This is a genomic window from Duganella paludis, from assembly GCF_054461335.1.
In genome coordinates this window covers 1981652-2094989 of record NZ_CM136922.1, presented here as the reverse complement: position 1 = coordinate 2094989, position 113338 = coordinate 1981652, and the positions used below count along the sequence as shown (strand labels likewise).

Here is a 113338-nt window from a genome sequence, read left to right as displayed (position 1 = left end):
TGGACTCCGGTGCGCGCCCTGGGCGCCCACATCAAGGGCACCAACGGCAAGTCGCAAGGCGTGGTGCCGTTCCTGAAAGTGGTCAACGACACCGCCGTCGCGGTCAACCAGGGCGGCAAGCGCAAGGGCGCGGTCTGCGCCTACCTGGAAACCTGGCACATGGACATCGAAGAGTTCCTGGACCTGCGCAAGAACACCGGCGACGACCGCCGCCGCACCCACGACATGAACACCGCCAACTGGATTCCGGACATGTTCATGAAGCGCGTGATGGAAAAGGGCGAGTGGACCCTGTTCTCGCCATCGGACACGCCTGACCTGCACGACCTGGTCGGCAAAGCCTTCGAAAAAGCCTATCTGGGCTACGAAGCCAAAGCCGCCGCCGGCGAAATCCGCGTGTTCAAGAAAATCCAGGCGCTGGACCTGTGGCGCAAGATGCTGTCGATGCTGTTCGAAACCGGCCACCCATGGATCACGTTCAAAGACCCATGCAACATCCGTTCGCCGCAGCAGCACGTGGGCATGGTCCACAGCTCGAACCTGTGCACCGAGATCACGCTGAACACCGGTCCGGACGAAATCGCCGTCTGCAACCTGGGCTCGGTCAACCTGCCGGCCCACATGAAAGAGGGCAAGCTCGATCACGTCAAGCTGCAGAAGACCATCCGCACCGCGATGCGCATGCTCGACAACGTCATCGATATCAACTACTACGCCGTCGATAAAGCACGCAACGCCAACATGCGTCATCGTCCGGTCGGCCTGGGCGTGATGGGCTTCCAGGACTGCCTGCACATGATGCGCGTGCCATTCTCGTCGATGGAATCGGTGCAGTTCGCCGACACCTCGATGGAAGCGGTCTGCTACTACGCCTACCTGGCGTCGACCGAGCTGGCCGAAGAACGCGGCCACTACGCTTCGTACAAAGGTTCGCTGTGGGATCGCGGCATCCTGCCACAGGACTCGATCAAGCTGCTGGCCGAAGAGCGCGGCGGTTACCTGGAGCAGGACCTGTCGGCGGCCATGGACTGGACCCCGGTGCGCGAGCGCATCGCCAAGTTCGGCATGCGTAACTCGAACTGCGTGGCGATCGCTCCGACCGCGACCATTTCGAACATCATCGGCGTGTCGGCTTGCATCGAACCGACCTTCCAGAACCTGTACGTGAAGTCCAACCTGTCGGGCGAGTTCACCGAGATCAACGCCTACCTGGTGCGCGACCTGAAGGCGCGCGACCTGTGGGACGAGGTCATGATCTCCGACCTGAAATACTTCGACGGTTCGCTGGCCAAGATCGACCGCATTCCAAACGACCTGCGTGACATTTATGCAACCGCGTTTGAAGTGTCGCCAAGCTGGCTGGTGGAAGCCGCCTCGCGTCGCCAGAAGTGGATCGACCAGGCGCAGTCGCTGAACATCTACATGGCCGGCGCCTCGGGCAAGAAACTGGACGAAACCTACAAGCTGGCATGGCTGCGTGGCCTGAAAACCACCTACTACCTGCGCACCACCTCGGCCACCCACACCGAGAAGTCGACCTCCAAGACCGGCGCGCTGAACGCGGTGGCGGTGGACGGCGGCATGTCGGCCAGCGCCATGGCTGCGGCGCCAGCCCCAGTACCGGTGGCCGCAGCGGCCGCCGACGAGGAAGGCGCCGCCTGCTACCTGCGTCCGGGTGACGACGGTTTCGAGGAATGCGAAGCCTGCCAGTAATAAAATAGAGTCTGCGCCGCCCCTGCCTGAGCAGCGGCGGCGCGGAACCACATATATATAGAAGGAACTAACTATGTCGCTGTCCTGGGACGAAGAGGCCGCACCGGCCAATCAAGCAGTCAATCAAGCCGCGCTGGCCACCTCCGAGGGCAGCGCCGAACAAGTCGCCCTGCGCGTGAACGCCGACGACAAACGCATCATCAACGGTAAAACCGACGTCAACCAGCTGGTGCCGTTCAAGTACAAATGGGCCTGGGACAAATACCTGGCCGGCTGCGCCAACCACTGGATGCCGCAGGAAGTGAACATGCAGCGCGACATCGAGCTGTGGAAGAACCCGAACGGCCTGACCGACGACGAGCGTCGCCTGGTCAAGCGCAACCTCGGCTTCTTCGTCACCGCCGACTCGCTGGCCGCCAACAACATCGTGCTGGGCACCTACCGCCACATCACGGCGCCGGAATGCCGCCAGTACCTGCTGCGCCAGGCGTTCGAGGAAGCGATCCACACCCACGCCTACCAGTACATCGTTGAATCGCTGGGCCTGGACGAGCAGGAGATCTTCAACGCCTACAACGAAGTGAAGTCGATCCGCGACAAGGACGAGTTCCTGATCCCGTTCATCGACACCCTGACCGACCCGGCCTTCACCACCGGCACCATCGAAAACGACCAGAAACTGCTCAAGTCGCTGATCGTGTTCGCCTGCCTGATGGAAGGCCTGTTCTTCTACGTCGGCTTCACCCAGATTCTGGCGCTGGGCCGCCAGAACAAGATGATGGGCGCCGCCGAGCAGTACCAGTACATCCTGCGCGACGAATCGATGCACTGCAACTTCGGCATCGACCTGATCAACACCATCAAGATGGAAAATCCGCTGCTGTGGACCCCGGCCTTCAAGGAAGAGATCAAGCAGCTGTTCCTGAAAGCGGTGGAACTGGAGTACGCCTACGCCGAAGACACCATGCCGCGCGGCGTGCTGGGCCTGAACGCAGCCATGTTCAAAGGCTACCTGCGCTTCATCGCCAACCGCCGTGCCACCCAGATCGGCCTGGAAGCGATGTTCGACCAGGAAGAGAATCCATTCCCATGGATGAGCGAAATGATCGACTTGAAGAAGGAACGCAACTTCTTCGAGACCCGCGTCATCGAATACCAGACCGGCGGCGCGCTGAACTGGGACTAATCCTCCCCAGCCCCTCCCCAGAAAGCCATGTGCGCCCGACCGGCCACATGGCTTTTTTCATGCCAGCCGGTTCCGGTTGACGCCGACCGTGCGGACGATGGCCTGGATGGTCGCCGTCCGCACAGGCACCCCCTGCGCCAATTGCTTCACGCTCCCCGCCTGTGTCGCCATCATAAAGTCAAACATATTGCCTCCTAGTGCGGGCATAGATGCTTGATGGCTACGAGCTTACTCGTTAAATTTGCAGCCGCTCGTCTCTTTAATCTACCTCAATACATAGCGTGAAAAGAAGAGTGAACTCTGTTTCTCAACAGGGAGAACGGTCATGAACAATACGGATCTAATGATTGCGCAGGACGTCGATGTCCTGCATGGGGAATTGCGCACGCTGATTTCATCCAGCCGCCAGCGCGCGGTCAAGGCGGTCAATGCCGAGCTTAGCCAGTTGTATTGGTCGATCGGACGGCGCTTGTCGGTCGAAGTGCTGGGCGGCGAGCGCGCGCAGTATGGCGCGCAATTGATGCAGTATTTAGGTGTGAAGTTGTCGGCGGAGTTTGGTAGAGGATTCGAGTTCCGTAATTTGCGGCGCATGGTGCAATTTTCGCAGACCTTTTCCTACCAAGAAATTGGCGCGACACTGTCGCGCCAATTGAGTTGGAGCCACTTTGTCCTCCTCATTACGGTAAAGAATCCGGCGGCCCGCGCTTATTACGCTCAGCAGAGTGTGACCGATGGCTGGAGCGTGCGGGAGCTGCGTCGGCAGATTGATCGCAAAAGCTACGAGCGCAGTCGGATCGCCAGTCCGGAAGAGCCGGCATCGCCGGAGGCGGAACCCGAGGCGATCTTCAAGGATCCCTACTTCCTGGACTTCCTCGGCTTGCGCCAAGGGTACGACGAGTCGGATCTGGAAAGCGCGATCCTGCTTCAGCTGAAGGCGTTTATTCTGGAGCTGGGCAGGGGCTTCGCTTTCGTCGAGCGGAAGAAGCGGATGATTATCGATGGCGAGGACTTCTACCTCGACCTGCTGTTCTTCCATCGGCGCCTGCGCCGGCTGGTGGCGATAGAGCTCAAGCTCGGACGCTTCAAGGCCGCGCACAAAGGGCAGATGGAGCTCTACCTCAAATGGCTGGACCGTCATGAACGCGAACCCGGCGAGGAGGCACCCATCGGTTTGATCTTGTGCGCGGAGTCGAGCCGCGAGCAGGTCGAGCTGCTGCAGATGCATCGCGACGGTATCACCGTCGCCGAATACTGGACCGAACTTCCGCCCAAGGCGGAGCTGGAACGTCAGCTGCGCACCGCGCTAGCGGAAGCGCGTGAACGGTTGGCGCGTCGTCGGCTGACGCGCTGACTGCTCGGCTAATGACTGCCGCTGATAGCGCAGCATGATGCAATCTCCCGAATCCCATAGCGAAAACAATCGCAGCGCTGACGTCTGTAGCCATCAAGCGCGCATGCATCGACGGCGATGCGCCGCGCGATCTCGCCGCCATGCTCGGCGTTCGCCATGACTCCGCAGTCATCCTCAACGCGAACGCGACGAGCATGTCGGCGCGCTCGCCGCATTTCAAACGCCGCCTGTAACCGCAGGCCTTAACGCCGATTTACATCGCGCCGCCGGCGCCGCTTCATCGCCGTCGCGCGCGCGATCACGCGCGATCATGTTCGACCAAGCGCGAACGCGATGGAGCGCACCGCTGTATTCCGCTTGCTATTCGTCTTACTCTGTCTCATAATCGCGACGAATTAAAAACAGCGAGTGGCTGCGACGCGCGAACGATGCGCAAGCGCTCTCGGATTCGGAAGCGGGCGATGCGATTTCCAGACCGGTTTGGTCGGCGTCGAAGAAACCCAGGCGGCATAAGGCTTACTTTGAAGTGCGATTTTTCCGGCGCGATGCGCGCGGCACTTCCCGAACCCGATTGAGCGCGCGTGATGAGCGCGCGGCGACGTAGGCGGACACGCCGAATCGCGATGCGTACGTTAGATAGCGAGCGTAAGACGAAAAAAAGCGCGCGAATATCTAACGTGCCGGTTGCGCACCGACAAGGTTTTCGTGTACTTTACGAACTTGAAAATGCGTGTTTTAAAAAGTGCGAAATTGAATTACGAATTGCAGTTCGCACCGCGCAGTGATGATCGATACGGGAACTGATTCACACCATATGCACAAGACCACGTCGTCGTTTTTATTCAACCGTCTTGCTTGATTCGATTCAGGCCGGGCGGTTTTTTGTTTGAAAACGAAACGCGCGACGTGGCTGCGACGCAGGTTACAGGAGCTGAGGACACGCCCGGACCACCGCAAAACGTCGCGACAAGATTTGTATCCGCACGCCGCTCCAGCTTTGGAGGGCGGGTGGATCGATGGCTGAAGCGCTGCACTCGTGAGGAGATGCAGCAGTTCAGCTAGTGCCGAATTCATTAGCGCAAACCGCTTCAGTTTGCGCCGATGAATAATTCGCCTGGCCCAATCCCGGGTTGGACGGGTTTAAATCTTGTAAACGAATTTTTCCCATCCCCGATGAAGGAGAACTAAACATGGCAACCGCCGCAAAAAAACCAGCAGCCAAAAAAGCTGCCGCACCAGCAAAAAAACCAGTAGCCGCTAAAGCAGCCGCCAAACCAGCAGTGAAAAAAGCTGCCGCTAAACCAGCAGCCAAGCCTGCAGTGAAAAAAGCAGCTGCCAAGCCAGCCGCTAAACCAGCTGTGAAAAAAGCAGCCGCCAAGCCAGCAGCCAAACCAGCTGTGAAAAAAGCAGTGGCCAAGCCAGCAGCTAAACCAGCCGTGAAAAAAGCAGCTGCCAAGCCAGCAGTGAAAAAAGCAGCCGCTAAACCAGCAGCGAAAAAAGTCGTCGCCAAGGCAGCAGCCAAGCCAGCAGCGAAAAAAGTCGCCGCCAAACCAGCAGCCAAAAAAGCCGCTCCTAAAGCAGCCGCCAAGCCAGTAGCGAAAAAAGCAGCCGCCAAGCCAGCAGCTAAAAAAGCCGCTCCTAAAGCAGCCGCCAAGCCAGTAGCGAAAAAAGCAGCCGCCAAACCAGCAGCCAAGCCAGCCGCTAAAAAAGCAGCCGCCAAGCCAGCAGCCAAGAAAGCCGCGCCGAAAGCAGCCGCCAAGCCAGCAGCTAAAAAAGCAGCCCCTAAAGCCGCTCCTAAAGCAGCCGCCAAGCCAGCCGCCAAAGTCGCTGCCAAAAAACCAGCAGTAAAAGCAGCAGCCAAACCGGCTGCAAAGGTTGCGGCTAAGCCAGCAGCAAAAAAGCCGGCTAAGGCAGCTAAACCAGCTGCCAAAAAAGTCGCCGCCAAGCCAGCAGCCGCTCCGGCCGCCGCAGCTCCGGCAGCAGCTCCAGTAGCCGCCGCGCCAGCCGCCAAGCCAGCAGCAAAAAAAGCAGCTCCTAAAAAAGCCGCTCCAAAGAAGGAAGCCGCTAAACCAGCAGCCGCAGCTCCAGCAGCTCCAGCCGCCGCGCCAGCAGCTAAAACCGTACTGGCTCCGGCTGCCGCATGGCCGTTCCCAACCAGCACCCGCCCTTCCTAAGTCTTAAACGCTTAGAAGCCTGCTGAGGCAATGGCCGCTGTGTGAGACAATCACACAGCGGCTTTTTTATTGGAGGGGGATTCGTGCTGAGTATTCTTAAGTTGATTGTCGACGCTATCGCCGTCTTGTTGGGCAGCGCCTTGCTGCTGCGTTTCTGGATGCAGGCGATCCGCGTGCGGCCGCCATCGTCGGTGGCGCAGTTCACGTTCCAACTGTCGGACTGGCTGGTGCGCCCCTTGCGCCGCATTGTGCCGGGCGTGGGCGGGTATGATTGGGCGAGCCTGATCGGCGCCTTCCTGATTGTGCTGGCGGCCACCTCGATCCTGTTCTTCGCCGGCTGGCCGTGGCCGGCCGTGCTGCTGATGGCGTTCCAGCGCTTCCTGGAATGGATCTTATATGGCTTCATGGCCTTGCTGGTGATCGAAGCTATCTTCAGCTGGGTGAATCCGCACGCGCCGCTGGCGCCGTTCGTGCGCGCGCTGAACGAGCCTATCCTGCGGCCGATCCGCCGCGTGGTGCCGCTGGTGGGGAATCTGGATCTGTCGCTGCTGGTGGCGTTGATCCTGCTGCAGATTGCCCAGCTCCTGCTGGGCATGGCCTTTACCGGTCGCTAATGAACAAAGCCCTGTGGTCGTGAGGCGATCTTGAGCACCTCAGCGCACAGGGCTTTTTTTTTGCTTAGAAGCGGTAGCCGAAGGCGGCTTCGAACTGGTCGGCGATTTCGGCGGCCGTGAAGCGGTGGTTCTGCGCGCCTTTGTGGGCGATCTTGATCGCGCCCAGCAGGCTGGCCAGGCGACCCGTGGTCTCCCAGCTCCAGCCATTGGTGATGCCGAACAGCAGGCCGGCGCGGTAGGCGTCGCCGCAACCGGTCGGGTCCAGCGCCGCTTCCACTTTCACCGCCGGGATGTCGATGCGCTGTCCCTTGGTGTGAATCTCCGAACCCTGCTCGCCACGCGTGACCACCAGCGCTTCCACGCGGCCGGCGATTTCCGCCAGCGTCAGGCCGGTGCGCTCGATCAGCAATTCGATTTCGTAGTCGTTGGTGGTGACGTAGGTGGCTTTGTCGATGAATTCGATCAGCTCTTCACCATTGAACATCGGCAGCTGCTGGCCCGGATCGAAGATGAACGGGATCTGCAGGTCGGCCAGGTCGGCGGCGTGCTTCTTCATGCCCAGGTGGCCGTCCGGCGAGATGATCGCCAGGCGCGCAGGACCAGCCTTGGCCACTTCGTTCTCGTGCGCGTACGACATGGCGCCAGGGTGGAAGGCGTTGATCTGGTTGTTGTCCTGGTCGGCCGTGACGAAGCACTGGGCATTGTAGGCTTCCGACTTGATCAGGATGTTGTCGGTGGCCAGACCCAGTTTGCGGAAGCGCTCCATGTAGGCCTGGTTGTCCTGGCCCATGACGCCGACGATGCGCGGTGCGCCGCCCAGCATCTGCAGGTTGTAGGCGATGTTCGGCGCGCAGCCGCCGAATTCCGTGCGCATGGTCGGCGCCAGGAACGAGACGTTCACCTTGTGCAGCTGGTCCGGCAGCAGGATGCTGTCGAAACGGTTCGGGAATTGCAGGATGGTGTCGATGGCGATCGAGCCGCAAATCAGAGTGGTCTGGGTCATGATAGTTCTTTATGGGTAGAAGACTGCGATGTGATAGCCGGATGCTTTCAGGTCGTGAAGCTCGAAGTAGAGTTTAACGGCTTGTTCGCTGTGCGGGGTAAAACCTTTGTCGAGCGCGACGTCGGCGTTCAGGTAGTCGCGCGGCGTGAAGACGCGGCGCAGGATGCGTTTGTCGTTGGCGTCGTCGAGCATCAGTTCGATCGACGGCCAGGCCTGCGCGCTGCCGCTCTGGTTGCGCAGCAGGGTGGTGAACGAGAAGGTGGTGTCGCTCAGGGTTTGCAGTTCGCCCTGTTCGATAGTGAGGTCGTCGATCTGCGTCGGCAGTTCGATTTTGCAGCCCAGCGTTTTACACGCGGCGGTGAGCGTCGGCTTCAGCGCCGGAACGGCGGCGGCCAGCGAGTTGCGGAAGGTGGTCACTGCTTGGGCCAGCAGCGCGCCCACCAGCAGCACCGAGCCGAGGCTCATGGCGATGGTGGTGGCTTTGCCGTACTTACGGCGCAGGCGGTCGCGTTTGACGAAGCCCGGTTCTTCGGGCGCGGCGTGTTCTTCGTAGGCTTCTTCGGTGGCGGCGATGGCGTCGTCGGCCGATTCGGCGTGCAGGTAGGCGTGGGCGCGCTCGGCCTGGACTTGCGACAGGCCGCCGGTCGATAGCTGCACCAGGGCTTCTTCGTCGACTTCATCGAGTTCGTCGTCGCGCAGCGGGCGGGCGGGCGCCGGTGCGGGCTCGGGCTCCGCTTCGGGCTCCAACTGTGCGTCGTCTTGTTCGGCGGAGAAGACCGCGTCGGCGGCGGCCGCGAAGGCGGTGCCGAGACGGGGACCGGCGCCGGCTTGCGGTTCGTCGTCCAACGGCGGCTCGCCCCAGGTCGGCTCGATGCGGCCGCCCGACATGTCGGCGTAGGCGTCTTCCGAGGCCGGCAGGCCGTCGGTGTCGTGCGGGACGTCGGCCAGGGTCAGTTCCATGGCGGAGAGTTCGGCTTCGAGCGCGGCTTCCAGATCGTCGTCGCTCATGGCGTCGGCGTTCAGGATGTCTTCCAGCGGCGCGGCGCGCACGTCCGGCTCGCTGCTGGCTTCCAGGTCGGGCTCGGATTCGATGTCGAGATCGAGGTCGAACAGGGTGCTGTTGTCGGCCGGCGCGGGAGCGGGAGGCAGAGGTAACTCTGGCGGCGGCGCGGCCCCGGCCGGAGGTTCGTCCGGCAGTGCGGCAAGCGGTTCCTCCAGCTGTGCGGCCGACGATTCGGCGAACGGCTCGGCCGGCGCGGCGTCCAGCGCTTCTGGCGACGCTTCGATCACCGGTTCAGGCACCGATTCGCTCACTGCCTCGTCCAGCGGTTCGTCCAGCACATCGTCGAGCTCCAGCACCGGCTCGGCATCGTCCATGCTCAGCACTTCAGCCGCGCGGGTATCGAGCGCGGCCATTTTCTGGTCGAAGGGAATGGTCGGGGCGAGGGCGGCGGCCGGCTCCAGGAGCGCGGCGTTGCCGTCAAAGACTTCATTGCAGGAGCCACAGCGCACTATGCCCCCACGTAATTTCAACTGGTCATGAGCGACCCGAAATACCGTGTTGCAGTGGGGGCATTTAGTGGCGAGCGCCATTTACTAGGATTAACGCGCAGCCGGAACGGTGTCGCTGCCCAGGCGGCCGTGCAACGCCACCCAGCCTTCTTGCTCCGCCCACACGCCGAGCTTGATGAACGGCGCGTAAGCGGCCGCCACTTCTTCCGCCTGGCGCGCCAGCACGCCGGACAGGATCAGCGCGCCGCCGTCGGCCACGCGGCCGGACAGCATCGGCGCCATCAGCTTCAATGGGCTGGACAGGATGTTCGCCACCACGATGTCGAAACGCTGCGTGGCATGCTTCGACTCGGCGAAGGTATCCGGCAGGAAGAAGTCGATCTCGCAGTGGTTGCGCTGGGCGTTGTCGGCAGCCGATTCGATCGCTTGCGGATCGATGTCCACGCCGACCACTTCACCGGCGCCAACCTTCTTGGCCACCATGGCCAGGATGCCGGAACCGCAGCCATAGTCGAGCACAGTCTTGCCCGGTGCCGGATTAGCTTCCAGCCACTCCATGCACAAACGGGTGGTCGGATGGCTGCCGGTGCCGAAAGCCAGGCCAGGGTCCAGCTCCAGGATCAGCGCGTCCGGATTCGGCGCTTCGTGCCACGACGGCACCACCCAGATGTTCTTGCCGATCGGAATAGGCGCGAACTGCGATTGGGTCAGGCGCACCCAGTCCTGTTCCTCCACCTTGCGGGTGGTGAACTTCGGCAGGGTGGTCAGGCCGATCTGGCCGGCTGCGGCCGCAACGATCACGGCCTGGTCGTCATCCTCGTCGGTCAGGGCCACCACGCGGCTATGATCCCAGGCCGCTTCGGTGGGCTCCATGCCCGGCTCGCCGAACAGCGGTTTTTCCGCGTCCGTGCCTTCATCCGCGTCTTCCACGGACACCGACAGGGCGCCCACATCCATCAGCGCCTCGGAGAGGGCTTCGGCGTGGTCACGCGCGATTTCGATGACGATTTCAGTCCAGCTCATTTTTTTAACCTTTGTTGCTCAGGCTCAGTTTGTGCAAGTCAGGCATGTCTGCCAGCTTCTGTTCCAGATAGTGAATGTTGGTGCCGCCTTCGATGAAACGGGCGTCGACCATCAGCTCGCGGTGCAGCGGGATGTTGGTCGAAATGCCTTCGACGACCATTTCCGACAGCGCGATCTGCATGCGGCGGATCGCCTGCTCGCGGGTGGCGCCGTAGGTAATGACCTTGCCGATCATCGAATCGTAGTGTGGTGGCACATAATAACCCGCATACGCGTGCGAGTCGACGCGCACGCCGGGACCGCCTGGCACGTGCCAGGAAGTGATGCGGCCTGGCGACGGCGTGAACTTGAACGCGTCTTCGGCGTTGATGCGGCACTCGATGGCGTGGCCGGACAGCATCACGTCGCGCTGGCGGAAGCGCAGCTTCTCGCCGGCGGCGATGCGGATCTGTTCCTGCACGATGTCGATGCCGGTGATCATTTCGGTGACCGGGTGTTCGACCTGCACGCGGGTGTTCATTTCGATGAAGTAGAACTCGCCGTTCTCGTACAGGAATTCGAACGTGCCGGCGCCGCGATAGCCGATCTTGCGGCAGGCTTCGGCGCAGCGTTCGCCGACTTTTTCAATCAGCTTGCGTGGAATGCCGGGCGCCGGCGCTTCCTCGATCACCTTCTGGTGGCGGCGCTGCATCGAGCAATCGCGTTCGCCCAGCCAGACGGCGTTTTTGTGTTCGTCGGCGAGGATCTGGATTTCCACGTGGCGTGGATTTTCCAGGTACTTCTCCATATAGACTTCCGGATTGCCGAAGGCCGTGCCGGCTTCGGTCTTGGTCATCTGCACCGCGTTGATCAGCGCCGCTTCGGTATGCACCACGCGCATGCCGCGACCGCCGCCGCCGCCGGCTGCTTTAATAATCACCGGGTAGCCGACCTTGCGGGCGATCTGCACGATGGCTTTCGGATCATCCGGCAACGCGCCTTCCGAGCCCGGCACGCAAGGCACGCCGGCCTTGATCATGGTCTGCTTGGCGGTCACCTTGTCGCCCATCAGGCGGATCGATTCCGAACGCGGGCCGATGAACACGAAGCCCGATTTTTCCACGCGCTCGGCGAAGTCGGCGTTTTCCGACAGGAAGCCGTAGCCAGGGTGGATCGCTTCGGCGTCCGTCACTTCGGCCGCGCTGATGATGGCCGGCATGTTCAGATAGCTGAGCGACGACGGCGCCGGGCCGATACATACCGACTCGTCGGCCAGTTTCACGTACTTGGCGTCTTTGTCTGCTTCCGAGTGGACCACAACCGTCTTGATGCCCAGTTCGCGGCAAGCGCGCTGGATACGGAGGGCGATTTCGCCACGGTTGGCGATAAGGATTTTTTCAAACATGATAGGTTCGCTATGTCTGTGGGCGCCGAGAAGGACTACTCTTCTATGGCTGCGTCAGGTGAGGAGGAAAGCGGACCAAGATGGCGCGCCCGTCGCCGAAGGGGAGGGCGCTGGCCGATCTTAGCCGATCACAAACAGCGGTTGGCCGAATTCGACCGGTTGGCCGTTCTCGACCAGGATCTGGGTGATGGTGCCGGATTTGTCGGCATCGATTTCGTTCAGCAGCTTCATCGCTTCGATGATGCACAGGGTATCGCCTTCCTTGACCACAGCGCCCACTTCGACAAACGCGGCAGCGCCTGGCGCCGACGAACGGTAGAAGGTGCCGACCATCGGCGACTTGACGATATGGCCGGTCGGCTCGGCGGCGGCCACCGGCGCGGCGGCTGGTGCGGCAGCGACTGGCGCGCCTGCGGGTGCGGCATGGTACTGAGGAATTTGCGGCTGCATCATGACCATTTGGTTTTGCGGCAGTGCGGACGATTTGACGATGCGAACTTTGCTTTCGCCCTCGGTCACTTCGAGTTCGGCGATGTCCGATTCTGCGACCAAATCAATCAAGGTCTTCAGCTTGCGTAGATCCATGTAACCCCCAGGAATGTCTTGTTTGTGTAATTAAAATGCGCGCAGATCGCGTAGGTTATCGCTTTTTAAGGGCGAAGTCGATGGCAAACCGATATCCTTCGATACCCAGTCCGCAGATGGTGCCTATTGCGATCGCGCTCAGGAATGAGTGGTGGCGAAACGACTCGCGTTGGTAAATATTCGAAATGTGCACTTCCACAAACGGAATGGCCACCCCTGCCAGCGCGTCGCGCAGGGCGACGCTGGTATGGGTCAGGCCACCCGGATTGATGACGATGGCGTCCACGCCTTCCGACCTGGCGGCATGGATGCGATCAATCAGCGCACCTTCGTGATTACTCTGAAAGCAGGACAAGTTCGCACCCGCTGCCTGGGCTTGGGCCTGGGCAGCGTGTTCGATGTCGGCCAAAGTGCTAGCGCCGTAGACCTCGGGCTCCCGCGTCCCCAATAAATTCAGGTTGGGGCCGTTGAGCAGTAGGAGGTTTTTTGCCATGATTCTTGAGCCTTCTCCGCGAAAGATCCGCATTTTGACGCCAACTACGGACATTTGGCAAGAGAAAAAAACTTGTGCGACGGCTTACAGAGTTGCCAAATCTTTGCGCAGCTCGTCAAATTTCAGTCGGCCGAGGTAGGTCTTCTTGACCTGGCCATCGGCGCCGATCAGCACCGTGTAGGGCAGGCCGCCACCGCTGTTGCCGAACTGGCGCGACAGTTCGGTGCCGCTCATGCCGGCCACCAGCACCGGGTAGCTAATCTTGTATTTGTTGCTAAATTCCGCGATATTTGTTGGCGAATCGATACCAATACCGATAACTTGCAGCTTCTTGCCCTCTTCTCCGGACGCCAGCGCCGACAGTTCCGGCATTTCCTGCACGCATGGGCCGCACCACGGCGCCCAGAAATTCACCAGCATGGCCTTGCCTTTATATTGGGCCAGCGGGGTGGCGACGCCCTTGGCGTCCGGCATGCTTTGCTTGAACAGTTCGTCCACCGGGCCGGTCACGCCGGGCGGCTGGGTGGCCGTCAGCGGCGGCGCCTGTTCCTTGGTTTGCATGCCGACATAGGCGCCGGAAGCGGCAAATAGCAAGGCGACAACAGCGTAAGCGGCGAGATGTTTTTTGTTCATGGCGAAGGTGGGTGAGTGCTGGGGTGAGTACTGTTAACTAAGAGGGCGCGCACGGCGGCGATATCGGCGCGGGCCAGTTTGCCGTCGCCGCGCGATTTTACCGCACCGCGCAGGTCGTCCAGTTCATACAAGGCGGCATGCACGCCTTCCTTGTGCCACATGAAACTGACCGTTTCGACCATGCCGTGACGCGGCCCCTTGAAGTGCGGCGTTTCCGAGATGTCGATTTGCAAATTCCGGTTGAGCAGGAAGATCTCCACCTCCTTGGCGCTGTCGGCAAACAGCTGCAGGTGGATGTCGTCGTGCGGGCCGGCCGTGCCATTTAATACAGCGCCGGTCAGGTAGGGATGGAAAGCCTGCAAGCCTTCCATGATGTCGACCGCCAGGGTGCGCAGGCGGAACAGGCGGGCCGGCTGGGTGTCGGCGTGGAACAGCGATTGGTAGATGCGGACTTCCGCCTCGATCTGCGCGTTGTCCGGCAGCAGGTTGAGCGGCGGCTGGGTGTCGCCGAGGATTTGCCGGGCCGCCTTGCGCTTGGCCGTGTTGTAGTCGGCGCCGTCTTCGGTGATCAGGCGAGCGGCCGCCGCCGCGATCTCGGCACGCAGTAGCTGGAGTTCCTCGTTAACATTCGGCGTCATGGACGAGATAATACTCTGAACCGGGAAAAGCGCGTCGGGTCGGGTAAAATCCCGTATTCAGTCAGCGCGTCACTCCCGCGCAGGCGGGAGTCCATGCTGAGTATCTTGGTCAGCGTTCCATGGATTCCCGCGTTCGCGGGAATGACGGAGTATCCCAACGTCGTCTTTTTAACTTATGCACATTCATATCCTCGGTATTTGCGGCACCTTCATGGGCGGCCTGGCAGTGCTGGCGAAAGAAGCGGGCCACCGCGTCACCGGTTGCGACGCCAATGTTTATCCACCGATGAGCACCCAGCTCGAAGCGCAAGGCATCGAACTGATCCAGGGCTTCGGTCCGGAACAGACCGCGCTGAATCCGGATCTGTATGTGATTGGCAACGTTGTCACGCGCGGCAATCCGCTGATCGAGGAAATCATGAATCGCGGCCTGCCCTTCGTCTCGGGCCCGCAGTGGATCGGCGACCATATATTAAAAGACAAATGGGTGCTGGCCGTGGCCGGCACGCACGGCAAGACCACCACCTCGGCCATGCTGACCTGGATCCTGGAAGACGCCGGCTACGCGCCCGGCTTCCTGATCGGCGGCGTGCCGATGAACTTCGGCGTCTCTGCGCGCATGCAGGGTGACAAGGATTCGATCTTCTTCGTCATCGAAGCGGACGAATACGACACCGCCTTCTTCGACAAGCGCAGCAAGTTCGTGCACTACCACGCCAAGACCGCCATCCTCAACAACCTGGAATACGATCACGCCGACATCTTCCCCGATCTGGGCGCTATTGAAACCCAATTCCATCACCTGGTGCGCACCGTGCCGGGCATCGGCCGCGTCATCTTCAATGGCGACGAGGAGCCGCTGCAGCGCGTATTGAAGCGCGGCTGCTGGAGCGAGAAGGAAAGCTTCGGCCGCAGCGCGGGCACCGACTGGACGCTGAACGAACACGACGACGGCAGCTTCGACGTCATCTTCAAGGGTGAAACGGCCGGCCGCGTCGAATGGTCGCTGACCGGCAAGCACAACCGCGCCAACGCGCTGGCCGCGATCGCCGCCGCCCGCCACGTCGGCGTGCCGGTGGCGCAGGCCGCCAAGTCGCTGGCCACGTTCGAAAACGTCAAACGCCGCATGGAAGTGCGCGGCGTGGTCAACAACATCACCGTGTTCGACGACTTCGCCCACCATCCAACCGCCATCGCCACCACGGTCGGCGGCCTGCGCCAGAAAATCGGCAAGAGCGGCCGCATCCTGGCCGTGCTGGAGCCGCGCTCCAACACCATGAAGCTGGGCGCGATGAAGGATGCGCTGCCCGGCAGCCTGGCCGAGGCCGACCTGGTGTTCGGCTACGGCGTCGAGAAAACCCTGGGCTGGAGCGTGGGCGCTGCGCTGTCGCCGCTGGGCGAACGCGCCAGCGCCTATGAAGATATCGACACGCTGGTGGCCGCCATCGCCAAGGCCGCGCAGCCGGGCGACCAGATCATCGTGATGAGCAACGGCGGCTTCGGCGGCATCCACGACAAGATCCTGAAAGCGCTGGCCTGATGATTTTGTACCTGCACGGCTTCCGCTCCTCGCCGAAATCCATGAAGGCGCGCCTGGTCGGCGAGCGCATGGCGGCGCAGGGCCTGGCCGATCAATTGATCTGTCCGCAATTGCCGGCCTCGCCGAAGGCGGCCATGGAACTGGCGCTCTCTTTAATAGAGGGCATGCCGGCGCAAGAACTTAGCATCGTCGGCTCCTCGCTGGGCGGCTATTACGCCACCTGGCTGGCCGAGCGCATCGGCTGCCGCGCCGTGCTGCTGAATCCGGCCATCGTGCCGCTGCAAGACCTGGACAAGCACGTCGGCGTCACCACGCAATTCCATTCCGACGAGCCGTTCGAATTCAAGCGTGAATATATAGACGAGCTGCGCGCGCTGGCGGTGGACCGCATCACCCGTCCCGAGCGCTACTTCCTGATCGCCGCCACCGGCGACGAAGTGCTCGACTACCGCGACATGGTGGCCCACTACCAGGGCGCGCGCCAGCACGTGATTGAAGGCAGCGACCACGCGATTTCCGAATTCCCCGACTACCTGGATGCGGTGCTGGCGTTCTGCGGCGTCGAGGCGCGGGCTTGAGCGCGCGGCCGCGCGGCGCCTCGCTGCGGCAGGCGCAGTGGCAGCCGCACGTGCTGGCATTGAACGCGCCGCCGGGCTATGCGCCGTGGCTGACCGAGGACGGTTCGCTGACCGCGCGCCTTAAAGCGCACAGCGACAGCTTCCGCGTGCAGTGCCTGCACCAGCGCACGGCGATCTGCCTGAGCGACGAGGCGGTGGCGATCGGCATGCACCGTCCCGGCCGCGTCTGGGAAAGGGAAGTGCTGCTGAGATGTGATAATACGCCTGCGGTGTTTGCGCACACGGTGGTGCCGATGGCGGCCACCGCCGCCGATTGGCCGCTGTTCAGCGCCCTGGGCGAGCGTTCGCTGGGCTCCACGCTGTTCGGCGATCCGCTGGTGCGGCGCGGTGTTTTGGAATTTGCAAGATTAAGGGATGGACATCCCCTGGCCCGGCGCGCACGCGCGGCGCTGGGGGCGTCCGCTCCGGATGAGCACATATTGTATGCGCGGCGCTGTCTATATCAGCGCAGGCAAGGTACCCTGCTGGTGACGGAAGTGTTTCTACCCGCCGTCCTGGAACTGATTAAAACGAGTATAAAACCACGATGAATGTATTTTTTGAAGAATCCGGCGATTTCAAGGTCGGCAGTGTGATGACGCAGGCAGGCGAGGCCTATCAAGTCGAGATGGCCAGCGGCAAGCGCACCAAGGTCAAGACTAAGGACGTGCTGCTGCAGTTCGAGAAGCCGTCGCCGGGCGAGCTCATGGAGCAGGCCAAGGCCATCTCCGCCGAGATCGACCTCGAATTCCTGTGGGAAGTCGCGGGCGAGGAAGAGTTCGGCTTTGCCGAGCTGGGCGCGGAGTATTTCGGCCATGCGCCGCAACCGGCCGAAGCGGCCGGGCTGATCCTGAGCCTGCATTCGTCGCCGGTCTACTTCTATAAAAAAGGCCGGGGCCGCTACAAGGCGGCGCCCGAGCAATCGTTGCGCGCCGCGCTGGCCGGCATCGAGAAAAAGAAACAGCAGGCGCTGGTGCAGGCCGGCTATGTGGAAGAACTGAAAGCCAACCAGCTGCCGGAATCGATGCGCAACATCGTCATGCAGCTGCTGTTCAAGCCGGACAAGAACTCCATTGAATACAAGGCGCTGGAAGCGGCCTGCAACGAGCTGCACACCAATCCGCAGCGCCTGATGCTGGCGGTGGGCGGCGTGCAATCGCCGAAGTCCCTGCACATGGCCAAGTTCCTGTTCGAGAATTTCCCGAAAGGTTCCGGCTTCCCGGACGTGCCGGTGCCGGTGCCGCCGACCAACCTGCCGTTGGCGGACGTCAAGGCCTTCTCCATCGACGACGTGACCACCACCGAGATCGACGATGCCTTCTCGGTCGCCCATCTGGCCGACGGCAACGTCAAGATCGGCATCCACATCGCCGCGCCGGGCCTGGGCATCAAGCCGGACGACGCGGTCGATAAGATGGCGCGCGCGCGCATGTCCACCGTCTACATGCCGGGCGATAAGATCACCATGCTGCCGGATTCCATCGTGGAAGCGTTCACCCTGGCCGAGGGCAAGACCTGCCCGGCGCTGTCGCTGTACGCCACGCTGAACCCGGCCGACTGGTCGGTGATTTCCAGCGAAACGCGCGCCGAGATGGTGCCGATCGCCCACAACCTGCGCCACAACGACCTGGACGACCTGGTCAACGAGGAAACCCTGGCCAGCGGCGAGGGCGATTATCCGCACAAGGACGACCTGTGCCTGATCTGGAAATGGGCGCAAGTGCTGGAAGCGGCGCGCATGGTCAAGCGCGAAGCGTTCGGCCTCAAGCCGGAACAGAACAACCGCGTGGACTTCAACTTCTACGTGGAAGACGACGTGGTCACGGTGTCGCGCCGCAAGCGTGGTGCGCCGCTGGACAAGATCGTCGCCGAGCTGATGATCTTCGCCAACAGCACCTGGGGCAAGATGATGCACGACAACGGCGTGCCGGGCATCTACCGCAGCCAGGGCCGTGGCGTCGGCGGCTGGAACGCCAAGATGCAAGTGCGCATGCTGACCCATGCGGCGCCGCACGAAGGCCTGGGCGTCGATCAGTACGCGTGGAGCACCTCGCCGCTGCGCCGCTACACCGACCTGGTCAATCAATGGCAGATCCTGGCCTGCGCCGAAAAAGGCGTGATGGCGCCGCTGGTGGCCCACTTCAAGCACAAGGACGCCGGCCTGTTCGCCATCGTCTCGCAATTCGACGCCGCCTATGGCGCTTACGCCGACCACCAGGCCAATATGGAACGCTACTGGTGCCTGCGCTGGCTGGGCCAGGAAAATGCGCGCCAGGTGGAAGCCGTGGTGCTCAAGGACGAGGTGCTGCGCCTGGTCGATATTCCGCTCATCATCCGCCTGCCGGGCATGCCGTCGGTGGCGCGCGGCGCCCAGGTCAAGATCGACATCCTGCGTTGGGATGAGATCGACCTGAGCATCGAAGCGCGCTTGCTGGAAATCCCGACCACGGTCACGGTCGACGGCGACGCCGAGCTGGACTACGAGGAAGAGGAGGCCATTCCCGCTGCCGACGCCAACGATCCCGAGGCCGCCGAGGAAAACACGGCCGAAGCTTCGGCAGACGCTCCCGCAGACGCGCCGCCGGCCGCCTGATGTTCAATCCTCGCGCCAAGATCAGCGTCGTACCCTTGTACGGCGAAGAGAAACTGGTCATCGTCGACGACTTGCTGCTGGAACCGCACAAGATGGTCGAACTGGCCGGCCGTTCGCGCGCGGATTTCACCGATGCCGACCACAACTACTTCCCCGGTCCGGAACTGAACCTGACGCCGGAGATGACGCAAGCCTTCGACCAGTTCGTGGTCGAGCACGTGCGCAAACCGCTGGGTGCGCGCCGCACCAATATGCTGGCCACGCGGCTGGCGTTGGCTACGCTGCAACCGCCGCATCTGCAGAATCTGCAGCGCGTCTGCCACCGCGACACCGTGCCCCAGCCCAACCGCGAAGGCACCGGCGCCATGGTGCTGTACCTGTTCGAGGACCAGCGGCTGGGCGGCACCGGATTCTTCCGGCAAACCTGTTCCGAGGACGAATTCACCCACATGGTGTTGCAATCGGGCGTCATGGATCGCCAGGCGTTTAGCGAGTTGACCGGTGCCGGCGAGGGCTACGCCGTGGCTTCCGACCGCTACTTCGAAAAGATCTACACGGCGCAGCCGGCCTTTAACCGCGCCATCTTCTACCATGGCACGGTGCTGCACAGCGCCGACATCCACAGCCCCGAACTGCTGCGCGATGACGTGCGGACCGGACGGCTGACCGTCAACGCCTTCTTCAACCTGCGCCGCAACGCCGCCTGATGAGCGTGGTAAATCGGTTAAAATCAGCGCACCGCCTTGAACCGACGAAACTGAAGCCTGCCGCGTGAAGTCTTTCAAAGAAAACCGCCTGCTGTACATCGCCATCGGCATCTCCCTGCTGGCGCACGCCGCCATGCTGGCGCTGCGCTTCGTCGCGCCGACGCCGGCGCCGGTGCAGGCTACCGATCCCGGGCTCGAAGTCATCCTCGTCAACGCCAAGCACAACAAGGCGCCGCTGAAGGCGGACGCCGTGGCCCAGGCCAACCTCGACGGCGGCGGCACGGTGGACAAGGGCCGCTCCAAGTCGCCGATGCCGGACATGCGCAAAACCGAAATGGGCGACAGCGTCAAGGCCAACAAGCGCCGCATCCAAGAGCTGGAAGAGCGCCAGAAGAACCTGCTCACCCAGGTCAATTCCTCGTCGCAGGTGGCGGCGGCGCCGATCACGGAAAAAGCCAAGCCGGACCCGCTGCCCACCGGCGCCGACCTGCTGGAATCGAGCAAGGCCATCGCCCGCCGCGTGGCCGAAATCAGCGAGACCATCGAAGACCAGAACAAGCGTCCGAAGAAAACCATGATCACGCCGAGCACGCGCGAAGCGGGCTATGCGAGCTACTACAAAACCATGCAGAAGCGCATCGAGGACTTCGGTACGCTGAACTTCCCGAACACCAACGGCCGCAAGCTGTATGGCCAGTTGATGTTGTCGATCCCGGTGTTCCAGGACGGCACCATCTATGAAAAAGAAGGCGGCATCAAGGTCGAACGCAGCTCGGGCAACGCGGCGCTGGATGAAGCTGCGGTGCGCATCGTGCGCCGCTCGGCGCCGTTCGGCAAGTTCCCGCCCAACATGCTGTCGAGCGACCGCGATGATTTGTGGGTGATCATCACCACCTTCAAATTCACCCGTGAAGACAAATTACAAGCCGATATGAGCGGCGGAGGAAGATAAGTAAATGGACCGCTACTGCGTGTTTGGCAACCCGATTGCCCACAGCAAGTCACCCGAGATTCACGCCGCCTTTGCGGCGCAGACTGGACAAGACCTTGAATACGAACGCCGCCTGGCGCCGCTGGACGGCTTCGCCGACGCCGTGCGCAGCTTTATCGCCGAGGGCGGCAAGGGCGCCAATGTGACGGTGCCGTTCAAGCTGGAGGCGGTCAAGCTGGCGCAGGCGCTGACCATTCGCGCGCGCGCGGCCGGCGCGGTCAACACGCTGGTGTTCAGCGACGAAGGCATTATCGGCGACAACACCGATGGCGCCGGGCTGGTGGCCGACATCGTGGTCAATGCCGGCGTGCCGATCACCGGCAAGCGCGTGCTGCTGCTGGGCGCGGGTGGCGCGGCGCGCGGCGTGGTGCTGCCGATCCTGGAACATCGTCCGGCCAAGCTGGTGATCGCCAACCGCACCGTGGCCACGGCCGAAGCGCTGGTGGAACAGTTTGCCGCGCTGGGCGGCGAGGGCGTGGTATCGGCTTGCGGTTTCGCCGACATCGAGGGTGCCTACGACATCGTCATCAACGCCACGGCGGCCAGCCTGAGCGCCGAAGTGCCGCCGGTGTCGCCGTCCGTATTCGCGCCGGGTTCTTTAGCTTTGGATATGATGTACGGAGCCTCCCCCACAGTATTCTTGCAGTTCGCGGCCCAGCACGGCGCACAGTTGCGCGACGGCCTGGGCATGCTGGTGGAGCAGGCCGCCGAGGCGTTCCAGCTGTGGCGCGGCGTGCAGCCGGCCACCTCCGACGTGTTGCACAACCTGCGCGCAAAACTATGAGCAAATCCGCCGGCAAATGGTCATGGGTGAAGTGGATCTTCATCATTCCCGTGCTGCTGTTCCTGGCGGTGCAGCTGTACTTCTTCCTGCAGATCTGGTGGTGGGTGGACCACAATCCGTCGATGACCAGCTTCATGCGCCAGCAGCAGGCGGCGATCCAGGAGAAGAACCCCAAGGCCAACATCCAACAGGCGTGGGTGCCCTACAATCGCATCTCGAATAATCTGAAGCGCGCCATCATCGCCTCCGAGGACGCCAATTTCTCCGAGCACGAAGGCGTGGACTGGGAAGCGCTGCAAAAAGCCTACGAGAAGAACAACAAGAAGAAAAAGGTGGTATCGGGCGGTTCGACCATCACCCAGCAGCTGGCCAAGAACCTGTTCCTGTCCGGCTCGCGCAGCTATCTGCGCAAGGGGCAGGAGCTGATCATCACCTACATGCTGGAAACCTTGATGGACAAGGAACGCATTTTCGAGATCTACCTGAACGTGGTGGAATTCGGCACCGGCACCTTCGGCGCCGAGGCGGCGGCGCGGCATTATTACGGCGTCAGCGCAGCCAACCTGAGTGCGACGCAGGCGGCCAAGCTGGCGGTCATGCTGCCCAATCCTCGCTATTTCGACAAACACCGCGATTCGAACTACCTGGCCCGCCGCACCGGCGTGATTTTGCGCCGCATGGGCTCCGCCGATCTACCTTAAACCGGGCTTTGCAGGTACACTTGCGCTGTTTCCAAAGGCGCGTGTACCCATGATTAATGTTTTCGTTCTCCAGAATGGCCGGCTCAACCAGGTTCCCATCGACACGCGCGAAGACCTGGAAAAAGCGGAGCCTGTCTGGGTCGACCTGACCGACCCGACGGATGACGAACGCGCCTGGGTGAAAACCATCTACGGCGTGACCCTGCCGGGTGAAGACGAAGTCAAGGACATCGAAGCCTCGGCCCGTTACTACGAAGCCGAAAACGGCGACCTCCACCTGCGCACCGACTTCCTGCTGGAAGAAGAGGACGGCCCGTCGCGCATCGTGACGGTGGCTTTCATTTTGGCGCGCAAGATGCTGTTCTCGGTGCACACCGACGACCTGCCGGTGTTTCGCCTGGTGCGCATGCGCGCCCGTTCGCGTCCCGGCTCGATCGCCGACTACATGGACGTGCTGCTGGACCTGTACGCCACCGACGCCGAGTATTCGGCGGACGCGCTCGAAGGCATCTACCAGAACCTGGAAGAAGTCAGCGGCCGCGTGCTGCAGAAAGAATTCACCGACCAGGACGCGGCCGCCGCGTTGAACGCCATCGCCCACGAGGAAGACTTGAACGGCCGCATCCGCCGCAACATGATGGACACGCGCCGCGCGGTCAGTTTCCTGATGCGCGGCCGGCTGTTGAATTCCGAGCAGTTCGAGGAAGCGCGCCAGATTCTGCGCGACATTGAATCGCTGGACGGCCACACCTCCTTCCTGTTCGACAAGATCAACTTCCTGATGGACGCCACGGTCGGTTTCATCAACATTAACCAGAATAAGATCATCAAGATCTTCTCGGTGGCCAGCGTGGCCTTCCTGCCGCCGACCCTGATCGCCTCGATCTACGGCATGAACTTCAAGGGCTGGTTCCCGGAGCTGGACTGGAACATGGGCTATCCCTTCGCGCTGGGCCTGATGATCACCAGCGCCATCGCACCATTCCTCTACTTCCGCCACCGTGGTTGGCTGAAATAAGGTCGTAGTTAGCAAAAAAATACTTTCAACACCGTAATAATTCTGACGCAGTTAATCTACTAGAATGGCGGCCAGCGGCAACGCTCCCTCCCTCCCTTCGCTCCTCCCGGCCGCCCTGGCCGCCAGAGAAAGTAGCAGCTATGAATAAGAAACGGCAATTTTTCCCCCGCCAGGTGGTGGAAGCCGGCGGTAACCGCTGGGACTGGGCGCTGCTGCCCGTCGTACTCGCGCTTTTCGTGTTGATGGCTTATGGCAGCCAGCAGATGGCGCGTCCCTATGAACTCGGCCAAACGCTGCCGATGACGCTCGACCCGTGGTATCTGCCGTACTACCTGCTGCGCACCACGCTGCGCATGTTCATCGCCATGGGCGCGTCGGTGATCTTCAGCTGCGTGTTCGCGGCGCTGGCCACCAAGTACCGCACGGCCGAAAAAGTCATGGTGCCGATGCTCGACATCCTGCAGTCGATCCCCATCCTCGGCTTTCTGTCGATCACGGTGACGGCCTTCATCGCGCTGTTCCCCGGCAACCTGCTGGGCGTGGAATGCGCCGCCATCTTCGCCATCTTCACCTCGCAGGCGTGGAATATGGCGTTCTCCGCCTACCAGGGCTTCCGCTCGGTGCCGGCCGAATTGTCGGAGGCGGCGCAGGTGTTCCAGCTGTCGGGCTGGCAGCGCTTCTGGCGCCTTGAACTGCCGTTCGCCATGCCCGGACTGCTGTGGAATATGATGATGTCCATGTCCGGCGGCTGGTTCTTCGTGGTGGCCTCGGAAGCGATCATGGTCTCGAACCAGACCATCAAGCTGCCCGGCATGGGTTCGTATATCGCGCTGGCCATCGAGCAGAGCAACCTGGGGGCGATCGGCTGGGCCATCTTCGCCATGCTGATCGCGGTGCTGCTGTACGACCAGCTGTTCTTCCGCCCGCTGCTGGCCTGGGCCGACAAATTCCGCTTCGAGGAAACCGGCGGCGACACCGCGCAGTCTTCGTGGCTGCTCACCTGGCTGCGCCGCACCGAGCGCACGCAGCAACTGGTGGCGTGGTTCGCGCACCAGCTGTCGCGCTCCATCGCCGTGTTCCGCCTGCCGCACGACGGCACCTCGATCCGCGCGCGGCGCGACCGGCCATCGCTGGTGCCGCAGCGCGTGTGGGATGCGGCGATTGCCGCCGTGGTGTTCTACGCCTTATGGAGCCTGGTCCACTTCATCCAAACGGAAGTCGGCTGGCGCGAGGCCGGGCACGTGGCCGTGCTGGGCGTCTACACCATGATCCGCGTGGTGGTGTTGCTGGCGCTGGCCGCCGTGGTGTGGGTGCCGGTGGGGATCTGGATCGGCATGAACCCGCGCTGGGCCTCACGCACGCAGGCTGTGGCGCAATTCCTGGCCGCCTTCCCGGCCAACCTGGTGTTCCCGGTGGCGGTGATCCTGATCGTGCGCTACCAGCTCGATCCCGACATCTGGCTGTCGCCGCTGATGATCCTGGGGACGCAATGGTATCTGCTGTTTAACGTGATCGCAGGCGCTTCAAACATCCCGACCGAGCTGCGTCACGCGGCCAAGAACTTCGGCCTGAAAGGCTGGCTGAAATGGCGCCGCTACCTGCTGCCGGCGATTTTCCCCAGCTTCGTCACCGGCGCCATCACCGCTTCGGGCGGCTCGTGGAACGCCGCCATCGTGGCGGAATTCGTCAGTTGGGGGCCGACCACCCTGAAGGCCCACGGCATCGGCAGCTACATCGCCGAGATGACCGCCGCCGGCGACTTCCCGCGCATCGCGCTGGGCATCGGCATCATGTGCATCTTCGTGATGGGCTTTAATCATTTCGTCTGGCGCCGCCTGTACACCCTGGCCGAAAGCCGGCTGCATTTCTAGGAACAGAATCATGAACACTCCTATCGTTGAATTGAAAGCCGTCGGCAAGCATTTTCGTGGCGCGGACGGCACCGCGCGCGCGGTGCTGGAAGGCGTGGACTTCACGCTGCGCGAAGGCGAGATCGTGGCGCTGCTGGGGCAATCGGGCTCCGGCAAATCGACCATGTTGCGCATCATGGCGGGGCTGGTGCAGGCCGATGAAGGGCAGGTGCTGTATCGCGGCATGCCCTTGTACGGCACGGCGCGCGGCATCCGCATGGTGTTCCAGTCGTTCGCGCTTTTCCCGTGGCTGACGGTGCAGAAGAACGTGGAACTGGGGCTGGAAGCGCAGGGCATGGCCGCCGATGAGCGCGCGCGCCGCGCCAGCCAGATGATCGAGTTGATCGGCCTGTCCGGCTTTGAAGGCGCGCTGCCGCGCGAGCTGTCGGGCGGCATGCGCCAACGCGTCGGCATCGCCCGCGCGCTGGTGATGGAGCCGGAAGTGCTGCTGATGGACGAGGCGTTTTCGGCGCTGGATGTGCTGACCGGCGAGCGCCTGCGCGAAGAGATCCTGGCGCTGTGGCAGTCGGGCCGGATACCGACCAAGGCCATCCTGGTGGTGTCGCACAACATCGAGGAAGCGGTGATGATGGCCGACCGCGTGCTGATCTTCGCCAGCGATCCTGGCCGGGTGCGCGCCGAGCTGCCGATTTCGCTGGCGCAGCCGCGCAAGGCGGAAAGCGCCGAAGTGCGGCAGCTGATCGACAAGGTCTACGAGCTGATGACGGCCAGTTCCGGCCGTCGCGGTGGCGGCGGTGGCTTGATCAGCGAGCGCGAAGTCAAGCTGCAGCTGGGCGACCGCCTGCCGCAAGCCGGCATCGCGCACATGGAAGGGATTCTGGAATTGCTGGCCGACGAACCGTTCCACGGCCGCGCCGACCTGCCGAAGATCGCCGAAGCGACGGAGCTGACCGACGCCGAACTGCTGGAAGTGCTGAACGCCCTGATCCTGCTGGGCTTCGCCTACCTGACCAACGGCGACATCCTGCTGACGGAACTGGGCGGGCGTTATGTGAAGGCGTCCAATACCGAGCGACAGGACATGTTCGGCAAGCAGCTGCTGGAGCATGTGCCGCTGATCGCCTACATCTGCCACGGCCTGCTGCAGGACAAATCGGGCGACCTGCCGGAAGACCTGTTCCTCAAGCTGCTGCGCTTCACGCTCAGTGAAGAAGAGGCCGAGCGCGCGCTGCGGGTCGCCATCGAGTGGGGCCGCTACGGCGACCTGTTCGAGTACAACTTCAACACCGGGGTGATACAGCGTCCGGAAGACGACGAAGACGCGCCGGACTAAAACCGGGGTCAGTTCCGACATTCGGACACGAGCACAACCGTAGCGAACGCTAAGGTTGTGCTCGTGTCCGAATGTCGGAACTGACCCCGAATTTTACAGCTTGGCGAACACGCGGCGGGCGGCGGCGATGGTTTCGTCGATCACTTCGTCGCTGTGCTGCGCCGAGACGAAGCCTGCTTCGAACGCCGCCGGTGCGAAGTACACGCCTTCGTCCAGCATGGCGTGGAAGAAGACGTTGAAGCGCTCGCGGTTCCCGGCCATCATTTCGGCGTAGTTGTTCGGCGGCGTTTCGCTGAAGTACAGGCCGAACATGCCGCCCACCGCATCGGCGCAGAACGGAATGCCGGCTTCCTTGGCCGCCGCCGTCAGGCCGTCGGCCAGGCGCTTGGCGCTGGCGCTCAGTTGCTCGTAGAAGCCCGGCTGCTGGATCAGTTTCAGCGTGGTCATGCCCGCCGCCACCGCCACCGGATTGCCCGACAAGGTGCCGGCCTGGTACACCGCGCCCACCGGCGACATATTGCTCATCAGTGTCGTGCTGCCGCCGAAGGCCGCCACCGGCAGGCCGCCGCCGATCACCTTGCCCAGCGCCGTCAGGTCCGGCTTAATGCCGTACAGTTCCTGCGCGCCGCCCAGCGCCACGCGGAAACCGCACATCACTTCGTCGAAGATCAGCAGCGCGCCGTGCTTGGTGCACAGGTCGCGCAGGGCCTGCAGGAAGGCCGGCGTGGCCTTGATCAGGTTCATATTGCCGGCCACCGGCTCCACGATCACGCAGGCGATCTCGTCGCCGAAGTTGGCGAAGGCCTCTTCGATCTGCGCCACGTTGTTATAGTCGAGCACCAGGGTGTGCTTGACGAAGTCCTCCGGCACGCCGGCCGACGTCGGGTTGCCGAAGGTGAGCAGGCCGCTGCCCGCTTTCACCAGCAGCGAATCGGCGTGGCCGTGGTAGCAGCCTTCGAACTTGACGATCTTGTCGCGGCGGGTGGCGCCGCGCGCCAGGCGCAGGGCGCTCATGGTCGCTTCCGTGCCCGACGAGACCAGGCGCACCTGCTCGATCGACGGCACCAGGCGCACGATTTCTTCCGCCATCTCGATTTCCGCTTCGGTCGGCGCGCCGAACGACAGGCCGCGCGTGGCCGCTTCCTGCACCGCCTTCACCACTTCCGGATGGGCGTGGCCGACGATGGCCGGACCCCACGAGCCGATGTAGTCGATGTAGCGCTTGCCGTCCGCGTCCCAGAAGTACGGGCCTTCGGCGCGGGTGATGAAGCGCGGCGTGCCGCCCACCGAACGGAAGGCGCGCACCGGCGAGTTGACGCCGCCCGGCGTGGTTTTCTGTGCACGTTCAAACAGCTGGTCGTTTTTGGAAGTCGTGGTCATGATGGCATCTTCAATGTTTTTACTGCAGGTCTTCGATCGCCTGCAAATGGAAAAATCGGTTCGGCACGAACTTGCCCATGCCGTAGCGCTGCGCGTGCGCCAGCGCGCCGACAGTGTACTCCTGGGCCGCCGCCACCGCTTCGGGCACTTCGGCGCCGCGCGCCATGAAGGCCGTCAGCGCCGCCGACAGGGTGTTGCCGGCGCCGATGAAGGGCCCGGCCAGGTGCTGCCAGGCGTCGTGGCTGATGACGCCATCGGCGCCGTACAGGGTGTTGGCCAGGGTGTTGGGCGCGGCCGCGTCGCCCTGCGCGCCGCCGGACGGGGTGCCGGTGACCAGCACGAATTCGCAGCCCAGGGCCAGCAAATGCTCGACATCCGATTCCAGTGTATCCTCGCCTTCACCGCTCTCGCGCCAGGTTTCGGCCAGGCGCCCCAGCTCCACCTGCGACAGCATCACCAGCGTGGCCTGCGGCACCAGCAGCTGGCGGATCGCGGTCAGCAGCTCTTCGGCGTCGTCGTCGGCCGGCTGCGGCAGGCGGGAACTGAAGGGATCGAGGATCAGCGGCGCGTCCGGATAGTCGGACAGGATCTCGGCCACCGCCGCCACCTGTTCCAGGTTGGTGATGGCGCCGACCTTGAAGGCGGCCATGGTCATGTCTTCCAGGATCACGCGGGCCTGGTCGGCCACCCAGTCCGGGTCGATGTCCTGCATGTCTTCGACATGGGCGCTGTCGCCGATCAGCAACGCGGTCGTCACCGACAGACCGGTGCAGGACAGGGCCGAGAAAGTGGCCAGGTCGGCTTGGACGCCGGTGGCGCCGGCTGGATCGGCAGCGCCGAAGCTCAATATAAGAGGAGAAGTTTGGTTTTGCACGGCGGGTAGATTAAGATACCTAATTCAGCATTTTACTTGATTGAGGGTGGCAAAACGTGAGTAGCAATGAAACAACGCAGGAGTTCCAGACCTGGATGTGCCTGATCTGCGGCTGGATCTACGACGAAGAGGCCGGCCTGCCGGACGAAGGCATCGCGCCGGGCACCCGCTGGGCCGACGTCCCGATGAACTGGAGTTGTCCGGAATGCGGCGCCCGCAAGGACGATTTCGAGATGGTAGCCATCTGATTCAGGAGCCCACCGGCCTGCGACTATGACGACAACCGCGCTGAAAATCATGGTGATCGACGACAGCAGCACCATTCGTCGTTCGGCCGAGATCTTTTTGACCCAGGCCGGCTATCAGGTGGTGCTGGCCGACGACGGCTTCGACGCCCTGGCCAAGATCAACGACCACCATCCGGCGCTGATCTTCTGCGACATCCTGATGCCGCGCCTCGATGGCTATCAAACCTGCGCCCTGATCAAAAAAAGCGCAAAATTCCATGCCACGCCGGTGTTGATGCTGTCCTCCAAGGACGGCTTGTTCGACCGCGCGCGCGGCGCCATGGTCGGCGCGGTCGCTTATCTGACCAAGCCGTTTACCAAAGACAGCCTGCTGGCCGCCGTTCGCGAGCACACCGGCGGCGCTGTCGCCACACCAGAATAGAAAGCCGCAGGGGGAAATATGGCCATACAAAGAATTCTGATCGTCGATGATTCGGCCACTGAGCGCTACTACCTGAGCGACATCCTGACCCGCAGCGGCTATACCGTGTCGGTGGCGGTCAGCGGCGAGGAAGCGCTGCTCAAGCTCAAGGCCGAGAAGCCGGAACTGATCCTGATGGACGTGGTGATGCCGGGCGCGAACGGCTTCCAGGTCACGCGCTCGATCGCCCGCGATCCGGAACTGAAGGACGTGCCGATCATCATCTGCTCCAGCAAGAGCCAGGAGACCGATCGTATCTGGGCGCTGCGCCAGGGTGCCAAGGACTACCTGGTCAAACCGGTCGATCCGGCCGAATTGCTGGCCAAGATCGCGGCCCTCGGCTAACCATGAGCGAGCTCCCGGAACGCCGCAGCCGCTTGCGCCAGTACCAGGTGCAGCTGCTGGAGCGCATGCAGGCCGCGAAAACCGGCGCCACCGAAAGCGGGCGCGAACTGGGCGTGCTGATAGGCGGGCGTTTGTGCCTGCTCGACCTGACCCAGATCAGCGAGATCGTGCCCCTGCAAACGCCGACGCCGGTGCCGCTGACGCAGGACTGGTATCTGGGGCTGGTGAATCTGCGCGGCCACCTGACCGGGGTGATCGACCTGGCGCGCTATCGCCAGCAGGACGCGGGCGATGCCGCGCCGTCCGAACGCCGCCTGATTTCCTTCGCGCCGGGACTCGGTTTCAATTGCGCGCTGCTGGTCGGGCGGGTGCTGGGCCTGCGCAAGCTGGCCGACATGGAAGCGGTGGAGACGGACCAGTTCCGCGACGCCGAAGGACAACAATGGCTGCGCATCGATCTGGCGCAGCTGGTGCGCGAACCGCGCTTTGTGCAGGTAGGACTGGTATAGCAAACACTTAATCCGGAGAGGGTGTATGGCTTTTAAGATTTTCTCACGCGGCAGCCGGAATGCCGCACAAGATGCAGCCGCCAATTCGGAGTTTGGCGATTCGCAGTTTCTGCACGCCGGCGCCGGCGCCAATGCGGAGGCGCCATCGCCTGCACCTGCGGCCGACGACGGCGACGAAGCCCCGCTGCGCCTGCGCGATGCGCTGGGCCGCCGCCGCAGTGCCGCCGCACCGGCCGACACCGGCCCCGGTTTCAAGCTGCCGCTGATCGGCCATCTGCCGGCGCAACGCCAACTGAGCGTGCTGTCCACGGCGCTGGCGATCAGCCTTGGCCTGAGCGCGGTGTTTGTCGCTTTCAACAACATCCACAGCGCCAACCGCTCGGCGCAAACCCAGGTCGCCAGCGATGCGCTGATGCACTCGCAGCGCATCGGCAAGGCCGCGCCCAACGCGGTGCAGGGCAGTGCCGAGGGCTTCCGCCAGTTGGAGGAAAGCCGCAAGGAACTCAATACCGATATCAACCTGATGACGCGCGGCGGCCAGTACCAGGGCCGCGCCATCGGCGAGCCGCGCTCCGATATCGCCACCGTGGTGGCGGCGGCGCGCAAGCAGTGGACCGCCACCGATCTGGCGGCCGGCACCATCCTGATGCTGAAGGCGGACTTGAGCGGCATGGACAAGGCGCTGCAAAAGCTCAATGAGATGACGCCCGACCTGCTGGTGCGCAGCGAGGATATCCTCAACCTCAAGGTGCAGCGCGGCGCGTCGGCGCGCGAGATCGCGGCGCTCGGCAAGCTGACCATGATGACCCAGCGCATGAGCCGCAGCGCCGGCGACTTCTTCACCGCCGGCGGCATCAGCTCGGAGACGGCGTTCCAGCTAGGGCGCGACACCACCGTCTTCCGCAACACCCTCGACGGCTTCCTCAACGGCAGCCCGCAACAGGGACTGGCCGCCGTGCGCGATGCCGACCTGCGCACCAAGTTCACCGAGCTGCAAGGCGCGTTCGAGGAGTATCAAAAGCTGGTCGCCATGGTGCTTGAGAAGCTCGACAAGTTCAGCGCCGCCAAGGCGGCCGAACAGCTGATCTTCAACGACAACGAGGCGCTGCGCCAGCGCCTGACCGTGCTGCAGCAGGCCTACCGCGAGAACCAGGACTCGCTTGACATCACCTTCTGGCTTATGGTGGCCGGCGGCATGATGACGCTGATCACGGCGGCCGCCATCGGCCGCGTGCTGCTGATGGATTCGCACAACCGCACGCGCGGCGCCGAACGCCGCCGCCAGGAAGCGGACGCCATGCGCCGGCAGGCGCAGAGCAAGGAAGAAGAAGCCAAGTCCATGAACGACCAGAATCAGGCGGCTATTCTGCGCCTGATGAACGAGCTGCAGGAAGTGGCGGACGGCGACTTGACGGTGCAGGCCACGGTGTCCGAGGACATCACCGGCGCCATCGCCGATTCGGTCAACTACACGGTGGAAGAGTTGCGCGGTCTGGTGGGCCGGGTGACGGCGACCGCCGAGCAGGTGACCAAGGCGTCCACCCACGCGCAGAGCATTTCCAACGACCTGTTGATGGCGTCGCAGCAGCAGTCGCGCGAGATCCAGGATGCGTCGTCCACGGTGGTGAAGATGGCCAACGAGATCACCGACGTGTCGCGTTCGGCCAGCGAGTCGGCCGATGTGGCCCTGCAGTCGGTGGCGGCGGCCCAGCAAGGTTCGACGGCGGTGGAAAACGCCATCAAGGGCATGCACGAGATCCGCGAGCAGATCCAGGATACGTCCAAGCGCATCAAGCGGCTGGGCGAGTCGTCGCAGGAGATCGGCGAGATCACCGAGCTGATTTCGGACATCACCGAGCAGACCAACGTGCTGGCGCTGAACGCGGCGATCCAGGCCGCGTCGGCCGGCGAGGCGGGGCGCGGCTTCTCGGTGGTGGCGGAGGAGGTGCAGCGGCTGGCGGAACGTTCGGCCGAAGCGGCCAAGCAGATCGGCGCGCTGGTGCGCACGATTCAGACCGATACGCACGATGCGGTGGCGGCGATGGAGAAGTCGACGCAGGGCGTGGTCGAGGGCGCGCGCCTGTCCGATGCGGCCGGCGCGGCGCTGCACGATATTTCGCAGGTGTCCAACCGCCTGGCGGAACTGATTTCAGGGATTGCGCAGGCAACCGGGCAGCAGGCCACGTCGGCCTCCGGTGTGGCGCAGAACATCCAGCATATTTTGACGGTGACCGAGCAGGCGCAGGACGGCACCCAGCAAACCGCTCAATCGATTCACAAGCTGTCGGTGCTGGCGCAGGAGTTGAAGAACTCCGTGGCGCGCTTCCGCATAGCTTAATGAAAGGCCGGGACCAGCATGACCAAGACTGATTTTTCGACTTCACAGCAACCGCAGTTGGACACCGGGCCCTTGTCGTGGGTGATGGTGGAGATCCGCGAGTCGCTGGCACGTTCGCGCACCGCGCTGTTCGAGGCGGGCGGACGGGAGCCGGAGGATCAGGCCACGCAGCTGCAGCATGCCAAGTCGCATTTGCATCAGGCGCATGGGGCCTTGCAGATGGTGGATATCGAGGGCGTCGGCTTGCTGACCGCCGTGGCAGAGGCGGCGCTCGACAGCTTCAAGGCCGGCACGCTGAAGTGCAGCACCGATAATGCGCAGGCGGTGGCGCAGCTGTATCAGGCGCTGGTGGAGTATCTGGAGGAGCTGCTGGAAGGTGCGCCGTCGCAGCCGGCAAGGCTGTTCCCGTATTACCGCGCGGTGCAGGAGATGCTGGGCGTGGAGCGCATCCATCCAGCGGATTTGTTCTATCCCGATTTGTCGCAGCCGGTAGCCATGCCGTCCGCCGCCGCTGATGCCGATGCCGCGCCGGACTACGCGGGTTTCCGCCAGCGCTTCGAGCGCGCGCTGCTGCCTTACATGAAGGGCACCGGTGACGCCGGCGCGCTGCTGGAAGCCATCAAGCTGGTGGCCGACGCGCAGCATGACGGCCAGGCGCGCGCCTTCTGGCTCGCCATGCAAGGCTTCGCCGAACTGGTGGCCGACGGCCAACTGCCCGGCAGCCTGTACGTCAAGCAGCTGTTTGGCCTGATCAATCTGCAAATCCGCCGTTTGAGCCAGGGCACGGCGGCGCAACCGGAAACCATGCTGCACGACGCGCTGTTCTTCATCGCCACCGCCGGTGCGGAATCGTCGTCGCCAACGGTGCAACAGCTGCGCGACGCCTTCGCGCTGGACGGCCTGGCGCCTGCGGACTACGAAACCCGCCGCTACGGCCAGATCGACGCCGAAGCGCTGGACCGCGCCAAGGCCGGCATCGCGCAAGCGAAAGCCAAATGGGACCGGCTGGCCGGCGCCGAGATCGATCCCGATCTGGACGCCGCATTCGAAGCATCGCTGCACGAGGTTGCGGCGGACTGCGAGAAACTCAACCTGCCCGCGCTGAGCGCCTTGCTGCGCCAACTGGCCGACGTCGCCCGCAAAGCTATATCCGCAGGCCGCAGCGAAGAGCTGGCGCTGGAGATGGCCACCGCCTTGCTGTTCGCCGAACATGGTTTGCAGCATATCCGTCACCTGCCAGACGATTTCGCCGCCCATGCGGACACGATAGGCGCGCGCCTGCTGGCGCTGGTCTCCGGCGAAACGCCGCCGGAACCGGCGCAGTGGCAGGACGGTCTTGCGCACCAGATGCAGCAGGACGACACGGTAGTCGCGCTGGCGATGGAAATGAAGACCGGCCTGCGGCAGGTGGAGAAGGTGCTGGACGATTACTACGCCGATCCGTCGAAACGTCCGGCGCTGCTGGAACTCGGCCCGGTGCTGCATCAGCTGCAGGGCGCCTTGTCGGTGCTGGATCAGGATGACGCGATGCAGGCCGCGCAGCAGGTGAAGCTGGCCGTGCAGGCTTTGGCGCGCGGCGAGGGTGAGCCGTCGGCGGAGCCGAAGGCGCTGGACGATATCGCGCAGAACGTCGGTGCGCTGGGATTCTTTGTCGATATGCTGGCGCAGAACGCGGCCGGTGCGCGCGAGCGGTTTGCTTTCGATGCGGTGCAGGGCAGTTTCCGTTCAGTGCCGTTCAAGAAGATGGCGGCGTCGGAGTCGATACCGGTGCTGGAGGAGCAGGTACCTGCGCCTGCGCCGGTATCCATGCCGGCCGAAGCGCCGCCGCCTGCCGCCAGCGATGCGGCGGTGGAGGCGGAGCTGCTGGATATTTTTGTCACCGAGGCGCAGGAAGTGCTGGTGTTTGTGGACGCCACGCTGGCCAAGCCGCGCGTGGAGTCTGGCAGTGAAGAGTCGTTGACCATGTTGCGGCGGTCCTTCCATACGCTGAAGGGGAGCGGGCGCATGGTGGGCTTGAACCAGTTCGCCGACGCGGCTTATGCGATCGAGAAGGTGATGAATGTGTGGCTGGCGGAGGAACGTCCGGTCACCGATGCGCTGTTTGATTTGCTGAACAGCGCCGCGCAGGAAATGGGCGCGTGGGTGGCGGAGCTGGTCGCCGGCGGCGTCTCGCAGCGCAATGCCGATGCACTGGTGGCCGCCGCCGCGCGCGTGCAGGAGGGCGGCGAGCCTGCGTTTGAAGCCGCCGCCAGCGATGCCGACGCCGACGCAGCACCAGATGCGCCGGCGCTGCCGCCGCTGGTCTCGCACGGCAACGTCATCGAATTCCCGACCATCACGCCGCTGGTGCCGCGTGACGACAATGTGAAGCACATCGGCGAGATCGAAATCCCTCTGCCGCTGTACAACATCTACCTGCACGAATCCGACGATCTGGTGCGCAAGCTGGAGCAGGACTTCGGCGAATGGCGCCATGAGCCGCGCCGTCCGGTCAATCCGGAAGCATTGGCGGCATCGCACACGTTGGCCGGCACCTCGGGCACGGTCGGCTTCAAGGCCTTGCGCGAACTGGCGCTGGCGCTGGAAAGCACGCTGGAGGTGTTGCTGCCGCCCGCGCCGCATCTGGACCAGGTACAGCATGACCTGCTGGACTTCACCATGCAGCGCATCCGCCAGATGCTGCAAAGTTTCGCAGCGGGCGAAATGTCGCCATCGCAGCCGGAGTTGATCGCCGCACTGCAAAGCCTGCGCGAAGAGTTGGCGGCCACGCCGGCAGCGGCCAGCGACGAAATCGAAGAACGGCTCGACGATCTGGTGGCCGAGACCATGGATGGTATCAACACGCCGCCGGTGGAGGAGGAATCGCCGCTGGATCGCCTGTTCCGCGAAACCTACGACGCCATCAGCGGCACCGTGCCGGAATCCGACGCGCCGACCGCGCCGCCACCGAAGAAAAAGCCGGAAGCGCACACCGACGACGGCATCGACGACCTGTTCAACGCCGCCTTCGACGACGCCTTCGCCGACCCGCCGCTCAAAATCGCCGAGCCACAAGCCCCCGCCGCGCCACCGCCTGCCGCCGCCGAGCCCCAGCCAGCCGACGACGAGCTTCCGCCCGCCGCCGCCGAGCCCCAGCCAGCCGACGACGAGCTTCCGCCCGCCGCTGCGGAGCTGCCGCCAGTCGCTGACGAACCGCTGCAGCCCGCCGACGACGAGCTGGCGCCAGTCGCCGCCGAACCGGTGCCCGCTGCCGAAGAGCTGCCGCCTGCCGCCACCGAGCGCCAGCCCGCCGCCGAGGAAACGCTCGCTGCCGAACCGCCTTTGGCCATCGAGCCGGAGGCCGAGATCATTGCGCTGGCTCCGGCCGAACCGCACATCCTGTCCGCCGTTCCCGCCATCTTCAACGATGAACTGGACGCCGACCTGCTCCCCGTCTTCCTGGAAGAAGGCGCGGATCTGCTGCCGCAAATCGGCGAATCGCTGCGCGCCTGGCAGCACACGCCGGCCGACACATCGCACGCCCAAAGCCTGCTGCGCCTCCTGCACACCGTCAAGGGCAGCGCGCGCATGGCCGGCGCGATGCGTCTCGGCCAGCACTGCCATGAAATCGAAACCCACATCGAAAACATGGTGCACGCCGGCTCCGCCACGCCACAAGCCTTCGACGAACTGCTGGCCCACTACGACCACGCGCTGCTCCTGTTCGAACAACTGCAACACCCGAACGCCCTGCAGATCGGCACCTTCGCCGGCCTGGCCGACGACATCACCACCCTGACCGAAGGCGTTACGCCATTCTCCGACCACGCCGAAATCGACGCCGGGCAGAACGCCGCCGCCAGCCCTGCCGCGTCGCCCGCGCCATCAGCAGCACCGGCAAGCGCCGACGACTCGCACACCAGCGTCAAATCGCCACTGGTCCGCGTGCGCGCCGACATTCTCGACCGTCTGGTCACCCAGGCAGGCGAAGTCTCCATTTCGCGCTCCCGCCTGGAAAACGAAGTCGACACCCTGCGCACCTCGCTGGCCGACTTCTCCGACAACCTGGCGCGCCTGCGCCGTCAATTGCGCGAAGTCGAAATGCAAGCCGAATCGCAAATCGCCTCGCGCATGGCCATCTCCAGCGACCGCGAATTCGACCCGCTGGAATTTGACCGCTTCACGCGTCTGCAGGAACTCACCCGCATGATGGCCGAAAGCGTCAACGACGTCGCCAGCTTCCATGAAAGCCTCACCCGCAGCGTCGACAACGCCCACGGCGACCTCACGCAACAAGCCCGCCTTACGCGAGACCTGCAGCGCGACCTGATGCGCGTGCGCATGGTGCCCTTCGCCAGCATCTCGGAACGCCTGTTCCGCGTCGCCCGCCAAAGCGCCAAGGACGTCGACAAGCGCGTCAACCTGGACATCCGTGGCGGCGGCGTGGAACTCGACCGCAGCGTCCTGGAACGCATGTCCGCACCATTCGAACACCTGCTGCGCAACGCCATCGCCCATGGCGTGGAAGCGCGCGCCGCGCGCGCGACGGCGGGCAAGAACGAAATCGGCGAACTGCTGGTGGAAGTCGCCCAGCAGGGCAACGAAGTGGTGATCGAATTCAGCGACGACGGCGGCGGCCTTGACCTGGACCGCATCAAGTCCAAGGCCATCAGCGTCGGCTTGCTCGACGCCGATGAAGAAACCAGCGAAGCCCAGATCGCCGACTTGATTTTCGAACCCGGCTTCTCCACCGCCGAATCGCTGACCGAATTGTCAGGACGCGGCGTCGGCATGGACGTGGTGCAGTCCGAAGCGCAATCGCTGGGCGGCCGCGTGGACCTGTTCTCCGTCCCGGGCAAAGGCACGCGCTTCACCATCCGCCTGCCGCTCACGCTGGCCGTGACGCAGGTGGTGGTGCTCGCCGCAGGCGGCAAGACCTACGCGCTGCCGGCCATCCTGGTGGAGCAGGTGCTGCAAATGAAGGACGCCGCGCTGAGCGAAGCGCGCGGCAACGGCAGCGTCGCCATCCACGGCCAGCAGGCCGCCTTGCACTACCTGCCAACGCTGCTGGGCGATGCGGCGCAGCCGCCGGTGCAGCGCTCATCGCCGGTGATGATGCTCAAGAACGGCAACGAGCGCCTGGCAGTGCAGGTCGATGAAGTGCTGGGCAACCGCGAGGTGGTTATCAAGAACATCGGCCCGCAGCTTTCGCGCATGGTGGGCATCGCCGGCGCCACGGTGCTGGGCACGGGCGACATCGTGCTGATATTGAATCCGGTGGCGCTGGCGCAGCATCTGGCGCATCACCCCGAAATGATGTCGCAGTACGCGCAGGCGGCGGCCGACAGCCCGGCGGCGGCGTTGACGCCGGCGTCGCAGGGACGGACCATCATGGTGGTGGACGATTCGCTGACCGTGCGCCGAGTCACCCAGCGCCTGCTGGAGCGCGAAGGCTATCGCGTGCTGCTGGCCAAGGACGGCGTGGACGCGCTGGAGCAGCTGCAGGAAACGCTGCCGGACCTGATGCTGGTCGATATCGAGATGCCGCGCATGGACGGCTTCGACCTCACGCGCAACGTGCGTGGCGATGCGCGCACGCGCGACATCCCCATCATCATGATTACCTCGCGCAGCGCGGACAAGCATCGCAACGTGGCGTTGGAGCTGGGCGTGAACGCCTACTTCGGCAAACCGTTCCAGGAGCCTGTGCTGCTGGAGGCGATTGCCGGTTTAATCAAACAGTCTTCTTGACTACCTCGTAGCGCTCAAGCGTGAGCTTGCGCGCTTCGTCGTGCATGACAATCGGCGCCGGATAGTCCGGCGCCAGCATGCGCGGCGCCAGCCATGGCGCATGGATTTCCTTGTCGCTCAATGACTTCAGTTGCGGCAGGTAGCGGCGAATGAATTTACCCTGCGCGTCGAACTTCTGCGACTGCGTCACCGGATTGAAGATGCGGAAGTAGGGCTGCGCATCGCAGCCCGACGACGACGCCCACTGCCAGCCGCCATTGTTGGACGCCAGGTCGAAGTCGTTCAGATGCTCTGCGAAATACGCCTCGCCGCGCCGCCAGTCGATGCCCAGGTCCTTGATCAGGAAGCAGGCGGTCACCATGCGCAGGCGGTTGTGCATCCAGCCGGTGCGGTTCAGCTGCAGCATGGCCGCATCCACCAGAGGATAACCGGTGCGGCCTTCGCACCAGGCGGCGAACATCTCGTCCGCCTCCGGCCCGGTTTCCCATTCGATGGCGTCGTAGGCCGGCTTGTAGGCGCCGCCCACCACGTGCGGATTGTGGAACAGGATCATGGCATAGAACTCGCGCCAGATCAGTTCCGACAGCCACACGGCCGCGCCTTCGCCGCCGGCGCCGCGCTCCTGCAGATCCAGTATCGTGCGCACCAGGTGCCGGACCGACAGCGTGCCGAAGCGGAAGTGGACCGACAAGTAGGACGGCCCTTTCACGGCCGGGAAATCGCGCGCCACGTTGTAGTCCGCCATGCGTGGCAGGAAGTCCTCGAACAGCTGCGCCGCGCCCGACATGCCGGTCGGGATCTTCAGCTCGGCCAGGTTGCTCGGCTCGAAGCCCAGCTCGGCCAACGTTGGCAGCTTGGGCGCAGGCGAGGGCGGCGGCGCCAGCTTGGCGGCGTGCGGCTCGTTGTTGTACGGCGCCAGCACCGACGGATCGGCCGCCAGCTTTTTCAGCCAGGCGTTCTTGTACGGCGTGAACACCGAGAACACGCCGCCGGTCTGCGACAGCACTTCGCTCTTTTCAAAGATCACTTGATCCTTGTAGCTGTGGAAAGCGCGACCGTCGGCACGCAACGCGCGTTCCACCGTGGTGTCACGCTCCAGCGCTTGCGGTTCATAATCGTGATTGCAGAACACCGCATCGACGCCGAGTTCGGCGGCCAGCGCCGGGATCTCGGTCACCGGATCGCCATGACGCGTGATCAGGTGGCCGCCCATTTGCGCCAACTCGGCCGCCACTTCGGCAATGCTAGCGTGAATGAAGTCGACGCGGCGATCGCGGCGTGGCAGGACATCCAGAATGGTGGTGTCGTAGACGAAAACACAATACACCTTTTCGCTTGCCAGCAAGGCCTGATGCAGGGCCACGTGGTCGAAAACGCGCAGGTCGCGGCGCAGCCAGACGAGGGAAGAAGTTAGTTTCATTCGGTCTATGTCAATCTTGTGGGGGATGCAATCGTGGCTGTCCCCTCAATTCAGTGTAAACTACGGGTAAAACAGAGTTGCTAGCCGCGCGATACTACAGTAATTGTCAGCAGCACAGAGAGAACACGCACCCAGCAGAGAGAGCAACTTGTATGAAGAAGAGCAAAATAGGCAAAACTCTACCTGTTCCCGGCTTGATGCAGGAGGCCGGCGATCCCCTGGAGCCGGTCGGCGCTGCAGAAAGCACGCTGAACCTGGCTAACCATTTCCTTATTGCAATGCCGTCCATGCAAGATCCGGTGTTTGGCGGCACGGTGGTGTACGTCTGCGAGCACAATGAGAACGGTGTGCTGGGCGTAGTCATCAACAAGCCCACCGACATGACCATGCACACCCTGTTCGAACGCATCGACCTCAAGGTCGAGTCCGGACTGGAAGGCCATGACGACGAACCGATCATGTTTGGCGGCCCGGTCCAGGACGACCGCGGCTTCGTGCTGCACACGCCGGGCCACCGCTATTCGTCCTCGCTGACGGTGACCGAGGAAGTGGCCTTCACCACTTCGATCGACGTGCTGGAAGCCGTGGCCGCCGGCGAAGGTCCGCCGCGCATGCTGGTCTCGATCGGCTATTCGGGCTGGAGCCCGGGCCAGCTGGAAGAAGAAATCAGCCGCAACGGCTGGCTGACGGTGGGCGCCGATCCGGAAATCCTGTTCAACATGCCCATCGAAGACCGCTACACCGCCGCCATGCGCCTGCTCGGCATCGATCCGCTGATGCTCACCTCCGAGGCGGGCCACGCTTAAATGGGCAGTATTGAAACCATCTTTGCTTTCGACTTCGGTGTAAAAAGGATAGGTGTGGCAATGGGCAATACCATGTTGCGCCAGGCTGAACCCTTTAAAGTCATCAACGCGATCGACAACGCCACGCGCTTTGCCGAGATTCAGAAAATGCTGGACGAGTGGAAACCGGCGCAGCTGGTGGTTGGCCTGCCGGTGCATCCGGACGGCGCCGAACACGAGATGACCGCGCGCGCACGCAAGTTCGCCAACCAGCTGCACGGCCGCTTCGGCCTGCCGGTGGAGCTGGTCGACGAACGCTATTCCTCGGCCGTGATTTCCGCCAAGCGCGGCGAGGTGATCGACGACCGCGCCGCCGCCATCATTCTGCAACAATACTTCGACACCAACTGACCATGCCTACCCTCAATCCCAACCAACTCGATGCCGAAGCGCTGTACGCGACGCTGCTGGCCGAGGTGAAAGCCGGCCTGGCCGGCGTGCCCGATGTCGCCATTGTCGGCATCCACTCCGGCGGCGCCTGGATCGCCGAACGCCTGGCGGCCGACCTCGGCCTGTCGGCGCGCTGCGGCGTGCTTGACGTGTCCTTCTACCGCGACGATTACGCCAAGAAGGGTCTGCCGGCCGACGTCAAGCCGACCAACATCACCTTCGACGTGGCGGCCGCCAACATCCTGCTGGTGGACGACGTGCTGTACACCGGCCGCACCACGCGCGCCGCCATCAACGAGCTGTTCGACTACGGCCGCCCGGCGCGCATCATGCTGGCCGCGCTGGTGGACCGTGGCGAGCGCCAGCTGCCGGTGGCGGCCGACTTCGTCGCCGGCCATGTGGCGGTGCCGAAAGGGCAGGCGCTGGTGCTGAAACGCGCCGACGATGGAAAATTTACGCTAACCATAGAATAAGACCATGCTTAATCCGCAACTGAATAAACACGGCGAACTCCAGCACCTGCTGTCGATCGAGGGACTGCCCAAGTCCATCCTCAATCACATCCTGGACACGGCCTCATCCTTCGTCGGCATCTCCGACCGCGATGTGAAGAAAGTGCCGCTGATGCGCGGCAAATCGGTGTTCAACCTGTTCTTCGAGAACTCGACTCGCACCCGCACCACCTTCGAAATCGCCGCCAAGCGTTTGTCGGCGGACGTGATCAACCTGAACATCCAGGCCTCGTCCACCAGCAAGGGCGAATCGCTGCTCGACACCATCGACAACCTGGCGGCCATGCACGCCGACATGTTCGTGGTGCGCCACGCGCAATCGGGCGCGCCCTACCTGATCGCCAAGCACCTGATGGAAACCAAGCAGAACCACGTGCACGTGGTGAACGCGGGCGACGGCCGCCACGCGCACCCGACCCAGGGCCTGCTGGACATGTACACCATCCGCCACTACAAGAAGGACTTCACCAACCTGCGCGTGGCCATCGTCGGCGACATCCTGCACAGCCGCGTGGCGCGTTCGGATATCCACGCGTTGACCACGCTGGGCGTGCCAGAAGTGCGCGCCATCGGCCCGCACACGCTGCTGCCGGGCGGCTTGGAGCAGATGGGCGTGCGCACCTTCACCAACATGGATGAAGGCCTGAAGGACGTCGACGTGATCATCATGCTGCGCCTGCAGAACGAGCGCATGAGCGGCGCGCTGCTGCCGTCGGCGGGCGAATACTTCAAGAGCTACGGCCTGACGCCGGAACGCCTGGCGCTGGCCAAGCCGGACGCCATCGTCATGCACCCGGGGCCGATGAACCGCGGCGTGGAGATCGACTCCGCCGTGGCGGACGGCGCGCAGGCAGTGATCCTGCCGCAGGTAACCTTTGGTATCGCAGTACGCATGGCGGTGATGAGCATCGTGGCAGGGACGCAAGCATGAACGCATTGAACAAGAAACACATCCACATCAAGAACGGCCACGTGGTCGATCCGGCCAACGGCATCGACGGCTTGAAGGACCTGTACATCGCCGACGGCAAGGTGCTGGCGGTGGGCGCCGCGCCGGCCGGCTTTACCGCCGACGAGACCATCGACGCCATCGGCCTGATCGTGGCGCCGGGCTTTGTCGATCTGGCCGCGCGCCTGCGCGAGCCGGGCTTCGAATACAAGGCGACGCTGGATTCGGAAATGCAGGCCGCCATGCAAGGCGGTGTCACCAGCCTGGTGTGCCCGCCGGACACCGATCCGGTGCTGGACGAACCGGGCCTGGTGGAGATGCTCAAATACCGCGCGCAAAAGCTGAACCAGGCGCACGTGCACCCGCTGGGCGCGCTGACCGTGGGCCTGAAGGGCGAAGCGCTGACCGAGATGTCGGCGCTGACCGAATCGGGCTGCATCGGCTTCTCGCACGCCGAAGAGCCGATCACCGACACCAACGTGCTGCTGCGCGCCATGCAGTACGCCAAGACCTTCGGCTACACCGTGTGGCTGCGTCCGCAGGACGCCTACATCGGCCGTGGCGGCGTGGCCGCGTCGGGCCCGCTGGCCTCGCGCCTGGGCTTGTCCGGCGTGCCGGTGATGTCGGAAACCATCGCCCTGAACACCATCTTCGAACTGATGCGTTCGAGCGGCGCGCGGGTGCACCTGTGCCGTATTTCGGCCGCCGCTAGCCTGGAGCTGATCCGCAAGGCCAAGGCCGAAGGCCTGCCGGTCACCTGCGACGTTGGCGTGCACCACGTGCACCTGACCGACGCCGACATCGGCTTCTTCGATTCGAACGCGCGCTTCTCGCCGCCGTTCCGCAGCCAGCGCGACCGCGACGCGATCCGCCTCGGCCTGCTGGACGGCACTATCGACGCGCTGTGCTCGGACCACACGCCGGTCGACGACGATGAAAAACTGCTGCCGTTCGCCGAAGCTTCGCCTGGCGCCACCGGCCTGGAACTGCTGTTGTCGCTGGCGCTGAAATGGGCCGACGATTACGCGGCCTTGCAGGACACCGGCGCACAACGTCCGCTGTCGCGCGCGTTGGCACGCATCACCTCGGAAGCGGCGCGCGTGGCCGGCCTGCCGGCGGGCACGCTGACGCCGGGCGCGGTGGCGGACGTGGTGCTGTTCGATGCGGGTGCGCACTGGACGGTGGAAGCGTCGGCGCTGGCCAGCCAGGGCAAGCACACGCCGTTCCTCGGTTACAACCTGGGCGGACAAGTGAAAACCACTATCGTGGCTGGCCACGTCGCCTACCAACGCTGAACCGCCCGCATGAAACTGTCGACGATATTCCGCCTCGCGCGGGTGATGCTGCACGTGTTCAAGGGCATGGCGATTTGCGCCACGGTGTTTCCGTGGATCGACCAGGAGAAGCGCAACGCGCATATCCGCCGCTGGTCCACCAAGTTGCTGGCCATGTGCAACGTCACGGTGGAGCATGCGCCGGGCAGCGTGCCAGCGCTGGAGCACTGCGTGGTGGTGGCCAATCACGTTTCGTGGCTGGACATCTTTGTGGTGCACAGCCTGTACCCGAGCCACTTCGTGGCCAAGGCCGAGATCCGCTCGTGGCCGCTGGCCGGCTGGCTGGCGGAGAAGGCCGGCACCGTGTTCATTTCGCGCGGCAACCGGCGCGACTTGCGGCACATCTTCAAGGGGCTGGTGCACAGCCTGGAGCGAGGCGAGCGCGTGGCGTTCTTCCCGGAGGGCACCACGGCGCCGCAGGGCAGCCTGCTGCCGTTCCATGCGAATTTGTTTGAAGCGGCGATCGACGCCAAGGTGCCGGTGCAGCCGTTCGCGTTGACCTATGCCGATGCGGATGGCCGTTCGCATCCGTCGGTGGACTTCATCGGCGAGACCAGTTTTGCGGAAAGCATCATGCTGATTTTGAACGGGCCGCCGGTCAAGGCCAGGGTGGCGATCCTGGCGCCGCTCGACACCATCGGCGCGCACCGTCGCGAACTGGCCGAGGCTTCGCACCAGGCAGTCGCCGCCGCGCTGGGCGTCGTCGTTCCCGCGTAAGCGGGAACCCATGCTGAGCACGCGTTCTATGGGTCCCCGCTTGCGCGAGGACGACTCCGATTATTTGCCCGGGGTCTGAAACTGCGGACACTGCACCTGCAGCAGGCTGCGGTCCTCCAGGCACACGGCCGATAGCTGTCCGCCCCACACGCAGCCGCTGTCGAGCCCGATCAGCTTGGACTCCAACTTCAAGCCCAGCGCCGACCAGTGGCCGAACACCACCGTGTCGCGCGCGCTGCGGCGGCCGGGCACGTCGAACCACGGCATCAGCCCGCTGGCCGGATCGGCCGTGCCGCTTTCCTTCATCTTGAAATCCATCACGCCATCGGCGGTGCAGAAGCGCAGGCGCGTCATGGCGTTGATGATGCAGCGCAGCCGGTCTGCGCCGGCCAGATCGTCCGACCATTGGGCCGGTTCGTTGCCGTACATCTCGGCCAGGAAATCCTCGATGCCGTCGCCGCGCAGCATCTCCTGCACCTCGCCGGCCAGGGCCATCGCTTGCGCGGCGCTCCACTGCGGCAGCAGGCCCGCGTGCACCAGCACGTGATCCTTGACCTGGATCGCCAGCGGCCGCCGTCGCACCCAATCGATCAGCTCGTCCCGATCCGGCGCATGCAGGATCTCGGCCAGCGTGTCGGACTTGTGCTCAGGCCGGATGCCATACGCCACCGCCAGCAAATGCAGGTCGTGATTGCCCAGCACACTATCGATCAGCCCGCCGCTGCCCATGGCCAGCTTGCGCACATGGCGCAGCGTGGCCAGTGAATCCGGACCACGGTTGATCAGGTCGCCCGCCAGCAGAATGGCGGGCTCGGCGACACCGTCGGCATCCGCGTGCGCGCGTATCCGGTCGAGGAGGGCCAGCGTCTGCTCATGGCAGCCCTGCAAATCCCCGATTACATAGGTTTTCATATGGATACTCACTTGTTCGTTGCTTTGGGATCTGAAATACCCTGAATTTTTGCCCTGATCTGGGGCACATCACATAAAATCATGCTTACGACTAATTCGACCTTGCTGCGGGATACTAAATGATTTTTGTAACGGGTGGTGCTGGTTTTATCGGCTCAAATTTCGTCCTGGATTGGCTGGCGCAGTCGGATGAGTCTGTTCTCAATTTCGACAAGCTGACCTATGCCGGCAATCTCAACAATCTGGCCTCGCTGAAGCAGGATGCCCGCCACACTTTCGTGCGCGGCGACATCTGCGACCAGGCCCAGGTTCTGGCCTTGTTCCAACAGCACAAGCCGCGCGCCGTGGTGCACTTCGCGGCGGAAAGCCACGTCGACCGCTCCATCCTCGGACCGGGCGAGTTCATCAACACTAACATCAACGGCACCTTTAGTCTGCTGGAAGCTGCGCGCGCCTACTGGTCGGCGCTGCCGGACGATGAAAAGGCCGCCTTCCGCTTCCTGCACGTGTCCACCGACGAGGTCTACGGCACGCTGGGGCCGGACGATGCGCCGTTCACCGAAACCACGGCGTTCGCGCCGAACAGCCCGTACTCGGCGTCGAAGGCGGCATCGGACCATCTGGTGCGTTCCTACTTCCACACCTACGGCCTGCCGGTGGTCACCACCAATTGCTCCAACAACTACGGCCCGTTCCACTTCCCGGAAAAACTGATCCCGCTGATCATCGCCAACGCCCAAGCCGGCAAGCCGCTGCCGATCTACGGCGACGGCCAGCAGGTGCGCGACTGGCTCTACGTGACCGACCATGCCGCCGCCATCCGCCGCGTGCTGGAAGCGGGCCGCCTGGGCGAGACCTACAACGTCGGCGGCTGGAACGAGATGGCCAACCTGGACGTGGTCCACACCCTGTGCGACATGCTCGATAAACTGAAGCCGAAAGCCGCAGGCAGCTATCGCGACCAGATCACGTTTGTCAAAGACCGCCCGGGCCACGACCGCCGCTACGCCATCGACGCGCGCAAGCTGGAACGCGAGCTGGGCTGGAAGCCGGCCGAGACCTTCGAGTCCGGCATCGCCAAGACCGTGCAGTGGTACCTGGACAACCAGGCCTGGGTGGCCGACGTGCAGTCGGGCAGCTACGCCAAGTGGGTCGAAACCAACTACTTCAATCGCGAGGGGCAATAATGAGCAAGCGCAAAGGCATCATTCTGGCGGGCGGCTCCGGCACCCGCCTGTACCCGGTCACGATGAGCGTTTCGAAGCAGCTGCTGCCGATCTACGACAAGCCGATGATCTACCATCCGCTGACGGTGCTGATGTTGGCCGGCATGACCGAAATCCTGCTGATCTCGACGCCGCAGGACACTCCGCGCTTCAAGGACCTGCTGGGCGACGGCAGCCAGTGGGGCATCAGCATCAGCTACGCGGTGCAGCCTTCGCCGGACGGCCTGGCGCAAGCCTTCATCATCGGCAAGGACTTCGTCGGCGACTCGCCGTCGGCGCTGATCCTGGGCGATAACATCTACTACGGCAACGACCTCGACGCGCTGCTGCGCCACGCCACCGAGCAAACCGAAGGCGCCACCGTGTTCGCCTACCACGTGCAGGACCCGGAGCGTTACGGCGTGGTCGAGTTCGACGACAACCGCACCGCCGTCTCGATCGAAGAAAAACCGAAGCAGCCGAAATCGAACTACGCCGTCACCGGCCTGTATTTCTACGACAAGCAGGTGTGCGACATCGCCGCCAACATCAAGCCGTCCGCGCGCGGCGAGCTGGAAATCACCGACGTCAACAAGGTCTATCTGGACCAGGGCGAACTGAACGTGGAAGTGATGGGGCGCGGCATGGCCTGGCTCGATACCGGCACCCACGAATCGCTGCTGGAGGCGGGCCAGTTCATCGCCACGATTGAAAAGCGCCAGGGCCTGAAAGTGGCGTGCCCGGAAGAGATCGCCTATCGCAAGGGCTACATCAACGCCGAGCAACTGCGCAAGCTGGCCGAGCCGCTCAAGAAAAACCAGTACGGCCAGTACTTGCTGCAGATCCTCGAAGATAAGGTTGTACCACGATGAATGTCATTACTACGCCGCTGGAAGGCTTGCTGGTACTGGAGCCGCGCGTTTTCGGCGATGATCGCGGGTTTTTCTTTGAGAGTTTCAACGCCCGCCGCTTTGCCGAACTGACCGGCGTCAGCGCCGAGTTCGTGCAGGACAACCATTCGCGGTCGTCCAAGGGCGTGCTGCGCGGCCTGCACTACCAGATCCAGCAAGCCCAGGGCAAGCTGGTGCGTGCGACCGCCGGTTCGGTGTTCGACGTCGCGGTCGATATCCGCAAGAGCTCGCCGACTTTCGGCCAGTGGTACGGCTGCGAGCTGTCGGCCGAGAACAAGCGCCAGATGTGGATCCCGGCCGGCTTTGCGCACGGCTTCGTGGTCACTTCCGATTCCGCCGAATTCCTCTACAAGACCACCGACTACTGGGCGCCCGAGCACGAGCGCGCCATCCTGTGGAACGATCCCGCCGTCGGCATCGCCTGGCCGGCGCTGGACGCGGCCCCGCTGCTGTCGGGCAAAGACCAGGCCGCTTCACTGCTGGCCGACGCCGAGGTGTTCGCATGAAAGTGCTGCTGACCGGCAGCACCGGCCAGGTGGGCTACGAGCTGGCGCGCAGCCTGCAGGGCGTGGGCGAAGTGGTGGCGGTCGACCGCAACGTCATGGACCTGTCCAACCTGGCGCAGGTGCGCGAGGTGATCCGCAGCGTCAAGCCGCAGCTGATCGTCAATCCGGCCGCCTACACGGCGGTGGACAAGGCGGAAAGCGAGCCCGAACTGGCCCACCGCATCAACGCCGAAGCGCCGGCCGTCATGGCCGAGGAAGCCAAGGCGCTGGGCGCGGCCCTGGTGCATTACTCCACCGACTACGTTTTCGACGGCACCCAGCCGTCGCCGCGCCGCGAGGACGACCCGGTCGGCCCGCGCAACGTCTACGGCGCCAGCAAGCTGGCCGGCGAGCAGGCGATTGCGGCGGCCGGCATCCCGCACCTGATCTTCCGCACCAGCTGGGTGTACGGCATGCGCGGCAAGAACTTCCTGCTGACCATGCTGCGCCTGGCCAAGGAGCGCGACGAACTGCGGGTGGTGGCCGACCAGCACGGCGCGCCGACCTGGAGCCGCACCATCGCCGACACCACGGCGCAAGTGCTGTCGCAGGCGCATGCCGGCGGCCGCGAGTGGTGGGTGCAGAACAGCGGCATCTACCACCTGAGCGCACAGGGCCAGACCACCTGGCACGAGTTCACCGAGGCGATCATTGCCGAGGCGGGCCTGTCGTGCAAGGTGCTGCCGATCACCACCGCCGACTATCCAACGCCGGCCCAGCGTCCGCAGTACTCCGTCATGTCCTCGGAACGCCTGATGACACGCTTCTGCCATTTGCCACATTGGCAAGAAGCGCTGGGCCTCTGCATGCGCTAGAAGTTCCAAACCCGAAGTGTATCGATTGGTAAGCGGGCTCACTGGAGCAGGGCGGGGCTGGTATGATGCCGGCGCCCGCTTTCCGGGTCGCCGCGTTTAATCAGGTACAATCAGCAGCCGGGCAGTTGGCACGCTGATAATGCTTCGTGTTGCGATACAACGCAGATCCTAAATAATATGTTTTCCTTTTTACTGAGCTTTATCGCCTCCGCGCTGCTTACCCTGCTGGTGATTAAAGAAGCGAGATTGCACGGCCCGGCCCTCGACGCCAATTTCGACGGCGTGCAAAAAGTGCACGCCCATAATGTGGCCCGCATCGGCGGGCTGTCGATTTTCCTCGCCGTGGCGTTGAGCTCGGCCATTTCCATCTGGCGCGTGCCGGCCATGAGCCAGTGGCTGCTGTCGCTGCTGGCCTGCTCGGCCGTGGCGTTTATCGGTGGCATCGTCGAGGATTACACCGGCCGCGTCAGCGCGCTGCGCCGCCTGCTGCTGACCATGGCCGCCGCCACGCTCGGCTATTTCCTGCTCGACGCCCGCATCGACCGCCTCGATTGGGCCTTTTCCGCCTGGGCGCTGCCGTATATGTGGCTGACCTTGCCGCTGACGGTGCTGATGGTGGCCGGCATCGCCAACGCCATCAATATCATCGACGGTTTCAACGGCCTGGCCAGCGTGGTGTGCATCTGCATGCTGCTGTCGCTCGGCTATGTGGCCTTGCAGGTCAACGATATGTTCGTGCTGATCGCCGCGCTGATGGTGGCCGGCGCCACCGCCGGTTTCCTGATCTGGAATTATCCGGTGGGATTGATCTTCCTCGGCGACGGCGGCGCCTATTTCATCGGCTTCATGCTGGGCGAGCTGGCTTTGCTGCTGGTGATGCGCAATCCGCAGGTATCGACCTGGTATGCGGCGCTGTTGCTGATCTACCCGGCGTTCGAGACCTTATTTTCCGTTTATCGCCGCATGTTTGTGCGCGGCAAGTCGCCCGCCATGCCGGACGGTATCCACTTGCACAGCCTGATTTTCCGCCGCGTCGTGCAGTGGGCGGTCGGCCGCCGCGAGGCGCGCGCGCTGATCCGCCGTAATTCGCTGACGTCGCCGTATCTGTGGATGTTTTCGCTGATGGCGGTGATTCCGGCCACCGTATTCTGGCGCCATACCTGGGTGCTGATGCTGTCCTGCCTGCTCTTTATCAGCGCTTATATCTGGATTTATGTCCGCATTGTGCGCTTCAAGGCGCCGCGCTGGATGATCCGGCACAAGAAGCATTGATGTCATGATGTACACTATCCCATCCATTCCTTCTCATACCGACACTATGGTTACCTTATCCAAAACGATTTTCAAAGCTTACGACATTCGCGGCATTATCGATAAAACCCTGGATGCCGGCGTGGCATTCCAGATCGGCGCCGCTTTCGGCCGCGCCGCGCTGGCCAAGGGCGAGAAAAAAGTCGTGATCGGCCGCGACGGCCGCCTGTCCGGCCCATCGCTGATCAAGGCGCTGGCCGAAGGCCTGCAGTCGGCCGGCGTCGACGTGATCGACCTGGGCGTGGTGGCGACCCCGATGGTGTACTTCGGCACCAATGTGCTGGGCGCCGCGTCGGGCATCATGGTCACCGGCAGCCACAATCCGCCGGACTACAACGGCTTCAAGATGGTGCTGGCCGGCGAGGCGATCCACGGCGAATCCATCACCGGCCTGTACGACAGCATCCTGGCGCATGACGGCTCGGCCGCCGCCACCCCCGGCGCCTACAGCACCCACGATATCCGCGCCCAGTACCTGGAACGCATCATCGGCGACGTCAAGGTATCGCGCCCGATCAAGATCGCGGTGGACTGCGGCAACGGCGTGGCCGGCGCGTTCGCGGGCGACCTGTATCGCGGCATGGGCTGCGAGGTGATCGAGTTGTTCTGCGAAGTGGACGGCACCTTCCCGAACCACCACCCTGATCCGGCGCATCCGGAAAACCTGCAAGACCTGATCCGCTGTCTGCAGGAGACCGACGCCGAAATCGGCCTGGCCTTCGACGGCGACGGCGACCGCCTCGGCCTGGTCACGAAAGATGGCCAGATCATTTATCCGGACCGCCAGATGATGCTGTTCGCGGAAGACGTGTTGTCGCGCAATCCGGGCGAGCAAATTCTGTACGACGTGAAGTGCACCCGCCACCTGGCGCCATACATCGAGAAATCGGGCGGCGTGCCGCTGATGTACAAGACCGGCCACTCGCTGGTGAAGGCCAAACTGAAGGAAACCGGCGCCCCGCTGGGCGGCGAAATGAGCGGCCATATCTTCTTCAAGGACCGCTGGTACGGCTTCGACGACGGCCTGTACGCCGGCGCGCGCATGCTGGAAATCCTGACCAAACAGGAAGACCCGTCGGCGCTGCTGAACGCGCTGCCGCAGTCGGACAGCACGCCCGAACTGCACCTGCACCTGAGCGAAGGCGAGAACTTCATCGTCATGGACAAGCTGCGCGCCGACGCCAAGTTCCCTGGGCATGAGCGCATCATCACCATCGACGGCCTGCGCGTGGAATACGCCGACGGCTTCGGCCTGGCGCGTTCGTCCAACACCACGCCGGTGATCGTGATGCGCTTTGAAGCGGAAACCCCAGCCGCGCTGGAGCGCATCCAGGGCCAGTTCAAGCAAGTGATCCTGGCGGCCAAGCCGGACGCGGAACTGCCGTTCTAAGTCCATGGCGACGCAAGCGCGCGGCGGCAAGCCGTTGAATATTTTGCTGGTGCGCGTTTCGTCGCTGGGCGACGTGCTGCATAACATGCCCATGGTGGCCGACATCGCCCGTCACTTCCCGGACGCGAATATCGACTGGGTGGTGGAGGAGGGCTTCGTCAGCCTGGTGCGTCTGAATGGGCGCGTGCGCAACATCATTCCGTTCGCGCTGCGGCGCTGGCGCAAGAGTCTCGGCAAGCCCGAGACGCGCGCCGAAATCAAAGCGTTTTTCCGTACTCTGCGCCAGCAGGAGTACGACTATGTGTTCGACACCCAGGGCCTGCTCAAGACCGGCATCATCATGGGCGCCGCGCGCGTGGTGAAGGGCGGCCGCAAGGTCGGCCTGGCCAATGGCAGCGAGGGCTCCGGCTATGAGGGCATCTCGCGCATTTTCCATAACCTGAGTATTCCGACCGATCCGCGCACGCACGCGGTGGCGCGCGGCCGCATCGTGGCCGGCGCAGCGCTGGGCTATGCGGTCGATACGCCGGCCGATTTCGGCCTGCCGGCGCTGGCGGACGACACGCCGCGTCCCGAGTGGATGCCGGCATCCTATGTGGTCTACTTCCACGGCACCGCGCGCGATGGCAAGAAATGGGCGACCGACAACTGGATCGCGCTGGGCCGAGAACTGGCGCCGATGACCATCCTGCTGCCTTGGGGCTCGCCGAAGGAGCTGGCGGAGGCCGAGCGCATCGCCGCCGGTTTGCCGAACGCGCGCGTGCTGCCCAAGCTGTCGATGGCCGATGCCATCATGGTGGCGCGTCGCGCGTCGCTGGTGATCGGCGTCGATACGGGGCTGGTGCATATCGCGGCGGCCTTCGTGCGGCCGACGGTGGAGATCTATGCGGATTCGCCGCGCTGGAAGACCGAAGGTAATTGGTCGCCGCGCATTATCAACCTGGGCGATCAGGGCGCGCCGCCATCGGTGGCGGACGTGCTGACGGCGGCCCGGAGCCTGCTGGGCTAAGCATGCGTATTCTTTATTCCTTGTTGTGGTGGCTGGCCTTGCCGCTGGTGCTGACGCGCCTGTGGCTGCGCGGCCGGCAGGAACCTGGCTATCGCCAGCATTGGGGCGAGCGTCTCGGCTTCTATCCGCGCGCCAGCGCCGCTGACGGCAGCCGTGCCGCGCCGGTGCTGTGGGTGCACGCCGTTTCCGTCGGCGAAACGCGCGCCGCCGAGCCGCTGGTGGACGCGCTGCTGGCCGAGTATCCCGGCAGCCGCGTCATCCTCACCCACATGACGCCGACCGGCCGCGCCACCGGCAAAGCCATCTTCGCCAAGCACGGCGAGCGGCTGCTGCAATCCTATCTGCCGTACGACATGGGCAGCATGGTCTCGCGCTTCATCCGTCACTTCCAGCCTAGCGTCTGCATCTTGATGGAGACCGAGGTTTGGCCAAATCTCATCGCTGTGTGCAATGCGCGCGGCGTGCCGGTGGTGCTGGCCAATGCGCGCTTGTCCGAGCGTTCGCTGCGCAAGGCATCGCGTTTCGGCTCGCTGCTGTTGCGCGCCGCGCGTGGCATCTCGCTGGTCGCCGCCCAGACCGAGGCCGACGCGCAGCGCGTGCGTTCGCTCGGCGTGCAGCGCGTTGAAATCACCGGCAGCATCAAGTTCGACGTGGTGGTGCCGGATGCCGCATTGGCCATCGGCGCCTCGCTGCGCGCGGCCATCGGCGCCCGTCCGGTGCTGCTGTGCGCCTCCACCCGCGAAGGCGAGGAAGAACTGATCGTGGCGGCGTTCGAGGCGGCCCGCGCGGCGCTGCCGGCCGGTGCGCTGCTGCTGATCGTGCCGCGCCATCCACAGCGTTTCGATGAAGTAGAAAAGATGATCGCCGCGCGCGGCCTGACGGTTGAACGCCGCAGCAGGCTGGCCCTGGACGGCGGCGCCATGCCGGGCAGCGTCGAGGTACTGCTGGGCGACTCCATGGGCGAAATGTTTGGCTACTACGCCGCATGCGACGCCGCCTTCGTCGGCGGCAGCCTGGCGCCGCTGGGCGGCCACAGCCCGATCGAGCCGGCGGCATTGGGCAAGCCGATCCTGATCGGTCAGCACACCTTCAACTTCGAACTGGTGACGGAAGACCTGCTGGCGGCTGGCGCCGCCCAGCGCATCGCCGATGCGGCGGAGCTGATGTCCAGCTCCGCGCACTTGCTGAGTGACGCCGACGCCCGCGCCACCATGGGCAAGAACGCCCTGCGCTACGCCAACCAACACCGCGGCGCCACCCGCCGCACGCTGGCGCTGCTGAAAGACCTGATCTAAGCGGGGCATCGGCCCCGCCGTCCTGCTTACTTCACGTTGATCGCGACGATGCTGCTCTGGCTGTTGATGTACAACACGCCGTTGGACGATAGCGACAGCTTGCCGCCCGCCGGATACGTCCATACGGAAGTGTGGCTGGTGCGGTCGATGGCGTAAGTCGTATCGGTGCTGCTGACAAACACCAGGTTATTGGTCAACACGACATTGCCCTGCCATTGCGCGACCGTGGCCGGAGGCGTCCAGCTCCAGGCCAGGCTGCCATCTGCCTCGTTGCGGACTTCGAGCGCCAATGCCTTGTCGCGCAATACATAGACCAGCTTGTCGCCGTAGGCCGGACCGGTCTGGAATTTGCCGTCCACCTTCCAGCGCACGCGCAGCGCCGAGGCATCGAAAGCGGTCAGCGCATTGCTGTCGGCGACGATCACGCTGTTGGCCGCGCCGAGCAGTGGCGTCAATCCGTTCGGCCAGCCGGAGTTGGTGGCGGTGATCTGGCCGACGGTGTTGCCGGTCAGGCGATCGCTGATGACGAGTTGCGTGTCCAGGTAGGTGTAGGTGTTGTTGGCATCGACTGCCGGCGTCCAGCCATCGATCTGAGCAAGCGAGGTGAACCATTTCTCGACGCCGCTAGTGGCGTCAAACGCATACATGCCGCCATAGTGGCCGCCATGCGAATACAAGCTGCCGTCGTACACGACCGGCGCCAGATAGCGTGGCCATTGCGCCCCAACCGGTGTGCTGAACAGCTGGGTGCCGGTGGCGGCATCGAAGCCGAACATCGCGGTCGATTCTTGCGATCCGGCCGCCACGTACACCTTGCCCTTGGCGTAAGTGGGCGGGTTGGTGGCCGCGAAGCGCAGGCCGCCGAAGTCATGTTTCCAGGCTTGGGCGCCGTCCTGCTCTTTCAGGGCGAACAGCTGGTGTCCTTCGGCGTTGCCGTCCCAATAAGGACCGGTCGCAAAATAGAGTTGGCCATTGCCGGTGGTAATGTCCGTAATCGTCGCCTGCCTGCCGTCGAGGGCGGGTGCTTCATAGGTCCAGCGTAATTTGAATGCCGAAGGCGTGAGCGTGACCGGCACCAGGCCGGTATGTGCGGCGTTGGCTTGATAGCCGCTCCAGTCGCCGGCTCCCGCCAGCGGCGCCAGGCTGCTGAGGTTCGCGGTGGTCACACCGCCCGTCGGCGCAACAACGTCGATCACATAAGGCACCTTGAACGGCGCACCTTCAAGCTGGGAGGTGCAGTTCACATCTTTGCAGACGTTGATCGTCACGTTGCCGGCATAGTGCCCCGCCGCGACCGTTGCCGACGTCTTGATGCTGGCGGCGAGGCTGCCATCCGCGTTGGTTTTGATCTGCACCGACTCGATCACATTTTGGTCGGCAACGAACTTAATGTAGACAACGCCGACGAAAGGCGTGGTCTGGGTGGCCGTGGCATAGAAGGTGACGGGGTAGCCGGCCACATATTTCAACGTCAGCGTGCTGGGGCTGATGGTGTACGGCGGCGCGAAAACAGGCGGCGGTGGGGGCGGCGTGATGGGCGCTGGCGTCTGGACGGTGGGAGTGCTGGAACCTCCACCGCCGCAGGCGGCCAGGAAAAGACTGCTGGTGGCGATGGCGATGTAACGCAAGCTAAGCGAAGTGGTCAAATGCATTATGGTCAATGAGAAATTGTTATTCTTAAAGGAACCATATTAACATTTGCTGTTGGCTGGAAAACTCTCCAATAATTGCCGCCGATTCAGCTTGTCAGGGGAACAGCACCGGCAGTTCCTGCGAGCGTTTGCGGAGCAGGTTTTTGGCTTCGTCGTATTCGGGGTAGATCAGGCCGACGGTGTCCCAGAATTGCTGGCTGTGGTTCATTTCCAGGATGTGCGACAGTTCGTGCGCCACCACGTAGTCGATCAGCGGCAGCGAGAAGTGGATCAGCTTCCAGTTCAGGCGGATCTTGCGGTCCACCGTGCACGAGCCCCAGCGCGTGCCGGCCGAGGACAGGCCGAACGAGTGGTATTGCACGCCCAGGCGGGCCGCATACAGGTCCAGGCGCTCTTCGAACAAGGTCTTGGCCTGCTGCTGGTACCACGTCAGCACGCGGTTCTTCAGCAGGTCTTCGCTGGCGCCCGGCACCAGGGTGACCCACAGTTCGCGCGTGTTGGGGTTGTAGATGCTGCGATTGCGCCCGCCCACCAGCAGGCGCAGGGTGATGTCGGCGCCCATGTACGGCAGCTGTGCGCCGTCGATCCACTCCACCGGCGGCTTTTCCAGCCGCGCCGCGCGGCGCTCGCGCCGCTCTTTCAGTTTGCTCAGGATCCAGTGCTGCTTGGTGCGGATCGCTTCGTCGATTTCGGCGATGCTGATGCGCTTGGGCGCCGTCACGCGCAGGCCGTCGTCGTCGATCATGAAGCCGATCGAGCGCCGCGTCGAGCGACGCAGTTCGTATTCCAGGATGAATTCGCCGACCATCAGTTGACGGCGCGGCGGCAGCTCCGATGGCGGCGCGACCAGCGGCCGGGTCTTGACCGGCACCGCCGTTGCGGGCGGCGCGACATAGGGTGAAACAGGAGGTGGTTTATTGGATGAAGAAGGCGTCGGCGGAACCGACCATACCGGCGAGGTGTACACCGGCTTTGGAGGCGGCGGGGCCTCCCGTCCAAACAGGTCCGGCTGATTCGGATCGGGCGACGCCGGTTTGACCAGCGTCGCCAGGTCGTCTAACCAGCGTTGTAAGCGTGGGGCGAAATGACGCGCATTTCTGATTCTATCCAATTTTCCACCTGTTGCATCATGCCGTCCGGCGTTTGGCCTTCGGGCGAAATTGGCTTGCCTATCGATACTGTAACAAGGCCGGGCCGCTTGATGAAAGAATTTTTTGGCCAGCACTCACCGGAGTTGTGGGCAATCGGCACCACCAGCGCGCCGGTTTCGATCGCCAGGCGCGTGCCGCCGCTTTTGTACTTGCCGGCCTGACCCACCGGAATCCGTGTCCCTTCCGGGAACATGATAATCCATAGGCCCTGCGCCAGGCGGCGCTTGCCGTGACGGACCACTTCCTTGAAGGCGTTCTTGCCCTGCTTGCGGTCGATCGGAATCATGCGCAACAGCGCCATGGCCCAGCCGAAGAAGGGAATGTACAGGATCTCTTTCTTGAACACGAACACCAATGGACGCGGCATGTTCGGCAGCAGGAAGATGGTTTCCCACGCCGACTGGTGCTTGGACAGCAGGATGGCGTCGGCGTCCGGCAGGTTTTCGCGGCCACGGATTTCGTAGCGGATGCCGCAGATGACTTTCAGGCACCAGACGATGAACACATTCCAGCGCGAGGTGACGAAGAAGCGCTGCGCATACGGCAGCGGCGCCACCAGGAAGCAGACCAGGGACCACAGAACGGTCGATACCACCATCACGATGGTGAAGATGAGGGAACGCAGGAATAAAACGGGATGACCCAATGCAGACTCCAAAAACTGTTAGCTGACGATGTGCAGCGCCGGCGGATTGGCGGTTTTAAGCAGATGGGTAACCATCGCCGCCAGGTCCGGGAACACCATGGTGCCCGGCGGCAGACCGCCGGTGACCTGGGTCTTTTCACCCTTGCCGGTTAAAACCAGATACGGCACGCAGCCGCTGACATAGCCGGCCTGCAGGTCGCGCAGCGAATCGCCGACCACCGGCACGCCTTTCAGGCTGATTTTATAGCGCTGCGAGATTTCCGTGAACATGCCCGGCTTGGGCTTGCGGCAGTCGCAGTTGTCGGCCGCCGCGTGCGGGCAGAAGAACACCGCGTCGATGTCCGCGCCCACTTGCTGCGCCAGGTTGTGCATCTTCTGGTGGATGGCGTTGAGGATGGTCATGTCGAAGAACTCGCGGGCGATGCCCGACTGGTTCGACGCCACCACCACCCGGTAGCCCGCCTGGTTCAGGCGCGCGATCGCTTCCATCGAGCCGGGGATGGGGATCCATTCCGCCGGCGATTTGATGAAGTCCGGCGAATCGTGATTGATAACGCCGTCACGATCCAGAATCACCAGCTTCATCGACTGCGCACCCATTTAAGCCGCCAGCTTGGAGATGTCGGCCACGCGGTTCATCATCCCGTGCAGGGACGACAGCAGGGCCAGACGGTTGTTGCGCAGGGCGACGTCTTCCGCCATCACCATCACGTCGTTGAAGAAGGCGTCGACTTCTTCCTTCAGCTGGGCCAGCGTTTTCAGCGTGCCGGCGAAGTCGCCCTGGCTGAAGGCGGCGTCGATTTCCGGCAGCACGCGGATCACGGCGGCGTTCAGGTTGATTTCGGCGGCGTCCTGCAGCAGCGATGCGTTGACGCCGGTGTTGCCGGCGGCGGCCAGCGCTTCTTCGTTCTTCTTCAGGATGTTGGTGATGCGCTTGTTGGCGGCGGCCAGCGAGGCCGATTCCGGCAGCGCGGCGAAGGCTTGCACGGCCTCCAGGCGCTGCACGATGTCGTCCAGGCGGTCCGGGTTTTGCGCCACGACGGCTTCGATCTCGTTGACCGAGAAGCCGCGCTCGCGCAGGATGCCGCGCAGGCGGTCGAACATGAAGGTTGCCACGTCGGCGGTCGGATCCTTGAAGCCGGCCACGGTGGTGAACTGCTTCGCCGCATCGGCCAGCAGGCCGGTGATCGACAGCGACAAACGCTTTTCGATCAGCATGCGCAGCACGCCCAGCGCGTGACGGCGTAGCGCGAACGGATCCTTGTCGCCGGTAGGCGCCAGGCCGATGGCCCAGATGCCGACCAGGGTTTCCAGCTTGTCGGCCAGCGCCACGGCGGTGCCGGTGACGGTGGACGGCAGGGCGTCGCCGGCAAAGCGCGGCTGATAGTGTTCCGAAGCGGCCAGCGCCACGTCTTCCTGTTCGCCGTCGTTGCGGGCGTAGTAGGTGCCCATGATGCCTTGCAGCTCGGGGAACTCGCCCACCATGTCGGTCAGCAGGTCGGCTTTCGACAGGCGCGCTGCGCGTTCGGCCAGTGCCACATCGGCGCCCAGCTTGGCGGCGATGGCGCCGGCCAGCGCGGTGACGCGGTCGCTGCGTTCGGCCTGGGTGCCCAGCTTGTTGTGGTACACGACGTTCTTCAGCAGCGGCAGGCGCGATTCCAGGGTCTTCTTCTTGTCTTGCTCGAAGAAGAACTTGGCGTCCGACAGGCGCGGACGCACCACGCGCTCGTTGCCGCCGATGATGGCGGCCGGGGTGTCGGTGGCGATGTTGGAGACGATCAGGAAGCGCGAGCGCAGCTTGCCGTTGGTGTCGGTCAGCGCGAAGTATTTCTGGTTGGTCTGCATGGTGAGGATCAGGCATTCCTGCGGCACGGCCAGGAACTCTTCCTCGAAGTTGCATTCATAGACCACCGGCCATTCGACCAGCGCCGAGACTTCGTCCAGCAGGGCTTCCGGCATCAGCACCAAGTCGGCGCCGGCTTTGGCCAGCAGTTCGGCGCGGATCTGTTCCTTGCGCTCTTCGACCGAGGCCAGGACTTTGCCGTCGGCCTTCAGGGTGGCGGCGTAGGCGTCGGCGTTGGCGATGGTGACGGCGCGTTGACCCGGCGCGGTCAGGAAGCGGTGGCCTTCGGTGACGTTGGATGCGGTCAGGCCGAGCAGCGTCAGTGGCAGCACGGCGTCGCCATGCAGGGCGATCAGCGCGTGGGCCGGACGCACGAATTGCACGGTGGCGCCGTCCGGACGCTGGTAGCTCATCACTTTAGGAATCGGCAGCTTGGCGACCGAGTCTTCCAGCGCGGCTTGCAGGCCTGCTTGCAGCGCGCTGCCGGCTGCCGTGTAGGTGTAGAAGAAGCTTTCGGCCTTGCCGTCCTGCGCGCGTTCCAGATCGGCCACGGTCAGGTTGGGGAAGCCCAGCGCGGCCAGTTTTTTGGCCAGCGGCGGCGTGCCGTTGCCGGCGGCGTCCAGCGCCACGGTCACCGGCAGCACTTTTTCGCGGATCGATTTGTCCGGCGAGACGGCGCGCACTTTGGTGATGGAGACGGCCAGGCGGCGTGGCGTGGCGTAGGCGGTGGCGACGCTGTCGGCTTCCAGGAAGTCGCGCGATTTCAGGCCGTTGACGATGCCGTCTGCGAAAGCCTTGCCCAGTTTGGCGAGCGCCTTCGGCGGCAGTTCTTCGGTCAGCAGTTCGATGAGCAGAGTTTGAGTCATATCGTTTATATCGTTTTATTCAGCGGCGACGGCGGCAGCAGGGGCCATAGGGAAGCCCAGGCGCTCACGCGAATCGTAGTAGGCCTGTGCGACGAGGCGCGACAGCGCGCGCACACGGCCGATGTAGGCGGCGCGCTCGGTCACGGAGATGGCGCCGCGCGCGTCCAGCAGGTTGAAGCTGTGCGACGCCTTCATGATCTGCTCGTAGGCCGGCAGCGTCAGCTGCGCTTCGATCAGGCGCTTGGCTTCCGATTCGTGGTTGTTGAACTGCGAGAACAGCAGCTCGGTGTTCGAGTGCTCGAAGTTGTAGGCCGACTGCTCCACTTCATTCTGGTGGAAGACGTCGCCGTACTTCAGCGTTTTCGTTTCGCCGTTTTCTTCCCATGTCGTCCATACCAGGTCGTACATGTTTTCCACGCCCTGAAGGTACATGGCCAGGCGTTCGACGCCGTAGGTGATTTCACCCAGCACCGGCTTGCAATCGAGGCCGCCCACTTGCTGGAAGTAGGTGAACTGCGTCACTTCCATGCCGTTCAGCCAAACTTCCCAACCCAGGCCCCAGGCGCCCAGCGTCGGCGATTCCCAGTCGTCTTCCACGAAGCGGACGTCGTTCTGCTTCAGGTCCAGGCCCAGCGCTTCCAGCGAACCTAGATACAGGTCGAGGATGTTTTCCGGCGCCGGCTTCATCACCACCTGGTATTGGTAGTAGTGCTGGCCGCGATTCGGATTCTCGCCATAACGGCCGTCTTTCGGACGGCGCGACGGCTGCACGTAGGCCGCGCGCCAAGGCTCAGGGCCGATCGCGCGCAGGAAAGTACCCGTGTGGAAGGTGCCGGCGCCGACTTCCATGTCGTATGGCTGGAGCAGGGCGCAGCCTTGCTTGTCCCAGTAGGTTTGCAAGGTCAGGATAATTTGTTGAAATGTCAGCATCTTTTGATCGTCGGTGGCACGCCCGGGCCTGAAGCCGGCGGGCATGCGGTTGCAGTTTCGCTAAAGGGGCAATTTTAGCGGGTTAAGCGGCTTTTGGCTGATTTTTTGAGCGCCGGGCTGACCAAAACCAAGCACCGGCCAGAGACAGGGCGGTCAAAGCGAGGAACAGCTTGTTGCCCCAGATGATAAACGGGGTGCTGCCGGCCATGCCTTGCACACTGGCGGCCAGCGTGCCGAAGGTGTTCACCGGCAGTTGCTGCACCACTTTGCCTTGGCCATTGATGATGGCGGTGGCGCCGGTATTGGTCGCCCGCAGCATGGGGCGGCCGGTTTCCAGCGTGCGCATCTGCGAGATCTGCAAATGCTGCGGAATGGCGATGGTGTCACCAAACCAGGCCAGGTTGGAGGTGTTCAGCAGCATCGTCGCCGGCTTCTGGTCCTGCGCCGGATTATTCAACTGGGCGGCGATTTCCTCGCCGAACAAGTCTTCGTAGCAGATGTTCGGCAGCACGCGCTGGTCCTTGATGGGGAACGCCGGCTGGATATCGCGGCCGCTGGTCATGTCGCCCAGCGGGATCGACATCAGGTTGACGAACCAGCGGAAGCCGTAGGGAATGAATTCGCCGTAGGGCACCAGGTGGTGCTTGTCGTAGCGGTAGTAGCTGCCGCCCTTGGCCGGGATGCCGATCACGCTGTTGAAATAGGCGGTCTGGCTGTCGGCGGTGAAGATGCCGAGAATCAGGTTGCTGTTGGTCTTGTTCAGGAACTGGGCGATGCCGGGCAGGTAGTCCGGCGGCAGCTGCTGCGGCAGGGTGATGATGGCGGTTTCCGGCGTGGCGATCAGGTCGGCCGGGGCGGCGGTGATCGCGTCCTGGTACAGCTTCATGGTGGTCAGCACCTTGGCGCCGTTGAACTTTTCATCCTGCGGGATGTTCCCCTGCAGCAGGCGCACCGTGATCGGCTTGCCTTCCGGGTAGGTCCATTGCAGGAAGCTCAGGCCGATGCCGGCCACGCAGATGCCCACCGCCAGTGCGGCCGCGCGCAGGCGCGTGCGGTGCAGCAGCAGGAGCAGGGCGCCGGCGATGACGGCCGCCAGCCAGCCCAGACCATATACGCCGATGACCGGCGCGAAGCCGGCCAGCGGGCTATTGTTGTGGGCGTAGCCGGACGACAGCCAAGGGAAACCCGTGAACAGCCAGCCGCGCACCCATTCGAACAGCGCCCACACCGCCGGGAACACCAGCAGGTTGGCGGCCGGCAGCGGCAGCGTCCAGCGCTTGCGCAGCCACCAGGCGCCGCCCATGGCCAGCGCGCCGTAGACGCCCATGGCGGCGCCCAGCAGCAGCACGGCGGCGGCGGCCAGCGGCGCCGGCATGCCGCCGTAGGTATGCATCGAAACGTAGAGCCAGTGGATGCCGGCGGCGGTCCAGCCGGCCACGAAGGCCCAGCCGATCAGCGCGGCGGATTTGACGCTGGTGCTGCGCAGGACCTGGTAGAACAGCGTGGCGAGGCCGAGGATTTCCAGCGGCCACCAGCCGAACGGCGCAAAGGCGAACACGCACAGCGCACCGGCCAGGCCGGTGATGAGCATGCGTCCTCGGGTCGAGCGTTGCGGCTTGGGGGGATCGTTGGGATTGGCGCGGCGAAAGCGCATTATGCGTCGTCGCCGAGGTCGGGTTTGGGCGGCAGTTTTTCCACCGTCAGCACATGGATCTGACGGGCGTCGGCGCGCAGCACTTCGAAGCGCAGGCCTTGGAAGTCGAACACGTCGCCCTTGTGGGCCATGCGGCCCAGGTGCTTGGAGACCAGGCCGCCGATGGTGTCAGCTTCGTCTTCCGGCAGGCCGGTGTCGAGTTCCTCGTTGAACTGATCGATTTCGGTCAGCGCCTTGATGCGCCAGCGCGGGCCGTGCTGGCCTTCGCGGATGGAGAGGATGTTGTCTTCCTCTTCATCGAAATCGTACTCGTCCTCGATATCGCCGACGATCTGTTCCAGCACGTCTTCGATGGTGATCAGGCCGGCGACGCCGCTGTACTCATCGACCACGATGGCCATGTGATTGTGGTTGGCGCGGAAATCGCGCAGCAGCACGTTCAGGCGCTTGGATTCGGGAATGAAGATGGCGGGACGCAGCATGTCGCGCACGTCGAAGGATTCTTCGGCGTAGTAGCGCAGCAGGTCCTTGGCCAGCAGGATGCCGATCACCTTGTCGCGTTCGCCCTCGATGGCAGGGAAGCGCGAGTGGGCCGTTTCCAGCACCAGCGGCAACCATTCCTCGATCGGCTTGGAGATGTCGATGACGTCCATCTGCGAGCGCGGGATCATGATGTCGCGGGCAGACAGGTCGGACACCTGGAACACGCCTTCGATCATCGACAAGGCGTCGGCGTCGATCAGGTTGCGTTCGTGGGCGTCGTGCAGAACTTCGAGCAGCTCCGAGCGGTTCTCGGGCTCTGGGGAAATCAGGGCGGTCAGGCGTTCAAACAGTGACCGGTGGGGTTTAGCGTCAGTCTTGACGCTACTAGAGTGCTCTTGCATAGGAGGCGTGAGCCGTTGTTTTGAAGGGGTATAGGATACACCAAATGACAGGGTGGGGCCGCTTTTGTCAAAAAGACAGCCCTATTCTATCTCATTCCGCGTAGGGATCGGCGTACCCGAGGCCGGCCAGGATCTCGGTTTCGATGCCTTCCATTTCAGCGGCTTCCTCGTCGTCCATGTGGTCGTAGCCCTGGGCGTGCAGCACGCCGTGGACGATCAGGTGGGCGGTGTGCTCTTCCACCGTTTTCTTTTGTTCGGCCGCTTCCTGCTCCAGCACGTCGGTACAGAGGATGATGTCGGCCTGGGTCGGAGCGTCGTCCGGCAGCTCTTCTTCACCTTCGTTGTAGGCGAAGGTCAGCACGTTGGTGGCGTAGTCCTTGCCGCGGTACTCGCGGTTCAGGGCCTGGCCTTCTTCGGCGGCGACGAAGCGGATGGTCAGTTCGGCCGGGGCGAACAGGGCGGCCTGGATCCACTTGCGGATTTTCGGACGGGTGATGCTTTCCTGCAAGCGCGGGTCGGCGTATTGCACCGACAGCGTTAATTTATTTTTTGCGGACATTTTTCAGGGCGGTGGCTTTGAGTAAGGGGGCGATTTCCGCTTCGTGGTTTTGAGCGGTTTCGTAGGCGTCGACGATGCGCGCCACCAGCGGGTGGCGCACCACGTCTTCGCTGTTGAAGTGGCTGAAGGCGATGCCGCGCACTTCCTTCAGCACCTGGATGGCATCCACCAGGCCGCTCTTCTGGCTCTTGTGCAGGTCGACCTGGGTGACGTCGCCGGTGATCACAGCCTTGCTGCCGAAGCCGATGCGGGTCAGGAACATCTTCATTTGCTCGACGGTGGTGTTCTGCGCCTCGTCCAGGATCACGAAGGCGTGGTTCAGCGTGCGGCCGCGCATATAGGCCAGCGGGGCGATCTCGATCACCTGTTTCTCGAACATTTTCTGCGTGCGGTCGAAGCCGAGCAGGTCGTACAGCGCGTCGTACAGCGGACGCAGGTAGGGATCGACCTTCTGCGACAGGTCGCCCGGCAGGAAGCCCAGGCGCTCGCCGGCTTCCACCGCAGGGCGGGTCAAGATGATGCGCTTGACGGCGTCGCGTTCGAGGGCGTCGACCGCGCAGGCCACGGCCAGGTAGGTCTTGCCGGTGCCGGCCGGGCCGACGCCGAAGCTGATGTCGTGTTCCAGGATGTTGCGCAGGTAGCGGATCTGGTGCGGCGTGCGGCCGCGCAGGTCGGCGCGGCGGGTTTTCAGCACCGGGCTGGCGATGTCGATCTCGGTGCTCGGCACCACCTCCACCTTACGCGGCTTGGCCGTGGTCAGGCGTGCGGGTGCGCCGTCGTCCGCATCCGCCTCGGGCAGGGCCAGGCCGGCGTGCATGATGGCGCGTTGCTCCACCAGCGCCAGTTGCACCTCCTCGATCGGCACGATCTTGTTGGCGATGGCGTAGAAATGGTCGAGGATCTCGACTGCGCGTTCGGCGTTGTGGCCGCTGACGATGAATTTCTCGCCGCGACGGAAAATCGTGACGTCCAGCGCGGCGGAAATCTGGCGCAGATTTTCGTCGAGCGGGCCGCACAAATGGGCCAGGCGCGCGTTATCGAGCGGCTCGGGGACGAAGTAGTGCGGCTGGACTGGGGTCTTGGTTTTCAATGGGATGCTTTTTGAGAGAGGAGGCCGTGCTACGGCACAGGCGATAGTTTATCGTAATTTGCTTGATTTTGGCCGTCGTTGCTCTACAGTAGAGCTATGGCAATCAACGTTACCAACGCACCGCGCCCGGACCCGGTGCAACTGAATCTGCGCGAAACGCGCGCCAACCGTGTCGAGCAGCGCAGCGAGCAGACCACGGAGACGCGTCGCGCCCAGCAGGGCAACCGCGCCGAAAAAGACCAGGCTGCCACGCAGCGCCGCGTCGAGCAGAACAACGAAACCACCCGCAACCAGGCCCGCGCCAACGACGAGGCGGCCGCCGCCGACCGTCGTGCCGCCCAGCAAGCCGACAAGAAAACCGACACCCAGCGCCGCGACAACGAAAAGACGCTCGGCCGCAACATCGACACCACCGCCTGAAAATCCGGGGTCAGGTCCTCCATTGCTACACGAGCTCTGCCGTGGGCTCGCCCACGGCAGAGCTCGTGTAGCAATGGAGGACCTGACCCCGGATTTCTTTGTGTAACAGTTTCCTACAAGTTCTTGCGTGCGACACCCTCTGGTCCCATGTGATGAAATAGCATTGTTGCTAAGGTTTCTAGCCACTGATTGATGTCGAACAATCTTAGCGCGGTGCGCGCTGGTATCTTGCACGAATGGCAATCCGGTATTCTAAGTTTTGCTTAAGTTCAAACCAGCACTATCTGTTCACCCCTAAACCAATGAGGAAAATCATGGCACACCATGCACTCGCATCCCAGGAAAGTTATAACCCCAACCATCTGCTCGATATTCTGCTGGGCAAGATGCAACTGAAGAACGACGCCGCGCTGTCGCGCCTGCTGGAAGTCGCGCCGCCCGTCATCAGCAAGATCCGCCACCACCGCCTGCCGGTCGGCGCCTCGCTGCTGATTCGCATGCACGAAGTGACCGGCATGAGCATCCGCGATCTGCGCGACCTGATGGGCGACCGCCGCACCAAGTACCGCCTGTCCGACGCCCAAGGCCGCCCGAAGCCAGAAGACCGCTCCGCCACCGACAAGGCCCAGGCCGGAAACGCGGCACACCATTGATGCGCGCCCAGCGTGCAGGCCTGCCGCATCGCGCGTGAGCCCGGTCCGGCAGGCAGCCTTTGCAGCGCGTAGTCTCAGCTTTTAGCGTTTAGCTTTTAGCTTTTAGCTCAGCAGCACCATAGAAATTTCTTCGTACTGCAACTCCGTTTCGCGGAACAATTGCAGATAGACTTCCTCATCGAGGCCCAGCGCAGTCCAGGCCACGGTAGAGACGGGCGGGACCAGATCGTCCTGCACCTGCGCCAGATCGAGCGCGTGCACGATAGCGTCGGCCACATGGATGATGGCCGCCAGGAAGCCTGCGCCCGGCGCCTCCGGGTCGTGGTGGCCGCCGATGGCCAGACGCATCGTGTCAGAAAAATTCCAGTGTTCCGCCAGCGCCAGTCCGGCCGCCACGTGGTCGACCCCCAGCACCGCCCGCTCGGCCTCCAGCAGGTAGCAGTCGTGCTGCGCGCGGTAGGCGACCGTTGCGGCATATTGTTCCGGGAAGCAGGACACCAGCACCAGCCGGCCGATGTCGTGCAGCAGCCCGGCCGTGAACGCGTAGTCCTGGTTGAACCGCATCTGCCGCGCCAGCACCTTGGCGCACGCCGCCGTGGCGATCGAGTGGCGCCAGAACGCCTTGTGGTCGAAGCCGGGGCAGTGGCCTTCGACGAAGCAGCCGGTCACCGCCGCCGCCGTGATCAGGTTGCGCGTGGTCTGGAAGCCCAGATAGGTGATGGCTTGCTGGATGGTCGTCACTTTGACCTGCAGGCCGTACAGCGACGAGTTGGCCAGGCGCAGCGTTTTGGCCGTCAGCGCCTGGTCGTAGGACACTTTTTTGGCCAGCACCGAGATGTCGATGTCGTCCTGGTCGATGCTGTTGAGCAGCTCCATCACCACCGCCGGTAGCGAGGGCAGGTCGTCCAGCGTGCGCACCACGTCGTCGTAGCTCAGGGTCGCGTCATTACTCATGTTCCGGCGTCTCCTCTACACCCAGGCGAAAGTCGGTGACGAAGCGGCGCAGGGTGGCCGTGGCCCAGTCGCTGCCGCTGTCGGGATCGTTCTTACGGAACAATTGCGCGATGCGCGCTTCGTGGTGCTGCAGGTTGGCCGCCACCAGTTCCGGCGTCACTTCCTCCTTGACGATGGGCAGCATGGCGATGCCGTGGCGCGGCATCAGGGCCAGCATGGCGTCGGTCAGCACCGTGCCCTGCGGCAGCAGCACATTGCCCTGGACGTCGAGCAGCACGTCCGATAGCACCATGCCCGGCCGCACCTCGGCCAGTGTCAGTTGATGATAATTGCCCGTCATGCCGCCTCCCGGTTGCCTCTTGATCTATATTTTGCGATCTTACCATTGTCTTGCCAAGATGCAGCCCATACCGTACATTGGGACGTTGCCGTCAAATCCATGTTGTCGGGGGAGCGATAGATGTTTGGTATTCAAGGCCGCTTGACGCTGCTTTTTGTGGTCATTGTGACGCTGGTGCTGGGCATTTCCGGCACCTATGCCCAATATAGCCTGGGCCATGAACTGGAGGTCAGCAGCCAGCGCCTGCGCCAGGGCGTGCTGACGCGCTTGCAAACCAGCCTGCCTTCCGCCCTGTGGGACCTGGACAAGGCCAAGGTCGACAACATCGTCGCGGCCGAAATGATGCCGCCGGAGCTGGTCTCGATCCGCGTCTACGACACCTCGGTCGGCCTGTTCTCCGGCAAGCTGCGCAACGAGAACGGCACCATTACTTCGATTGAAAACGACGCCGCCGTCGGCGGCACGCCGGTGGTGGCCGACCTGGCCTACCGCGATTCCGGCGCCGCCGGCGCCTCGCTCAAGCCGGTGATCGTTGGCCGCGTGGTGGTCAACTTCAGCCGCGCCCAGATCGACGCCACGCTGGCGGCCGAAGTGCGGCGCAAGGTGATCGAGGTGCTGCTGCTCGATTCCATCCTGGTGGCGGCGCTGGCGTTGTCGCTGCGCATCGTGTTCGATCCGCTCAAGCGCCTGCGCGACGGTTTGTTCGACCTGGCCACGCGCGGCAGCGACGAGGTGGAGGAGCTGCCTGACAGCCGGCACGACGAACTGGGCGAGGTGATCCGCGGCTTCAACGCCATCCAGCGCAAGGTCAAGTCCAACATCCAGCGCATCCGCGAGGCCGAGGACGAGGCGCGCAAGTCGGCCCAGGCCACCGCCAAGGCCATGGATGATCTGCGCCGCACCCAGGAATCGCTGTTGCAGGCCGAGCGCCTGGCCTCGCTGGGCGGCCTGGTGGCCGGCGTCGCCCACGAGATCAACACCCCGGTCGGCATCGCCCTCACCAGCGCTTCGGTGCTGATGGAGGCCACCGAGAAGGTGCAGGCCTCGGTCGAAGGCGGCAACATCAAGAAATCCGATATCACGCGCTACCTGGAGACGGCCGCCGAAAGCACGCGCCTGATCATGAACAACGCCTACCGCGCCGCACACCTGATCCACAGTTTCAAACAGATCGCGGTCGACCAGGTGAGCGAGGCGCGCCGCCGCTTCGAGCTGCGCGACTACATCAACGAAGTGGTGTCCAGCCTGCAGCCCAAGCTGAAGAAGACCCGCATCACGGTCAGCATCGCCTGTCCGCCGGACGTCATGCTGGACAGCTATCCCGGCGCGCTGGCCCAGGTCATCACCAACCTGACGCTCAACTGCGTCGAGCACGCCTTCGGGCCGGACGACGAGGGCCGCATCGTGATCGGCGTGGCGCAGCAGGGCGACTGGATCGAAATGCAGGTGACCGACAACGGCAAGGGCATCCCGCCCGACATGCTCGACAAGGTGTTCGATCCCTTCGTCACCACCCGGCGCGGCCAGGGCGGCACCGGCCTGGGCCTGAACATTGTGTTCAACCTGATCGCCAAGCAGTTCGGCGGCAGCATCACGGTCTCCAGCGTGCTGGGGCAGGGCGCCAGCTTCGTGCTGCGCATGCCGTGCGTGACGCCGGTCGATGAGCACGCCTTACAGCCCGACAGCCGCCTGCACGCATAAATAGACCAGGAGAGCTTATGCCCATCATTACCGGAGAATTTACCGTCGTCATGCAGCCGGAAGCCATGTCCGCCGTGGCGGCCGACAGCGGCATCGGCCGCATGTCGCTGAACAAGCATTACCACGGCGCGCTGGCCGCCGAGGGCAAGGGCGAAATGCTGGCGTATATGGATCGCGCGCTCGGTTCAGGTGTGTATGTAGCGGTCGAGCGGGTAGCCGGCCAGGTGGAGGGCCGCAGCGGCAGCTTCCTGCTGCACCACACCGGCGTCATGACGCGCAACGCGCCGAGCCTGGCGGTGGCGGTGGTGCCCGATTCCGGCACCGATGAACTGGCCGGCTTGCGTGGCGGTCTGAATATCCGTATCGAAGGCGGCAAGCACTACTACGACTTCGACTACACCCTATAAACCGGCGCCAACAACAAAAAACCCCGTAAAGCTGGTAGCCAGCTTTACGGGGTCAGTTCATTGCAGCGGAATTTTTGCTGGGCTGGCTTGCGCTCAGTCTGAGAATTTTTCCGAAGCCTGGCGACGGCGCGAGGCGAATCCTAGTACAACCAAACCCAGCATCAGCATGATGAAGGTTTGCGGTTCCGGTACCGGCGTGGCCGGTTCGTTTTGGGCTTGCTGTTTCGGGTCCGTCGGCGCCAAAGCATTTTGCTCGGCGTCGCCGGTTTTGGCGGGAGCACTGCTGATGCCGCACGGCGTCGGGTCGTTTGCCTCGCATTGTGCGAGTACAATTGTTGCAGGTGCAACATTGTTGTGGGTAGCGGGCGCGGCAGGTGCTGCCTGTACGGCGCCCGAAAGGCTTAAAGCCAGAAATGCTGTCGAAATCAAGGACAAAACTTTCACGATGAACACTCCTGATGGTGCTTGGAACAGGATGCTAAGGCCGGCTTAATACATAAACTGGAAAATCACGGCGCACTGTTGTGGTACTGGCTACCGTTCTGCTATTAGACCATACCCAGTGACAATTTGCCATCTGTTTTTCTTTGGTGACAACGAAATTTTGCGCCGCAACAACACCCGCCGGCAGTTTGCCAGTGGCGCAGATGATTTATCACTCTTCAACAATTTAAATCTATGCACACTCTCGTCGATCAGATGATTTCTACATATACAGGCAAAATTCGATTGACTTTGTCGCTCGCGGGGGCGGTTCTCGCCGCCGGTTGCGCCACGGGCGGCGGCGCCCCGGCCGCGCCGTCGGCCGGCTTGCTGGAGGCGGGCAATCCGCAGGTGCTGCTGCTGGGCGAGGTGCATGACAACGCCGAGGGCCACAAGCTGCGCTACGCCCTGCTGCGCGAGCGGGTGGAGGCCGGCTGGCGGCCAGCCATCGTGATGGAGCAGTTCGACCGCGAGCAGCAGGATGTGTTGAGCAAGGCGCAAAAAGGCTGCCTGGACGCGCAGTGCGTGATCCGCGTGGCCGGCGGTGCGCGCTGGGATTGGCAGTTGTATTATCCTGTGATCCAGCTGGCGCTGACGCACCAGCTGCCGCTGGTGGCGGGCAACCTGTCGCGCGCCGACGCCTCGCGCGTGGTGCGCGATGGCGTGACCGCCACCTTCGACCCGCAAAGCATCAAGGATTACCGGCTCGACCAGCCATTGCCGGACGCCTTGACCAGCGCGCAGCGGCAGGAAATCGTCAGCGGCCATTGCAATATGTTGCCGGAGATGATGGTCGGCGGCATGGTCGACGCCCAGGTGGCGCGCGATATCTGGATGGCCAAGATCATCCGCGACCAGCAACCGAAGGACGTGGTGCTGATCGCCGGCAACGGCCACGTGCGCAACGATATCGGCGTCGGCTATTGGCTCAAGCAGGGGACGCCGGCGCTGACGGTGCGCAGCATCGCTTTCGTCGAGCGCGGCCAGGGCGGTGCCCGATTTGATAGCCAATACGACAGCGTCCGGACGGTGGCGCCGCAAACCCGCGACGACCCGTGCAAACAGGTGAAGAAATGAAGACACGCTACACGCCCGAGGCGCCCCAGCGCGCCGAGATCGACGCCCTGCCGGGCAGCGTGCTGCTGGAGTTCGGCGCCAACTGGTGCGGCCACTGCATGGCCGCGCAGCAGCCGCTGGCGCAAGCCTATGCCGGCCACGAGGAAGTCGCCCATTACAAGGTGGAGGACGGCCCCGGCCGGCCGCTGGGGCGTTCGTTCCGCGTCAAGCTGTGGCCGACCCTGATCTTCCTGCGCGACGGCCAGGAAGTGGCGCGGCTGGTGCGGCCGTTGAACGCAGACGACATATCGGCCGCATTTGCCCTGATCGACCGCTAGCCATGCTTGGCAATCCTGCAATGTCGTGTGTATGATGGCCCGCACACCACCTTGCAGGAGCGTCAAGCATGAGTCAGCTTCACCCTGGATCGCCCAAGACCAACTCGCCGGCCACCGTGCTGTTTGCCAGCCTGATCGGCACCACCATCGAGTTCTTCGACTTCTACATCTACGCCACCGCCGCCGTGCTGGTGTTCCCCAAGCTATTCTTCCCGGCCAGCGATCCCGCCGCCGCCACCCTGCAATCGCTGGCCACTTTCGCCATCGCCTTCTTCGCGCGCCCGGTGGGTTCGGCCGTGTTCGGCCACTTCGGCGACCGCATCGGCCGCAAGGCCACGCTGGTGGCGGCGCTGCTGACCATGGGTATTTCCACCGTGGTGATCGGCATGTTGCCGACCTACGCCTCGATCGGCACGCTGGCGCCGGCCCTGCTGGCGCTGTGCCGCTTCGGCCAGGGCCTGGGCCTGGGCGGCGAGTGGGGCGGCGCGGTGCTGTTGGCCACCGAGAACGCGCCGCCGGGCAAGCGCGCCTGGTATGGCATGTTCCCGCAGCTGGGTGCGCCGATCGGCTTCTTCCTGTCGGGCGGCATCTTCCTGCTGCTGAGCCAGACGCTGAGCGACGCCGAATTCTTCAGCTACGGCTGGCGCATTCCTTTCCTGGCCAGCTCGCTGCTGGTGATTGTCGGCCTGTACATCCGTTTGAAAATCCATGAAACGCCGGACTTCCAGAAGGTGCTGGACAAGAACGAGCGCGTCAAAGTGCCGGTGGTCACCGTGTGGCGCGAGCATCGCCGCGTGCTGGTGCTGGGCACGCTGATCGCGCTGGCCACCTTCGTGCTGTTCTACCTGATGACGGTGTTCGCGCTGAGCTGGGGCACCACCGCGCTGAAGTTCACGCGCAAGGACTTCCTGATCCTGCAGCTGTTCGCCGTGCTGTTCTTCGCGCTGACGATTCCGTTCTCGGCCATCTGGGCCGACCGCAAGGGCCGCCGCTCGACCCTGATCTGGGTCTCGGCCGCCATCGCCGTGTTCGGCCTGACCATGAAGCCGATGTTCGGTTCCGGCGACGCGGTGCAGGTGACCATCTTCCTGTCGTTGGGCCTGGGCCTGATGGGCCTGACCTACGGTCCGCTGGGCACCATCCTGTCCGAGCTGTTCCCGGCCGAGGTGCGCTACACCGGCGCCTCGCTGACCTTCAACCTGGCCGGCATCCTGGGCGCCTCGCTGGCGCCGTACGCTGCCACCTGGCTGGCGACCAACCTGGGCCTGGAATACGTGGGCTACTATTTGTCGGGCGCCGCCCTGATCAGCCTGGTGGCATTGCTTTTGGTAAAGACTAAATAAAGTCATCGTACAACAGCAAGCGGTTTGCGCATCATTCTGCTTGCTTAGCCCGTTTTATAGTTGTACGATGACATACGACTAGTTGATCTCGTGGAGACCGAGAGATCATCACCATAAACAAAACATAAGTGATGCCATGAACCTGAGCGAGCCTGTAAATGCGCAAGCGGTGGCGCAATCCGTCGGTAAATACCGTTGGACCATCTGCGCCCTGTTGTTTTTTGCCACCACCGTCAACTACCTGGACCGTCAGGTACTGAGCCTGCTGGCCCCTTCCTTGTCCACCGAATTCGGCTGGAGCAATACCGACTACGCCAACATCGCCGCCGCCTTCCAGTTCGTGTACGCGATCTCGATGCTGTTCGCCGGCCGCGTGGTCGACAAGATCGGCACCAAGGCCGCCTACGTGGTGGCCATCACCATCTGGTCGCTGGGTGCGCTGCTGCACGCCGGTTCGGTGCCGATGGGCCATGCGGCGGCGGCCGTGCTGGGCGTGTTCGGCGTGGCGGCGGTGCCGTCCATCGTCGGCTTCATGATTTCGCGCGCGGTGCTCGCGGTGGGCGAGGCCGGCAACTTCCCGGCCGCCATCAAGGCCACGGCCGAATACTTCCCGAAGAAGGAACGCTCCTTCGCCACCGGCATCTTCAATTCCGGCGCCAACGTCGGCGCCATCCTGGCGCCGATCACGGTGCCGGTGCTGGCCGCCATCTGGGGCTGGCAGGCCGCCTTCATCATGATCGGCATGCTGGGCTTCATCTGGATGGCCGTCTGGCTGTGGCTGTACGACAAGCCCGAACAGCAAAAGCGCCTGTCGGCCGGCGAGCTGGCCTATATCCGCAGCGACACCGTCGCCCCGGTTGAAAAAACCGAGGAAGCCTCGATCGCCGCCGCCAAAAAAGTATCGTGGTTCCAGCTGCTGAAATACCGCCAGACCTGGGCCTTCGCCTTCGGCAAGTTCATGACCGACGGCGTCTGGTGGTTCTTCCTGTTCTGGCTGCCTACCTATCTGTCGGCGCAGTACAACATGAAGGGCGAGGCCATCGTGCTGCCGCTGGCCGTGCTGTACAGCATGACCATGATCGGTTCGATCGGCGGCGGCTGGTTCCCGAGCTACTTCATGGCGCGCGGCTATGCGCCGTATGACGGCCGCATGAAAGCCATGCTGATGATCGCCTTCTTCCCGCTGGTGGTGCTGCTGGCGCAACCGCTGGGCGCGATCAGCTACTGGATCCCGGTGCTGCTGATCGGCGTGGGCGCCTCGGCGCACCAGGCGTGGTCGGCGAATATCTTCACCACGGTGTCCGACATGTTCCCGCAGAAATCGGTGGCGTCGGTGATCGGCATCGGCGGCATGGCCGGCGGCCTCGGCGGCGTGCTGCTGACCAAGCTGGGCGGCTGGGTGTTCGACTACTACAAAACGGTCAACGACATCCACACCGGCTACATGATCATGTTCGGCATCTGCGCGCTGGCCTATCTGGTAGCATGGGGCGTGATGAAAACTCTGGTGCCGCGCCACAAGGAAATTACCGACCTGTGATCAAGACCGTCATCTTCGCCGCGCTGTGCGCGGCCTGCACCTGCGCCACGGCCGCCAGCGGCATCCGTGTGGCCGACTACGGCATTACCCAGGCCGGCCAGGCGGTGCAGAAGGTGACGCTGGAAAATGAACGCGGCATGCGGCTGGCCTACATCGACTACGGCGCCACGCTGGTGCAGGCCGAGGTGGCCGGCCGCAACGTCATCCTGGCGTTGCCGGACCTGGCGGCGTTCGAACGCACGCGCGGGCGCTACGGCGCCATCATCGGCCGCTACGCCGGCCGCATCGCGCAGGCGCGCTACACGCTCGACGGCAAGACCGTGCAGCTGACGCCCAACAATCGCGGCATGGCCATGCACGGCGATCCCGAACCGTACGACAAGCGCGTCTGGAAGCGCGAGGATTTCAACGAGGCCGACTCGCTCGGCTCCGTCTATCGCCTGCACAGCCCGGACGGCGACCAGAAATTCCCCGGCGCGATGGACATCGCGGTGACCTACCGCCTGATGCGCAACAGCGACGAATTCCGCATCGAGTACCAGGCCACCACCACCGCGCCGACCGTGCACAACTTCACCAACCACGCCTATTTCAACCTGGCCGGCGCCGCCGCCAACACGCTGGAAGGGCACAGCTTCCAGATCGCCGCCGACCGCTACCTGGAAACCGACGCCGTGCGCATTCCCACCGGCGTCATGCTCGACGTGCAAGGCACGCCGTTCGATTTCCGCCAGGCCGCCAGCGTGCATGCGCGGCTGTCCTCGGTGCCGGGCGGCTACGACCACAGTTTCGTGTTCTCCAAGCCGGCGAACGCCTACGCGCCGGTGGCGGTGGTCAAGGCGGCCGGGCTGCGCATGGAAGTCGGCACCACCGAGCCGTCGGCGCAGCTGTACACGGTCAACGGCTTCGACGGCAAGGAGACCGGCGTCGAGGGCAAGCCCTACCAGCGCTACGGCGCGTTCGCCTTCGAAACCCAGCACCTGCCGGACAGTCCCAACCACGCCAATTTCCCCACCACGGCCCTGTATCCGGGCCAAGTGTTCCGCTCCCGCACTAGCTTCCGCTTCACGGCTGACTAGTTAGTCATGCCGACATGCTAAGATTGTCGCTTCGGCGCAGCAGCCGCCACGCATTCCGACAGTCTGAAAAATGAAAAAAAACGTAGCAACCATCCGTGACGTGGCCGCCGCCGCCGGGGTATCGACTGCCACTGTCTCCAAGTTCGTCAACGGCGCGCAGCGGTTTTCGCCGGCCGTCGAGGCGACCATCACGGAAGTGATTGCCAAGCTGGGCTACCGCTCCAATCCGCTGGCCGCGTCCATGATCACCGGCCGCACCAAGAGCATCGGCCTGTCGGTGCTGGACGTCAGCAATCCCCACTTCACCAGCATCGTCAAGGGCGCCAACCGCGTGGCGCTGGCGCACGGCTACACGCTGCTGCTGGTCGACACGGAAGAAAATCCGGGCCGCGAACGGCCGCTGCTGGAAGCGCTGAGCCGCCGGGTGGACGGCATGATCGTCTTCTCGCGCATGCTGGAAGCGGAAATGGACTGGATGACGGAACTGGGCAAGCCGCTGGTGTTCTTCGGCCGTCTGAACCGGCTGGAGATCCCGTGGGTCATCAGCGACGACCATCGCGGCGCCTACATGCTCACGCGCCACCTGGTGTCGCTGGGGCACAAGCGCATCGCCTACCTGGGCTTCCCGCGCTCGCGCCGGGACGAGGAGCGCCTGGGCGGCATCCGCGAATGCCTGGCCGCGCAGGGCCAGGAACTGACCATCTACGAAGCCAACGCGCCGACCTCGGCCGAGGGCGAGCGCGTCAGCTCGGCCATCATGCTGGGCGCCGAGCACCCGGACGCGCTGATCTGCTACAACGACCTGATGGCGCTGGGCTTCATGAAGGCGGCGCAGACGCTGGGCTTCAAGTTGCCGGAAGACATCTCGGTGGCCGGCTTCGACAACATCCAATACGGCCTGTACACCTCGCCGCCGCTGACCACGGTCGACCTGCAAAGCGAGCGCATGGGCGCGGTGGCGATGGAAAAGCTGATCGCCACCATCGACGGCAAATCACCGCCGACCACCACCATGATCGAGCCGCAACTGATCCTGCGCAACTCGACCGTTAAGCGCTAAATTCGGGGTCAGTTCCGACATTCGGACACGAGCCCAGCCGTAGTGGCCGCTACGGCTGGGCTCGTGTCCGAATGTCGGAACTGACCCCGAATCTTTAGTCGATGATGCTGGAGATGCGGGTCGGCGATATCGGCATGCGGACCGCGTCGGGCCGCCAGCCGTAGAGGATTTCCGTGGCGCCGCCGCAGATGCGGCCCTGGCACGGTCCCATGCCGCAGCGCGTTTGCAGCTTGGCGCTGCGCCAGCTGGTGTGCGTGCGCAGCTCGCCGTGGCAGACGTCCTCGCAGCGGCAGACGATGGTGTCGTCGCCCGCCAGCGCGCTCAGTCCCGCGCGCAGCGCGAACGCGCGCGCCAGACGCTCGGCGAATTTTTGCCAGCGTGCCCGCGCCGCGAACAAGGCCTTCGCCTGCGTAGTCTGGCCGCTCGCCGCCAGCCCGGCGATCCGTCCTTCCACCAGCGCCAGATCCACGCCGCCCACGCCCGTGCCTTCGCCGGCGCAGTAGCTGCCGTCCACCGAGGTGTGCTGCCATTCGTCGACCTCCACCACCGTCTGCCCATCGCGCGTGGCGGTGGCGCAGCCGAGCGCCTGCGCCAGTTCCACGTTGGGCAGCAGGCCGTAGCCGCAGGCGAGGAAATCGCATTGCAGCGTTTCCTGGCCGCGCGCCGCGCCGCGCTGTACTTGCACCGATTGCAGCGTGCCGTCGCCGCGCGCGGAATGCACGTAGCTGTCGCGCAGATAGGGCACGCCGCGCAGCTGTGCCATCAGCCGCAGCGCCTGCGCGATCTTGGACGGCGTCGCCAGCAGGCCGAGGCCGAAGCGCAGCAGCGAGGGCGTGTCGGCCTGCTCGATGATGGCGACGATCTGCGCGCCCTTGGCCTTCAACGTGGCGGCGGCTGCCAGCAGCAGCGGGCCGCTGCCGGCCACCACCACGCGCTTGCCTTGCAGCGGGTAGCCGCCTTTCGACAGGGCTTGCAGGCCGCCGGCGCCGGTGACGCCGGGCAGCGTCCAGCCGGGGAAGGGCAGCAGCCGTTCGCGCGCGCCGGTCGCCAGGATCAGTTTTTCGTATTGCAGCGTGGCCGATGACGATGGCGTTTGCACCAGCAATTGCTTGGGCTGCGGCGCGTACATCACGCGCGTCTGCAGCAGGAACTCGACGTTGTCGGCCCGTTGCAAGGTGTGCCACAACTGCGGTGCGCGCGCGTCGCTTTGCTGCTCCGGGCCACCGCGCCAGATCTGGCCGCCGGCCAGCGGATTGTCGTCGATGATGCCGATACTGGCGCCTTGCGCGGCAGCGGCATGCGCCGCCGCCAGTCCGGCAGGACCTGCGCCGACGATCAGAATGTCGTAGTGCTTCATGCCGCGCCCTCGCTGGCGGTGACCACGTGCATGCCGTCCGCGCACAAGGTCTGGCACGAGAGCTGGTGTGCGCGGCCGTCGATGGTGACGCGGCATTCCTGGCATATGCCCATGCCGCACAAGGGCGCGCGCGGATGGCCGTAGACCGACAGACGGGTGACGCCGCCGCCAGCCAATGCGATGGCCGCCGCCACCGTGACGCCTGGCTCGACGCTGATGCTGCGGGTGTTGATGTGCAGCGTGATCGACAAGTCAGTCATGGAAGCGTCCCGGCAAATATGGCGCAAACGGGATGCGCGTGGTTTCGTTCTGGATTTGGCCGGCCAACAGCTGCGCCGTCGCCAGCGAGGTGGTGATGCCCAGTCCTTCGTGGCCGGTGGCCAGCCACAAGCCGCGCCTGGCGTCGCAAGGGCCGATCAGCGGCAGGCCGTCCGGCGTGGCGGCGCGGAAGCCGGTCCAGGTACGCACGATATTCAATTCCTTCAGGCGTGGCGTGAAGCTGGCCGCGTGACGCAGCATCCGTTGCAGCATGGCCGGCTCCACCGCCGGGTCGATCGTGTCGAACTGGCGGGAGGAGCCGATCAGGATTTGTCCGGTAGGACGGGGCTGCAAATTGAAGGCCACCGAATCGCCGCTGGGGGCGTGCGCGCTCTTGATGTAGCCCAGCTCCACCAACTGGTGCTTCACAAAGCCCGGATAGCGGTCGGTGATGGCCAGGTGTCCTTTTTTTGGTGCGATGGGCAGCTCGGGCAGCAGGGCGCTGGAACGCGCGCCGGCCGCCAGCACGATGTGTTGCGCCAGGTGGCGGCTGCCGTCGTTCAGCACCACGCAGTTGTCCTCGATGGCGGTGACGGTGGCGCGCCGGGTGACGGCGCCGCGCCGCATGGCGCGGTCGAGCAGGATGCGCGTGGTCTTGGGCGGGTACACCAGGCCGTCGCCGCGCACCAGCAGGCCGCCGGCCAGGCCAGCGCGCAACTGCGGCTCGCGCGCGTACAGCGCGGCCGGCGTCAGCATCTCGCACAGCAGGCCGTAGCCGACCAGGTTCTGCGCCTTCTCCATGGCCGCCTGCATTTCCTCTTCGTCGGCGGCGATCCAGATGGTGCCGCAGCCGCTGTATTCATGGCGCTGCGGGCGGTCGCCCACCAGGTCCTTCCACAGCGACAGCGAGTAGGCCGACAGTGCCAGTTCGGCCGCGTTGTCGTCCATGACCACCAAGTGGCCCATGCCGGCCGCCGTGGCGCCGCCGCCGGGGATGTCCTGCTCGATGACCGCCACGCGCAGCCCGCGCTCGCTGAGCGCGTCCGCACACGCGGCGCCGACGATGCCGGCGCCGATGACGATCACGTCGGCATTGATCAACGTATGCCCCATACGAATGGATCGCTCGGGTCGAGGATCAGTTGCGCCTGGGCGTTGACCCAGGCCTTGCCGCGGATGCTCGGCAGCAGCTGGCCGTCGCGCATGCGGTAGGAACCCTCGAACACGCTGCCGATCACGCTTTCCTGCTTCCACAGGGAGCCTTCTGCCAGCTTGCCGTCGGCCGCCAGGCAGGCCAGCTTGGCGCTGGTGCCGGTGCCGCACGGCGAGCGGTCGTAGGCCTTGCCGGGGCAAAGCACGAAGCTCTGGCTGTCGGCGCCGGTGCGCGAATCGGCGAACAGTTCGATGTGGTCGATCACCGCGCCGTTGTCGCCGGTGATGCCGGCGGCAGCCAGCGCATCGCCCACCGCCACGCTGTAGGCGGTCAGTTGCTCGACGTTGTGCACACCCAGCTCCAGCCCGTGGCCGGACACCAGGAAGAACCAGTTGCCGCCGTAGGCCACGTCGCCGCTGATCGGCCCATAGCCCGGTACCTCGACGCTGACCTGCTTTTGGCTGCGGTACGACGCCACGTTTTCCACCGTGACGCTGCCGTCGGCATGCAGTTCGGCTTCCACCACGCCGACCGGCGTGTCGATGCGGTGGCGGCCCGGCCCGATGCGGCCCATGAAGGCCAGCGAAGCCACCAGGCCGATGGTGCCGTGGCCGCACATGCCGAGATAGCCGACGTTGTTGAAGAAGATCACGCCGGCCACGCAATCGGGCGCGTGCGGCTCGCACAGCAGGGCGCCCACCAGCACGTCCGAACCGCGTGGCTCGCACACCACGGCGGAACGGAAGTTGTCATGCGCGCCGCGCAGCAGGGCGACACGTTCGTTGAGCGGGCCGGCGCCCAGTTCGGGGCCGCCGTTGATGACCAGCCGGGTGGGTTCGCCGCCGGTGTGGGAGTCGATGATGGAGATGGTTTTCATGCCGTAAATCTTAGGTCAGCGCACGCCGGCTGTCTTGCACCGCCTGCGCACGATGGGTGACGAAATCTGCATAATGGTGCACAATGGGGTGATGCACAAGGATACCCTCAACCATGACAGCGTGCGCCGGGCGGTGGGCGCAAGTATTGCCGATCCCTTCTTTGCGGAAGGGCTGTTCGACGCCTTGCCGGACGTGGTGTTCTTCGTCAAGGATATGGAAGGGCGCTATGTGGTGGTCAACCAGACGCTGGCCCAGCGTTGCGGCCAGCGGCACAAGTCCGCGCTGATCGGCAAGACGCCGGCCGAGGTGTTCGCCCATCCCTTCGGCCAGACCTATATGGCGCAGGACATGGCGGTGCTGGCCGGCGACAGCGATATCGAAGACCAGCTGGAACTGCACCTGTATCCCAACCGCGATCCCGGCTGGTGCCTGACGCGCAAGACAGCGCTGCGCGATGCGCAAGGCCGCATCATCGGCCTGACCGGCATTTCGCGCGACCTGGCGATGGCGGACAAGAAGAATCCCGCCTACCGCAAGGTGGCGGCGGCGGTGAACGTGATCCATGAGCAGTACGGCCAGCCCTTGCAGCTGCCGGAGTTGGCGCGCATCGCGAACATGTCGGTGGCGCAGATCGAACGCTACTTCCTGCGCATCTTCCACCTGACGCCGCGCCAGATGATTATCCAGACGCGCGTGGACGCCGCCTCGCGCATGCTCAACGGCGCCGCCAGCGTGGCGGAAATCGCGCAAGCCTGCGGCTACGGCGACCACTCCGCCTTCACACGCCAGTTCAAGGCCACCACCGGCCTCACGCCCAGCCAGTACCGCCAGTTGTCGTCGAGCCGCAGCTAGACGCAGAAAATCAGGCGACCGATTCCACGTCGGCCAGTTCCACGCGGTTGCGGCCCAGCTGCTTGGCGCGGTACAGCGCCACGTCGGCGGTCTTGACCAGCGCCGCGATTTCATCGTGCTCGCCCGGCGTCAGCACGGCCACGCCGATGCTGATGGTGAGCACCTCAAATGGTGACTCCTGGTGGCGTATATTCAATCGGGCGATGCTGCGGCAGATCTCTTCCGCCATCACCACCGCCTGCTCTTCGTTGGTGAGGGCAGCGATCAGGCCAAACTCTTCACCGCCATAGCGGGCCACGAAGTCGCCGCTGCGGCGCGCGTGACGCGACAATTCTTCCGCCACGGCGCGTAGCGCGTCGTCGCCTGCCTGGTGGCCGTAGTGGTCGTTATACTGTTTGAAGAGGTCCACATCCAGCAAGGCCAGCATGATCGGTTGCCGGGTGCGGCGCGCGCGGTTCCATTCCGCCGTCAGCGCTTCGTCGAAGCGGCGGCGGTTGGCGATGCCTGTCAGGCCGTCGGTGACGCCGATCGCCGCCAGGCGGGCATTGGATTGCTCCAGTTCCCGCGTGCGTTCGCGCACGCGGCTTTCCAGTTCGCGCTCGCGCGTTTGCAGCTCGCTGAGCAGCACGGCGAAGCCGATGCCGATGATGCACAGGGTCAGGATGAATTCCTGCGCGCGCACCACCTCCAGATGAATCGGCACGTCGCCGAACGGTTTCAGGCCGGTGGTCATCAGCAGCGCCGTGGCCAGCGAAATCAGCGCCACCAGCAGGGAGGTCAGGCGCACGCCGAAGCGGAAGGCGATCAACGCCACGGCCGGCAGCAGCAGCGTCGGCGTCACCGAGACGCCGTCGATTTCGCCGCCGTGGGCCGATAGCACCAGCACCGACAGCAGCAGCGTGGAGACCAGCGCGGCGTCGTCCCAACGCGTCAGCGGCAGGCGCTGTCGTTGCGGCTGGGTGTAGGCCAGCAGCAGCGGCGTGTAGATCAGCAGTCCCAGGCCGTCGCCAAACCACCACAGCCGCACCAGCGTGAGGTAGGGCGTGCTGGAGCCTCCCACCTGCTGCAGCACCAGCGCCGCGAGCAGTCCGGCCATCAACGCGCCGCACACCGGGCCGGCCACGATGAACTTCATCAGATCCCGAACTTTGTGCAGGCGCGCCGATAGGTGACTGCGCCGCAACAAAGAATAGGCGATCAGCACTTCCATCAGGTTGACGACGCTGAGCAGCACCGCCTCGTACCAGGGGAAGGCATCCAGATTGGCGAGGACGTCGGAGGTGAAGGTGAGGGCGGCCAGCAGTGGCGCGCGCTGGCCGCGAAAGCGTAGCAGCGACGCCAGTAGCACGGCGTTGGGCAGCCACACCACCACCACGTTTTCGGGCGTGACGGCGGCGAAGAAGGTCAGTTTGACACTGGCAAAATGGAACAGCGGGAGTAGCAGGCAAAACAGCCAACCGGGCTGTTGCCAGAATTTTTCACGTTTAATCATCGCCAGCTTTTCTAGGACGGCACGCCGGATGATTGCCCGGCGACCGTGCTACTGTCAACGATTGACTTTCGGCAACTAGCTTTGCGTTACCAGATTGCCGACATAGGCGCGATAGTGCTTGATGCGGCCGGTGACGCCTTCCGCACCCTGGCGCGGCGTGTAGCGCAGGCCGGCCACCACGTCGTCCTTGCCCAGATCGATGATGATGCGGTGCGGGTGCTTGCCGCCCGGCGCGGTGGCGGCCTTGCCGCTGTAGGCGGTGTGCCAGTGGTCCGTGGCCTGGCCGTTGATGGCGTTGAGGGCGCCGCCGTCCTCCTTGCTCGCTTCCTCGCTGCTGACGTAGGCGATGGTCCAGTTGGACTGGTTGAGCGGCTTGCCGTCCTTGCCCAGCAGCGCCAGTTCCGCCACGGCGGCGTATTGCTTGCCGTCCCAGGCGTCCAGCGATTCGAGGCAGAACTGGCGGCCCGCCACCGGTTGCGCAAACAGCACGTCCTGCACGGCGGCGCCGCGCGCGAATTCGCCTTCATGCGCCGGCTTGACGCCGTCCAGCGCCGGCTTCACCTTGCTCGGCGGGCGGGCCAGGTCCAGCTCCGGTCGCAGCCGGTCGAGGATGGGCCCCTTCAAACCGCTGATGCGCGCGCGGCCGGGCTGCGGGCCGGTCAGGTCCAGCACCACCACTTCGTTGCGGCCTTGCCGGATCCACGGGCCGGGCAGGTACATGGTTTGCGTCGGCCCGATGCTCCAGTAACGCCCCAGGCAGCGGCCGTTGACCCAGACGATGCCCTGGCCCCAGGCCGACATGTCGAGGAATGTGTCGCCGGTTTGCGCGGCGTCGAAGGAACCGCGCCAGAACGCGGCGCCTGCCGTGCGGCCGGTCTTCCACGCCAGCGGCGGCAGCAATGCGTCGGCGTCGAAGTCGATGGCGCGGATTTCCCAGTTCTCCAGCGGCTGGCCGTTGAGCCGTACCGGCCCGTGCAAGCCTTTGCGGTCGTGGATCTCGACGCCGAAGTTCACGCGCGCGATGGTGTACAGCAGGATCTCCAGCGTGGCCGGCTTGCTGCGCGCCGGCAGGTCGATGCTGAAGCGGCGGTGGCGCGTGTCCATGGTGCCGACCTGCTTGCCGTCGATGCTGATCCAGGCCAGGTCGCGCACCTTGGCCGCTTCCAGCGTGCCGGCCGGACCGGCGGGCAGCGTCACGCGGTAGGACACCAGGCCCCGGCTGATGTCGTACTGTTCGATCGGCAGCGGCGAGACGGCCTTGATGGCGCTGGCCGGCAGCGCCGCCTGCACCGAGCAGGATTCCTTCAGCGCGAACGGCGCGATGGCGATCAGCGGGTTGGCCGGCGGTGGCGGTGGCAGCGTTTCGCCGGCGGCCAGGAAGGGCTTGATACCTTCGCGGTAGGCCTGGAATTTTTCGCCGGTCCAGCCGGCTTCGCTGATCGGCGCGTCGTAGTCGTAGCTGCTGGTGTCCGGGCGGAAGGGGCGGTCGCAGCCGCCCCATAAACCGAAGCTGGTGCCGCCGTGCGCCATGTACAGGCTGAAGGAACCGTTCATCTTCAGCATGGTCTGGATGTCGGCCACAGCGCCGGCGGCGGAGCCACGGCGGTGCGGCGCACCCCAGGTGTCGAACCAGCCGGAGTAGTATTCGCCGCACATGCGGGGGCCTTTCTGCACCTGGTCCAGCACCTTGAAGCCGGCCACCGGATCGCTGCCGAAGTTCACCACGTTGAACAAGCCGTCGATATGCGACTTGACCACCGCATTGGTCGGGTTGCACTGGAATAGCGGCACGTCGAAGCCGGCGTCCAGCAGCATGCGTTTCATCTCGCGCATGTATTCAAGGTCTTCGCCGAAGAAGCCGTATTCGTTCTCGATCTGCACCATCAAAATCGGTCCGCCGTGCGTGATCTGCTGCGGCCCGAGCACGCGGCCCACTTCCTTCATGTAGCGCCGTGCCGGCTGCACGAAGCTGGCGTCGCGCGTGCGCAGGAAGGCGTCGCCCGGCTGCTTCAGCAGCCACCATGGCAGGCCGCCCATTTCCCATTCCGCGCAGGCGTAGGGGCCGGGACGCAGGATCACCCACAGGCCTTCCTGCTGCGCGAGCTTGCAGAATTCGGCGGCGTCGCGCTGGCCTTGCCAGTCGTAGCGGCCTTCGCGCCATTCGTGGTAGTTCCAGAAAAGGTAGGCGCACACGGTGTTCAAGCCCATGGCCTTGATGGCTTTGAGGCGGTGCTGCCAGTACTCGCGCGGCACGCGGGCGAAGTGCATTTCGCCGCAGCGGATCTGCAGGCGTTGGCCGTCGAGCATGAAGTCGGTGTCGCTGATGGTGAAGCGCGCGGCGGCTTGGGCGGACAGGGGCAGCAGCAGGCTGCCCATGGCGCCGGCGGCCGCCGCTGCGCCTGCGCCGCGCAGAACGCGGCGGCGGGATGCGGAGGTCATCGTCATTTAGTAGTTCACCGGGTAGTCTTTGGGGAAGCGCGCGCCTGCGAAGGCTTTCTTCTGGGTCCAGTCCTGCGCCGGCGCGGTCCAGTAGCTGTCGCCGGCCGGCAGGCCCAGTGGCAGCAGGCTGGCGGAGGCGATGTACATGCTGCCGTTGTTGGAGTACCAGTCGCCCAGCTCCGGCTGGTGGCCGACGAAGCCGATGGTCAGGTAGCCATCCTTGGTGAAGTTGGACGGCGCCGCCCATACGCGGCTATGCACCGCCTGCAGCGCCGCGCGGATCTGGCCTTCGGGCAGGCTTTGCGGCAGCTGCTTGCGCAGCGCCAGCAGCGCCAATGGCTGGAAGGCGGCCGTGCGGTAGGTGAGCGAACGGCCGATTGGCGGGAAGCTGCCGTCGGTGGAGATGAAGCGTTCCAGGTGTTCGCTGTAGCGCTGCATGCGCTTGACGGCCTGCGCGCGCAGTTCTTCCGGCTTGCCGTTCCAGAACGCGCCTTTTTTCGCTTCCAGCACGTCGAGGATTTCGACCAGCATCGGGTGCATGACGAAGGCGTTGTAGTAGTCGAAGTGGAAGGCGTCGCCGTCCTTGATCCAGCCGTCGCCGACGTACCATTCGTTGATCTTGCGGATGGCGACGTTCATGCGCATCGGGTCGAACTCTTCGCCGATGGACATCAGCCACGCTTCGTTCATGGCGGCGAACAGCATCCAGTTGATGTAGGGCGGTTCGATGCGGCGCAGGGATTTGATTTCGGCGATGATGCGCTGCTTGGTTTTGGCGTCCAGCGGTTCCCACAGCGCTTTCGGTGCGCGCATCAGGGCGTTCGTGAAGTAGGCCGAGTCGACCAGCGTTTGGCCCGGGCCTTTCCACAGCAGGTAGTCGGGATTGGCCGGGTCGACCGAGTTGGTGTAGCTTTGCAGCGCTTGTTGCAGCAGGCGTTTGCGGGTGCGGCCTTCGGGCGTGCCGTCGTCGGGCAGGGCGATCCAGGGCGCGATGCCGGCGATCAGGCGGCCGAAGCATTCGAGGTAGGCCACGCCTTTGTCGCGGCCGTCCCAGGTCGGGCTGACTTCGAGAGCGAAGTTTTTCTTCAGCGTGCCGGAGGCCATGTTGGACAAGACCGGCTCGGACATTTTTTGCGCCAGCGCGGCCAGTTGCGCGCGGGCGTCGGCGCCGCTGGCAGCGGACGCGCCGCTTGCCGTTGCCGCCGTTGCGCTCTGCGCGGCCAGCACGCCGCCGGCGGCGGAGCCGGCCGCCAGCGCGCGGATAAAGTGTCGTCGTTCCATTCAGTCTCCGATGTTATTTGCGCAGCAGGCGCACCAGCTCCGATGACGCCAGCAGGTAGGCGCCGACGCCGAACGGTGTGGTCGAATTCTGGTCCACCACCTGTCCCGGTATGGCGCGCTCGCCGATGGGCTGGACGTAGCCGATTTTGCCGTCCGGCTGCAGCGCGGTCTTGCTCAGGTAGTGCCAGCCCTTGCGCACCACCGGCAGGTATTCGTCGCGCTCCAGCAGGCCGTGATTGATGCCCCACAGGTAGCCGTAGACGAAGAAGGCGGTGCCGCTGGTTTCCGGTCCCGGCGCGTGCTCGGCGTCGAGCAGGCTGCGGGTCCAGTAGCCTTCCGGCGTTTGCGCTTTTTTCAGCGCCTGCGCCATGCCCTGGAACTTGACGATGAATTCCGTGCGGTGCGGGTCGTCCAGCGGCAGGTCTTGCAGCACCTTGGCCAGGCCGGCGAACACCCAGCCGTCGCCGCGCGACCAGAAGTCCTTCTTGCCGTTCGCGCTCTTGTGCTTGGGGTAGACGTAGCGCGCATCGCGGTAGTACAGCTGCTCGTCCTTGTCGTACATGATGCTGTTGGCGTACTCGAAGTATTCATGCAGCTTGTCGAGGTACTGGCGGTTGCCGGTGACGCCATACAGCTTGGTCATCACCGGCATCACCATGTACAGGCCGTCCGACCACCACCAGTAGTCCTGGTTCGGGGTGCTCATCTGGTATTCCATCACCTCGCGTGCACGGGCGATCTTTTTCGGATCGCGATCGAGCTGGTACAGGTCCGCATAGGTCTGGAAGCAGATCTGCCAGTCGCCGAACAGCACATGTTCGTCGGTCTCGCCGTACTGGTATTTCCACTTGCTCTTGTCGGTGGACTTGGCGCCTTGCCAGTTGTTGTGCGCGGCCCAGTCCTCGGAATACTTGCGCCACGCCGCGTTGTCGGTGATGCGGTAGGCTTCGATATTGCCGGTGTGGTAGGCGGCGATGTCCCAGAACGCCCACTGCTTGGGCGATTCGCGCTGCTGCCAGTAGTTGTTGACCTTGTTGATGATGCCGACCACCTCCTGTTCGGAGGTGTCGACCGCCGGCGGCGCCGAAGCGCAGCCGGCCAGGCTAGCCGCCACGCTGGTAGTCAGCAGCGCAGCGGCATAGAGTCGTTTCATCATGATTTACAGTTTCCCCCGGATGCCGAACTTGATGGTGCGGCCGTCGTACTTCGCATAGTCCATGCGGGTCTTTTTGCCGCTGCCGTATTGGCCGCTGGCGTCTTCGAAGTAGTCATACGCCAGCGTGTTGCTCAGGTTGAGGGCGTCGAGACGCAGCTCCAGGTTTTCGCTGATCTTGTAGCTGATGTTGGCGTCCAGGTAGCCGCGGCCGGCACGCCAGCGGATCAGGTCATCCCCGAGGTTGCGCGGGCTGTCGCCGTGCAGCGATTTGTCCTTGTAGTTGTAGGACATGCGCGCCGCCCACGGTCCCTGTTCGAAGTACAGCGTGGTGCTGTAGGCGTACTTCGGCACCGAGTTGACGTCGATCACCTTGCCGGCGTTGGTCACCCACGGCACGCTGTTGAACGGGTTGATGTGGGTGTAGCTGGCCAGCGCGCCGAAGCCGTTCCATGGCGCTGGCAGGAAGCTGAACGCTTGCTGGTAGGCCAGCTCGTAACCCTTCAGCGTTTGCTCGCCGGCGTTGGTGTAGGTGCGCAAGGTCATCGCCAGGTTGGGGTCGACGTGGCCGTTGGCGTCCTGGAACAGCGGGCCGAGCGCCGTGTCCGGCAGGCCCAGCGAACCGAAGGTCACCACCCGGGTGTTGGCGACGGTGGCGTCGGTCAGCTTCTTCTGGAACACGGCGGCCGACAGCATGCTGCCCGGCTGGAAGTACCATTCCAGGCTGGTGTCGAGGTTTTTCGACTGCTGCGGGCGCAGGCTCGGATTGCCCGAGGTGGCGCTGGTGTCGAACTGGTTCGGGATCACCGTTTGCGCGGCGATGATGGACAGCGAGGCGCGGGTGATGGTCTTGCCCCACGAGGCGCGCCAGATCAGGTTGTCGGTGACGTCGAAGGCGCTGCTGACGGCCGGCAGGACGTTGCTGTACTCGCCCTGTTCGTGGTTCGGCGAGTAGACCAGGCTGCTGCCCTTTTGCTTGAAGTTGTCGATCTTGGTCTCGGTGCGCGAGTAGCGCACGCCGGCGTTGATGCGCAGTTCGCGCCCGCCGATCTCGCCCTTGAAGTCGGACTGCACGAAGGCCGTCTTGACATCCTCTTCCGCCCCGAAGCTTTGCGACGGCGTGAAGGCCGAATCCGGGTTGTAGACGTTGGGGTCGAACTGCGAGTAGAAGTAGCTGCTGTTCCAGGTGGCCCAGCTGTGCGGCCAGCCGGCGCCGAAGTCGAGATTGTCGATCGGCAGCTGCGAGGTCATGGCGCTGCGCAGGCCGGCCGCGCCGATGCTGTTCAGCTTGGCCGTGGCCAGGCCGGTGCCGTTGCGCTTGTCCACGCCCTTGATGGTGGCGACGTAGGTCAGGCCGGTTTTCATGTGGCCGGTCCAGCCGGCGGGCAGGTCGTAGTCCCAGTCGGCCGCCACGCGCGCCTGCTTGCCCTTGTCGGTTTCCTTGGTCTTGCCGCTGCTGATGGTGAAGCCGCTCCAGCTGTTCGGATCGGTGTAGCTGGTGGGCGAGGAGATCGACGGGTAGACGTGGTCGCTGCCGTAGTCGATGGTCGATTGCGCGCCGTAGATGTAGCCCGACAGCTGGCCGGTGGCGCTGGTGGCGGTGCTCTGGTTCAGGCTGGCCTGGCCGCTCAGGGTCAGTTTCGGGCTGGCCTTCCAGCTGGCGTTCAGGGCGCCGTAGCCGAACTTGGTTTCGTCCTCGGTGTAGCCGGCGCCGGCGTTGTAGGTGGTGTTGCCGAAGGTGCCCGTCATCAGGTTGGTGGCCGGGTCGATCTTGACGTTCAGCGGGATCAGGCCGTTGTTGCCCGAGGCGCCCACCGGCGCGTTGCGGTTGGTGGTGGCGGTGCTGCGCACCAGAATGCCGAACAGCTGCTCCGCGCGGGTGTTCTCCAGCTTGGAGTACATGGTGTCCAGGCTGACGTTGAGGGTCGGCGTCTTCCATTGCAGCGAGGAGACCAGGCCGTCGCGGGTGCGCTCGTTCTGCGAGCCGTAGAAGCGGTAGATGCGCGGCAGGAAGGCTTTCGCCACCTGGTCCTTGGTGTAGCCGCTCAGGTTGGCCAGCGGGCTGTCGAAGTCCAGCGCCAGCGCGAAGTTGCCCTTGACCGGGCTCTGGCTGCCGTTGAAGGAGCTGTTGTAGCCGCCGGTGGCCTCGAAGCCGGAGCGGGTGTTGACGCTGCCCGAGTGCGAGGCGCCGATCAGGAAGCCCAGGTTGTCCCAGGTGTTCGAGTACAGCACGAAGCCGTTCGGGTCGTTGTGCTTGGACGCCGTGTTGTAGGTGTCGGTCAGGCCGTAGCGGATGGTGCGCTTGGGGTTGTCGAACGGACGTGGGGTTTGCAGGTCGACGATGCCGCCCAGGCCGCCCTCGGTCAGTTCGGCCAGGGGCGATTTGTAGAAGTCGACGCGGCCGAACAGTTCGGAGGCGAAGACGTCGTAGTTGAAGCCGCGCGCGGCCGAGCCGATGGTGGCGGTGGAGGTGGTGTTGACCGGCGCGCCGTTCAGGGTGGTGACCGAGTATTCGGTCGGCAAGCCGCGGATCGAGATGCGCTGGCCTTCGCCCGATGACTCGTCGCGGTTCAGGATCACGCCCGGCACGCGCTGCAGCGATTCGGCCACGTTGGCCTCGGGGAACTTGCCGATGTCCTCGGCGATGATGGAGTCGCGCACGCCGATCGCCTGCTGCTTGAGGTTCAGCGCCTTCTGCAGGCTGGAGCGGAAGCCGGTGACCACCACGGTGGTGCCGGGATCGTCCGCCGGGTTGGGCGGCGGCGCCGCTTCCTTGGTGGTGTCCTGGCCGAGGGCGGCCGGGGCGTACATGGCCGCCAGTGCGAGCGGAACCAAAGTCTCCAGTATTTTCTTTTTCATGTTTGTCCTCAGTGATTTAGTTCTGGGAGGGTGCAGGTTGTCTGACGACCTGTCATGAGCAAGACTAAACACTTCGCGTAGCGCGGGCAATACGTTTGTAAAACGTTTTATCACGTTGTCTGAACGCCACATCGGGCCAGGAAATGGGGCCTTCGCTCTGGGCGAGCATTTTTGACCATGTGTATAAAGTGCAAACAATCAATTTGCTGATTATTTGGCCGCGCAGGTATGCCGACTTCGTATAGGCCGATGCAAATTTTCTATACGACTTGTGGAAAAAAACCTACGAGGGCCGGCGCTCAGCTTTCCCAGAAGCCGCGCTGGAGGGCGATGGTGACCGCGTGGGTGCGGTCGAGCGCGCCGAGCTTGGAGAGGATGGTCTTCATGTGCGACTTGATGGTGTCTTCCTTCAGCCCCAGTTGCTCGGCGGCGCGCTGGTTGGAGTGGCCCCGGGCCACCAGTTTCAGCACCTCGATTTCGCGCGCCGACAGCGCGTCCATGCTCAGGGTGCCGGCCAGGTTGCGCGTGACTTCGGCGGGGAAGCGCTTTTCGCCGTGGTGCACCGCCGCGATGTAGTCGACCAGCTCGGTGCGCGCCATGTTCTTCAGCAGGTAGCCGCTGGCGCCGGCCTTCAGGCCGCGCAGCACCTGGGCGTCGCCGCTGAAGGTGGTGAGGATGATGATGCGCGCCTGCGCATCGATGGCGCGGATGTCGTTGATCGCTTCGATGCCGCTGCGGCCCGGCATCTGCAGGTCCATCAGCGTGATGTCGGGCCGGTGCAGGCGGAATTGTGCGACGGCGGCGTCGCCGTCCTCGGCCTCCGCCACCACCCGCACGCGCCGGCTGTGCGCCAGCACCGCCGCGATGCCGCTGCGCAGCACCGGATGGTCGTCGGCGATGATGACCCGGATCTCTTCTTCACTGTGCTGGTTGGACATCGCCGCGCTCCTCACTCTAGGCGAGAAGTGTAGCAGCATCCGCGCACGGCCCTACTACCCAAACGAGTGTAGGTCGGCCGCATGGCGGCGCTTAGCATGGGTGCTCTTAACTAAGGAGGTTGAACCATGAAATTCTCACTCATCAGGCCGCTACTGGGCGCCTTTCTGTTGACGCTGTCCATGCTGGCCGTGGGGCCGGCGCAGGCCCAGGCGCCGAAGAGCAACTTCGCCGAGGTCAACGGCGTGCGCCTGCACTACCTGTCGGCCGGCAAGGGCGATCCCATCATTCTGCTGCATGGTTACACGCAGTCCAGCCACATGTGGTTGCCGCTGATCGCCGAGCTGTCCAAGGACCACTTGGTGATCGCGCCCGACCTGCGCGGCTTCGGCCAGTCGGCCACGCCGGCCGGTCCCTACACCAAGTCGGTGATGGCGCAGGACGTGCATGCGCTGGCCGTCAGCCTGGGCATCAAGTCGGCCAAGGTGGTCGGCCACGACATCGGCCTGATGGTGGCCTATGCCTATGCCGCCCAGTATCCGTCCGAGGTCAACAAGATCGTCCTGCTGGACGCCTTCCTGCCGGGCGTCGGCAACTGGAAGGATGTCTGGCTGCTGCGCGACCTGTGGCACTTCCACTTCTACGGCGAGACCCCGCTGGCGCTGGTGAAGGGCCGCGAGCGCACCTACTTCGAACACTTCTGGAACGATTTTTCGGCCGACAAGACCAAGTCGCTGAGCGAAGCCGACCGCAAGTTCTACACGCGTGAATATGCGCAGCCCGACCATATGCGCGCCGGCTTCGAAGTGTTCCGCGCGTTTGAAAAAGATGCCGCCGAGTTCGCCGCCTACGCCAAGACGCCGCTGGCCATTCCGATGCTGGTGCTGACCGGCGAGAAGGCTTCCGGCAATGTGCTGATCGATCAGGCCAAGCTGGTGGATTCGCAGGTGGAAGGTGTCATCATCAAGGGCAAGGGCCACTGGCTGATGGAAGAGGCGACCAGCGAAGTGGTGCCGAAGCTGGTGCAGTTCCTCAAATAAAGCGTGGCTGAAAAGTGCCGGAAAAACAGGGCCGCTGATGCGGCCCTGTTGCGTTAGTCGCGTCCGCGCACGAACTGCAAGGCGGTCTTGGCGACGCGCGCGCCCAGGTGTTCGGCGGTTTTCAGGTCCGATGCCGAGGGCGCCAGCTCGGCGCTCTGGTCCGCATTCGATTGCGCCGCCGCGCCGATGAAGAAGCCCAGCCGGTTCAAGTCTTCCTCGCTGCCGGTGCTGGAGTTGTTGCCCGGCGGCAGACCCAGATTCACCCAGTGCATGCCGTGCTGCGCCGCGAAGATGAACAGTTGCTGCAGCGTCGCCAGCTTGTCGCCCGAGCGCGAGGCGGAATTGGTGAAGCCGGCCGCCAGCTTGTCCTTCCACTTGCCGCCCGCCGCGTACACGGTGCGTGAGGTGGCGTCCTGGAACGCCTTGAACTGCGCCGACTGGCCGCCCATGTAGGTGGGCGCGCCGAAGATGATGGCGTCGGCTTTTTCGATGTCCGCCCACGGCGCTTCGCCGCTGTCGACCGCGTAGATTTCGGCAGTGACGCCGTCGACCTGGCTGGCGCCGTAGTGCACCGCTTCCGCCTGGCGCTTGGTGTGTCCATAGCCCGAGTGATACACCACTGCCACGATTGCCTTGCTCATTATTTGCTCCTTGAAAGTTTTGGGGGAGCACCAAGCATAGGCAGGGCGGCGGCCTGGCCCTACCCACTATCGGGTAGTCCCCTCCTTTGGCATAAGGGATAGCCGCGCCTTTCGGCTTGCAATCCTAATATACAATGTGGCAACTTCTTAACCACGGCCCTGGCAATGCTTGCTCGCCGCTTCCTCGCAATCTGGTTGGTACTGCTGAGCTGCGTGCTGCCGGCCCGGGCCGCGCCGCCCATCGCCATGCACCACGTCAGCTGGACCGCGCGCGAAGGCGCGCCGCAGATGGTGCTGACCATGACGCAGACGCGCGACGGCTGGCTGTGGCTGGGCAGCAGCACCGGCCTGTACCGCTTCGACGGCGTGCGCTTCGAGCGCTATGCGCCGTCCGGCCAGGCGCTGCCCTCGCTGGGCATCGGCATCCTCAACACCTTCGACGATGGCTCGCTGTGGATCGGCTACCGCTACGGCGGCGCCAGCGTGCTGGCCGAGGGCCGCCTGCGCCACTACAACGAGCGCGACGGCTTGCCGGTCGGCGCCACCGTGTGGGGCCTGGAGCGCGACGGTGGCGGCCGCATGTGGGCCGCCACCGCGCGCGGCATGTACCGTCTCGACGGCCAGCGCTGGCGCGCGGCCGGCGCCGATTTCGCCCTGCCCGTGGCGCCGTACAAGACCTTGATGCGCGACCGCGATGGCGCCTTGTGGGCGCAGGGGGCGGAGGGCGTCTACCGCTTGCCGGCGGGCGCGCAGCGCTTCGTGAAAGCGACGCCGGACAGCGGCACCGGCGTGCTGTTCCAGGTGCCCGACGGCAGCGTGTGGAGCTGGAACGCGCCGGCCGCCAGCCTGCGCGCCTTGACGCCACCCGATGGCGGCGCCGCGCCCCGGCGCTGGTCGGTGGAAGGGGAGGAGGTCAACAGCCTGCTGTTCGACCGCCAGGGCGACTTGTGGGTCGGCCGCATCAACGGCGTGGAATACCATGCCGCCCACGGCATCCAGCGCAGCGGCATGCCGCAGGGACTGAGCGGGCGCTGGGTGGCCGCCATCTTCGAAGACCGCGAGGGCAGCATCTGGACCTCGACCTCCACCGGCATCGACCGTTTTCGCCGCCAGCGTATCGAGGCCGTCGCCATGCCCGTCTCCACCGTCACCAACCCGCTGGCGGCCGACGCCGACGGCGGCGTCTGGGTCGGGCGCTATCATTTCCCGCGGCCGCACAACGGCCGGCTTGCGCCGCGCCAGCTGGACCTGGGGCCTGCCGTTGCCCCCGATCGCGACTTGGCCACCGCCTATCGCGACGCCGCCGGCGTGCTGTGGCTGGGCGACGAGGACCGCGTGTGGCGCAGCAGCGCCAATGAGGTGCGCGCCGTGCCCTTGCCGGTCAAGGGCAGCATGGTCGGCAGCATGGCCGGCGACGTCGACGGCTCCCTGTGGGCCATGCTGGCGCCGCAAGGCCTGTACCGGCTGGACGCGCAGTACCGCTGGCACCCGATGCAGGCGGCGACCGGCCTGCCGGGGCAAACCCCGCGCGTGGTGGCCAGCTCGCCGCAGCTGGGCTTGTGGCTGGCCTACCCGCGCAATAAGGTGTTGCAGCTGCACCAAGGCGTGTGGCGTAGCTATGGTCCCGAGGACGGCGTGGCGCTGGGCACCCTGGAGGCCATGCATGTGACTGCGGCCCATGTCTGGATCGGCGGCGAGAAGGGCCTGGCCCTGTGGCAGGGCACGCGTTTCGTCCCGGTCGGCGGTGTCGGCGCGGTGGCGCTGGAGGGCGTCTCCGGCATCGCGGAGCTGGACGACGGCGATGTGTGGGTCGACGCGGCGGCCGGGCTGTTCCGCATTCCGGCTGCCGAGATCGCCCGGCTGAAAGCCACGCCCGGCTACCGGGTGCACTATGAAAAGCTCGACAACCTCGACGGCCTGACCGGCAACGCGCCGATGCGCTACCCGGTGCCGACCATGGTCAAGACCACCGACAACAAGCTGTGGCTGTCGACCACCTCGGGCGTGTTCCGCATCGATCCGGCGCTGCGGCCCACGCTGGGACCGGCGGCGCCGGTGCTGATCCGCGCGCTCGGCCCGCCCGGCCATCCGCGTCCGGCGCTGGACGGCCTGCGCCTGGCGGCCAACACCTCGGCCCTGCAGATCGACTACACCGCGCTGGCGCTGGCCATGCCGGAACGGGTGGCGTTCCGCTACCGGCTCGACGGCGTCGATGGGCAATGGCAGGAGGTCGGCCAGCGCCGCGAGGCCTATTACAACAACCTGGAGCCGGGCGATTACCGCTTCAGCGTGGAGGTGACCGACTACGCCGGCGTGTGGAGCGGACGGCCGGCCACGCTGGCGTTCAGCATCGCGCCCACCATCCCGCAAAGCTGGTGGTTCAAGACCTTGTGCGCCTTGCTGCTGCTGGTGGCGTGCTGGATGCTGTACCGCCGCCGCATGCACGTGTTGGCGCTGCAGGTGGCGGCGCGGCTGGAGGAGCGCACGCGCGAGCGCGAGCGCATCGCGCGCGAGCTGCACGACACCTTGCTGCAGTCGGTGCAGGGCATGATCCTGCACGTGCATGCGGCCACGCTGTCGCTGCCGGAGCCGGCGCCGGAGCGCGTGGCGATCGAGGCGGCCCTGCAGCAGGCCGACGATGTGCTGCTCGAAGGCCGCGAACGCGTGCGCGATCTGCGCGCCGGCGAGGCGGGCAAGCAGGACCTGGCCGAGGCGATCGGCGCCATGCCCGGCCGGCTGGGCCTGGCCGATGTGCTGCACGTCAAAGTCGAGGGCAAGCTGCGCAAGCTGCATCCGCTCGTCTACGACGAGGTGCTGGCGATCGCCGGCGAAGCCGTGGCCAACGCCTGCCGCCATGCCGGCGCCAGCCGGATCGAGGTGCAGCTCAGTTATGGCGCGGGCGAACTGCGGTTGTGCGTCCGCGACGACGGCGCCGGTATTCCGGCCCACGTGATGGCGGCCGGCGGGCGCAGCAACCATTGGGGCATCTGCGGCATGTATGAACGGGCCGAAGGCATCAAGGCCAAGCTCACGCTGCGCAGCGCGCCCGGCGCCGGCACCGAGTGGCTGCTGCTATTACCCGGCGCGCTGGCGTATCAGGCGAAGGCTTATCGTTCCTGGTTCGGCAGGGCGGGCTGAAGGCTGTTATTCCTGGGCCGGTGAATTGCGGCGGGCGAATTCCTGCGTGGCCCAGGCCAGGAAGGCGCGCACGCGCGGCGACAGTTGGCGGTTACGCGGATAGACCAGCGATACCGGCATCGAGGGCGGCGGCAGATGGTCGAGCAGCGTGACCAGCGTGCCTCGTCTTAAATCGTCCGCCACGTGGAAGCGCGGCATCTGCGCGATCCCCAGTCCCAGGCGCGTGCCGGCGATATAGCTTTCCGGGCCGGTGACGGCGAAGGTGGCCGGCAACTGCACGCTTTCCAGCACAGCGCCGCCGGTGAATTCGAGCGGCGTGACATGGCCGGTGGTGATGGTGCGGATGCCGACCACGCGGTGCCCGCGCAGCGACGCCAGATCGCGCGGCGTGCCGTAGCGTTCCAGGTAGCCGGGCGTGGCGCAGGTGACGCGGTCGAGCATCGCCACCTGCCGCGCGATCAGTTCGCTGTCCGGCAATTTGCCATAGCGCAGCGCGCAGTCCATGCCTTCCTGGACCAGATCGACCCAGCGGTCGCTTTCGCTCATCGACAGCTCGACCTCCGGGTAGCGCTCGAAGAAGGCGGGCAGGGCGGGCAGCAGGAAATGCCGCGCCAGCGTTCCTTGCACCTCCACCCTGAGCATGCCCTTCGGCTCGGCGCCGGCGAATGCGCCTTCGGCGTCCTCCACGTCGTCGAGGATGCTGAGGCAGCGGCGGTAATAGGCCTCGCCGTCGAGCGTGGGCTTGACGCTGCGGGTGGTCCGTTGCAGCAGCCGCACGTTCAGGCGCTGTTCCAGCTGATTGATCACCTGCGTCACGGTCGAGCGCGGCACGCCGGTGTCCTTCGCCGCTTGGGTAAAGCTGCTGCGCTCGACAATCCGCGTGAACAGGCGCATGGCGTCCAGTCTGTCCATAATTGTTTATGATTTTGGAATAGTGAGGTCAATATTACCCTGATTATCTTTGTCTCGGAAACTGGCATAGTGTGTTCATTCCACCTACCAGGAGAGACAGCATGAACGCAGCAAACAAAGTAGCCATCGTCACCGGATCGTCTCGCGGCATCGGCGCCGCCATTGCGCGGCGTCTGGCCGGCGACGGCTTCACCGTTGTGGTCAATTACGCCGGCAGTGCGGCGGCGGCCGAGGAACTGGTGCAGCAGATCGAACAAAGTGGCGGCCGGGCGATTGCGGCGCAAGCCGACGTCAGCGACGCGGCGGCGGTGGCGCGCATGTTCGACGCGGCGGAGGCGGCCTATGGCGGCATCGACGTCCTCGTCAACAACGCCGGCATCATGAAATTGGCGACGCTGGCCGACAGCGACGACGCCCTGTTCGACAGCCAGATCGCGATCAATCTCAAAGGCACGTTCAACACCTTGCGCGAAGCTTCGCGCCGCCTGCGCAGTGGCGGCCGCATCATCAATCTGTCGTCGAGCGTGGTGGGCATGTGCCAGCCGGGATATGGGGTCTACGCGGCCACCAAGGCCGGCGTGGAAGCGATGACGCATGTGCTGGCGAAAGAACTACGCGGCCGCAACATCACCGTCAACGACATCGCGCCCGGACCGACCGCCACCGCCTTGTTCCTCGATGGGAAACCGCAGGACCTGGTCGATCGCCTGGCCAAGTTGGCGCCGCTGGAGCGCCTGGGCCAGCCGGACGACATCGCCGCCGCCGTCGCCATGCTGGCCGGCCTGGACGGCGCCTGGATCAACGGCCAGACCATCCGCGTCAACGGCGGCATCGTTTAAGGTTCTGAACGATTTTTCCGGAGTGGGGCTCGGGGAGGGCTTTTTTTGGGGTTTTACTAAAACCTGCTAACTCTTACTACTTCACTATAAACGTTAATATTTCATCGTATTCGCTACTAATTCCGCAACTAAAACATACTAATCAACTCTAAGGTTTATAGGCCGTAGATGCGTAGTAGCTTTTAGTATCGTCGTCCACGGCGGTTTTAGTAAGGAATAGCGCGCTGTAGTAATGGTTAGTAGTGGTTAGTAGCGCTTAGTAAAAACCGATTTTCAGGAGGCCCCACCATGCCTACTCATCTCAATCTCACCTTTCCCATCCGCGTTTCTGAGGATCTGTTGATGGCCCTTGGTGAGTTCACCGGCCTTGAATGGACTGATTCGCTAGAATTGGAGCCCTTCATCTGCGAAGCGATCCAAAACTATATTCAATCTGCCCCGGCAGCCCAAGAGCAAGCGCGGGCGCCTTCCGAGTCCGGCTACCAATGGAAGGAAGTATTTCTTCCGGAGGGAACCCGGCTGCGCGCGAGTTTCGACCATAAGCACTATTTCGCCTCCGTGGCGGGAGCTGCAATCAAATATGATGAGCACTCCATCTCGCCCTCGTGCTTTGCGAACCTCTATGGCAGCGGCAACCGCAATGCATGGAAGGCAGTATGGCTGCGCTTTCCGGGAAGTGACGCGTGGCTCCTGGCCGATGTTTGCAGGTCAGCGCGCCATGCGGCGATCACGCGTCTGATGGCAACAACGGTATAGTTAAGGGCTGAGGCAACCGATTGCGGTCGATCAGTTCGACTTGGCGCAGCCGTGGTAAAACTGGCTTTTGCCGACGAGGGGGCGACATGCGCCTTTTGCTGATTTTCCTTGCCATCGTGCCGTCGATAAGCGTGGCGAGCACTTGTCACGGGACCGTGGCGCGTGGGCGTTTGGAGCAGGGCGTGCAGTTGCCGCAGCAAGGCGCCAATTTTGCAGCCTACAGCACCGTCGGCGTACAACTCGGAAGAACCTACGTCCATAGTGCGGTGCATGCAGTGATCCTTGATGCGTATCGGGCGTTGCTGCAATCGGCGCCGGGTAAAACCTTTGTCTACGGCGAGACGGGCCTGGCGGCTGGCGGCCCCCATGCCTCCGCATAAAACCCATCAGGCCGGATTATCGGTCGATTTCATGGTGCCGGTGATGGATGCGACCGGTGCACCGGCACAGTTGCCCGCAACGGCAGCGAACATGTTTGGTTACGGCATCGAGTTCGACACATCAGGAGGATTCGCCGGCCTGCGAATTGATTACGATGCCATGGCCGAACACCTGTACCAACTGACGATAGCAGCAGTACATCGCGGCGTGGGCATCGAGCGCGTTATCTCCGATCCGAAATTAACGACACAACTGCTAAACAGCCCAGGAGGCGTGCGTCTTCGTGGACGTCTGCCTTTCATGAAGCAGCGCCCTTGGATACGTCACGACGAGCACTATCACGTCGACTTCAGCATACTGTGTGGTGCCGGCGTGGCGGGACGATAAAACAAAAAAGCCGTAACCCACTTTCGTGAATTACGGCTTTCGGAATCTTGGTGGTGATAGGTGGACTTGAACCACCGACCCCAGCATTATGAATGCTGTGCTCTAACCAACTGAGCTATATCACCTGCAACGCGAAGCATTATCGGGGTTGGCGCCCGTACTGTCAAGGCCGACCCAAAACTTTTTTGAAAAAAGTGGCCTGTATCGCGTGGCGGTCGTCAAAACGTTGGCATATTGGTATTCTGGTTCCTCGCTTGTGATAATTTCTTTAACGGGGATGCCATGGCCACCAATATCTTCATCAACCTGCCCGTGCGCGACTTGCAGCAGTCGGTCAAGTTCTTCACGCACCTGGGCTACAGTTTCAATCAACACTACACCGACGACAGCGCCACCTGCATGATCGTCGACGAGAATATTTATGTGATGCTGCTGACCGAAGCCCGCTTCAAGGAGTTCACGCCGAAACCGATCGCCGATGCGCGCACGTCGACCGAAGTGCTGGTGTGCTTGGCGTTGGAGTCGCGTGAAGCGGTGCAGACGATGGTCGCCAAGGCCGTCGAGGCCGGCGGCAGTACCTACAAGGAGCCGCAGGACCACGGCTTCATGTACGGCCACGGCTACCAGGACCTGGACGGCCATCTGTGGGAACTGGTGTACATGAGCGGCGAGCCGCCCAAGCACTAAGCTTTAAGCATTTAGCCGGATCAGCCGAGCCGTTCGGCGATGTGCGCCAGCATGGCGCCGGCCGGGTTGGGCCCCAGGCAGTCGAGCACCACGCGCTCGGGCATGGAGCGCAGCCATGTCAGCTGGCGCTTGGCCAACTGGCGTGTGGCGATGATGCCGGTCTCGCGCATGGTCGCGTAGTCGATGGTGCCGTCGAGATATTCCCATGCCTGGCGATAGCCCACGCAGCGGATCGACGGCAGGCCCAGATGCAAATCACCGCGCCGGCGCAGCGCCTCCACTTCGGTGATCAGGTTACCTTGCGGGGTCTCCTCCAGCATGATGTCGAAGCGGCGCGCGATGCGCTTGTGCAGCACGGCGCGGTCCGACGGCTCCAGCGCGAACGACAGCAGATCAAATGGCAGCTCGGTCTTCTCGCGCAGCGACAGCAGCTCGGACATGGGCTTGCCGCTCAACGTGTAAATCTCCAGCGCGCGCTGGATGCGCTGCGAGTCGGCCGGCGCCAGTCGCGCCGCCGTTTCAGGATCGATGGCCGCCAGGCGCGCGTGCATGGCCGGCCAGCCGAGACGGGCCGCTTCCTCATCGAGCGCGACACGCACTTCGGGATCGGCGCCGGGCAGGTCGTCCAGGCCATCGGCCAGGCCTTTGAAGTACAGCATGGTGCCGCCCACCAGCAGCGGCAGTTTGCCGCGTGCGCTGATCTCTTCCACCAGCCGCAGCGTGTCTTTACGAAACTGCGCCACCGAATAGGAATCAAGCGGGTCGAGGATGTCGATCAGGTGGTGCGGCGCTGCCGCCAGTTCCTCGCGCGTCGGCTTGGCGGTGCCGATGTCCATGCCGCGATACACCAGCGCCGAATCGACGGAGATGATCTCGGCCGGAATGCGTTCCGCAATCGCCAGCGCGGAGGCGGTCTTGCCCGACGCCGTCGGACCCATGATGGCGACGGCCAGTGGTCTGGTGCTCATCTTATTGACCGCGCAGGAACAGTTTGTCGAGCGCGTTGATCTCCACCTGCACCCAGGTCGGCCGGCCGTGGTTGCACTGGTCGGCGCGTTCGGTGATTTCCATCTGCCGCAGCAGCGCGTTCATCTCCTGCAGCGACAGGATGCGGTTGGCGCGCACCGCCGTGTGGCAGGCCAGGGTGCCGAGCAGTTCGTTCTGGCGTTCGATCAGCACGCGCGAGCCGCCGAATTCACGTACGTCGCGCAGCACGTCGCGCGCCAGCGTCTGGGCGTCGGCGTTCTTCAGCAGTACCGGCACCGAGCGTATCGCCAGCGTGGTCGGCGACAGTACTGCGATGTCGAAGCCCAGCGCCTGCAAGGTCTCCTGGTGCTCTTCGGCGGTGCCCACTTCCACCGCGTCGGCATAGAAGGTGACCGGAATCAGCAGCGGCTGCACCTGCATGTCTTCGCCGGCGACGCGGCTGTCCAAGGCGCTCTTCAATTGTTCGTACAGGATGCGCTCGTGCGCGGCGTGCATGTCGACCAGCACCAGGCCCTTGACGTTCTGCGCCAGGATGTAGATGCCGTGCAGCTGCGCCAGCGCGAAGCCGAGCGGGAATTCTTCCTGCGCCATCGCGGCGGCCGAGACGCTGAAGCTGCTGGTCTGCGGCAGCGCCATGTCGGCGGCCGCGCGCTCACCGCCGCTACGCTCGCCGTCGCGGAACATGGCGCCGTATTTTTCGGTGCTCTGCGCCACGCCGCCGTCGGCGCCGAAGCGCGGACCGCCGTAGCCGGAGCCGAAACTTGCGCCCGCGCCGCCAAAGCCGCCGCCAGCACCAGCGTCGCCACCAAAGCCGGCACCAGCAGCGCCGCCGAAGCCGGCGTTGTTGCCCGCGCCATCCGCGCTGCGGGATCCGAACGGCGACGGCGAGAAGGTCGGCGTGTAGTCCGGCGCCAGCAGGGAGCCGAACGAAGCTTGCTCGCCGCGCCAGGCCGGCGTGGCGTTCAGGCTATCGGCCGCCGGCAGCGGCGACGGCACGCTGCCGTGCGCGGTGGCCGAAGTCTGCGACAAGGCCCGCTGCACCGCATGGAATACAAACTGGTGCACCGCGCGGCTATCGCGGAAGCGCACCTCAATCTTGGACGGGTGGACGTTGACGTCCACCAGCGCCGGGTCCAGCTCCAGCGCCAGCACATAGGACGGGAAGCGGTCGCCGTGCAGCACGTCCTGGTAGGCCGCCTTCACGGCGTGCACCAGCACCTTGTCGCGCACGAAGCGCCCGTTCACATAAAAGAACTGGCCGTCGGCGCGCGCCTTGGAAGCGGTCGGCAAGCCGGTGTAGCCGTGCAGGCGTAAAGGGCCGGCCGTTTCATCGATCGGCAAGCGCGCCTCGGCGAAGCCTTCGCCCAGGATGTGCGCGCTGCGCTTGGCCATTTCGCTCACGTTCCAGTGGTCGATGGTACGGCCGTTGTGCGTCAGCGAGAACGACACGTCCGGCCGCGCCAGCGCGATGCGGCGCACGACTTCGGCGCAGTGGCCGAATTCGGTCTGTTCGGACTTCAGGAACTTGCGGCGTGCCGGCGTGTTGAAGTACAGGTCCTGCACGTCGATGGTGGTGCCCAGCGCACCCGAAGACGGCGCCGGCGCGGCATTGTGCGAGCCGACGATTTCCCAGGCGTGCGCCGCATCGGCGGTGCGCGAGGTCAGCGTCAGCACCGCCACCGAGGCGATCGAGGCCAGCGCCTCGCCCCGGAAGCCCAGCGTGCCGACGTTTTCCAGATCGTGCAGGGAAGTGATTTTCGACGTGGCGTGACGCGCCAACGCCAAGGGCATCTGCTCGGGCGGAATGCCACGGCCGTTGTCGGTGATGGCGATGCGTTTCACGCCGCCTTCCTCCAGCCGCACGGTGATCTGCGTGGCGCCGGCGTCGAGGGCGTTCTCCAGCAGTTCCTTGACCACCGCCGACGGCCGCTCCACCACCTCGCCGGCGGCGATCTGGGAAATCAGCTGGTCGGGCAGGGCCTGGATAGGGCGGGGCGTGCGGGCGGAGGTGTCTGGGGCGTTCATCACGAGATTATAACTTGGGCGCTTCCCGCACCGGTATGGTGGCGTTGCACAGCTCCACGTAGTTGGCCGCGTACTTGTTCCACGGGCCGCCGCGATTGCGCTGCGCCTCGATCACTTTTTGATAGATCGGCGCCTCGCTGCGCATCACCTCCAGGTGGCTGCGCTCCGCTTCCGGCACCTCGGCCGCCAGCCGCACCGAGATGATCGGCGTGCGCGCCTCCTTCGCGCCGTAGAAGCCCATGGTATCGCCGCCGCGCGGCAAGGTCGCCAGCAGCGGCATGCCGGCCACCACCCGGCCCACCACCGTGATATTGCGGTCCAGGTGGCGCGGCGCGTGGCCGTTCACCGCGTACAGCTCGGCGCCGCTGCCGCTGTCGGTATCGTTGTCGCGGCCCACGCCGACCATGCCGTAGCAATGCGCCAGCCAGGTGGTGCCGGCCTTGGGATCGCGCCCGACCGGGAAGCCGTTCGAATGGCCGACCTGCGGCGCGTAGCCATCGAAGTCCTTCTGGCGCACGAAGCGCTTGTCGTTCGAGATCGGCACCGAGAACTCGCCCGGCACCTTGGCCTTGGCGCTGCCCAGCGATTTAGGATTGGTTTCGGCGTTCGGATCGCCCCACTGCGCCACGTAGTTGTCCTGCGAGCGGTTCACGGCCAGGCCGTCGAAATAGTGCTCCTGCACCAGCGTCTTGATGTTGGCGATGGCCTGCGGCGCAAAATCCGGCGCCAGCTCGATCACCACGCGGCCGGCCGGCAGCTCCATATAGAGCGTGTTCTGCGGGTCCAGCGGACGCCAGTCCGACGGCTTGGAAGTCTTGACGATCTCGCCGGCGCTGGCGCGCACCGGCAGGTCGGCCGCCATCGCCGGACCCAGAACCAATGCCAGTGCCGGCAGGGATAAAATACCTAAGCTGCGGGATAAAGCCATCCAAACTCTCCTCGGTTGATCGATGCCGCTGGGTGCGGGCGATGCGAGGATTGTAAACTGGATAGCGGCCGGCCGGAAACTGCCGCCGCACGGCGTCAGGTGGTGTATGATTCTGGCGCACACTTTATGGAAAGAATATGGATTTAATGCAATTTTTTGACATGATCCTGCATGTCGACAGAACACTCGAAGCACTGATCCTGCAATACGGAACGCTGATTTACGTTGTACTGTTCGCCATCATTTTCTGTGAAACCGGTCTGGTGGTCCTGTTCTTCCTCCCGGGCGACACGCTGCTGTTCATCGCCGGCGCCCTGTGCGCGGTGGGGGAAATGAACCTGCCCGTGCTGATGCTGCTGCTCACCTCGGCGGCCGTGCTCGGCAACACCACCAATTACTGGATCGGCGAAAAGGTCGGGCAGCGCGTGTTCACCCACGATTACCGCTGGCTCAACAAGGAAGCCCTCACGCGCACCCACGATTTCTTTGAAAAACACGGCGGCAAGACCATCGTGCTGGCCCGCTTCATCCCGGTGGTGCGCACCTTCGCGCCGTTCGTGGCCGGCGTGTCGGACATGACCCATGCCCGCTTCCAGCTGTACAACTTCACCGGCGCCATCCTCTGGGTCGCGCTGCTGACCACGGCCGGCTACTTCTTCGGCAACATCCCGATCGTGCGCGAGCACCTGACCGAGATCGTGCTGGTGGGCGTGGCCGTGGCGTTGGTGCCGATGCTGCTGGGCGGCTTGTATAAATTAACGCGCCGCATGCAAAATCGTTAAAAGCCGCTGAAAGCCGCATTCACCCACGCTGCGCGGCCGCCGCAGCGTGTAGATTCAGAAAGAAATTCACCGCGCGCGGCCATCCCTCCTCAAGTTTTTCCCTAAAGCATCCGTATACCAGACTGTAATTGTTACTTTCTGGATACCCATGCGCTCTCTCCTCCTCACCCTGCTTGCCTGCTGCTGCGTGGTTTCCGCAGTCAGCGGCGCAAACGATCCGCTGATTTCGCCGTCGGCGAAGTCGGCGCTGGGCGGCGCGGCGGGCGCAACCTCGTCCGGCTCTTCCGCCTCCTTGGCATCCGGCAGCGCCTCGGCCCCGGTGCGCAAGCTGACCGAGCGCGAAAAAGAAGCCCAGGCCGAGTCCGAGCTGTCGGCCCGCATCCAGGAGCGCCTGGCCATCATGCGCGCCAACCAGCAGGCGCGGGTGGCGGCGGCGGCCAAGGCCAAGAAGCAGGCCGAGGCCAAGGCGGCGGTGGTGGCGGCCGCGCCCAAGGTGTACAGCAATGTGTGGTCGTATGAAGGCGAGAACGGCCCGGCCAACTGGGGCACCATCAATCCTGCATGGGCCAAGTGCGGCACCGGCAACCGCCAGTCGCCGATCGACATCCGCGACGGCATGAAGGTCGAGCTGGAGCAGATCAACTTCGACTACCATCCCTCATCGTTCAATGTGACCGACAACGGCAAGACGGTGCAGGTGATGGTCGGCGGCGGCAACTTCATCACTGTCGGCAACCGCATGTATGAGCTGATCCAGTTCCATTTCCACCGTCCTTCGGAAGAGCGCATCAACGGCAAGGGCTATGAGATGGTGGTGCACATGGTGCACAAGGACGGCGAAGGCCGCATCGCCATGCTGGCGCTGCTGCTCGAACGCGGCAAGCAGCAGCCGGTGATCCAGACCGTCTGGAACAACCTGCCGCTGGAGAAGTACGACACCGCCGCGCCGTCGACCGTGCTCGATCCGATGGACCTGCTGCCGTCGCGCCGCGAATACTTCACCTTCATGGGATCGATGACCACGCCGCCGTGCACGGAAGGCGTGTTGTGGCTGGTGATGAAGGAGCCGGTGCAGGCGTCGCCGGCGCAGATGGCGTTGTTCAGCCGCCTCTATCCGCTCAATGCGCGGCCGGTGCAGCCGGGCGCCGGGCGCATCATCAAAGAATCGAACTAGCCCGTCATTCCCGCCTGCGCGGGAATGACGTTAAACGCTGATCGTATGCTTGCCGGTCCAGCTGGCGCCGGCGGCCAGCGGCTGCTGGTCGATGCGCGCCGGCTCGATGCAGACAAAGCGCAAATACTCCTCATCGGCCAGGTCCACCAGCGCGGCCGCATCGGCCTGGCCCGGATTCCATACCACCCATTCGCTGAAACCCTGCTGTTCAAGGCGTAGCGTGGCGTTGGCCGTGTTCAGCGTCAGGCCCGGCGTCGACTGGTACAGGCGGTCGTGCTTCTCGGTGAAATGCAGCGCCGGGAATTCCTGGGTGCTAGTGTTCTGATGGTGATCGGTGTACTGCTGGTGCTGCAGGCCGCTGATGCTGGTGGCATCGAGATGGCCGACATCGTAATAGGTGTGCAGCGCCACGCCGAACGGGAACGCCTGCTCGCCCGGATTGTGCGCCGTGAATTCAAAGGCCAGCGTGTCGCCGTGCAGTGTGAAGCGCAGCGTCAGCGCAAACGCGTGCGGCCAGGCTTGCGCGTGTTCCGCCGACAGGTCGCTCTGATCCAGGCTGAACTCCATGAACGAGCTGCCGCCATCGCCGCCGCTGTCGCTCAGGCGCCAGGTGCTGACGCGCGCGAAGCCGTGGCGCAGACCGGGGCCGCGCACATTAAACTGCGGGAAGATCACCGGCACGCCGCCGCGGATCGCCTTGCTGCCGTCGAGCGGCGTCTGCGAGCTGACGAACAGGCGCTCCTTGCCGTCGGCAGTCTTCCACGACAACAGATGAGCGCCGAACAGCGACACGGTCGCCTGCGCGCCATCGGCGGCGATGATCTGTACTGCCGGCAGGGCGCCGTATTCGGTCATGATTGCTACAGCCATGTCTGTTCCATTCAAATAAGCCGGTTCTTCGCCAGCGGTGGATTCTTCGCAAAATAGCGGCGTATGCCGGTGACGATGGCATCGGCCAGCTTGTTCTGGTAACCGTCGTCGAGCAGCTTGGCCTCTTCCTCCGGGTTGGAGATGAAGGCGGTCTCGATCAGGATCGACGGGATGTCCGGCGCCTTCAGCACCGCGAAGCCGGCCTGTTCGACCGAGCCTTTGTGCAGGCGATTGATGCCGCCGATTTCGCCCAGCACCGAGCGGCCCAGCTTCATGCTGTCGTTGATCTGCGCCGTGGTGGACAGGTCGAGCAGCACGCTGGCCAGCTGGCGGTCGTGGCTTTTGACGTTGACGCCGCCGATGGTGTCGGCCAGGTTTTCCTTGTCCGCCAGCCAGCGCGCCGCCGACGAGGTGGCGCCTTTTTCCGACAGCACGAACACCGACGAACCGCGCGCGGTCGGCTGCACGAAGGCGTCGGCGTGGATGGAGACGAACAGGTCGGCCTGCACCTTGCGGGCTTTTTCCACGCGGGTGCCGAGCGGTACAAAGTAGTCGCCGTCGCGGGTCAGCATCACGCGCATGTTCGGCAAGTCTTCGAGCTTGGCCTTGAGGCGCTTGGCGATGGACAGCACGATATCCTTCTCGCGGCTGCCGTTCTTGCCGGAGGCGCCGGGGTCTTCGCCGCCGTGGCCGGGGTCGAGCGCGATGGTGATCATGCGCACCATCTTGGCCGGCTTGTCGGCTTTATCGCTTTTATCGGCTTTTTCCGCAGGCTTGACCTGCGCCTCGGCGGTCTTGACCTCGTTGCGCAGTTCCGCGCGCGGCTCTGCCTTGAGGTCAGGCTTGAGCTGTTCCAGCTGTTCCTTCGGCGCGGCCGCCACGTCCGGCGCCGGATCGGACCAGTCGCCTTTCTCGATCATGGCGGCGATGGGATCTACCTGTTTGACCGGATACAGGTCGAAGATCAGGCGGTGCTTGTAGTTGCCGGCCGGCGGCAGCGTGAACACCTGCGGCTTGATTTCTTCCTTCAGGTCGAACACCAGGCGCACCACGTTGGGCCGGTTCTGGCCCACGCGCACCTGCTTGATGTACGGGTCGTTCGACTGGATCTTGGCCACCAGGCCTTTCAGCGTGGGATTGAGTTCCAGTCCCTCGATGTCGACCACCATGCGCTCCGGGTCCTTGACGATGAAGTGCGTGGCCTTGAGATCGGTGTCGTTTTCCAGCGTGACTCGGGTGTAGTCTTCCGCCGGCCACACGCGCACCGCGAGAATCTGCGCGGCGTTGGCGCGCAGGGGAACCGTCACCGACAACAGCAAGGTGGCGCCGGCCTTCAGGACGGTGCGGCGGCTTACATGTTGGGCGCGAATTTGAGGCGTTGAAGGCATGAGTTACCCAGGGCGGTAGACGCCTGCAATTCTACATCACGACCGTGGCCCGCCACAGTCAAAAACACGTTCAAATCAGGCGGTGGCAGCACGCCGTCGGCCTTTTCCGGCCATTCGACGATGCAGATGTTATCGCCGTTGAAATCTTCGCGGAAGCCGGCGTCGAGAAACTCCTCGGCGCTGGCCATGCGGTACAGGTCGAAGTGGATCACGCTCACGGTGCGGCCGTCGAGCTGGATGCTGTACGGTTCGGACAGCGTGTAGGTCGGACTTTTCACGGTGCCGACGTGGCCCGCCGCGTGCAGCAGGGAGCGGGTGAGGGCGGTCTTGCCGGCGCCCAGGTCGCCGTGCAGGTGGATCGCCAGGCCGGGCGCGAGCGCGCGCGCCAGCGCCGCACCGAGGGCGGCGGTGCCTTCTTCGTCGTGGAGATGGGCTGTGAAGTGCTGCATCAATTAGAATGTCATGTTGGCGTGAACGCCATTGTACCCGCCTACGCCTGTCAAGATAGCCAAGATGTCCCTGTCCGAAACCACATTAGCCGAACTCGCCCTCAGCATCAAGCGCTGGGGCGTGGAGCTGGGCTTTGCCGAAATCCGCATCACCGACGTCGACCTGACCCACGCCGAAGCCGGCCTGCAAGCCTGGCTGGACGCCGGCATGCACGGGGAAATGGACTACATGGCGGCCCACGGCATGAAGCGCGCCCGTCCCGCCGAGCTGGTGCCGGGCACCATCCGCGTGGTCAGCGCCCGCATGGACTACCTGCCGAGGGACACGGAAATCTCCGGCGAAGCGGCCGGCGAACACGATTGGCGCGCGCGCGAAGCGGCCCGCCTGGCCGATCCCGGCGCCGCCGTGATCTCGGTCTATGCGCGCGGTCGCGACTACCACAAGGTGCTGCGCGCGCGCCTGCAGCAGTTGGCCGACAAGGTAAAAGCGGAAATCGGCGACTTCGGCTACCGCGTGTTCACCGACTCGGCGCCGGTGATGGAACTGCCGCTGGCCGAAAAGGCGGGCCTGGGCTGGCGCGGCAAGCACACCTTGCTGCTGTCACGCACCGCCGGCTCCATGTTCTTCATGGGCGAATTCCTAGTCGACCTGCCGCTGCCGATCGACGCGCCGACCGGCGCCCATTGCGGCCAGTGCAGCGCGTGCATCACGGCCTGCCCGACGCAAGCCATCCTTGGGCCGGGCAAGCTCGATGCGCGGCGCTGCATCTCCTACCTGACCATCGAACTGAAAAGCGCGATCCCGCTGGAACTGCGGCCGCTGATCGGCAACCGCATCTACGGCTGCGACGACTGCCAGACCGCCTGCCCATGGAACAAGTTCGCCCAGCACGCCGTGCTGCCGGACTTCGACGAACGCCACGGCCTGGGCCAGGCCTCGATGGTCGAACTGTTCGCCTGGAGCGAGGAAGAATTCAACCGCAAGATGGAAGGCAGCCCGATACGCCGCATCGGCCATGAGCGCTGGCTACGCAATCTCGCGGTCGGCCTGGGCAACGCGGCGGCGGCCGGCGCGCAAGGCGATACCGCCATCGTGCAGGCCTTATTGACGCGGCGCGACGATCCTTCGCCGTTGGTGCGCGAACATGTGGAATGGGCGCTGGCCTGCCATTCACCCGCCGGCGGCTCGGTATAATTGCTAGGACAACCAGAGGAAAACGTCTTGTCCAAGTCCGAAGCCGAAACACCGCCGCCCTACCGCGAACTCTCGCCGCTGCGCCTGTGGCGCAACGGCAGCCGGCGCCAGAAGGCCTGCCTGTTCGGCGGCTGGCTGCTGCTGCTCGCGCTGTGCATGGCGCTCGGCGTCGGCATGGTGATCTGGCGCTGGTCCGGCCTGCCGGTGGAATTCGGCGGCGTGGTCATCTACCTGACGATCTATCCGCCGCTGCTGATTTGCCTGCTGCTGACGCTCACTCTCGGCTGGTGGTGGGGCGCCATTCCCGCCTATTGCGCCACGCTGTCGCTGGCGCTGTACGCCGGCATGCCCTTGCCGTGGGCGCTGCTGTTCGCGCTGGCCAACCCGCTGGGCTTCGCCATCATGGTGATCGGCTACCAGGCCATCGCCATGCGACGCGACCTGCGCGGCTTGAACGCCTTGCTGTTCTACGTGCAGCAGTCCTTCGTCGCCAGCGTGTTCAGCTCCAGCGGCGCGCTGATCTGGAGCTACACCAACCACTACGACCGCACGGACCTGTTGCCGGTGTGGCAGGGCTGGTGGCTGGGCGCCTTTCTGCAAAGCGTGTTGATCGTCGGGCCGCTGATGATGGTGCTGTGGCCGCGCGTGGAGCGCTGGCTGGCCGACCATCCGCAACTGATGCGCGACACGCGCACCCGCTCGCGCCAGTCGCTGCTTGGGCTGCTGGCGTCGGTGGCGCTGGGAGTGCTGGTCTACGGCTACGTCACCGTCGGCCTGGCCGAGGGCCAGCCGGACCGCGAGGCGCTGCGCCAGACCATGTGGATTTTCTATTGGGTGTTCGTGGCGATCGTGCTGTTTATGGCGTTCTTCGGCTACCAGCTGTTCGTGCACTGGCAGAAATCGCAGGACATGCTGCTGGCCGCGCTGCAAAAGCTGGCCACCACCGACGCGCTCACCGGCCTGCTGAACCGGCGCGAGGCCGACCACCGGCTGGCGGCCGAGTGGCAGCGTACGCTGCGCTCGGGCCACAGCACCGCCATGGTGCTGCTCGATATCGACCACTTCAAGCAGATCAACGACCAGTATGGCCATCCGGCCGGCGACGCGGCCTTGCGCCAGCTGGCGGGCGTGATCCGCGCGGTGATGCGCAAGATCGACTTCGCGGCGCGCTACGGCGGCGAAGAATTCCTGATCGTGCTGCCGGAAACCGGCACGCGCGGCGCCCATGCGTTCGCCGAACGCCTGCGCGAAGAGGTGGCTGCCGCTGTGGTCACGCACGACGGCGTCAGCTTCCAGATGCAGGTCAGCCTCGGCGTGGCGATCGCGCGCCAGGATGAAGCCAGCCATGAACGCTGGTTCACGCGCAGCGACCAGGCGCTGTACCGCGCCAAGCAGGGCGGCCGCAATCGCACCGAGCTTGATGAGATGGCGGTTGAGAAGCTGGTGTGAGTGGGCTACACTCGTTGGGTTCTTACCTTACAAAGGCCCATCGTAATGCAAACCATGCAAACTTCAATTAGATTCATCTCCCTGCTGGCCGGTGCTTCGCTTACCCTCGCCGCGCACGCAGTTTCCTTTGACGACTGGGCCGACAAGGTCGCCAACGCCAAGGTCCGCAGCGATCCAGAGCAGGCCACGCAGAAGCAGTACTTCGACGCCAAGGAGCAGGATGCGCTGGACCGCAAATTGACGCCGAACAGCGTGGTGTTCCGCGCCGCCGAAGTGGCCAACGCCAAGAAATCGCTGACGCAGCTGGCCAAGATGGACCAATCCAAACTGACGCCGCAGCAGCGCGCCAGCGCCGCCACCATCGCCTGGAGTTTGCAGGGCACGGTCGACGCCTATCCCTACCGCGACTACAACTTCGTGTTCAACCAGTTCACCGGCCTGCATGTGCAGCTGGTGAACTTCCTGTCGCAGCAGCATCCGATCCGCAACCGCCGCGACATCGAGAACTACCTGGTGCGCCTGAAGGCTGTGGCCGACAAGGTCGATACCGGCATCGTGCAGGCGCGCGGCGCGGCCGCCAACGGCATCCTGATGCCGACCTTTATCACCCAGGCCTCCATCGGCCAGCTCGATCGCTTCCTCGACGGCACGCCGGAGAACAATGTGTTCGTCGCATCGCTGGTGCAGCGCATGGGCGGCGTGAAGGAAGTCGGCGCGGAAGACCAGACCAAGTTCGCGGCCGACGCGCTGGCCATCGTCAAGCAGTCCATCATCCCGGCGTTCCAGCGTACCCGCACGCTGCTGCAGGAGCAGCTGCCGCACACCAACAATGACGCCGGCCTGTGGCGCCTGCCGCAAGGCGACAAGGCGTATGCCGTGGTGCTGCGCCAGATGACCAGCACCGACTACACGCCGCAGCAGATCCACGAGATCGGCCTGCAGGAAGTGGCGCGCATCGAGAAGGAGATGAACGGCCTGCTGGTGTCGATCGGTTACACCGAGGGCAGCATCAAGGATCGCATCGCCAAGCTGGAACAGGATCAGCAGCCGAAGGAAGCCGATCCGCGTCCGCAACTGCTGGTGCGCTATGAAGCGCTGCTGCGCGATTCCGAAGTGCGCGCGAAAGACCTGTTCGACAAAGTGCCGAAGGCGCCGGTGGTGGTCAAGCGCGAGCCGCTGTTCACCGAGAAGACGGCGGCGGCGCACTACACCGGTCCGGCCAAGGACGGCACCCGTCCGGGCATCTTCTGGGCGCCGATGCCGGGGCCAGTGTTCCGCGTCGTCGGCATGCGCACGCTGGTGTATCACGAGGGCGTGCCGGGCCACCACTTCCAGGTCGCGCTGCAACAGGAGAACGACGGCCTGCCGCGCTATCGCCGCGACCGCGTGTTCGGCGTCGGTTCGGCGTATGGCGAAGGCTGGGCGCTGTATGCCGAGCAGCTGGCGTCGGAGAATGGTTGGTATGGCGATGACGTGGTGGGCAAGTTGGGGCAACTGGACGCAGAACTGTTCCGCGCGCGCCGGCTGGTGGTCGACACCGGCCTACACGCGATGAAGTGGACGCGTCAGCAGGGCATCGATTACGGCATCACGCCGTCGGAAGTGGACCGCTACGTGGTGATGCCTGGTCAGGCTTGCTCGTACAAGATCGGCATGATCCGCATCCTCGACCTGCGCGCCAAGGCGCAGAAGGCGCTGGGTGACAAGTTCAACATCAAGGCCTTCCACAACACGGTGCTGGATACGGGCAACGTGCCGCTGTCGGTGCTGGAAAAAGTCGTTGACGAATGGATCGCCAAGCAGAAGGGCTGATAGCAGCTTAGGTAACCCGGTTCACTTCTTGGCTATTTAGTTTCAGTTTTCTCAGGAAGCTCTACCGGGTGCCGCTTGCCGTGGATTTTCCACAATGGATCTTGATGTGGATGGCCTCTCGGGTAGGTGACGATCCCCTTCGACCAGTACGCTCTCACTTCGTCTGGATTATTGGGGTCGTAGGGGTTGTCCGGGTCGTAGACATATTCAGGAGCGGCCGCGATCGCGGCTTCAATCTGCTGCTTTGAAAAAGTCGGAGTTGAAGTATTTTTGGGTGTCATAT

The 113338-nt window shown here is 64.2% G+C and carries 104 protein-coding genes and 1 tRNA gene (1 of these 105 only partly in view); 59 read left to right on the top strand and 46 right to left on the bottom strand.

The annotated features are described in order from the left end of the window. On the top strand, positions 1 to 1713 hold the 3' portion of the coding sequence (locus tag ACXZ1M_RS09440; protein ID WP_459052909.1) for a ribonucleoside-diphosphate reductase subunit alpha. Its footprint begins 1212 nt before the window's first position; the window shows 1713 of its 2925 coding nt (coding positions 1213-2925); its start codon lies off the left edge, out of view; its stop codon occupies positions 1711 to 1713. Between the two features lie 73 nt (positions 1714 to 1786). Continuing rightward, entirely contained in the window at positions 1787 to 2899 is a 1113-nt protein-coding gene (locus ACXZ1M_RS09435; protein WP_459052908.1) for a ribonucleotide-diphosphate reductase subunit beta, read from the top strand. A 57-nt stretch (positions 2900 to 2956) separates the two neighbouring features. Here ACXZ1M_RS09435 and ACXZ1M_RS09430 read toward each other — a convergent pair whose 3' ends face one another. Continuing rightward, entirely contained in the window at positions 2957 to 3085 is a 129-nt protein-coding gene (locus ACXZ1M_RS09430; protein WP_459052907.1) for a hypothetical protein, read from the bottom strand. A gap of 139 nt (positions 3086 to 3224) precedes the next feature. On the opposite strand from ACXZ1M_RS09430, the gene ACXZ1M_RS09425 reads away from it, so the two are divergent. From ACXZ1M_RS09425 to ACXZ1M_RS09415, 3 genes are all read left to right on the top strand, one after another. Then, positions 3225 to 4250, top strand: a complete 1026-nt coding sequence (locus tag ACXZ1M_RS09425; RefSeq protein ID WP_459052906.1) for a PDDEXK nuclease domain-containing protein — start codon at positions 3225 to 3227, stop codon at positions 4248 to 4250. 1130 nt (positions 4251 to 5380) lie between these two features. Further along, a complete protein-coding gene (locus ACXZ1M_RS09420; protein WP_459052905.1) occupies positions 5381 to 6424 on the top strand; it encodes a transcriptional regulator in 1044 nt (347 codons plus the stop codon). A gap of 83 nt (positions 6425 to 6507) precedes the next feature. After that, positions 6508 to 7038 carry a YggT family protein gene (locus tag ACXZ1M_RS09415; protein ID WP_459052904.1) on the top strand — a complete coding sequence of 177 codons (531 nt, stop codon included), beginning with the start codon at positions 6508 to 6510 and terminating at the stop codon, positions 7036 to 7038. Positions 7039 to 7102: 64 nt separating this feature from the next. Here ACXZ1M_RS09415 and ACXZ1M_RS09410 read toward each other — a convergent pair whose 3' ends face one another. From ACXZ1M_RS09410 to ACXZ1M_RS09375, 8 genes are all read right to left on the bottom strand, one after another. Beyond that, positions 7103 to 8041 (bottom strand): carbohydrate kinase family protein, encoded by a 939-nt coding sequence (locus tag ACXZ1M_RS09410; protein WP_459052903.1) that lies wholly within the window; start codon positions 8039 to 8041, stop codon positions 7103 to 7105. 9 nt (positions 8042 to 8050) lie between these two features. Beyond that, positions 8051 to 9634: a DUF3426 domain-containing protein gene (locus ACXZ1M_RS09405; protein ID WP_459052902.1), complete on the bottom strand. Its 1584-nt coding sequence runs from the start codon at positions 9632 to 9634 to the stop codon at positions 8051 to 8053. A 9-nt stretch (positions 9635 to 9643) separates the two neighbouring features. Next, on the bottom strand, positions 9644 to 10576 hold the full coding sequence (gene prmA, locus ACXZ1M_RS09400; protein WP_459052901.1) for a 50S ribosomal protein L11 methyltransferase: 933 nt from the start codon (positions 10574 to 10576) through the stop codon (positions 9644 to 9646). Positions 10577 to 10580: 4 nt separating this feature from the next. Continuing rightward, positions 10581 to 11960, bottom strand: a complete 1380-nt coding sequence (gene accC / locus ACXZ1M_RS09395; RefSeq protein WP_373988967.1) for an acetyl-CoA carboxylase biotin carboxylase subunit — start codon at positions 11958 to 11960, stop codon at positions 10581 to 10583. 120 nt (positions 11961 to 12080) lie between these two features. Continuing rightward, positions 12081 to 12545 carry an acetyl-CoA carboxylase biotin carboxyl carrier protein gene (accB, locus tag ACXZ1M_RS09390; RefSeq protein ID WP_459052900.1) on the bottom strand — a complete coding sequence of 155 codons (465 nt, stop codon included), beginning with the start codon at positions 12543 to 12545 and terminating at the stop codon, positions 12081 to 12083. A gap of 55 nt (positions 12546 to 12600) precedes the next feature. Continuing rightward, positions 12601 to 13038 (bottom strand): type II 3-dehydroquinate dehydratase, encoded by a 438-nt coding sequence (gene aroQ / locus ACXZ1M_RS09385; protein WP_373988965.1) that lies wholly within the window; start codon positions 13036 to 13038, stop codon positions 12601 to 12603. Between the two features lie 84 nt (positions 13039 to 13122). Further along, a complete protein-coding gene (locus ACXZ1M_RS09380) occupies positions 13123 to 13671 on the bottom strand; it encodes a TlpA family protein disulfide reductase (protein ID WP_459052899.1) in 549 nt (182 codons plus the stop codon). Beyond that, entirely contained in the window at positions 13668 to 14309 is a 642-nt protein-coding gene (locus ACXZ1M_RS09375; RefSeq protein WP_459052898.1) for a hypothetical protein, read from the bottom strand. The genes ACXZ1M_RS09380 and ACXZ1M_RS09375 overlap by 4 nt, the downstream gene beginning before the upstream one ends. Positions 14310 to 14484: 175 nt before the next feature. On the opposite strand from ACXZ1M_RS09375, the gene mpl reads away from it, so the two are divergent. From mpl to ACXZ1M_RS09320, 11 genes are all read left to right on the top strand, one after another. Then, a complete protein-coding gene (gene mpl / locus ACXZ1M_RS09370; protein WP_459052897.1) occupies positions 14485 to 15849 on the top strand; it encodes a UDP-N-acetylmuramate:L-alanyl-gamma-D-glutamyl-meso-diaminopimelate ligase in 1365 nt (454 codons plus the stop codon). Then, complete coding sequence (locus ACXZ1M_RS09365; RefSeq protein ID WP_459052896.1) at positions 15849 to 16427, top strand: YqiA/YcfP family alpha/beta fold hydrolase; 579 nt, start codon at positions 15849 to 15851, stop codon at positions 16425 to 16427. Before mpl ends, ACXZ1M_RS09365 begins: the two co-directional genes overlap by 1 nt. Further along, a complete protein-coding gene (locus ACXZ1M_RS09360) occupies positions 16424 to 17017 on the top strand; it encodes a chorismate--pyruvate lyase family protein (RefSeq protein WP_459052895.1) in 594 nt (197 codons plus the stop codon). Before ACXZ1M_RS09365 ends, ACXZ1M_RS09360 begins: the two co-directional genes overlap by 4 nt. Further along, the gene (locus tag ACXZ1M_RS09355) at positions 17014 to 19059 is read left to right on the top strand and encodes a ribonuclease catalytic domain-containing protein (protein ID WP_459052894.1); all 2046 of its coding nucleotides are present in this window, start codon (positions 17014 to 17016) and stop codon (positions 19057 to 19059) included. Before ACXZ1M_RS09360 ends, ACXZ1M_RS09355 begins: the two co-directional genes overlap by 4 nt. Continuing rightward, positions 19059 to 19766: a DUF6445 family protein gene (locus tag ACXZ1M_RS09350; protein WP_459052893.1), complete on the top strand. Its 708-nt coding sequence runs from the start codon at positions 19059 to 19061 to the stop codon at positions 19764 to 19766. The genes ACXZ1M_RS09355 and ACXZ1M_RS09350 overlap by 1 nt, the downstream gene beginning before the upstream one ends. A gap of 64 nt (positions 19767 to 19830) precedes the next feature. Next, the gene (locus tag ACXZ1M_RS09345) at positions 19831 to 20718 is read left to right on the top strand and encodes a TonB family protein (protein ID WP_459052892.1); all 888 of its coding nucleotides are present in this window, start codon (positions 19831 to 19833) and stop codon (positions 20716 to 20718) included. A 4-nt stretch (positions 20719 to 20722) separates the two neighbouring features. Then, positions 20723 to 21541 carry a shikimate dehydrogenase gene (aroE, locus tag ACXZ1M_RS09340; RefSeq protein WP_459052891.1) on the top strand — a complete coding sequence of 273 codons (819 nt, stop codon included), beginning with the start codon at positions 20723 to 20725 and terminating at the stop codon, positions 21539 to 21541. After that, positions 21538 to 22242 (top strand): monofunctional biosynthetic peptidoglycan transglycosylase, encoded by a 705-nt coding sequence (gene mtgA, locus ACXZ1M_RS09335; RefSeq protein ID WP_459052890.1) that lies wholly within the window; start codon positions 21538 to 21540, stop codon positions 22240 to 22242. The genes aroE and mtgA overlap by 4 nt, the downstream gene beginning before the upstream one ends. Positions 22243 to 22291: 49 nt before the next feature. Then, positions 22292 to 23260, top strand: coding sequence for a magnesium/cobalt transporter CorA (corA, locus tag ACXZ1M_RS09330; protein WP_373988954.1), 969 nt, complete (start codon positions 22292 to 22294; stop codon positions 23258 to 23260). A 140-nt stretch (positions 23261 to 23400) separates the two neighbouring features. Beyond that, positions 23401 to 25131: an ABC transporter permease gene (locus tag ACXZ1M_RS09325; RefSeq protein ID WP_459052889.1), complete on the top strand. Its 1731-nt coding sequence runs from the start codon at positions 23401 to 23403 to the stop codon at positions 25129 to 25131. A 10-nt stretch (positions 25132 to 25141) separates the two neighbouring features. Further along, a complete protein-coding gene (locus tag ACXZ1M_RS09320) occupies positions 25142 to 26464 on the top strand; it encodes an ABC transporter ATP-binding protein (protein ID WP_459052888.1) in 1323 nt (440 codons plus the stop codon). A 93-nt stretch (positions 26465 to 26557) separates the two neighbouring features. Here the strand turns inward: ACXZ1M_RS09320 and hemL are convergent, their stop codons facing one another. Beyond that, positions 26558 to 27844: a glutamate-1-semialdehyde 2,1-aminomutase gene (gene hemL, locus ACXZ1M_RS09315; RefSeq protein ID WP_459052887.1), complete on the bottom strand. Its 1287-nt coding sequence runs from the start codon at positions 27842 to 27844 to the stop codon at positions 26558 to 26560. Positions 27845 to 27863: 19 nt separating this feature from the next. Continuing rightward, positions 27864 to 28718, bottom strand: coding sequence for a bifunctional hydroxymethylpyrimidine kinase/phosphomethylpyrimidine kinase (gene thiD, locus ACXZ1M_RS09310; RefSeq protein ID WP_459052886.1), 855 nt, complete (start codon positions 28716 to 28718; stop codon positions 27864 to 27866). A gap of 95 nt (positions 28719 to 28813) precedes the next feature. On the opposite strand from thiD, the gene ACXZ1M_RS09305 reads away from it, so the two are divergent. From ACXZ1M_RS09305 to ACXZ1M_RS09280, 6 genes are read left to right on the top strand one after another with little or no spacing between them, the layout of a single operon-like run. Further along, a complete protein-coding gene (locus ACXZ1M_RS09305) occupies positions 28814 to 28966 on the top strand; it encodes a rubredoxin (protein ID WP_092275808.1) in 153 nt (50 codons plus the stop codon). 25 nt (positions 28967 to 28991) lie between these two features. Continuing rightward, on the top strand, positions 28992 to 29387 hold the full coding sequence (locus ACXZ1M_RS09300; protein ID WP_373988949.1) for a response regulator: 396 nt from the start codon (positions 28992 to 28994) through the stop codon (positions 29385 to 29387). Between the two features lie 18 nt (positions 29388 to 29405). After that, positions 29406 to 29771: a response regulator transcription factor gene (locus ACXZ1M_RS09295; protein ID WP_459052885.1), complete on the top strand. Its 366-nt coding sequence runs from the start codon at positions 29406 to 29408 to the stop codon at positions 29769 to 29771. A gap of 2 nt (positions 29772 to 29773) precedes the next feature. Further along, positions 29774 to 30280, top strand: coding sequence for a chemotaxis protein CheW (locus ACXZ1M_RS09290; RefSeq protein WP_459052884.1), 507 nt, complete (start codon positions 29774 to 29776; stop codon positions 30278 to 30280). A gap of 25 nt (positions 30281 to 30305) precedes the next feature. Next, positions 30306 to 32618, top strand: coding sequence for a methyl-accepting chemotaxis protein (locus ACXZ1M_RS09285; protein ID WP_459052883.1), 2313 nt, complete (start codon positions 30306 to 30308; stop codon positions 32616 to 32618). Positions 32619 to 32636: 18 nt separating this feature from the next. Further along, positions 32637 to 38348, top strand: a complete 5712-nt coding sequence (locus ACXZ1M_RS09280) for a hybrid sensor histidine kinase/response regulator (RefSeq protein ID WP_459052882.1) — start codon at positions 32637 to 32639, stop codon at positions 38346 to 38348. Here the strand turns inward: ACXZ1M_RS09280 and ACXZ1M_RS09275 are convergent. Continuing rightward, entirely contained in the window at positions 38332 to 39768 is a 1437-nt protein-coding gene (locus ACXZ1M_RS09275) for a cryptochrome/photolyase family protein (protein ID WP_459052881.1), read from the bottom strand. The genes ACXZ1M_RS09280 and ACXZ1M_RS09275 overlap by 17 nt on opposite strands. Positions 39769 to 39920: 152 nt before the next feature. Between ACXZ1M_RS09275 and ACXZ1M_RS09270 the strand changes: the two genes are divergently transcribed. From ACXZ1M_RS09270 to ACXZ1M_RS09245, 6 genes are read left to right on the top strand one after another with little or no spacing between them, the layout of a single operon-like run. Then, on the top strand, positions 39921 to 40574 hold the full coding sequence (locus tag ACXZ1M_RS09270) for a YqgE/AlgH family protein (protein ID WP_459052880.1): 654 nt from the start codon (positions 39921 to 39923) through the stop codon (positions 40572 to 40574). Positions 40575 to 40634: 60 nt separating this feature from the next. Beyond that, entirely contained in the window at positions 40635 to 40964 is a 330-nt protein-coding gene (gene ruvX, locus ACXZ1M_RS09265) for a Holliday junction resolvase RuvX (RefSeq protein ID WP_459052879.1), read from the top strand. A 2-nt stretch (positions 40965 to 40966) separates the two neighbouring features. Then, entirely contained in the window at positions 40967 to 41476 is a 510-nt protein-coding gene (gene pyrR / locus ACXZ1M_RS09260; protein WP_459052878.1) for a bifunctional pyr operon transcriptional regulator/uracil phosphoribosyltransferase PyrR, read from the top strand. A gap of 4 nt (positions 41477 to 41480) precedes the next feature. Beyond that, entirely contained in the window at positions 41481 to 42446 is a 966-nt protein-coding gene (locus ACXZ1M_RS09255) for an aspartate carbamoyltransferase catalytic subunit (protein ID WP_459052877.1), read from the top strand. Further along, positions 42443 to 43759 (top strand): dihydroorotase, encoded by a 1317-nt coding sequence (locus tag ACXZ1M_RS09250; RefSeq protein ID WP_459052876.1) that lies wholly within the window; start codon positions 42443 to 42445, stop codon positions 43757 to 43759. The genes ACXZ1M_RS09255 and ACXZ1M_RS09250 overlap by 4 nt, the downstream gene beginning before the upstream one ends. A gap of 9 nt (positions 43760 to 43768) precedes the next feature. Beyond that, positions 43769 to 44515, top strand: a complete 747-nt coding sequence (locus ACXZ1M_RS09245; protein WP_459052875.1) for a lysophospholipid acyltransferase family protein — start codon at positions 43769 to 43771, stop codon at positions 44513 to 44515. 60 nt (positions 44516 to 44575) lie between these two features. Here the strand turns inward: ACXZ1M_RS09245 and ACXZ1M_RS09240 are convergent, their stop codons facing one another. Next, positions 44576 to 45427, bottom strand: a complete 852-nt coding sequence (locus ACXZ1M_RS09240) for a symmetrical bis(5'-nucleosyl)-tetraphosphatase (RefSeq protein ID WP_459052874.1) — start codon at positions 45425 to 45427, stop codon at positions 44576 to 44578. 119 nt (positions 45428 to 45546) lie between these two features. Between ACXZ1M_RS09240 and rfbB the strand changes: the two genes are divergently transcribed. From rfbB to waaA, 8 genes are all read left to right on the top strand, one after another. Continuing rightward, positions 45547 to 46614, top strand: coding sequence for a dTDP-glucose 4,6-dehydratase (rfbB, locus tag ACXZ1M_RS09235; RefSeq protein WP_459052873.1), 1068 nt, complete (start codon positions 45547 to 45549; stop codon positions 46612 to 46614). After that, positions 46614 to 47504 carry a glucose-1-phosphate thymidylyltransferase RfbA gene (rfbA, locus tag ACXZ1M_RS09230; protein WP_459052872.1) on the top strand — a complete coding sequence of 297 codons (891 nt, stop codon included), beginning with the start codon at positions 46614 to 46616 and terminating at the stop codon, positions 47502 to 47504. Before rfbB ends, rfbA begins: the two co-directional genes overlap by 1 nt. Next, positions 47501 to 48049 carry a dTDP-4-dehydrorhamnose 3,5-epimerase gene (gene rfbC / locus ACXZ1M_RS09225; RefSeq protein ID WP_459052871.1) on the top strand — a complete coding sequence of 183 codons (549 nt, stop codon included), beginning with the start codon at positions 47501 to 47503 and terminating at the stop codon, positions 48047 to 48049. The genes rfbA and rfbC overlap by 4 nt, the downstream gene beginning before the upstream one ends. Then, on the top strand, positions 48046 to 48903 hold the full coding sequence (gene rfbD / locus ACXZ1M_RS09220; protein ID WP_459052870.1) for a dTDP-4-dehydrorhamnose reductase: 858 nt from the start codon (positions 48046 to 48048) through the stop codon (positions 48901 to 48903). The genes rfbC and rfbD overlap by 4 nt, the downstream gene beginning before the upstream one ends. A 177-nt stretch (positions 48904 to 49080) precedes the next feature. Then, entirely contained in the window at positions 49081 to 50175 is a 1095-nt protein-coding gene (locus ACXZ1M_RS09215) for an MraY family glycosyltransferase (RefSeq protein ID WP_459052869.1), read from the top strand. Between the two features lie 46 nt (positions 50176 to 50221). After that, positions 50222 to 51604, top strand: a complete 1383-nt coding sequence (locus ACXZ1M_RS09210; RefSeq protein WP_459052868.1) for a phosphomannomutase/phosphoglucomutase — start codon at positions 50222 to 50224, stop codon at positions 51602 to 51604. A gap of 4 nt (positions 51605 to 51608) precedes the next feature. Continuing rightward, on the top strand, positions 51609 to 52613 hold the full coding sequence (gene waaC / locus ACXZ1M_RS09205; protein ID WP_459052867.1) for a lipopolysaccharide heptosyltransferase I: 1005 nt from the start codon (positions 51609 to 51611) through the stop codon (positions 52611 to 52613). 2 nt (positions 52614 to 52615) lie between these two features. Next, entirely contained in the window at positions 52616 to 53908 is a 1293-nt protein-coding gene (waaA, locus tag ACXZ1M_RS09200) for a lipid IV(A) 3-deoxy-D-manno-octulosonic acid transferase (RefSeq protein WP_459052866.1), read from the top strand. Positions 53909 to 53934: 26 nt separating this feature from the next. Here waaA and ACXZ1M_RS09195 read toward each other — a convergent pair whose 3' ends face one another. The 10 genes from ACXZ1M_RS09195 to ACXZ1M_RS09150 form a co-directional block, all read right to left on the bottom strand. After that, on the bottom strand, positions 53935 to 55554 hold the full coding sequence (locus tag ACXZ1M_RS09195; protein ID WP_459052865.1) for an outer membrane protein assembly factor BamB family protein: 1620 nt from the start codon (positions 55552 to 55554) through the stop codon (positions 53935 to 53937). Between the two features lie 100 nt (positions 55555 to 55654). Next, on the bottom strand, positions 55655 to 56611 hold the full coding sequence (locus ACXZ1M_RS09190) for a M48 family metallopeptidase (protein WP_459053987.1): 957 nt from the start codon (positions 56609 to 56611) through the stop codon (positions 55655 to 55657). A 5-nt stretch (positions 56612 to 56616) separates the two neighbouring features. Beyond that, the gene (locus tag ACXZ1M_RS09185) at positions 56617 to 57309 is read right to left on the bottom strand and encodes a lysophospholipid acyltransferase family protein (RefSeq protein ID WP_459053986.1); all 693 of its coding nucleotides are present in this window, start codon (positions 57307 to 57309) and stop codon (positions 56617 to 56619) included. 66 nt (positions 57310 to 57375) lie between these two features. Further along, positions 57376 to 57942 carry a D-glycero-beta-D-manno-heptose 1,7-bisphosphate 7-phosphatase gene (gene gmhB, locus ACXZ1M_RS09180; RefSeq protein WP_459053985.1) on the bottom strand — a complete coding sequence of 189 codons (567 nt, stop codon included), beginning with the start codon at positions 57940 to 57942 and terminating at the stop codon, positions 57376 to 57378. A gap of 15 nt (positions 57943 to 57957) precedes the next feature. Continuing rightward, the gene (gene glyS, locus ACXZ1M_RS09175) at positions 57958 to 60066 is read right to left on the bottom strand and encodes a glycine--tRNA ligase subunit beta (RefSeq protein ID WP_459052864.1); all 2109 of its coding nucleotides are present in this window, start codon (positions 60064 to 60066) and stop codon (positions 57958 to 57960) included. Between the two features lie 15 nt (positions 60067 to 60081). Next, positions 60082 to 60996 carry a glycine--tRNA ligase subunit alpha gene (gene glyQ, locus ACXZ1M_RS09170; protein ID WP_459052863.1) on the bottom strand — a complete coding sequence of 305 codons (915 nt, stop codon included), beginning with the start codon at positions 60994 to 60996 and terminating at the stop codon, positions 60082 to 60084. 82 nt (positions 60997 to 61078) lie between these two features. After that, the gene (gene lnt, locus ACXZ1M_RS09165; protein WP_459052862.1) at positions 61079 to 62650 is read right to left on the bottom strand and encodes an apolipoprotein N-acyltransferase; all 1572 of its coding nucleotides are present in this window, start codon (positions 62648 to 62650) and stop codon (positions 61079 to 61081) included. Continuing rightward, positions 62650 to 63534, bottom strand: coding sequence for an HlyC/CorC family transporter (locus tag ACXZ1M_RS09160; RefSeq protein WP_373988924.1), 885 nt, complete (start codon positions 63532 to 63534; stop codon positions 62650 to 62652). Before ACXZ1M_RS09160 ends, lnt begins: the two co-directional genes overlap by 1 nt. A gap of 91 nt (positions 63535 to 63625) precedes the next feature. Further along, on the bottom strand, positions 63626 to 64093 hold the full coding sequence (ybeY, locus tag ACXZ1M_RS09155) for an rRNA maturation RNase YbeY (RefSeq protein WP_459052861.1): 468 nt from the start codon (positions 64091 to 64093) through the stop codon (positions 63626 to 63628). Further along, positions 64077 to 65183 (bottom strand): PhoH family protein, encoded by a 1107-nt coding sequence (locus ACXZ1M_RS09150; RefSeq protein ID WP_459052860.1) that lies wholly within the window; start codon positions 65181 to 65183, stop codon positions 64077 to 64079. The genes ybeY and ACXZ1M_RS09150 overlap by 17 nt, the downstream gene beginning before the upstream one ends. Before the next feature lie 96 nt (positions 65184 to 65279). Between ACXZ1M_RS09150 and ACXZ1M_RS09145 the strand changes: the two genes are divergently transcribed. Beyond that, complete coding sequence (locus ACXZ1M_RS09145; RefSeq protein WP_459052859.1) at positions 65280 to 65603, top strand: hypothetical protein; 324 nt, start codon at positions 65280 to 65282, stop codon at positions 65601 to 65603. Between the two features lie 314 nt (positions 65604 to 65917). Next, positions 65918 to 66256 (top strand): hypothetical protein, encoded by a 339-nt coding sequence (locus ACXZ1M_RS09140; protein WP_459052858.1) that lies wholly within the window; start codon positions 65918 to 65920, stop codon positions 66254 to 66256. Positions 66257 to 66358: 102 nt separating this feature from the next. Here ACXZ1M_RS09140 and ACXZ1M_RS09135 read toward each other — a convergent pair whose 3' ends face one another. Both ACXZ1M_RS09135 and ACXZ1M_RS09130 read right to left on the bottom strand, forming a co-directional pair. Then, the gene (locus tag ACXZ1M_RS09135) at positions 66359 to 67210 is read right to left on the bottom strand and encodes an HDOD domain-containing protein (RefSeq protein ID WP_459052857.1); all 852 of its coding nucleotides are present in this window, start codon (positions 67208 to 67210) and stop codon (positions 66359 to 66361) included. Beyond that, positions 67203 to 67550, bottom strand: coding sequence for a hypothetical protein (locus ACXZ1M_RS09130; protein WP_459052856.1), 348 nt, complete (start codon positions 67548 to 67550; stop codon positions 67203 to 67205). The genes ACXZ1M_RS09135 and ACXZ1M_RS09130 overlap by 8 nt, the downstream gene beginning before the upstream one ends. Positions 67551 to 67670: 120 nt before the next feature. On the opposite strand from ACXZ1M_RS09130, the gene ACXZ1M_RS09125 reads away from it, so the two are divergent. Together ACXZ1M_RS09125 and ACXZ1M_RS09120 are read left to right on the top strand one after the other, a co-directional pair. Continuing rightward, positions 67671 to 69251 (top strand): sensor histidine kinase, encoded by a 1581-nt coding sequence (locus tag ACXZ1M_RS09125; RefSeq protein WP_459052855.1) that lies wholly within the window; start codon positions 67671 to 67673, stop codon positions 69249 to 69251. A gap of 17 nt (positions 69252 to 69268) precedes the next feature. Continuing rightward, entirely contained in the window at positions 69269 to 69658 is a 390-nt protein-coding gene (locus ACXZ1M_RS09120) for a DUF3224 domain-containing protein (protein WP_459052854.1), read from the top strand. 93 nt (positions 69659 to 69751) lie between these two features. On the opposite strand, the gene ACXZ1M_RS09115 is transcribed toward ACXZ1M_RS09120, so the two are convergent. Then, entirely contained in the window at positions 69752 to 70102 is a 351-nt protein-coding gene (locus ACXZ1M_RS09115) for a PEP-CTERM sorting domain-containing protein (protein WP_459052853.1), read from the bottom strand. A 285-nt stretch (positions 70103 to 70387) separates the two neighbouring features. Between ACXZ1M_RS09115 and ACXZ1M_RS09110 the strand changes: the two genes are divergently transcribed. From ACXZ1M_RS09110 to ACXZ1M_RS09085, 6 genes are all read left to right on the top strand, one after another. Next, positions 70388 to 71218, top strand: coding sequence for a ChaN family lipoprotein (locus tag ACXZ1M_RS09110; RefSeq protein ID WP_459052852.1), 831 nt, complete (start codon positions 70388 to 70390; stop codon positions 71216 to 71218). After that, positions 71215 to 71535, top strand: coding sequence for a thioredoxin family protein (locus tag ACXZ1M_RS09105; RefSeq protein WP_459052851.1), 321 nt, complete (start codon positions 71215 to 71217; stop codon positions 71533 to 71535). The genes ACXZ1M_RS09110 and ACXZ1M_RS09105 overlap by 4 nt, the downstream gene beginning before the upstream one ends. Before the next feature lie 68 nt (positions 71536 to 71603). Then, positions 71604 to 72878 (top strand): MFS transporter, encoded by a 1275-nt coding sequence (locus ACXZ1M_RS09100; protein WP_459052850.1) that lies wholly within the window; start codon positions 71604 to 71606, stop codon positions 72876 to 72878. A 136-nt stretch (positions 72879 to 73014) separates the two neighbouring features. Beyond that, on the top strand, positions 73015 to 74418 hold the full coding sequence (locus ACXZ1M_RS09095; protein ID WP_459052849.1) for an MFS transporter: 1404 nt from the start codon (positions 73015 to 73017) through the stop codon (positions 74416 to 74418). Continuing rightward, on the top strand, positions 74415 to 75497 hold the full coding sequence (locus ACXZ1M_RS09090; RefSeq protein WP_459052848.1) for an aldose epimerase family protein: 1083 nt from the start codon (positions 74415 to 74417) through the stop codon (positions 75495 to 75497). The genes ACXZ1M_RS09095 and ACXZ1M_RS09090 overlap by 4 nt, the downstream gene beginning before the upstream one ends. 70 nt (positions 75498 to 75567) lie before the next feature. Next, positions 75568 to 76557: a LacI family DNA-binding transcriptional regulator gene (locus ACXZ1M_RS09085; RefSeq protein ID WP_459052847.1), complete on the top strand. Its 990-nt coding sequence runs from the start codon at positions 75568 to 75570 to the stop codon at positions 76555 to 76557. Between the two features lie 94 nt (positions 76558 to 76651). Here ACXZ1M_RS09085 and ACXZ1M_RS09080 read toward each other — a convergent pair whose 3' ends face one another. From ACXZ1M_RS09080 to ACXZ1M_RS09065, 4 genes are read right to left on the bottom strand one after another with little or no spacing between them, the layout of a single operon-like run. Further along, the gene (locus ACXZ1M_RS09080) at positions 76652 to 77914 is read right to left on the bottom strand and encodes an FAD-dependent oxidoreductase (protein WP_459052846.1); all 1263 of its coding nucleotides are present in this window, start codon (positions 77912 to 77914) and stop codon (positions 76652 to 76654) included. Beyond that, positions 77911 to 78174, bottom strand: coding sequence for a (2Fe-2S)-binding protein (locus tag ACXZ1M_RS09075; protein ID WP_459052845.1), 264 nt, complete (start codon positions 78172 to 78174; stop codon positions 77911 to 77913). The genes ACXZ1M_RS09080 and ACXZ1M_RS09075 overlap by 4 nt, the downstream gene beginning before the upstream one ends. Next, on the bottom strand, positions 78167 to 79285 hold the full coding sequence (locus tag ACXZ1M_RS09070; RefSeq protein WP_459052844.1) for an NAD(P)/FAD-dependent oxidoreductase: 1119 nt from the start codon (positions 79283 to 79285) through the stop codon (positions 78167 to 78169). Before ACXZ1M_RS09070 ends, ACXZ1M_RS09075 begins: the two co-directional genes overlap by 8 nt. Then, on the bottom strand, positions 79270 to 80202 hold the full coding sequence (locus ACXZ1M_RS09065) for a 4-hydroxyproline epimerase (RefSeq protein ID WP_459052843.1): 933 nt from the start codon (positions 80200 to 80202) through the stop codon (positions 79270 to 79272). Before ACXZ1M_RS09065 ends, ACXZ1M_RS09070 begins: the two co-directional genes overlap by 16 nt. A gap of 91 nt (positions 80203 to 80293) precedes the next feature. On the opposite strand from ACXZ1M_RS09065, the gene ACXZ1M_RS09060 reads away from it, so the two are divergent. Next, positions 80294 to 81055, top strand: a complete 762-nt coding sequence (locus tag ACXZ1M_RS09060) for an AraC family transcriptional regulator (protein WP_459052842.1) — start codon at positions 80294 to 80296, stop codon at positions 81053 to 81055. Between the two features lie 10 nt (positions 81056 to 81065). On the opposite strand, the gene ACXZ1M_RS09055 is transcribed toward ACXZ1M_RS09060, so the two are convergent. From ACXZ1M_RS09055 to ACXZ1M_RS09030, 6 genes are all read right to left on the bottom strand, one after another. Continuing rightward, complete coding sequence (locus ACXZ1M_RS09055) at positions 81066 to 82547, bottom strand: GGDEF domain-containing protein (protein ID WP_459052841.1); 1482 nt, start codon at positions 82545 to 82547, stop codon at positions 81066 to 81068. A 75-nt stretch (positions 82548 to 82622) separates the two neighbouring features. Beyond that, the gene (locus ACXZ1M_RS09050) at positions 82623 to 84986 is read right to left on the bottom strand and encodes a beta-galactosidase (RefSeq protein WP_459052840.1); all 2364 of its coding nucleotides are present in this window, start codon (positions 84984 to 84986) and stop codon (positions 82623 to 82625) included. Positions 84987 to 84992: 6 nt separating this feature from the next. Then, positions 84993 to 86267 (bottom strand): DUF2264 domain-containing protein, encoded by a 1275-nt coding sequence (locus tag ACXZ1M_RS09045; RefSeq protein WP_459052839.1) that lies wholly within the window; start codon positions 86265 to 86267, stop codon positions 84993 to 84995. Positions 86268 to 86280: 13 nt separating this feature from the next. After that, positions 86281 to 87423, bottom strand: a complete 1143-nt coding sequence (locus tag ACXZ1M_RS09040; protein WP_459052838.1) for a glycoside hydrolase family 88/105 protein — start codon at positions 87421 to 87423, stop codon at positions 86281 to 86283. A gap of 3 nt (positions 87424 to 87426) precedes the next feature. Beyond that, positions 87427 to 90279, bottom strand: a complete 2853-nt coding sequence (locus ACXZ1M_RS09035) for a TonB-dependent receptor (protein WP_459052837.1) — start codon at positions 90277 to 90279, stop codon at positions 87427 to 87429. Positions 90280 to 90578: 299 nt separating this feature from the next. Continuing rightward, complete coding sequence (locus ACXZ1M_RS09030) at positions 90579 to 91217, bottom strand: response regulator transcription factor (protein ID WP_459052836.1); 639 nt, start codon at positions 91215 to 91217, stop codon at positions 90579 to 90581. 126 nt (positions 91218 to 91343) lie between these two features. On the opposite strand from ACXZ1M_RS09030, the gene ACXZ1M_RS09025 reads away from it, so the two are divergent. Beyond that, entirely contained in the window at positions 91344 to 92255 is a 912-nt protein-coding gene (locus ACXZ1M_RS09025; RefSeq protein ID WP_459052835.1) for an alpha/beta fold hydrolase, read from the top strand. Between the two features lie 53 nt (positions 92256 to 92308). On the opposite strand, the gene ACXZ1M_RS09020 is transcribed toward ACXZ1M_RS09025, so the two are convergent. Further along, positions 92309 to 92896, bottom strand: a complete 588-nt coding sequence (locus tag ACXZ1M_RS09020; RefSeq protein WP_459052834.1) for a flavodoxin family protein — start codon at positions 92894 to 92896, stop codon at positions 92309 to 92311. A gap of 165 nt (positions 92897 to 93061) precedes the next feature. Here ACXZ1M_RS09020 and ACXZ1M_RS09015 point away from each other — a divergent pair, with 165 nt between their 5' ends. Continuing rightward, the gene (locus ACXZ1M_RS09015; RefSeq protein ID WP_459052833.1) at positions 93062 to 96034 is read left to right on the top strand and encodes a sensor histidine kinase; all 2973 of its coding nucleotides are present in this window, start codon (positions 93062 to 93064) and stop codon (positions 96032 to 96034) included. Between the two features lie 6 nt (positions 96035 to 96040). On the opposite strand, the gene ACXZ1M_RS09010 is transcribed toward ACXZ1M_RS09015, so the two are convergent. Further along, the gene (locus ACXZ1M_RS09010) at positions 96041 to 96946 is read right to left on the bottom strand and encodes a LysR family transcriptional regulator (RefSeq protein ID WP_459052832.1); all 906 of its coding nucleotides are present in this window, start codon (positions 96944 to 96946) and stop codon (positions 96041 to 96043) included. A 101-nt stretch (positions 96947 to 97047) separates the two neighbouring features. Here ACXZ1M_RS09010 and ACXZ1M_RS09005 point away from each other — a divergent pair, with 101 nt between their 5' ends. The 4 genes from ACXZ1M_RS09005 (at position 97048) to ACXZ1M_RS08990 (ending at position 99309) form a co-directional block, all read left to right on the top strand. Next, a complete protein-coding gene (locus tag ACXZ1M_RS09005) occupies positions 97048 to 97785 on the top strand; it encodes an SDR family oxidoreductase (protein WP_459052831.1) in 738 nt (245 codons plus the stop codon). Between the two features lie 288 nt (positions 97786 to 98073). Next, complete coding sequence (locus tag ACXZ1M_RS09000; protein ID WP_459052830.1) at positions 98074 to 98541, top strand: hypothetical protein; 468 nt, start codon at positions 98074 to 98076, stop codon at positions 98539 to 98541. A gap of 86 nt (positions 98542 to 98627) precedes the next feature. Further along, positions 98628 to 98921, top strand: coding sequence for a hypothetical protein (locus ACXZ1M_RS08995; protein WP_459052829.1), 294 nt, complete (start codon positions 98628 to 98630; stop codon positions 98919 to 98921). Beyond that, positions 98908 to 99309: a M74 family metallopeptidase gene (locus tag ACXZ1M_RS08990; RefSeq protein WP_459052828.1), complete on the top strand. Its 402-nt coding sequence runs from the start codon at positions 98908 to 98910 to the stop codon at positions 99307 to 99309. The genes ACXZ1M_RS08995 and ACXZ1M_RS08990 overlap by 14 nt, the downstream gene beginning before the upstream one ends. A gap of 48 nt (positions 99310 to 99357) precedes the next feature. Here ACXZ1M_RS08990 and ACXZ1M_RS08985 read toward each other — a convergent pair. Next, positions 99358 to 99434, bottom strand: a tRNA-Met gene (locus tag ACXZ1M_RS08985). 157 nt (positions 99435 to 99591) lie between these two features. On the opposite strand from ACXZ1M_RS08985, the gene ACXZ1M_RS08980 reads away from it, so the two are divergent. Continuing rightward, positions 99592 to 99996, top strand: a complete 405-nt coding sequence (locus ACXZ1M_RS08980; RefSeq protein WP_459052827.1) for a VOC family protein — start codon at positions 99592 to 99594, stop codon at positions 99994 to 99996. 20 nt (positions 99997 to 100016) lie between these two features. Here ACXZ1M_RS08980 and miaA read toward each other — a convergent pair whose 3' ends face one another. The 3 genes from miaA to ACXZ1M_RS08965 are packed head-to-tail and all read right to left on the bottom strand — an operon-like array spanning position 100017 to position 103936. Continuing rightward, positions 100017 to 100964, bottom strand: coding sequence for a tRNA (adenosine(37)-N6)-dimethylallyltransferase MiaA (gene miaA / locus ACXZ1M_RS08975; protein WP_459052826.1), 948 nt, complete (start codon positions 100962 to 100964; stop codon positions 100017 to 100019). Position 100965: 1 nt separating this feature from the next. Next, a complete protein-coding gene (mutL, locus tag ACXZ1M_RS08970) occupies positions 100966 to 103008 on the bottom strand; it encodes a DNA mismatch repair endonuclease MutL (RefSeq protein ID WP_459052825.1) in 2043 nt (680 codons plus the stop codon). 7 nt (positions 103009 to 103015) lie between these two features. Next, on the bottom strand, positions 103016 to 103936 hold the full coding sequence (locus tag ACXZ1M_RS08965; protein WP_459052824.1) for a peptidylprolyl isomerase: 921 nt from the start codon (positions 103934 to 103936) through the stop codon (positions 103016 to 103018). Between the two features lie 137 nt (positions 103937 to 104073). Here ACXZ1M_RS08965 and ACXZ1M_RS08960 point away from each other — a divergent pair, with 137 nt between their 5' ends. Beyond that, positions 104074 to 104718: a VTT domain-containing protein gene (locus ACXZ1M_RS08960; protein WP_459052823.1), complete on the top strand. Its 645-nt coding sequence runs from the start codon at positions 104074 to 104076 to the stop codon at positions 104716 to 104718. 148 nt (positions 104719 to 104866) lie between these two features. Beyond that, positions 104867 to 105892, top strand: coding sequence for a carbonic anhydrase (locus ACXZ1M_RS08955; protein ID WP_459052822.1), 1026 nt, complete (start codon positions 104867 to 104869; stop codon positions 105890 to 105892). 30 nt (positions 105893 to 105922) lie between these two features. Here the strand turns inward: ACXZ1M_RS08955 and ACXZ1M_RS08950 are convergent, their stop codons facing one another. The 3 genes from ACXZ1M_RS08950 to tsaE are packed head-to-tail and all read right to left on the bottom strand — an operon-like array spanning position 105923 to position 108599. Beyond that, positions 105923 to 106762 (bottom strand): D-hexose-6-phosphate mutarotase, encoded by an 840-nt coding sequence (locus ACXZ1M_RS08950; RefSeq protein ID WP_459052821.1) that lies wholly within the window; start codon positions 106760 to 106762, stop codon positions 105923 to 105925. 11 nt (positions 106763 to 106773) lie between these two features. Then, entirely contained in the window at positions 106774 to 108150 is a 1377-nt protein-coding gene (locus ACXZ1M_RS08945) for an N-acetylmuramoyl-L-alanine amidase (protein ID WP_459052820.1), read from the bottom strand. Continuing rightward, positions 108114 to 108599 (bottom strand): tRNA (adenosine(37)-N6)-threonylcarbamoyltransferase complex ATPase subunit type 1 TsaE, encoded by a 486-nt coding sequence (tsaE, locus tag ACXZ1M_RS08940; protein WP_459052819.1) that lies wholly within the window; start codon positions 108597 to 108599, stop codon positions 108114 to 108116. Before tsaE ends, ACXZ1M_RS08945 begins: the two co-directional genes overlap by 37 nt. A gap of 64 nt (positions 108600 to 108663) precedes the next feature. Between tsaE and queG the strand changes: the two genes are divergently transcribed. From queG to ACXZ1M_RS08925, 3 genes are read left to right on the top strand one after another with little or no spacing between them, the layout of a single operon-like run. Beyond that, positions 108664 to 109794: a tRNA epoxyqueuosine(34) reductase QueG gene (gene queG / locus ACXZ1M_RS08935; protein ID WP_459052818.1), complete on the top strand. Its 1131-nt coding sequence runs from the start codon at positions 108664 to 108666 to the stop codon at positions 109792 to 109794. Positions 109795 to 109821: 27 nt separating this feature from the next. Further along, positions 109822 to 111243 carry a GGDEF domain-containing protein gene (locus ACXZ1M_RS08930; RefSeq protein WP_459052817.1) on the top strand — a complete coding sequence of 474 codons (1422 nt, stop codon included), beginning with the start codon at positions 109822 to 109824 and terminating at the stop codon, positions 111241 to 111243. A 54-nt stretch (positions 111244 to 111297) separates the two neighbouring features. Next, positions 111298 to 113055 carry a DUF885 domain-containing protein gene (locus ACXZ1M_RS08925; protein WP_459052816.1) on the top strand — a complete coding sequence of 586 codons (1758 nt, stop codon included), beginning with the start codon at positions 111298 to 111300 and terminating at the stop codon, positions 113053 to 113055. Between the two features lie 32 nt (positions 113056 to 113087). Here the strand turns inward: ACXZ1M_RS08925 and ACXZ1M_RS08920 are convergent, their stop codons facing one another. Then, positions 113088 to 113336 (bottom strand): hypothetical protein, encoded by a 249-nt coding sequence (locus ACXZ1M_RS08920; RefSeq protein WP_459052815.1) that lies wholly within the window; start codon positions 113334 to 113336, stop codon positions 113088 to 113090. Positions 113337 to 113338 lie beyond the last annotated feature (2 nt).

Coding starts and splice junctions, on each gene's coding strand:
- ACXZ1M_RS09080 (WP_459052846.1), bottom strand. CDS start 77,914: ATGAAGCACTACGACATTCTGATCGTCGGCGCAGGTCCTGCCGGACTG.
- glyS (WP_459052864.1), bottom strand. CDS start 60,066: ATGACTCAAACTCTGCTCATCGAACTGCTGACCGAAGAACTGCCGCCG.
- rfbC (WP_459052871.1), top strand. CDS start 47,501: ATGAATGTCATTACTACGCCGCTGGAAGGCTTGCTGGTACTGGAGCCG.
- mutL (WP_459052825.1), bottom strand. CDS start 103,008: ATGAACGCCCCAGACACCTCCGCCCGCACGCCCCGCCCTATCCAGGCC.
- ybeY (WP_459052861.1), bottom strand. CDS start 64,093: ATGTCCGCAAAAAATAAATTAACGCTGTCGGTGCAATACGCCGACCCG.
- waaC (WP_459052867.1), top strand. CDS start 51,609: ATGGCGACGCAAGCGCGCGGCGGCAAGCCGTTGAATATTTTGCTGGTG.
- pyrR (WP_459052878.1), top strand. CDS start 40,967: ATGCCTACCCTCAATCCCAACCAACTCGATGCCGAAGCGCTGTACGCG.
- mtgA (WP_459052890.1), top strand. CDS start 21,538: ATGAGCAAATCCGCCGGCAAATGGTCATGGGTGAAGTGGATCTTCATC.
- rfbD (WP_459052870.1), top strand. CDS start 48,046: ATGAAAGTGCTGCTGACCGGCAGCACCGGCCAGGTGGGCTACGAGCTG.
- ACXZ1M_RS09210 (WP_459052868.1), top strand. CDS start 50,222: ATGGTTACCTTATCCAAAACGATTTTCAAAGCTTACGACATTCGCGGC.
- ACXZ1M_RS09410 (WP_459052903.1), bottom strand. CDS start 8,041: ATGACCCAGACCACTCTGATTTGCGGCTCGATCGCCATCGACACCATC.
- ACXZ1M_RS09100 (WP_459052850.1), top strand. CDS start 71,604: ATGAGTCAGCTTCACCCTGGATCGCCCAAGACCAACTCGCCGGCCACC.
- ACXZ1M_RS09120 (WP_459052854.1), top strand. CDS start 69,269: ATGCCCATCATTACCGGAGAATTTACCGTCGTCATGCAGCCGGAAGCC.
- ACXZ1M_RS08925 (WP_459052816.1), top strand. CDS start 111,298: ATGCAAACTTCAATTAGATTCATCTCCCTGCTGGCCGGTGCTTCGCTT.
- ACXZ1M_RS08950 (WP_459052821.1), bottom strand. CDS start 106,762: ATGGCTGTAGCAATCATGACCGAATACGGCGCCCTGCCGGCAGTACAG.
- ACXZ1M_RS09060 (WP_459052842.1), top strand. CDS start 80,294: ATGCACAAGGATACCCTCAACCATGACAGCGTGCGCCGGGCGGTGGGC.
- ACXZ1M_RS09105 (WP_459052851.1), top strand. CDS start 71,215: ATGAAGACACGCTACACGCCCGAGGCGCCCCAGCGCGCCGAGATCGAC.
- ACXZ1M_RS08980 (WP_459052827.1), top strand. CDS start 99,592: ATGGCCACCAATATCTTCATCAACCTGCCCGTGCGCGACTTGCAGCAG.
- ACXZ1M_RS09295 (WP_459052885.1), top strand. CDS start 29,406: ATGGCCATACAAAGAATTCTGATCGTCGATGATTCGGCCACTGAGCGC.
- ACXZ1M_RS09355 (WP_459052894.1), top strand. CDS start 17,014: ATGAATGTATTTTTTGAAGAATCCGGCGATTTCAAGGTCGGCAGTGTG.
- accC (WP_373988967.1), bottom strand. CDS start 11,960: ATGTTTGAAAAAATCCTTATCGCCAACCGTGGCGAAATCGCCCTCCGT.
- ACXZ1M_RS09040 (WP_459052838.1), bottom strand. CDS start 87,423: ATGATGAAACGACTCTATGCCGCTGCGCTGCTGACTACCAGCGTGGCG.
- ACXZ1M_RS09085 (WP_459052847.1), top strand. CDS start 75,568: ATGAAAAAAAACGTAGCAACCATCCGTGACGTGGCCGCCGCCGCCGGG.
- ACXZ1M_RS08960 (WP_459052823.1), top strand. CDS start 104,074: ATGGATTTAATGCAATTTTTTGACATGATCCTGCATGTCGACAGAACA.
- ACXZ1M_RS09140 (WP_459052858.1), top strand. CDS start 65,918: ATGGCACACCATGCACTCGCATCCCAGGAAAGTTATAACCCCAACCAT.
- ACXZ1M_RS08920 (WP_459052815.1), bottom strand. CDS start 113,336: ATGACACCCAAAAATACTTCAACTCCGACTTTTTCAAAGCAGCAGATT.
- ACXZ1M_RS09325 (WP_459052889.1), top strand. CDS start 23,401: ATGAATAAGAAACGGCAATTTTTCCCCCGCCAGGTGGTGGAAGCCGGC.
- ACXZ1M_RS09245 (WP_459052875.1), top strand. CDS start 43,769: ATGAAACTGTCGACGATATTCCGCCTCGCGCGGGTGATGCTGCACGTG.
- ACXZ1M_RS09275 (WP_459052881.1), bottom strand. CDS start 39,768: ATGAAACTAACTTCTTCCCTCGTCTGGCTGCGCCGCGACCTGCGCGTT.
- ACXZ1M_RS09285 (WP_459052883.1), top strand. CDS start 30,306: ATGGCTTTTAAGATTTTCTCACGCGGCAGCCGGAATGCCGCACAAGAT.
- ACXZ1M_RS09240 (WP_459052874.1), bottom strand. CDS start 45,427: ATGAAAACCTATGTAATCGGGGATTTGCAGGGCTGCCATGAGCAGACG.
- ACXZ1M_RS09425 (WP_459052906.1), top strand. CDS start 3,225: ATGAACAATACGGATCTAATGATTGCGCAGGACGTCGATGTCCTGCAT.
- ACXZ1M_RS09125 (WP_459052855.1), top strand. CDS start 67,671: ATGTTTGGTATTCAAGGCCGCTTGACGCTGCTTTTTGTGGTCATTGTG.
- gmhB (WP_459053985.1), bottom strand. CDS start 57,942: ATGAAGCTGGTGATTCTGGATCGTGACGGCGTTATCAATCACGATTCG.
- ACXZ1M_RS09130 (WP_459052856.1), bottom strand. CDS start 67,550: ATGACGGGCAATTATCATCAACTGACACTGGCCGAGGTGCGGCCGGGC.
- glyQ (WP_459052863.1), bottom strand. CDS start 60,996: ATGCTGACATTTCAACAAATTATCCTGACCTTGCAAACCTACTGGGAC.
- ACXZ1M_RS09070 (WP_459052844.1), bottom strand. CDS start 79,285: ATGGGGCATACGTTGATCAATGCCGACGTGATCGTCATCGGCGCCGGC.
- ACXZ1M_RS09135 (WP_459052857.1), bottom strand. CDS start 67,210: ATGAGTAATGACGCGACCCTGAGCTACGACGACGTGGTGCGCACGCTG.
- ACXZ1M_RS09010 (WP_459052832.1), bottom strand. CDS start 96,946: ATGGACAGACTGGACGCCATGCGCCTGTTCACGCGGATTGTCGAGCGC.
- ACXZ1M_RS09025 (WP_459052835.1), top strand. CDS start 91,344: ATGAAATTCTCACTCATCAGGCCGCTACTGGGCGCCTTTCTGTTGACG.
- ACXZ1M_RS09365 (WP_459052896.1), top strand. CDS start 15,849: ATGATTTTGTACCTGCACGGCTTCCGCTCCTCGCCGAAATCCATGAAG.
- ACXZ1M_RS09020 (WP_459052834.1), bottom strand. CDS start 92,896: ATGAGCAAGGCAATCGTGGCAGTGGTGTATCACTCGGGCTATGGACAC.
- ACXZ1M_RS08995 (WP_459052829.1), top strand. CDS start 98,628: ATGCGCCTTTTGCTGATTTTCCTTGCCATCGTGCCGTCGATAAGCGTG.
- waaA (WP_459052866.1), top strand. CDS start 52,616: ATGCGTATTCTTTATTCCTTGTTGTGGTGGCTGGCCTTGCCGCTGGTG.
- ACXZ1M_RS08945 (WP_459052820.1), bottom strand. CDS start 108,150: ATGCCTTCAACGCCTCAAATTCGCGCCCAACATGTAAGCCGCCGCACC.
- ACXZ1M_RS09380 (WP_459052899.1), bottom strand. CDS start 13,671: ATGAACAAAAAACATCTCGCCGCTTACGCTGTTGTCGCCTTGCTATTT.
- corA (WP_373988954.1), top strand. CDS start 22,292: ATGATTAATGTTTTCGTTCTCCAGAATGGCCGGCTCAACCAGGTTCCC.
- ACXZ1M_RS09145 (WP_459052859.1), top strand. CDS start 65,280: ATGGCAATCAACGTTACCAACGCACCGCGCCCGGACCCGGTGCAACTG.
- ACXZ1M_RS09305 (WP_092275808.1), top strand. CDS start 28,814: ATGTGCCTGATCTGCGGCTGGATCTACGACGAAGAGGCCGGCCTGCCG.
- ACXZ1M_RS09280 (WP_459052882.1), top strand. CDS start 32,637: ATGACCAAGACTGATTTTTCGACTTCACAGCAACCGCAGTTGGACACC.
- ACXZ1M_RS09035 (WP_459052837.1), bottom strand. CDS start 90,279: ATGAAAAAGAAAATACTGGAGACTTTGGTTCCGCTCGCACTGGCGGCC.
- ACXZ1M_RS09015 (WP_459052833.1), top strand. CDS start 93,062: ATGCTTGCTCGCCGCTTCCTCGCAATCTGGTTGGTACTGCTGAGCTGC.
- hemL (WP_459052887.1), bottom strand. CDS start 27,844: ATGACCACGACTTCCAAAAACGACCAGCTGTTTGAACGTGCACAGAAA.
- ACXZ1M_RS08990 (WP_459052828.1), top strand. CDS start 98,908: ATGCCTCCGCATAAAACCCATCAGGCCGGATTATCGGTCGATTTCATG.
- ACXZ1M_RS08965 (WP_459052824.1), bottom strand. CDS start 103,936: ATGGCTTTATCCCGCAGCTTAGGTATTTTATCCCTGCCGGCACTGGCA.
- ACXZ1M_RS09050 (WP_459052840.1), bottom strand. CDS start 84,986: ATGACCTCCGCATCCCGCCGCCGCGTTCTGCGCGGCGCAGGCGCAGCG.
- rfbB (WP_459052873.1), top strand. CDS start 45,547: ATGATTTTTGTAACGGGTGGTGCTGGTTTTATCGGCTCAAATTTCGTC.
- ACXZ1M_RS08955 (WP_459052822.1), top strand. CDS start 104,867: ATGCGCTCTCTCCTCCTCACCCTGCTTGCCTGCTGCTGCGTGGTTTCC.
- ACXZ1M_RS09000 (WP_459052830.1), top strand. CDS start 98,074: ATGCCTACTCATCTCAATCTCACCTTTCCCATCCGCGTTTCTGAGGAT.
- ACXZ1M_RS09065 (WP_459052843.1), bottom strand. CDS start 80,202: ATGAAAACCATCTCCATCATCGACTCCCACACCGGCGGCGAACCCACC.
- aroQ (WP_373988965.1), bottom strand. CDS start 13,038: ATGGCAAAAAACCTCCTACTGCTCAACGGCCCCAACCTGAATTTATTG.
- ACXZ1M_RS09055 (WP_459052841.1), bottom strand. CDS start 82,547: ATGATTAAACGTGAAAAATTCTGGCAACAGCCCGGTTGGCTGTTTTGC.
- mpl (WP_459052897.1), top strand. CDS start 14,485: ATGCACATTCATATCCTCGGTATTTGCGGCACCTTCATGGGCGGCCTG.
- rfbA (WP_459052872.1), top strand. CDS start 46,614: ATGAGCAAGCGCAAAGGCATCATTCTGGCGGGCGGCTCCGGCACCCGC.
- ACXZ1M_RS09095 (WP_459052849.1), top strand. CDS start 73,015: ATGAACCTGAGCGAGCCTGTAAATGCGCAAGCGGTGGCGCAATCCGTC.
- ACXZ1M_RS09185 (WP_459053986.1), bottom strand. CDS start 57,309: ATGGTGGTATCGACCGTTCTGTGGTCCCTGGTCTGCTTCCTGGTGGCG.
- ACXZ1M_RS09250 (WP_459052876.1), top strand. CDS start 42,443: ATGAACGCATTGAACAAGAAACACATCCACATCAAGAACGGCCACGTG.
- ACXZ1M_RS09320 (WP_459052888.1), top strand. CDS start 25,142: ATGAACACTCCTATCGTTGAATTGAAAGCCGTCGGCAAGCATTTTCGT.
- ACXZ1M_RS09215 (WP_459052869.1), top strand. CDS start 49,081: ATGTTTTCCTTTTTACTGAGCTTTATCGCCTCCGCGCTGCTTACCCTG.
- ruvX (WP_459052879.1), top strand. CDS start 40,635: ATGGGCAATACCATGTTGCGCCAGGCTGAACCCTTTAAAGTCATCAAC.
- tsaE (WP_459052819.1), bottom strand. CDS start 108,599: ATGCAGCACTTCACAGCCCATCTCCACGACGAAGAAGGCACCGCCGCC.
- ACXZ1M_RS09160 (WP_373988924.1), bottom strand. CDS start 63,534: ATGCAAGAGCACTCTAGTAGCGTCAAGACTGACGCTAAACCCCACCGG.
- ACXZ1M_RS09075 (WP_459052845.1), bottom strand. CDS start 78,174: ATGACTGACTTGTCGATCACGCTGCACATCAACACCCGCAGCATCAGC.
- ACXZ1M_RS09300 (WP_373988949.1), top strand. CDS start 28,992: ATGACGACAACCGCGCTGAAAATCATGGTGATCGACGACAGCAGCACC.
- ACXZ1M_RS09030 (WP_459052836.1), bottom strand. CDS start 91,217: ATGTCCAACCAGCACAGTGAAGAAGAGATCCGGGTCATCATCGCCGAC.
- aroE (WP_459052891.1), top strand. CDS start 20,723: ATGGACCGCTACTGCGTGTTTGGCAACCCGATTGCCCACAGCAAGTCA.
- ACXZ1M_RS09005 (WP_459052831.1), top strand. CDS start 97,048: ATGAACGCAGCAAACAAAGTAGCCATCGTCACCGGATCGTCTCGCGGC.
- ACXZ1M_RS09255 (WP_459052877.1), top strand. CDS start 41,481: ATGCTTAATCCGCAACTGAATAAACACGGCGAACTCCAGCACCTGCTG.
- lnt (WP_459052862.1), bottom strand. CDS start 62,650: ATGCGCTTTCGCCGCGCCAATCCCAACGATCCCCCCAAGCCGCAACGC.
- miaA (WP_459052826.1), bottom strand. CDS start 100,964: ATGAGCACCAGACCACTGGCCGTCGCCATCATGGGTCCGACGGCGTCG.
- accB (WP_459052900.1), bottom strand. CDS start 12,545: ATGGATCTACGCAAGCTGAAGACCTTGATTGATTTGGTCGCAGAATCG.
- ACXZ1M_RS09290 (WP_459052884.1), top strand. CDS start 29,774: ATGAGCGAGCTCCCGGAACGCCGCAGCCGCTTGCGCCAGTACCAGGTG.
- ACXZ1M_RS09430 (WP_459052907.1), bottom strand. CDS start 3,085: ATGTTTGACTTTATGATGGCGACACAGGCGGGGAGCGTGAAGCAATTG.
- ACXZ1M_RS09270 (WP_459052880.1), top strand. CDS start 39,921: ATGAAGAAGAGCAAAATAGGCAAAACTCTACCTGTTCCCGGCTTGATG.
- ACXZ1M_RS09045 (WP_459052839.1), bottom strand. CDS start 86,267: ATGGAACGACGACACTTTATCCGCGCGCTGGCGGCCGGCTCCGCCGCC.
- ACXZ1M_RS09435 (WP_459052908.1), top strand. CDS start 1,787: ATGTCGCTGTCCTGGGACGAAGAGGCCGCACCGGCCAATCAAGCAGTC.
- ACXZ1M_RS09405 (WP_459052902.1), bottom strand. CDS start 9,634: ATGGCGCTCGCCACTAAATGCCCCCACTGCAACACGGTATTTCGGGTC.
- ACXZ1M_RS09350 (WP_459052893.1), top strand. CDS start 19,059: ATGTTCAATCCTCGCGCCAAGATCAGCGTCGTACCCTTGTACGGCGAA.
- prmA (WP_459052901.1), bottom strand. CDS start 10,576: ATGAGCTGGACTGAAATCGTCATCGAAATCGCGCGTGACCACGCCGAA.
- ACXZ1M_RS09375 (WP_459052898.1), bottom strand. CDS start 14,309: ATGACGCCGAATGTTAACGAGGAACTCCAGCTACTGCGTGCCGAGATC.
- queG (WP_459052818.1), top strand. CDS start 108,664: ATGTCCCTGTCCGAAACCACATTAGCCGAACTCGCCCTCAGCATCAAG.